This is a genomic window from Bartonella sp. MR168JLCBS (assembly GCF_042194175.1).
On sequence record NZ_JBHIMP010000006.1, the window covers coordinates 1 to 115,343 of the forward strand.

92 protein-coding genes, 1 tRNA gene and 5 pseudogenes (1 of these 98 running past the window's edge) are annotated in these 115,343 nt (G+C 37.3%); 69 read left to right on the top strand and 29 right to left on the bottom strand.

Annotation, left to right across the window (positions count from 1 at the left end; translation table 11 throughout):
- From ACFIK8_RS05200 to alaS, 32 genes and pseudogenes are all read left to right on the top strand, one after another.
- Positions 1-65, top strand: a pseudogene (locus ACFIK8_RS05200) (elongation factor Tu); the annotation flags it as partial.
- A gap of 61 nt (positions 66-126) precedes the next feature.
- Complete coding sequence (rpsJ, locus tag ACFIK8_RS05205) at positions 127-435, top strand: 30S ribosomal protein S10 (RefSeq protein WP_005773267.1); 309 nt, start codon at positions 127-129, stop codon at positions 433-435.
- A 27-nt stretch (positions 436-462) separates the two neighbouring features.
- A complete protein-coding gene (rplC, locus tag ACFIK8_RS05210) occupies positions 463-1,200 on the top strand; it encodes a 50S ribosomal protein L3 (RefSeq protein WP_015856587.1) in 738 nt (245 codons plus the stop codon).
- Positions 1,201-1,202: 2 nt separating this feature from the next.
- Complete coding sequence (gene rplD / locus ACFIK8_RS05215; RefSeq protein WP_375619912.1) at positions 1,203-1,823, top strand: 50S ribosomal protein L4; 621 nt, start codon at positions 1,203-1,205, stop codon at positions 1,821-1,823.
- Positions 1,820-2,113 (top strand): 50S ribosomal protein L23, encoded by a 294-nt coding sequence (locus tag ACFIK8_RS05220; protein WP_015856585.1) that lies wholly within the window; start codon positions 1,820-1,822, stop codon positions 2,111-2,113. Before rplD ends, ACFIK8_RS05220 begins: the two co-directional genes overlap by 4 nt.
- Positions 2,114-2,134: 21 nt before the next feature.
- On the top strand, positions 2,135-2,968 hold the full coding sequence (gene rplB, locus ACFIK8_RS05225; protein WP_375669012.1) for a 50S ribosomal protein L2: 834 nt from the start codon (positions 2,135-2,137) through the stop codon (positions 2,966-2,968).
- A gap of 15 nt (positions 2,969-2,983) precedes the next feature.
- The gene (gene rpsS, locus ACFIK8_RS05230; RefSeq protein ID WP_004855734.1) at positions 2,984-3,262 is read left to right on the top strand and encodes a 30S ribosomal protein S19; all 279 of its coding nucleotides are present in this window, start codon (positions 2,984-2,986) and stop codon (positions 3,260-3,262) included.
- A 2-nt stretch (positions 3,263-3,264) separates the two neighbouring features.
- Positions 3,265-3,654 carry a 50S ribosomal protein L22 gene (rplV, locus tag ACFIK8_RS05235; RefSeq protein ID WP_208439680.1) on the top strand — a complete coding sequence of 130 codons (390 nt, stop codon included), beginning with the start codon at positions 3,265-3,267 and terminating at the stop codon, positions 3,652-3,654.
- Positions 3,654-4,364: a 30S ribosomal protein S3 gene (gene rpsC, locus ACFIK8_RS05240; RefSeq protein ID WP_015856582.1), complete on the top strand. Its 711-nt coding sequence runs from the start codon at positions 3,654-3,656 to the stop codon at positions 4,362-4,364. The genes rplV and rpsC overlap by 1 nt, the downstream gene beginning before the upstream one ends.
- 36 nt (positions 4,365-4,400) lie before the next feature.
- Positions 4,401-4,814, top strand: coding sequence for a 50S ribosomal protein L16 (rplP, locus tag ACFIK8_RS05245; RefSeq protein ID WP_375635843.1), 414 nt, complete (start codon positions 4,401-4,403; stop codon positions 4,812-4,814).
- A 12-nt stretch (positions 4,815-4,826) separates the two neighbouring features.
- Positions 4,827-5,027, top strand: a complete 201-nt coding sequence (rpmC, locus tag ACFIK8_RS05250; protein ID WP_273788260.1) for a 50S ribosomal protein L29 — start codon at positions 4,827-4,829, stop codon at positions 5,025-5,027.
- An 11-nt stretch (positions 5,028-5,038) separates the two neighbouring features.
- Positions 5,039-5,278 (top strand): 30S ribosomal protein S17, encoded by a 240-nt coding sequence (rpsQ, locus tag ACFIK8_RS05255; RefSeq protein ID WP_012231991.1) that lies wholly within the window; start codon positions 5,039-5,041, stop codon positions 5,276-5,278.
- A gap of 144 nt (positions 5,279-5,422) precedes the next feature.
- Complete coding sequence (gene rplN, locus ACFIK8_RS05260) at positions 5,423-5,791, top strand: 50S ribosomal protein L14 (RefSeq protein WP_004855715.1); 369 nt, start codon at positions 5,423-5,425, stop codon at positions 5,789-5,791.
- Between the two features lie 12 nt (positions 5,792-5,803).
- Positions 5,804-6,118: a 50S ribosomal protein L24 gene (gene rplX / locus ACFIK8_RS05265; RefSeq protein ID WP_015856579.1), complete on the top strand. Its 315-nt coding sequence runs from the start codon at positions 5,804-5,806 to the stop codon at positions 6,116-6,118.
- Positions 6,111-6,668, top strand: coding sequence for a 50S ribosomal protein L5 (rplE, locus tag ACFIK8_RS05270; protein WP_015856578.1), 558 nt, complete (start codon positions 6,111-6,113; stop codon positions 6,666-6,668). Before rplX ends, rplE begins: the two co-directional genes overlap by 8 nt.
- Positions 6,669-6,692: 24 nt before the next feature.
- Positions 6,693-6,998: a 30S ribosomal protein S14 gene (gene rpsN, locus ACFIK8_RS05275; protein ID WP_005773283.1), complete on the top strand. Its 306-nt coding sequence runs from the start codon at positions 6,693-6,695 to the stop codon at positions 6,996-6,998.
- 14 nt (positions 6,999-7,012) lie between these two features.
- Positions 7,013-7,411 (top strand): 30S ribosomal protein S8, encoded by a 399-nt coding sequence (gene rpsH / locus ACFIK8_RS05280; RefSeq protein ID WP_015856577.1) that lies wholly within the window; start codon positions 7,013-7,015, stop codon positions 7,409-7,411.
- Between the two features lie 39 nt (positions 7,412-7,450).
- Positions 7,451-7,984 carry a 50S ribosomal protein L6 gene (gene rplF, locus ACFIK8_RS05285; protein ID WP_015856576.1) on the top strand — a complete coding sequence of 178 codons (534 nt, stop codon included), beginning with the start codon at positions 7,451-7,453 and terminating at the stop codon, positions 7,982-7,984.
- Between the two features lie 12 nt (positions 7,985-7,996).
- Positions 7,997-8,359 carry a 50S ribosomal protein L18 gene (gene rplR, locus ACFIK8_RS05290; protein WP_375669013.1) on the top strand — a complete coding sequence of 121 codons (363 nt, stop codon included), beginning with the start codon at positions 7,997-7,999 and terminating at the stop codon, positions 8,357-8,359.
- A 111-nt stretch (positions 8,360-8,470) separates the two neighbouring features.
- On the top strand, positions 8,471-9,019 hold the full coding sequence (gene rpsE / locus ACFIK8_RS05295) for a 30S ribosomal protein S5 (protein WP_015856574.1): 549 nt from the start codon (positions 8,471-8,473) through the stop codon (positions 9,017-9,019).
- A 31-nt stretch (positions 9,020-9,050) separates the two neighbouring features.
- Positions 9,051-9,257, top strand: a complete 207-nt coding sequence (rpmD, locus tag ACFIK8_RS05300; RefSeq protein WP_375635845.1) for a 50S ribosomal protein L30 — start codon at positions 9,051-9,053, stop codon at positions 9,255-9,257.
- Positions 9,258-9,277: 20 nt separating this feature from the next.
- Entirely contained in the window at positions 9,278-9,745 is a 468-nt protein-coding gene (gene rplO, locus ACFIK8_RS05305; RefSeq protein ID WP_015856572.1) for a 50S ribosomal protein L15, read from the top strand.
- A gap of 162 nt (positions 9,746-9,907) precedes the next feature.
- Positions 9,908-11,254: a preprotein translocase subunit SecY gene (secY, locus tag ACFIK8_RS05310; RefSeq protein WP_375635926.1), complete on the top strand. Its 1,347-nt coding sequence runs from the start codon at positions 9,908-9,910 to the stop codon at positions 11,252-11,254.
- Positions 11,251-11,829, top strand: a complete 579-nt coding sequence (locus ACFIK8_RS05315; RefSeq protein WP_375635846.1) for an adenylate kinase — start codon at positions 11,251-11,253, stop codon at positions 11,827-11,829. The genes secY and ACFIK8_RS05315 overlap by 4 nt, the downstream gene beginning before the upstream one ends.
- Positions 11,830-12,010: 181 nt before the next feature.
- Complete coding sequence (gene rpsM / locus ACFIK8_RS05320; RefSeq protein ID WP_026500557.1) at positions 12,011-12,379, top strand: 30S ribosomal protein S13; 369 nt, start codon at positions 12,011-12,013, stop codon at positions 12,377-12,379.
- Between the two features lie 114 nt (positions 12,380-12,493).
- Positions 12,494-12,883, top strand: a complete 390-nt coding sequence (gene rpsK / locus ACFIK8_RS05325; protein WP_007347762.1) for a 30S ribosomal protein S11 — start codon at positions 12,494-12,496, stop codon at positions 12,881-12,883.
- 94 nt (positions 12,884-12,977) lie between these two features.
- Complete coding sequence (locus ACFIK8_RS05330; protein WP_015856568.1) at positions 12,978-13,991, top strand: DNA-directed RNA polymerase subunit alpha; 1,014 nt, start codon at positions 12,978-12,980, stop codon at positions 13,989-13,991.
- 24 nt (positions 13,992-14,015) lie between these two features.
- On the top strand, positions 14,016-14,444 hold the full coding sequence (rplQ, locus tag ACFIK8_RS05335; RefSeq protein WP_273788262.1) for a 50S ribosomal protein L17: 429 nt from the start codon (positions 14,016-14,018) through the stop codon (positions 14,442-14,444).
- A gap of 267 nt (positions 14,445-14,711) precedes the next feature.
- Positions 14,712-16,106 (top strand): DegQ family serine endoprotease, encoded by a 1,395-nt coding sequence (locus tag ACFIK8_RS05340; protein WP_375635847.1) that lies wholly within the window; start codon positions 14,712-14,714, stop codon positions 16,104-16,106.
- An 8-nt stretch (positions 16,107-16,114) separates the two neighbouring features.
- Positions 16,115-17,434 (top strand): replication-associated recombination protein A, encoded by a 1,320-nt coding sequence (locus ACFIK8_RS05345; protein WP_375635848.1) that lies wholly within the window; start codon positions 16,115-16,117, stop codon positions 17,432-17,434.
- 994 nt (positions 17,435-18,428) lie between these two features.
- Complete coding sequence (gene recA, locus ACFIK8_RS05350; protein ID WP_375635849.1) at positions 18,429-19,472, top strand: recombinase RecA; 1,044 nt, start codon at positions 18,429-18,431, stop codon at positions 19,470-19,472.
- Positions 19,473-19,666: 194 nt separating this feature from the next.
- Positions 19,667-22,339, top strand: coding sequence for an alanine--tRNA ligase (gene alaS / locus ACFIK8_RS05355; RefSeq protein WP_375669014.1), 2,673 nt, complete (start codon positions 19,667-19,669; stop codon positions 22,337-22,339).
- 1,193 nt (positions 22,340-23,532) lie between these two features.
- Here the strand turns inward: alaS and ACFIK8_RS05360 are convergent.
- A complete protein-coding gene (locus tag ACFIK8_RS05360; RefSeq protein ID WP_375635851.1) occupies positions 23,533-25,314 on the bottom strand; it encodes a glucan ABC transporter ATP-binding protein/ permease in 1,782 nt (593 codons plus the stop codon).
- Between the two features lie 236 nt (positions 25,315-25,550).
- Here ACFIK8_RS05360 and ACFIK8_RS05365 point away from each other — a divergent pair, with 236 nt between their 5' ends.
- The 7 genes from ACFIK8_RS05365 to ACFIK8_RS05395 all read left to right on the top strand — a co-directional run bounded on the left by ACFIK8_RS05365 (position 25,551) and on the right by ACFIK8_RS05395 (position 31,904).
- A complete protein-coding gene (locus ACFIK8_RS05365; RefSeq protein WP_375635852.1) occupies positions 25,551-26,534 on the top strand; it encodes an RluA family pseudouridine synthase in 984 nt (327 codons plus the stop codon).
- Between the two features lie 795 nt (positions 26,535-27,329).
- Positions 27,330-27,539: an ATP-binding cassette domain-containing protein gene (locus ACFIK8_RS05370; RefSeq protein ID WP_375635853.1), complete on the top strand. Its 210-nt coding sequence runs from the start codon at positions 27,330-27,332 to the stop codon at positions 27,537-27,539.
- Positions 27,502-28,350, top strand: a complete 849-nt coding sequence (locus ACFIK8_RS05375) for an ATP-binding cassette domain-containing protein (RefSeq protein WP_375635854.1) — start codon at positions 27,502-27,504, stop codon at positions 28,348-28,350. The genes ACFIK8_RS05370 and ACFIK8_RS05375 overlap by 38 nt, the downstream gene beginning before the upstream one ends.
- Complete coding sequence (locus ACFIK8_RS05380; protein ID WP_375635855.1) at positions 28,325-29,149, top strand: ABC-2 family transporter protein; 825 nt, start codon at positions 28,325-28,327, stop codon at positions 29,147-29,149. Before ACFIK8_RS05375 ends, ACFIK8_RS05380 begins: the two co-directional genes overlap by 26 nt.
- The gene (locus tag ACFIK8_RS05385; RefSeq protein ID WP_375635856.1) at positions 29,133-29,921 is read left to right on the top strand and encodes an ABC-2 family transporter protein; all 789 of its coding nucleotides are present in this window, start codon (positions 29,133-29,135) and stop codon (positions 29,919-29,921) included. Before ACFIK8_RS05380 ends, ACFIK8_RS05385 begins: the two co-directional genes overlap by 17 nt.
- Positions 29,922-30,654: 733 nt before the next feature.
- A complete protein-coding gene (locus ACFIK8_RS05390; protein ID WP_375635927.1) occupies positions 30,655-31,014 on the top strand; it encodes a hypothetical protein in 360 nt (119 codons plus the stop codon).
- A 524-nt stretch (positions 31,015-31,538) separates the two neighbouring features.
- Positions 31,539-31,904, top strand: a complete 366-nt coding sequence (locus ACFIK8_RS05395; protein ID WP_015856546.1) for a response regulator — start codon at positions 31,539-31,541, stop codon at positions 31,902-31,904.
- A gap of 303 nt (positions 31,905-32,207) precedes the next feature.
- Here ACFIK8_RS05395 and rpsI read toward each other — a convergent pair whose 3' ends face one another.
- A complete protein-coding gene (rpsI, locus tag ACFIK8_RS05400; RefSeq protein WP_015856545.1) occupies positions 32,208-32,693 on the bottom strand; it encodes a 30S ribosomal protein S9 in 486 nt (161 codons plus the stop codon).
- Positions 32,694-32,695: 2 nt separating this feature from the next.
- Positions 32,696-33,160 carry a 50S ribosomal protein L13 gene (gene rplM, locus ACFIK8_RS05405; RefSeq protein WP_375635857.1) on the bottom strand — a complete coding sequence of 155 codons (465 nt, stop codon included), beginning with the start codon at positions 33,158-33,160 and terminating at the stop codon, positions 32,696-32,698.
- A gap of 296 nt (positions 33,161-33,456) precedes the next feature.
- On the opposite strand from rplM, the gene recJ reads away from it, so the two are divergent.
- A complete protein-coding gene (gene recJ, locus ACFIK8_RS05410; protein ID WP_375635858.1) occupies positions 33,457-35,241 on the top strand; it encodes a single-stranded-DNA-specific exonuclease RecJ in 1,785 nt (594 codons plus the stop codon).
- 17 nt (positions 35,242-35,258) lie between these two features.
- On the opposite strand, the gene parE is transcribed toward recJ, so the two are convergent.
- From parE to ACFIK8_RS05430, 4 genes are all read right to left on the bottom strand, one after another.
- Positions 35,259-37,325 (bottom strand): DNA topoisomerase IV subunit B, encoded by a 2,067-nt coding sequence (gene parE / locus ACFIK8_RS05415; protein ID WP_375635859.1) that lies wholly within the window; start codon positions 37,323-37,325, stop codon positions 35,259-35,261.
- 81 nt (positions 37,326-37,406) lie between these two features.
- On the bottom strand, positions 37,407-38,144 hold the full coding sequence (gene lipB / locus ACFIK8_RS05420; protein ID WP_375635860.1) for a lipoyl(octanoyl) transferase LipB: 738 nt from the start codon (positions 38,142-38,144) through the stop codon (positions 37,407-37,409).
- Between the two features lie 122 nt (positions 38,145-38,266).
- Positions 38,267-39,118 (bottom strand): TPM domain-containing protein, encoded by an 852-nt coding sequence (locus tag ACFIK8_RS05425; RefSeq protein ID WP_375669015.1) that lies wholly within the window; start codon positions 39,116-39,118, stop codon positions 38,267-38,269.
- A complete protein-coding gene (locus ACFIK8_RS05430) occupies positions 39,118-39,744 on the bottom strand; it encodes a LemA family protein (protein WP_015856539.1) in 627 nt (208 codons plus the stop codon). The genes ACFIK8_RS05425 and ACFIK8_RS05430 overlap by 1 nt, the downstream gene beginning before the upstream one ends.
- Before the next feature lie 385 nt (positions 39,745-40,129).
- Between ACFIK8_RS05430 and ACFIK8_RS05435 the strand changes: the two genes are divergently transcribed.
- The 9 genes and pseudogenes from ACFIK8_RS05435 to ACFIK8_RS05475 all read left to right on the top strand — a co-directional run bounded on the left by ACFIK8_RS05435 (position 40,130) and on the right by ACFIK8_RS05475 (position 54,114).
- Entirely contained in the window at positions 40,130-40,942 is an 813-nt protein-coding gene (locus ACFIK8_RS05435; protein WP_375635862.1) for a class I SAM-dependent methyltransferase, read from the top strand.
- 897 nt (positions 40,943-41,839) lie between these two features.
- Positions 41,840-43,378: a histidine ammonia-lyase gene (hutH, locus tag ACFIK8_RS05440; RefSeq protein ID WP_375635863.1), complete on the top strand. Its 1,539-nt coding sequence runs from the start codon at positions 41,840-41,842 to the stop codon at positions 43,376-43,378.
- A gap of 317 nt (positions 43,379-43,695) precedes the next feature.
- Entirely contained in the window at positions 43,696-44,058 is a 363-nt protein-coding gene (locus ACFIK8_RS05445) for a hypothetical protein (protein ID WP_375635864.1), read from the top strand.
- 931 nt (positions 44,059-44,989) lie between these two features.
- Positions 44,990-46,366, top strand: a complete 1,377-nt coding sequence (locus tag ACFIK8_RS05450; protein ID WP_375669016.1) for an amino acid permease — start codon at positions 44,990-44,992, stop codon at positions 46,364-46,366.
- An 854-nt stretch (positions 46,367-47,220) separates the two neighbouring features.
- Positions 47,221-48,166, top strand: a pseudogene (locus tag ACFIK8_RS05455) (hemagglutinin repeat-containing protein); the annotation flags it as partial.
- Between the two features lie 19 nt (positions 48,167-48,185).
- The gene (locus ACFIK8_RS05460) at positions 48,186-48,509 is read left to right on the top strand and encodes a hypothetical protein (protein ID WP_375635866.1); all 324 of its coding nucleotides are present in this window, start codon (positions 48,186-48,188) and stop codon (positions 48,507-48,509) included.
- Positions 48,510-48,628: 119 nt separating this feature from the next.
- Positions 48,629-49,030: pseudogene (locus tag ACFIK8_RS05465) on the top strand (hypothetical protein).
- Positions 49,031-49,397: 367 nt separating this feature from the next.
- A complete protein-coding gene (locus ACFIK8_RS05470; RefSeq protein ID WP_015856534.1) occupies positions 49,398-49,799 on the top strand; it encodes a hypothetical protein in 402 nt (133 codons plus the stop codon).
- A 1,561-nt stretch (positions 49,800-51,360) separates the two neighbouring features.
- Complete coding sequence (locus ACFIK8_RS05475) at positions 51,361-54,114, top strand: autotransporter outer membrane beta-barrel domain-containing protein (protein ID WP_375669017.1); 2,754 nt, start codon at positions 51,361-51,363, stop codon at positions 54,112-54,114.
- Positions 54,115-55,074: 960 nt separating this feature from the next.
- On the opposite strand, the gene ACFIK8_RS05480 is transcribed toward ACFIK8_RS05475, so the two are convergent.
- The 5 genes from ACFIK8_RS05480 to ACFIK8_RS05500 are packed head-to-tail and all read right to left on the bottom strand — an operon-like array spanning position 55,075 to position 58,787.
- The gene (locus tag ACFIK8_RS05480) at positions 55,075-56,001 is read right to left on the bottom strand and encodes an acetyl-CoA carboxylase biotin carboxylase subunit family protein (protein WP_375669018.1); all 927 of its coding nucleotides are present in this window, start codon (positions 55,999-56,001) and stop codon (positions 55,075-55,077) included.
- Between the two features lie 37 nt (positions 56,002-56,038).
- Entirely contained in the window at positions 56,039-56,341 is a 303-nt protein-coding gene (locus tag ACFIK8_RS05485; RefSeq protein ID WP_375669019.1) for a hypothetical protein, read from the bottom strand.
- 19 nt (positions 56,342-56,360) lie between these two features.
- Positions 56,361-57,287 (bottom strand): DMT family transporter, encoded by a 927-nt coding sequence (locus tag ACFIK8_RS05490; protein ID WP_375669020.1) that lies wholly within the window; start codon positions 57,285-57,287, stop codon positions 56,361-56,363.
- A complete protein-coding gene (locus ACFIK8_RS05495) occupies positions 57,284-58,489 on the bottom strand; it encodes a DUF6421 family protein (RefSeq protein WP_375669021.1) in 1,206 nt (401 codons plus the stop codon). The genes ACFIK8_RS05490 and ACFIK8_RS05495 overlap by 4 nt, the downstream gene beginning before the upstream one ends.
- Positions 58,476-58,787, bottom strand: a complete 312-nt coding sequence (locus tag ACFIK8_RS05500) for a prephenate dehydratase domain-containing protein (protein WP_375644746.1) — start codon at positions 58,785-58,787, stop codon at positions 58,476-58,478. The genes ACFIK8_RS05495 and ACFIK8_RS05500 overlap by 14 nt, the downstream gene beginning before the upstream one ends.
- Before the next feature lie 937 nt (positions 58,788-59,724).
- On the opposite strand from ACFIK8_RS05500, the gene ACFIK8_RS05505 reads away from it, so the two are divergent.
- Entirely contained in the window at positions 59,725-60,513 is a 789-nt protein-coding gene (locus ACFIK8_RS05505; protein WP_375669024.1) for an ATP12 family chaperone protein, read from the top strand.
- A 34-nt stretch (positions 60,514-60,547) separates the two neighbouring features.
- On the opposite strand, the gene ACFIK8_RS05510 is transcribed toward ACFIK8_RS05505, so the two are convergent.
- The 4 genes from ACFIK8_RS05510 to uvrA form a co-directional block, all read right to left on the bottom strand.
- A complete protein-coding gene (locus ACFIK8_RS05510) occupies positions 60,548-61,093 on the bottom strand; it encodes a hypothetical protein (protein WP_375635873.1) in 546 nt (181 codons plus the stop codon).
- 155 nt (positions 61,094-61,248) lie between these two features.
- The gene (gene glnA, locus ACFIK8_RS05515) at positions 61,249-62,658 is read right to left on the bottom strand and encodes a type I glutamate--ammonia ligase (protein ID WP_015856529.1); all 1,410 of its coding nucleotides are present in this window, start codon (positions 62,656-62,658) and stop codon (positions 61,249-61,251) included.
- A 59-nt stretch (positions 62,659-62,717) separates the two neighbouring features.
- A complete protein-coding gene (locus ACFIK8_RS05520; RefSeq protein ID WP_015856528.1) occupies positions 62,718-63,056 on the bottom strand; it encodes a P-II family nitrogen regulator in 339 nt (112 codons plus the stop codon).
- A 1,028-nt stretch (positions 63,057-64,084) separates the two neighbouring features.
- Entirely contained in the window at positions 64,085-67,000 is a 2,916-nt protein-coding gene (gene uvrA, locus ACFIK8_RS05525) for an excinuclease ABC subunit UvrA (RefSeq protein WP_375635874.1), read from the bottom strand.
- A gap of 332 nt (positions 67,001-67,332) precedes the next feature.
- Between uvrA and ssb the strand changes: the two genes are divergently transcribed.
- The 7 genes and pseudogenes from ssb (at position 67,333) to ACFIK8_RS05560 (ending at position 77,572) form a co-directional block, all read left to right on the top strand.
- On the top strand, positions 67,333-67,839 hold the full coding sequence (gene ssb / locus ACFIK8_RS05530; RefSeq protein ID WP_375633841.1) for a single-stranded DNA-binding protein: 507 nt from the start codon (positions 67,333-67,335) through the stop codon (positions 67,837-67,839).
- Between the two features lie 228 nt (positions 67,840-68,067).
- Positions 68,068-70,851 carry a DNA gyrase subunit A gene (gyrA, locus tag ACFIK8_RS05535; RefSeq protein WP_375635875.1) on the top strand — a complete coding sequence of 928 codons (2,784 nt, stop codon included), beginning with the start codon at positions 68,068-68,070 and terminating at the stop codon, positions 70,849-70,851.
- 24 nt (positions 70,852-70,875) lie between these two features.
- Positions 70,876-71,395, top strand: a pseudogene (coaD, locus tag ACFIK8_RS05540) (pantetheine-phosphate adenylyltransferase).
- On the top strand, positions 71,385-71,978 hold the full coding sequence (locus ACFIK8_RS05545; protein WP_375635876.1) for a peptidylprolyl isomerase: 594 nt from the start codon (positions 71,385-71,387) through the stop codon (positions 71,976-71,978). Before coaD ends, ACFIK8_RS05545 begins: the two are co-directional and overlap by 11 nt.
- Positions 71,979-71,996: 18 nt before the next feature.
- Positions 71,997-72,509, top strand: coding sequence for a peptidylprolyl isomerase (locus tag ACFIK8_RS05550; protein ID WP_375635877.1), 513 nt, complete (start codon positions 71,997-71,999; stop codon positions 72,507-72,509).
- Between the two features lie 1,446 nt (positions 72,510-73,955).
- Positions 73,956-75,074: a tRNA guanosine(34) transglycosylase Tgt gene (gene tgt / locus ACFIK8_RS05555; protein ID WP_375635878.1), complete on the top strand. Its 1,119-nt coding sequence runs from the start codon at positions 73,956-73,958 to the stop codon at positions 75,072-75,074.
- Positions 75,075-76,372: 1,298 nt separating this feature from the next.
- Complete coding sequence (locus ACFIK8_RS05560) at positions 76,373-77,572, top strand: MFS transporter (protein ID WP_375635879.1); 1,200 nt, start codon at positions 76,373-76,375, stop codon at positions 77,570-77,572.
- A 43-nt stretch (positions 77,573-77,615) separates the two neighbouring features.
- Here the strand turns inward: ACFIK8_RS05560 and ACFIK8_RS05565 are convergent, their stop codons facing one another.
- The 3 genes from ACFIK8_RS05565 to ACFIK8_RS05575 all read right to left on the bottom strand — a co-directional run bounded on the left by ACFIK8_RS05565 (position 77,616) and on the right by ACFIK8_RS05575 (position 81,276).
- Positions 77,616-79,043: an MFS transporter gene (locus ACFIK8_RS05565; protein WP_375669022.1), complete on the bottom strand. Its 1,428-nt coding sequence runs from the start codon at positions 79,041-79,043 to the stop codon at positions 77,616-77,618.
- Between the two features lie 121 nt (positions 79,044-79,164).
- The gene (locus tag ACFIK8_RS05570; RefSeq protein ID WP_375635881.1) at positions 79,165-80,379 is read right to left on the bottom strand and encodes an NADP-dependent isocitrate dehydrogenase; all 1,215 of its coding nucleotides are present in this window, start codon (positions 80,377-80,379) and stop codon (positions 79,165-79,167) included.
- Positions 80,380-81,201: 822 nt separating this feature from the next.
- Positions 81,202-81,276: transfer RNA gene (locus ACFIK8_RS05575), tRNA-Glu, on the bottom strand.
- A 1,253-nt stretch (positions 81,277-82,529) separates the two neighbouring features.
- Here ACFIK8_RS05575 and ACFIK8_RS05580 point away from each other — a divergent pair.
- Both ACFIK8_RS05580 and glpX read left to right on the top strand, forming a co-directional pair.
- Positions 82,530-83,846 (top strand): homoserine dehydrogenase, encoded by a 1,317-nt coding sequence (locus ACFIK8_RS05580; protein WP_375635882.1) that lies wholly within the window; start codon positions 82,530-82,532, stop codon positions 83,844-83,846.
- A 143-nt stretch (positions 83,847-83,989) separates the two neighbouring features.
- On the top strand, positions 83,990-84,976 hold the full coding sequence (gene glpX, locus ACFIK8_RS05585; protein ID WP_015856516.1) for a class II fructose-bisphosphatase: 987 nt from the start codon (positions 83,990-83,992) through the stop codon (positions 84,974-84,976).
- A 104-nt stretch (positions 84,977-85,080) separates the two neighbouring features.
- On the opposite strand, the gene ACFIK8_RS05590 is transcribed toward glpX, so the two are convergent.
- Positions 85,081-86,187, bottom strand: coding sequence for a branched-chain amino acid aminotransferase (locus ACFIK8_RS05590; protein ID WP_015856515.1), 1,107 nt, complete (start codon positions 86,185-86,187; stop codon positions 85,081-85,083).
- A 305-nt stretch (positions 86,188-86,492) separates the two neighbouring features.
- Here ACFIK8_RS05590 and ACFIK8_RS05595 point away from each other — a divergent pair, with 305 nt between their 5' ends.
- Positions 86,493-86,765 (top strand): membrane protein, encoded by a 273-nt coding sequence (locus ACFIK8_RS05595; RefSeq protein ID WP_015856514.1) that lies wholly within the window; start codon positions 86,493-86,495, stop codon positions 86,763-86,765.
- A gap of 179 nt (positions 86,766-86,944) precedes the next feature.
- Here the strand turns inward: ACFIK8_RS05595 and ACFIK8_RS05600 are convergent, their stop codons facing one another.
- From ACFIK8_RS05600 to ACFIK8_RS05610, 3 genes are all read right to left on the bottom strand, one after another.
- Entirely contained in the window at positions 86,945-89,482 is a 2,538-nt protein-coding gene (locus ACFIK8_RS05600) for an SPOR domain-containing protein (protein WP_375669023.1), read from the bottom strand.
- Between the two features lie 151 nt (positions 89,483-89,633).
- Positions 89,634-91,391 carry an arginine--tRNA ligase gene (gene argS, locus ACFIK8_RS05605; RefSeq protein WP_375635884.1) on the bottom strand — a complete coding sequence of 586 codons (1,758 nt, stop codon included), beginning with the start codon at positions 91,389-91,391 and terminating at the stop codon, positions 89,634-89,636.
- Positions 91,392-91,421: 30 nt separating this feature from the next.
- Positions 91,422-92,624 (bottom strand): deoxyguanosinetriphosphate triphosphohydrolase, encoded by a 1,203-nt coding sequence (locus ACFIK8_RS05610; RefSeq protein WP_273788204.1) that lies wholly within the window; start codon positions 92,622-92,624, stop codon positions 91,422-91,424.
- A gap of 108 nt (positions 92,625-92,732) precedes the next feature.
- Between ACFIK8_RS05610 and ACFIK8_RS05615 the strand changes: the two genes are divergently transcribed.
- From ACFIK8_RS05615 to glmS, 5 genes are all read left to right on the top strand, one after another.
- Positions 92,733-93,056 (top strand): HesB/IscA family protein, encoded by a 324-nt coding sequence (locus tag ACFIK8_RS05615; protein ID WP_375635885.1) that lies wholly within the window; start codon positions 92,733-92,735, stop codon positions 93,054-93,056.
- A 39-nt stretch (positions 93,057-93,095) separates the two neighbouring features.
- Positions 93,096-94,082: a carboxypeptidase regulatory-like domain-containing protein gene (locus tag ACFIK8_RS05620; RefSeq protein ID WP_375635928.1), complete on the top strand. Its 987-nt coding sequence runs from the start codon at positions 93,096-93,098 to the stop codon at positions 94,080-94,082.
- Between the two features lie 45 nt (positions 94,083-94,127).
- Positions 94,128-94,913, top strand: coding sequence for a cytochrome c biogenesis CcdA family protein (locus tag ACFIK8_RS05625; RefSeq protein ID WP_273788202.1), 786 nt, complete (start codon positions 94,128-94,130; stop codon positions 94,911-94,913).
- 14 nt (positions 94,914-94,927) lie between these two features.
- Positions 94,928-96,277: a bifunctional UDP-N-acetylglucosamine diphosphorylase/glucosamine-1-phosphate N-acetyltransferase GlmU gene (glmU, locus tag ACFIK8_RS05630; RefSeq protein WP_375635886.1), complete on the top strand. Its 1,350-nt coding sequence runs from the start codon at positions 94,928-94,930 to the stop codon at positions 96,275-96,277.
- A gap of 172 nt (positions 96,278-96,449) precedes the next feature.
- Entirely contained in the window at positions 96,450-98,273 is a 1,824-nt protein-coding gene (gene glmS / locus ACFIK8_RS05635; RefSeq protein WP_375635887.1) for a glutamine--fructose-6-phosphate transaminase (isomerizing), read from the top strand.
- 393 nt (positions 98,274-98,666) lie between these two features.
- Here the strand turns inward: glmS and recG are convergent, their stop codons facing one another.
- Entirely contained in the window at positions 98,667-100,775 is a 2,109-nt protein-coding gene (gene recG, locus ACFIK8_RS05640) for an ATP-dependent DNA helicase RecG (protein ID WP_375635888.1), read from the bottom strand.
- 401 nt (positions 100,776-101,176) lie between these two features.
- On the opposite strand from recG, the gene dnaE reads away from it, so the two are divergent.
- The gene (dnaE, locus tag ACFIK8_RS05645; protein ID WP_375635929.1) at positions 101,177-104,644 is read left to right on the top strand and encodes a DNA polymerase III subunit alpha; all 3,468 of its coding nucleotides are present in this window, start codon (positions 101,177-101,179) and stop codon (positions 104,642-104,644) included.
- A gap of 255 nt (positions 104,645-104,899) precedes the next feature.
- On the opposite strand, the gene ACFIK8_RS05650 is transcribed toward dnaE, so the two are convergent.
- Both ACFIK8_RS05650 and ACFIK8_RS05655 read right to left on the bottom strand, forming a co-directional pair.
- Positions 104,900-106,147 carry an FAD-binding protein gene (locus ACFIK8_RS05650; protein ID WP_375635889.1) on the bottom strand — a complete coding sequence of 416 codons (1,248 nt, stop codon included), beginning with the start codon at positions 106,145-106,147 and terminating at the stop codon, positions 104,900-104,902.
- 52 nt (positions 106,148-106,199) lie between these two features.
- On the bottom strand, positions 106,200-106,448 hold the full coding sequence (locus ACFIK8_RS05655) for a zinc-finger domain-containing protein (protein ID WP_375635890.1): 249 nt from the start codon (positions 106,446-106,448) through the stop codon (positions 106,200-106,202).
- Positions 106,449-106,773: 325 nt separating this feature from the next.
- Between ACFIK8_RS05655 and ACFIK8_RS05660 the strand changes: the two genes are divergently transcribed.
- Both ACFIK8_RS05660 and ppx read left to right on the top strand, forming a co-directional pair.
- Entirely contained in the window at positions 106,774-108,954 is a 2,181-nt protein-coding gene (locus tag ACFIK8_RS05660; protein WP_375635891.1) for an RNA degradosome polyphosphate kinase, read from the top strand.
- Between the two features lie 6 nt (positions 108,955-108,960).
- On the top strand, positions 108,961-110,478 hold the full coding sequence (gene ppx, locus ACFIK8_RS05665; RefSeq protein ID WP_375644737.1) for an exopolyphosphatase: 1,518 nt from the start codon (positions 108,961-108,963) through the stop codon (positions 110,476-110,478).
- A 303-nt stretch (positions 110,479-110,781) separates the two neighbouring features.
- On the opposite strand, the gene ACFIK8_RS05670 is transcribed toward ppx, so the two are convergent.
- From ACFIK8_RS05670 to rnd, 3 genes and pseudogenes are all read right to left on the bottom strand, one after another.
- Entirely contained in the window at positions 110,782-110,958 is a 177-nt protein-coding gene (locus ACFIK8_RS05670) for a helix-turn-helix transcriptional regulator (RefSeq protein WP_375635893.1), read from the bottom strand.
- 208 nt (positions 110,959-111,166) lie between these two features.
- Positions 111,167-112,336, bottom strand: a pseudogene (locus ACFIK8_RS05675) (tyrosine-type recombinase/integrase).
- Positions 112,337-112,768: 432 nt separating this feature from the next.
- Positions 112,769-113,923 (bottom strand): ribonuclease D, encoded by a 1,155-nt coding sequence (gene rnd, locus ACFIK8_RS05680; RefSeq protein WP_375644736.1) that lies wholly within the window; start codon positions 113,921-113,923, stop codon positions 112,769-112,771.
- A gap of 132 nt (positions 113,924-114,055) precedes the next feature.
- Here rnd and aspS point away from each other — a divergent pair, with 132 nt between their 5' ends.
- A protein-coding gene (aspS, locus tag ACFIK8_RS05685; protein WP_375635895.1) for an aspartate--tRNA ligase crosses the window boundary here: on the top strand, positions 114,056-115,343 show its 5' portion. Its footprint extends 506 nt past the window's final position; 1,288 of the gene's 1,794 nt are visible here — the first part of the coding sequence; the start codon lies at positions 114,056-114,058; its stop codon lies off the right edge, out of view.

The window sequence follows — 115,343 nt, forward strand, 5'->3', positions numbered from 1 at the left end:
GTTTTGCTATTCGTGAAGGTGGTCGTACTGTTGGTGCCGGTATCGTCTCTAAGATCATTGAATAAATAATGCTTGTTGAGTGCTTTCATTATTGAAGGCACTTTGTATAACAGGGAAATAAAGAGCATGAACAGTCAAAATATTCGCATTCGCTTAAAAGCGTTTGATCATAGAATTCTTGATACGTCGACGCGTGAGATTGTATCGACTGCTAAACGTACCGGTGCAAATGTCCGTGGTCCCATTCCGCTTCCGACGCGGATTGAGAAGTTTACGGTCAATCGTGGACCGCATATCGATAAGAAGAGTCGTGAGCAGTTTGAGATGCGAACACATAAGCGTCTTCTTGATATTGTTGATCCAACGCCGCAAACAGTGGATGCGCTTATGAAGCTCGATCTTTCTGCTGGTGTGGATGTAGAAATTAAGCTCTGAGGTTTGAGGACAGAAGGAACAGACCCGATGCGTTCAGGTGTAATAGCACAGAAGCTGGGCATGACCCGTATTTATAATGATGCTGGTGAACATGTGCCGGTGACCGTACTTCGTTTGGAGAATTGTCAAGTCGTTGCTCAGCGTACAGTTGAAAAGAATGGTTATACTGCTGTTCAATTAGGTGTAGGCTTTGCTAAGGTTAAGAATACTTCACAAGCTCTTCGTGGACATTTTGCTAAGGCTTCTGTTGAGCCTAAAGCTAAAATAGCAGAGTTTCGTGTGAGTCCCGACAATCTTCTTGATGTTGGTACTGAGATTACGGTGGAACATTTTGTTCCAGGACAAAGAGTTGATGTGACTGGTACCAGTATTGGTAAGGGGTTTGCTGGTGTTATGAAACGGCATAACTTTGGTGGGCATCGTGCTTCCCATGGTAATTCGATTACACATCGTGCTCATGGTTCTACAGGGCAGTGTCAAGATCCTGGTAAAGTTTTTAAAGGTAAAAAAATGGCTGGCCATATGGGGCAAGTGCGTGTAACAACACAGAATATTGAAGTTATTTCCACGGATAGTGAACGTGGTTTAATTTTAGTACGTGGTGCTGTTTCTGGTTCTAAAGGTTCTTGGATTTTGGTACGGGATGCTGTGAAGAAGCGTCTTCCTGATAATGCTCCAAAGCCTGCTGGTATTCGCCGTCTTGTGAAGGAGAAAACGGAAATGGTTACTCCGGTGACGGAAACCTCTGAAGTTGAGGGAGCCTAATAATGGATCTTGTAATTAAAACTCTTGATGGTAATGAAGCTGGCAAATTAAAGGTTTCTGAAGCTATTTTTGATCTTGTTCCACGTGAGGATATTTTGCAACGTGTTGTTCGTTGGCAGCTTGCACGTCGTCAGCAGGGGAGTCATCAATCCCAAGGTCGTTCTGATGTGTCGCGAACAGGGGCAAAAATGTTTAAGCAAAAAGGAACTGGGCGTGCTCGACATTCATCTGCCCGTGCACCGCAGTTTAGAGGTGGGGGTAAGGCACATGGACCGGTGGTTCGTAGCCATGCGCATGATCTTCCTAAAAAGATTCGTGCTCTTGGGTTACGTTTTGCTTTATCTGCAAAATTAAAAGCAAAAGACTTAATTATTGTGGATGAGTTGACTGTTAAGGATGCGAAAACGAAAATGCTTGTTTCTCATTTTTCTAAGCTTGGATTTAATAACGCTCTCTTGATTGGTGGTAAAGAGATTGATATTAACTTTTTTCGTGCAGTCTCTAATATCCCTAATATTGATATTTTGCCTATTCAGGGAATTAATGTTTATGATATTTTGCGTCGCAGCAAACTTGTTTTATCAAAGGCAGCTGTTGAGGCTCTTGAGGAGCGTTTTAAATGACAGATCTTCGCCATTATGATATAATTATTAGTCCAGTTATTACTGAAAAGTCGACTATGATTTCTGAATATAATCAAGTTGCTTTTAATGTCGCGCCGAAAGCGACGAAGCCTGAGATTAAGGCTGCTATTGAAGCGCTTTTTAGCGTAAAAGTTAAAGCAGTTAACACGATAGTCCGTAAGGGTAAAGTGAAGCGTTTCAAAGGTATAGTTGGTCGGCAAAGTGATGTCAAAAAAGCGATCGTAACTCTGGCCAATGGTCAGACTATCGACGTTTCGACAGGTCTTTAAAGAGGCTCGGAGATAGGAATAATGGCACTTAAGCAATTTAATCCAACGACACCTGGGCAGCGTCAGCTTGTTATTGTGGAACGTTCTTGTCTTTATAAGGGAAAACCTATAAAGATGTTGACTGAAGGTTTGTCTTCAAAGGGTGGACGTAATAATCGCGGTCGTGTTACTGCTCGTTTTCAGGGTGGTGGACATAAACGTAGTTATCGGTTTGTCGATTTTAAGCGTCTTAAACGTGATGTTTCAGCAAAGGTTGAGCGTTTAGAATATGATCCTAACCGTACTGCTTTTATTGCTTTAATTCGCTATGAGGACGGGCAAATGAGTTATATTCTTGCGCCACAGCGTCTTGCGGTTGGTGATTCTGTTATGGCTGGTTTAAATGTGGATGTTAAACCAGGTAATGCTATGCCTCTTGCTAATATGCCCGTAGGTACAATTATTCATAATGTTGAGATGAAGCCAGGAAAAGGGGGGCAGATTGCACGTTCAGCGGGTACTTATGCGCAGTTGGTTGGACGAGATCATGGTATGGCTATTCTTCGTTTAAATTCTGGTGAACAGCGTTTGGTTCCTGGTAGCTGTTTTGCAACTGTTGGTGCTGTTTCAAATCCTGATCATGGGAATATTAATGATGGTAAGGCAGGTCGGTCACGTTGGCGTGGTAAACGTCCACATGTTCGTGGTGTTGCTATGAACCCCGTTGATCATCCGCACGGTGGTGGTGAAGGTCGTACATCGGGGGGGCGCCATCCAGTATCTCCTTGGGGTAAGCCTACGAAAGGTAAGCGTACGCGCTCCAATAAAGCCACTGATAAATTTATTATGCGTACGCGTCATCAACGCAAGAAATGAGAAAGGTAGTCTGAAGTGGTTCGTTCAGTGTGGAAAGGTCCGTTTGTTGACGGCTATCTTCTTGGTAAAGCAGAGAAGGTACGTGCAAGTGGGCGCAATGAAGTTATAAAAATATGGAGTCGTCGCTCTACTATTTTACCGCAATTTGTTGGTTTAACTTTTGGTGTTTACAACGGTAATAAGCATATTCCTGTTTCTGTTTCTGAAGAGATGGTTGGACATAAGTTTGGTGAGTTCGCTCCTACCCGGACTTATTATGGTCATGGTGCCGATAAAAAAGCGAAGAGGAAGTAGGAATGGGAAAAGCTAAAGTTTCGCGCCAGCTTAGAGATAATGAAGCAAGAGCTGTCACGCGGACAATTCGTGTTAGTCCGCAGAAGCTTAATTTAGTTGCTGCAATGATTCGTGGTAAAAGAGTTAATGTAGCACTCGCTGATTTGATGTTTTCACGCAAGCGTATTGCTGCTACTGTGAAAAAAACGCTTGAATCAGCAATTGCAAATGCAGAGAATAACCACGATCTTGATATTGATTCGCTTATTGTGGCGGAAGCTTATGTTGGTAAGTCGATAGTGATGAAGCGCTTTCATGTTCGTGGTCGAGGGCGTGCTAGTAGAATTGAACGTCCATTTTCGCATCTTACTGTTATTGTTCGTGAAGTTACCGAAAAAGTGGAGGCCGCGTAATGGGTCAGAAGATCAATCCAATAGGACTTCGTCTTGGTGTTAATCGGACTTGGGATTCTCGTTGGTATGCTGATAGTGGTGAATATGGGCGCCTTCTTCATGAAGATTTGAAAATTCGTTCATATGTGCTGGAGGAGCTTAAACAGGCGGCTATTTCGAAGGTTGTTATTGAGCGTCCTCATAAGAAGTGTCGTATTACGATTCATTCTGCACGTCCTGGTTTGATTATTGGTAAAAAGGGTGCTGATATCGAAAAGCTTCGTCGTAAGCTCTCAGAAATGACGGATGCTGAAACTTCATTAAATATTGTGGAGATTCGTAAACCGGAGATTGATGCCACGATTATTGCGCAATCAATTGCTCAACAGTTAGAGCGTCGTGTTGCTTTTCGTCGTGCAATGAAGCGTGCTGTTCAGTCTGCTATGCGTCTTGGTGCGGAAGGTATTCGTATCAATTGTTCTGGCCGTCTTGGTGGTGCTGAAATTGCTCGTATGGAATGGTATCGTGAAGGTCGTGTTCCACTTCATACCTTGCGTTCTGATGTTGATTACGGTACAGCAGAAGCTAAGACCGCTTATGGTATTTGTGGTATTAAAGTTTGGGTCTTTAAGGGTGAGATTCTTGAGCATGATCCGATGGCTTCAGAACGTCGTGCTACGGAAGTTGATCAATCTGGTTCTTCATCGAATCGTCGCCGTGAAAATGCTTAGTTTTTGAGATTGAACTAAAATTTGGAGTAGAGAACAATGTTGCAGCCAAAGCGCACAAAGTTCCGTAAACAGTTCAAGGGCCGTATTCACGGTGTTGCGAAGGGTGGTACGGATTTGAATTTCGGTGCCTACGGTTTGAAGGCTGTTGAGCCGGAGCGGATTACTGCTCGTCAAATTGAAGCGGCGCGCCGTGCGATTACGCGTTATATGAAGCGTTCTGGTCGTGTGTGGATTCGCATTTTTCCAGATCTTCCGGTTACGTCTAAACCGACTGAAGTTCGTATGGGTAAAGGTAAGGGAAGTGTCGATTATTGGGCTGCACGTGTTTCTCCTGGACGCATCATGTTTGAGCTTGATGGAGTTCCTGAGGATGTTGCACGTGAAGCACTAAGATTGGGTGCTGCAAAGTTGCCTATAAAAACGCGTTTCATCCAGCGTATTGCTGAATAATGAGGTTAAGCGATGAAAGCCACAGAATTACGGGCGCAAACGCTCGATCAAATGAAAGATGAATTGGCTAAGTTAAAGAAAGAGCAATTTAATTTGCGTTTTCAAAAAGCAACAGGTCAATTAGAAAAGACTGCGCGTGTTAGACAAGTTCGTCGTGATATTGCGCGTATTAAAACTTTTCTTCGTCAAAAGGTAAGTGAAAGTAAGGTTTAAGGAAATGAGAGATGCCTAAACGCGTTTTGCAGGGTGTTGTTATTAGCGACAAAAGTGATAAGACTGTTGTTGTCAAAGTTGAGCGCCGTTATTCTCATCCGCTTCTTAAGAAGACTGTTCGGCAGTCCAAAAATTATAAAGCGCATGACGAAAACAACCAATTCAAGATTGGGGATCAAGTTTCTATTCAAGAATCTAGACCAATTTCGAAAGATAAATGTTGGATTGTTGTAAAAGACAATGTAGCGTAATGAGTTAAGTTTATTGTTTTAGAATTTAACAGTGTTTTTATCATTGATAAATTTAAAGGCGATGACTTTATCGTTATTTGGCAGGCAAATCCGAGTGTATAAAAGGTACAATCGGATATATGTGTTAAGAGAAGGTGGCCAGTCATGATTCAGATGCAAACAAACCTCGACGTTGCTGATAATTCTGGTGCTCGTCGTGTCATGTGCATCAAGGTGTTAGGCGGTTCAAAGCGGAAATATGCTTCGGTCGGTGACATTATTGTTGTTTCGGTTAAGGATGCTATTCCTCGTGGCCGTGTTAAAAAAGGTGATGTTATGAAAGCTGTTGTGGTTCGTACTGCTAAGGATATTCGTCGCGCAGATGGTAGTGTCATTCGTTTTGATAGTAATGCTGCGGTTTTAGTGGATAATAAAAAAGAGCCGATCGGTACTCGTATCTTTGGACCTGTTCCCCGCGAATTGCGTGGTAGGAATCATATGAAGATCATCTCGCTCGCTCCTGAAGTTCTGTAAGGAGTAAATGTTATGCAGAAGATTCGAAAAGGTGATAAAGTTGTTGTTTTATCCGGTAAGGATAAAGGATGTAGTGGTGAGGTAATTAAGGTTAGTCCAAAAGAGAATAAGGCTTTTGTTCGTGGGATTAATATGATTAAACGTCATCAACGTCAAACGCAGAAGCAAGAAGCTGGAATTATTTCTAAAGAAGCTCCGATTCATCTGTCTAATTTGGCGATTGCTGATCCTAAAGATGGTAAGCCTACACGTGTAGGCTTTCGTATGAATGCAGATGGTAATAAAGTGCGTTTTGCCAAGCGTTCGGGAGAGTTGATTAATGGCTGAGGAAAGACAAATACCGCGTATGAAAGCGCATTATTTTGAAGTGATTCGTAAAGCGCTTCAAGAGAAGTTTAATTACAGAAATGCGATGCAAATTCCGCGGATTGATAAAATTGTAATAAATATGGGGATAGGTGAAGCAACTGCTGATTCGAAGAAGCCTTCCCTTGCTGCTGAGGATTTAGGGCTCATAACAGGTCAGAAGGCTGTTGTTACACGTGCGCGTAATTCTATTGCGACCTTTAAGGTTCGTGAAGGAATGCCTCTTGGGGCTAAAGTTACATTGCGTAAAGATCGTATGTTTGAGTTTTTAGATCGTCTTGTTACGATTGCTCTTCCGAGGGTTCGTGACTTTCGTGGTTTGAATCCAAAGAGTTTTGATGGTCGTGGCAATTTTGCTATGGGTATTAAAGAACACATTGTGTTTCCAGAAATCAACTATGATAAAGTTGATCAAATTTGGGGCATGGATATTATTGTTTGTACGACAGCAAAAACGGATGATGAGGCTCGTGAGTTATTGCGTGCTTTTAATTTTCCTTTTCGTTCGTAACGGCAGACATAGTGAGGTGAAAGTATGGCCAAAGTAAGTGCCGTTGAAAAAAATAAGCGTCGTGAGGTGATGGTAAAGCGTTATGCTGCCCGTCGTGCACGTTTGAAAGCAATAGTTATGGATCAGAAGGTTTCTCTTGAAGAACGTTTTAAAGCTTCTGTTCAGTTGGCAGAGTTGCCGCGTAATTCTTCGAAAGTTCGTATTCGTAATCGCTGTGAGGTTTCAGGTCGTCCGCGGGCTTATTATCGTAAATTAAAAATGTCGCGAATTGCGTTGCGTGAGCTTGGCTCTATTGGCCATATTCCTGGTATTGTAAAGTCTAGTTGGTAAGAGGAGATTATTTAATGTCTATGTCAGATCCTCTTGGTGATATGTTAACACGTATTCGTAATGCACTTGGTCGTAAAAAAGGTAAAGTAGTTACTCCAGCTTCGAAGCTTCGTGCGCACGTTCTTGATGTTCTTCAGTCGGAAGGTTATATTCGTGGATATAATCAAATTGATTTAGGTGATGGGAAAGCTGAAATTGAAATCGAATTGAAGTATTTTGAAGGGCTGGCTGCTATTCGTGAGATTTCACGTGTATCAAAGCCAGGTCGTCGTGTGTATGTTTCTGCTAAGTCACTTCCACAGGTGGCAAATGGTCTTGGTATTTCGATTTTATCGACTCCTAAAGGCGTCATGGCAGATCATGAGGCGCGTGAACAGAATGTTGGTGGAGAACTCCTTTGTCGTGTTTTCTAAGTTATGTCAAGAAAACGGAAGAAAAAGTAGGTTAGAACAATGTCTCGTATTGGAAAGAAACCCATTTCAATTCCTTCTGGAGTTACTGCTACTGTTGAAGGTCAGCTGGTTAAGGCAAAAGGTCCAAAAGGTGAGCTGAGCTACGTCGTCAATGATGAAGTCTTAGTCAAGTTTGAGGAAAATATCATATCAGTTATGCCGCGGGATCAGTCAAAAGATGCGCGTTCTAAATGGGGTATGTCGCGCTCAATGATTGAGAACATTTTTTGTGGTGTGAAGGATGGTTTTGAAAAGAGGTTGGAGATTAATGGGGTTGGTTATCGTGCTGCTTTGCAGGGTAAGGATGTCCAACTATCTCTAGGCTTTTCCCATGATGTGGTTTATAAAGTTCCATCGGGTGTTACTGTAACTGTTCCTAAGCCGACAGAAATTGTTGTTTCTGGAATTGATAAACAGCAAGTTGGACAAGTTGCAGCGGAGATTCGTGAGTATCGTAGACCTGAGCCTTATAAAGGTAAAGGTGTTAAGCATGCAGATGAACGTATCTTCCGTAAAGAAGGTAAAAAGAAATAAGGATTTTGTATTATGGTTTCATCTAAGGACATTATCCAACGTCGTGCAAGGCGTGTTCGTCGTAGAATTAAAGTGGTTTCTCATGATCGTCCTCGGCTTAGTATTTATCGTTCAAATCAGAACATTTATGCTCAAGTTATCGATGATTTGCGGGGATGTACACTTGTTTCAGCCTCTACTCTTGAAAGTGATTTAAAAAAGTCGTTAAAGAGTGGTGCTGATAAAAAAGCAGCTTTTGCTGTTGGTAAGTTAATTGCTGAGCGTGCGAAGCAAGCGGGTGTTAATGAAGTGGTTTTTGATCGTGGAGCGTATGTGTATCATGGTCGAGTCAAGGCTTTAGCTGAAGCTGCTCGTGAAGGTGGTTTGAATTTCTAAAATTTCTTATTTGTGAGTGAGTAAGGAGAGTTTAGAGTATTTCGTTTAAGTTCTTCCAGTTTGATGAGGGACTTTGTTATCGTGCTTCCGGAAAAGAAAAAGGAATGAGGAATGGCACAAAAAGAACGTGGTGAGAGAGAAGAACGCGATAATGAGTTTGTCGATAGGCTAGTTCATATCAATCGTGTTGCTAAAGTTGTAAAGGGTGGTCGGCGTTTTGGTTTTGCTGCTCTTGTTGTTGTTGGAGATCAAAAAGGGCGTGTAGGTTTTGGACATGGTAAAGCCCGTGAAGTTCCAGAAGCCGTTCGTAAAGCAACGGAATCTGCAAAACGTGGGATGATTTATGTTCCGCTTCGGTCTGGACGTACATTGCACCATGATCTTGAAGGGCGTCACGGAGCTGGGCGTGTTTTACTACGTTCGGCTTCTGCTGGTACTGGTATTATTGCTGGGGGACCGATGCGTGCTATTTTTGAAGCTCTTGGTATGCAGGATGTCGTTGCAAAATCATTGGGATCGTCTAATCCTTATAACATGGTTCGTGCAACATTTGATGCATTGAAACATCAAATGCATCCTAGAGATATTGCTGCTCAACGTGGTATAAAATATTCGACTTTGCAGGCGCGTCGTCGCCATTTAGTTGACCTAGAAGGATAGTTTCTGAGATTATCAGAAAAGGAATTAGGAAATGGTTCAGAAAAAATCTCGGAGTGGTAAAACTATCACGGTGGAGCAAATTGGAAGCCCTATTCGAAACTCACAGATTCAGCGTGCAACCTTAAAGGGGCTTGGACTAAATAAAATGCGTCGTCGGCGCGTTTTAGATGATACACTTTGTGTGCGGGGTATGATTGCTCAGGTTCGGCATCTTGTTCGCGTTATAGATGAAGGTTAAGGGTTGCGGGAGTATTAGATATGAAACTCAATGAACTGCGTGATTGTGAAGGCGCAACAAAAAATCGTAAGCGTGTTGGGCGTGGTATTGGTTCCGGTACGGGTAAGACTGGTGGTCGTGGTGTAAAAGGGCAAAAGTCGCGCTCTGGTGTTTCCCTTAATGGTTTTGAAGGTGGGCAAATGCCTATCTATCGTCGTTTGCCAAAACGTGGATTTAGAAATTTCTTTGCCAAAACCTACAATGAAGTTTCACTAGGACGTATTCAGTTGGCAGTTGATGCAGGTAAGTTGAATATTGAAAAGCCTGTTGATATGATTGCTTTGAAAGAAGCTGGTATTATTCGTCGTGAAAAAGATGGGGTTCGTCTTCTTTCTGATGGTGATTTGAAGGCTAAGATTACCTTTCATGTTTCTGGTGCTTCACAAGCTGCTCGTGTTAAGATTGAAAAAGTGGGTGGTCAGGTTATTTTTCCTGATATTGCTCAATAATTTTTTAATATGAGTAGAGACCTAAAGAAGAGTTACATCTGTTCTGTGGGATTTTTTGTGGAGAGTTTTTTAAGTTCTGCATTTATTTGTGTATGCATATATGAATTTTAGGGTTATACTTCTGTGATTTAAAGAACTGGAGTAGTGAAGTGGAGACGTTTTATGGCATCAGCAGCAGAGCAATTTGCTTCCAATATAAACTTCGGTACCTTTTCTCGTGCAACTGAATTAAAGAAACGCATCTGGTTTACTCTGGCAGCGCTTCTTGTATATCGCTTTGGCACTTACATCTCTCTTCCAGGTATTAATATCGATGCTTTACGGCAAACATTCGAACATCACGCGTCGGGTGTATTAGGACTCTTTAATATGTTTGCTGGGGGTGCCGTTGGGCGTATGGCTATTTTTGCGCTAGGTATCATGCCTTATATATCGGCATCTATTATTGTGCAATTGTTAACATCTATTATTCCTTCTTTGGAAACTCTTAAAAAAGAAGGGGAATTAGGTCGTAAGATTATCAATCAATATACGCGTTATGTAACAGTAGTATTGGCGATTCTACAAGCTTTTGGTATTGCGGTTGCGCTTGAAAGCGGTATAGGGACGGGGCTTCAAATTGTTTTAGAACCAGGTCTTATGTTTCGTATTTCTTCTGTTATTACCCTTGTTGGCGGAACGATGTTTCTCATGTGGCTTGGCGAGCAAATTACGTCACGTGGTGTTGGTAATGGGGTTTCTCTTATCATTTTTACAGGGATTGTAGCCAATTTCCCTTCTACTTTTGCTCAGCTTTTGACAGCTCATAGTCAGGCTGATTTATCAACTTTTCTTTTAATAGGAATCGTTCTTATTGCTGTTTTGGTTATTGGGCTTATTGTTTTTATAGAGCGTGCGCAACGGCGAATTCTTATCCAGTATCCAAAACGTCAGGTCGGGAATCAAATGTTTCAAGGAGATATGTCGCATCTTCCTTTAAAGTTGAATACTGCTGGTGTTATTCCACCTATTTTTGCTTCCTCTTTATTATTATTACCTGCCACTATTAATAATTTTTCTGATAAAATGCCACAATGGGTTCAGTCGATTTCCTATGCTCTTGGTCATGGACAGCCACTTTATATGATTGTTTATGCATTTTTAATGGCGTTTTTTTGCTTTTTTTATACAGCTATTGTGTTTAATCCAAGTGATACTGCAGATCAGTTGAAAAAGCATTCTGGTTTTATTCCAGGGATTCGTCCAGGTGAGCGTACAGCCGAGTATATTGATTACGTTTTGACGCGTATTACTGTTGTGGGCGCTGTTTATATTATCTTGGTTTGTTTGTTACCTGAATTTATGATATCTGCATTGCAGGTTCCTTTTTATCTTGGGGGAACATCCTTGTTGATTGTTGTTACTGTTACGCTTGATACGGTTGCTCAAATTCAGGGGTATCTTGTTGCCCACCAATATGAAGGGTTGATAAAAAAATCAAAACTTCGTGGAGGTAGAAGGAATCGATGAGAGTTATTCTTTTAGGTCCTCCTGGAGCGGGAAAAGGTACGCAAGCAAAAATGTTGACTGAGGAATATAACATTCCTCATTTATCAACAGGGGATATGTTGCGTGAGGTGATTGCCAAAGAAACGGAGATTGGTAAAAAAGCTAAAGCTATTATAAGTTCTGGTGCTTTGGTTCATGATAATATTGTTAACCAAATCGTATCAGATCGGATTGATGAAACTGATTGTGTAAACGGTTTTGTTTTGGATGGATATCCTCGAACTGTGGGGCAGGCAGAAGCGTTACAACGGATTTTGCAGTCAAAAAATATGCGGCTTGATGCTGTTATTGAGTTGTGTGTTGATGAAGACGTGTTGATTGAACGTATGAAGAAGCGCGTTGAGGAAACAATAGCGGCTGGTGGACAGGTTCGTTTAGATGACAATCCTGTTGCTTTTACAAAAAGATTAGTAGAATATCGTGAAAAAACCGCTCCCTTATCAAAATTTTATTCAGAGAGGGGAATGTTGAGGGTCATTGATGGAATGATTGGTATTACTGAAGTGACACGCATGATTAGAGGTTTTCTTTCATGAGATTTTTTTTTAGGAATAAATGAAAAGAGTTGACTTTTGAGATGAAATCTATAACAAATAAATTTAATTTATTTTAGTGAAATAATAGGATTCGGAAGAATTTTTTTCTGAGTCTATTTTTTTCTGTAAGGTATATCAGGTATTTTATAACAATTTGTCAAAATAACTAAGGAGAGTAGGCGTGGCTCGTATTGCTGGCGTCAATATCCCGACAAATAAGCGTGTAATTATTGCGCTTCAATATATCCACGGGATTGGACCAAAATTTGCTCAAGAAATTATTGAAAGAGTTGGCATTCCCTTGGGGCGTCGTGTGCATGAGCTTTCAGATGCTGAGGTGCTGCAGATTCGTGAGGCGATAGATCAAGGCTATCAAGTTGAAGGTGATCTTCGTCGTGAGGTTGCTATGAATGTTAAACGTTTGATGGACCTTGGTTGTTATCGAGGATTGCGTCATCGCCGGTCTTTGCCTGTCCGAGGGCAGCGTACACATACAAATGCTCGTACGCGTAAAGGACCAGCTAAGGCAATTGCCGGTAAAAAGAAATAAGAGCCTTTTTGGAAGGTTTTTATATATTCTGTTTCTTGTTTGATTGTTTTGACAAGGAAAAGAAGGTGGAGCTGCTGATGTTACGGCAGTGATGAGATCGTTGAAAGGGAAATTATGGCCAAGGAAGCCACACGTGTTCGTCGTCGCGAACGTAAAAATATTTCATCGGGTGTTGTGCATATTAATTCAACATTTAATAACACAATGATTACTATTACTGATGCTCAGGGTAATGCAATTGCTTGGTCATCTGCGGGGGCTCAGGGGTTTAAAGGTGCGCGTAAATCGACACCTTTTGCTGCTCAAGTTGCTGCGGAGGATTGTGCAAGAAAAGCGCAAGAGCATGGTATGCGTTCTTTGGAAGTTGAAGTTTGTGGACCTGGATCAGGGCGTGAATCTGCTCTACGTGCATTGCAATCTGTTGGTTTTGTCATTACTTCTATTCGTGATGTAACACCAATTCCTCATAATGGATGTCGTCCGCGGAAAAGGCGGCGTGTTTAATTGGGTGTTGTTTTTTGTTGTCGGAGATTTCTCTGATGTTCACATTGGTCGTTACGATTGAATGGTAACGGAACTAAAGAACGGGAATAAAAATATGATCCAGAAAAACTGGCAGGAACTTATTAAACCCAATAAGGTTGAATCATGTGCGCATGATAATCCAAATGTTATAAGTGTGATCGCTGAACCTCTTGAGCGGGGTTTTGGCTTAACGTTAGGAAATGCACTTCGTCGCGTGTTGTTATCTTCTCTTCGTGGTGCTGCTATTACTGCTGTGCAGATTGACGGTGTCTTACATGAATTTTCATCGATTCCAGGTGTGCGTGAGGATGTTACGGATATTATTCTGAATATAAAAGAAATTGCGCTTCGTATGGAAGAAGAAGGTCCTAAACGTGTCGTTGTTTATAAAGAGGGGCCTGGTGTCGTGAAAGCGGGAGATATCAGTACCGTTGGGGATATGGAAATTCTAAATCCAGATCATGTTATTTGTACTCTTGATGAAGATGCTGAAATTCGTATGGAATTTATTGTCAACACAGGGAAGGGGTATGTTCCATCTGATCGTAATTGTGTTGATGATGCACGTATAGGACTTATTCCAATTGATAGTCTTTATTCACCAATTCGTAAAGTGTCTTATAAAGTGGAAAATACGCGTGAAGGTCAAGTTTTGGATTATGATAAATTGACCTTAACGATTGAAACGAATGGTGCGGTTAATGGAGAGGATGCTGTTGCTTTTGCAGCACGCATTCTTCAGGATCAATTATCGTTATTTATTAACTTTGAAGAGCCACAGAAGGAGCCTGTTGAAGAGGCTGATTCTGAGCTTTCTTTTAATCCTGCTCTTCTCAAAAAAGTGGATGAATTAGAACTTTCAGTTCGTTCGGCAAATTGTCTTAAGAATGATAATATTGTCTATATTGGTGATCTTATTCAAAAAACAGAATCTGAAATGCTTCGGACACCGAATTTTGGTCGCAAATCGTTGAATGAGATTAAAGAAGTTTTGGCATGTATGGGGTTACATCTTGGGATGGAAATTCCTGCGTGGCCACCTGAAAACATTGATGATCTTGCAAAACGTTATGAAGATCAATATTAAAATTAGAATTTAAGGAGAGGGCTTATGCGCCACAGTAAGTCAGGACGCAAGTTGAATCGTACTGCCAGTCACCGTAAAGCGATGTTTGCAAATATGGCAACTTCGTTGATCGAGCATGAGCAGATTGTGACAACGCTTCCAAAGGCTAAGGAAATTCGTCCTATTGTTGAAAAACTCGTTACTCTTGGTAAGCGTGGTGGTTTGCATGCGCGTCGGCAAGCAATTGCAGCACTTCGTGATGCAGGAAAGGTTGCAAAATTATTTGATACGCTTGCGCCACGTTATGCATCACGCAACGGTGGATATTTGCGTATTATGAAAGCGGGGTTTCGTACCGGTGATAATGCGCCCATGGCTGTTATAGAATTTGTTGATCGTGATGTTGAAGCGAAGGGTGCTGGGGATCGTGCTCGCATGGAGGCTTCTGAGAATGAAAAGAGGACATCTTCGTAAAGTTTTTTACTCTGTTGGATTTTTAAAGGCCGCCTTGTCTTAGGCGGTTTTTTTGTGAGCATTTTTAAGTTTGTTTTAGTTGAGAAATAGGTGCAGAGAGAAAATTATAGGACATTGAATTATCTTATTTTTATAATATTTATTGTTCAAATAGGTTGTTTTTATTCTCTATTATGAAATATTAATAGAGATCCTTAATTTGCGGGGATGAGTTTTTTTATTCTATTAATCTTCAACAGAATGTGCTGATTTTATAAGGAGTGGATTATGAGATATTCTTTTTGGGTGCGGATTTTTTTTGCAATTATGATGCAGATATCATTTGATCATGTATATGCTCATGTACCTCAAACACAAACAGAAATCACTCTTTCATTTGCTCCTTTAGTTAAAAAGACAGTTCCATCTGTTGTAAATATTTATGCAGCTCGACAAATTAGAGCACGCTCACCTTTTGAAGGGGATCCATTTTTTGAGCAGTTTTTTGGTCGTTTTCAAAATAATTTTCCTGTTCGCAAGCAATCGTCATTAGGATCAGGGGTGATTGTTGATGCACGTGGTTTGATTGTTACAAATTACCATGTCATTAAAGATGCAAGCGAAATTAAAGTGGCTTTTTCTGATGGGCGGGAGTTTGAGAGTAAGATCGTGCTCAAAGATGAAGCAACTGATATTGCAATTCTTGAAGTTGAGGAAAAAGATGCTCAATTCCCTGTTCTTTCTTTGGGAAATTCTGATGCTGTTGAAGTTGGTGATCTTGTTCTTGCTATTGGTAATCCTTTTGGTGTTGGTCAAACAGTTACAAGTGGTATTGTTTCAGCGCAAGCGCGTACACGTGTTGGGATTTCTGATTTTGACTTTTTTATTCAAACAGACGCTGCCATTAATCCAGGGAATTCTGGTGGCGCTTTAATTGATATGAAAGGTCAATTAATCGGAATTAATACAGCTATTTATTCGCGTTCCGGTGGTTCTGTAGGGATTGGTTTTGCTATTCCAGTTAATCTTGTAAAAGTGATGCTTGATACTGTTAAACGCGGTGGAAAATATTTTGTGCCGCCTTATATTGGGGCTTCTTTTCAAAATGTTACACCTGATATTGCTGGTGGTTTAGGTTTAGAACGTCCCTATGGTGCTCTGATTATTGAAGTTATCAAAGATAGTCCTGCTGAAAAAGCTGGATTGAAAGTAGGTGATGTTATTTTGAGTGTGCAAGGGGTACGCGTTGATAGTCCAGATAGTCTTGGGTATCGTTTGATGACAGCTGACGTTGAGCATAGTCTTGCTTTGGAATATTTACGAAATGGAAAAACTTTAAAAACACAAATAATAGTTTCATCGATATCAGAAACTGCATTTTTAAAATCTGAAAAAATCACGGGTGACAGTCCTCTTGCCGGTGCTGAAGTGTTAGATTTAACACCGCAAAATAGTCGACGTTTTCATCTTCCTATATCTGCAAAAGGGGTTGTGATTACCAACCTTGATGACATGAGCAATGCAGCTGGAATTTTTCAGTCAGGAGATATTCTACGTGTTGTAAATGGCCATAAAATTCAAACAGTTCATCAGTTGAAAAAGGTTCTTATGCAAGCTCGTTCGCGTACTTGGCAATTGGAATATGAACGTGATGGTATGTATATTCGCCAATTTATTCGTTGAGGTTTTTTTTGAAGAAAGATTTTTTTACTTCGTCTTTTGATTTTCAAGTTAATAAAAATCAGCCACTTGCAGAAAGAATGCGCCCTTGTTCTCTCAATGATGTTGTGGGACAAAAGCATTTGATTGGAGAGGATGGTTTGCTTTCACGTATGGTGGCAACTGGCTCAATTGGATCGATGATTTTTTGGGGACCTCCAGGGACGGGAAAAACAACCGTTGCACGTTTGTTAGCACTTGAAACAAATTTCGCGTTTGAGCAGGTTTCTGCTATTTTTACAGGAGTTTCTGAGCTTAAAAAGATTTTTGAAGTTGCGCAGAGGCGTTTTATATCTGGGGATAAAACACTTCTCTTTGTTGATGAAATTCATCGGTTTAATCGTGCACAGCAGGATAGTTTTCTTCCTGTGATGGAAGAAGGTACTGTGGTACTTATAGGTGCAACAACCGAAAATCCTTCTTTTGAACTTAATGCTGCTCTTCTTTCGCGTGCACGTGTTTTAACATTTCTTTCACATGATCATGAAAGTTTGGACATGCTTTTAAGGCGTGCTGAAGAAGTGGAGGGAAAAACTCTTCCTTTGGATAATGATTCCAGAGACGTTTTGATAGAGATGTCTGATGGTGATGCGCGGGTAGCGTTAACATTGGCAGAGGAAGTTTGGTCTATTGCACCATTGGGAGAGATTCTTGATGTTGTTGCTTTGCAAAAAGTTATTCAGCGTCGTGTGCCCATTTATGATAAAGGACGAGATGGGCATTATAATCTCATTTCAGCGTTGCATAAATCCGTTCGTGGATCTGATCCTGATGCTGCGCTTTATTATTTGGCACGTATGTTGGATGCTGGTGAAGATCCTCTCTATATTGGGCGAAGATTGGTTCGTATGGCCGTTGAAGATGTTGGTTTGGCGGATCCTCAAGCTCTTGTCATTTGTAATGCAGCAAAAGATGCCTATGATTATTTAGGATCACCAGAAGGAGAATTGGCTTTGGCGCAAGCATGTCTTTATGTTGCAACTGCGCCAAAGTCAAATGCAACATATCTCGCGTATAAAGCAGCACTGCGTTGTGCGCGCAAAAATGGCTCTTTATCACCTCCTAAGCATATTCTTAATGCTCCTACGAAATTTATGAAGGAGGAAGGGTTTGGAAATGGTTATTGTTATGACCATGATGAACCAGACGCTTTTTCAGGACAAGAATATTTTCCCGAAAAACTTGGGCGTCAGAGTTATTATAAGCCAGTTGAGCGTGGTTTTGAGCGTGAAATTGTGAAACGTCTTGAGTGGTGGAAACAATTGCGCAAAAAACGTAAAGATCAAAAATAAAATTTGAGTGGAAATACATGTTTTATTGATCTTGGATTTATTTTTTATCTCTTATGTTATTGTATGAGCAGTTTAGCTTATATTTTAAATATTTATTGCATTGCTCGTAGAGATTTTTTTTGATATCTTCAAAAGTGCATATTTTTTTATCAAATTTAAATGTGTTATTCAACTTTTAAGCTGCTTTATTTTTGTGGTGTTTATTAAATAATATAATTGATTTATAACGATAACTCACTGTTTTGTAAGTTGAATGAAAGTCCTAAATACCGTGAATTTTACTCATTCCAAGCTTGGTATTTGTTGAAGCAATCAAATCATTCGCTTGCATGTTATAAGCAGGATTAGCGTGTGATAAAAACTGTACAAGAAAGAACTAAAAATTCTTCTTATGAAGCGTCTCAAGTGCCGAGAGTTGTCGCAACATTGGGGGATGATAAATAGTGTGATGGTGCCGACTTTCTCATTCTTTAGTGTAAAGATGGTGGCTCCCAAAGGGCTTTACAGTATACCGCATTCATGGGTGTTGTCACGAAGTGAGCTTGGGGGTGTTGAGAGATGTTTCTTAAATCAAGTGCATGAATATGCAACACAATGGCGTTTTGTTCTTCGATGCGATAGGGGATGAGGTTGATTGATAATGCGTTTTTGTGTGATCAATAGCAGGAGAATTCTTAGTCACTTAAGTACTTAATCAAAGGGATAAGAAGAAGGGCTGTAGAACATTGTGTTTAAATTTAAATTGTTCCTTTTCTAGAGAGATATAAATATGTTAACTATGCTCTCATAGGGATATTATTTTATTGGAGTTTATTTTGTGTCATAAGATAAGCGATGCCAATTCTTTATTGTGATGGTCATGAATGTTATGGACATAATGTGGAGATAGGAATGGAAATAGTCTGTGAAAATCTAAACTCAAGCCTTTAGTTAAATTAAAAGTACAGTGTACACTTAGGTTTTAGGTTATTATGAATCGGTCAAGGATATAATCGTGGATAAAACAAAAGCTCTCGATGCTGCTCTCTCACAAATTGAACGTTCTTTTGGTAAAGGCTCGATTATGCGTCTTGGGCAAAAAGAGCAGGTTGTTGAAATTGAAACAGTTCCAACAGGGTCGTTATCCTTGGATATTGCTTTAGGGATTGGTGGATTACCGAAGGGGCGTATTGTTGAGATTTATGGACCAGAAAGTTCTGGGAAAACAACATTGGCTCTACATGCTATTGCTGAAGCACAGAAAGGGGGTGGAATTTGTGCTTTTATTGATGCAGAGCATGCGCTTGATCCTATTTATGCGCGTAAGCTTGGTGTTGATTTAGAAAACTTGTTCATTTCTCAGCCAGATACCGGTGAACAGGCATTGGAAATTACAGAAACGTTGGTTCGTTCTGGTGCAGTTGATGTGCTTGTTGTGGATTCTGTCGCAGCTTTAACACCGCGAGCAGAAATTGACGGTGAAATGGGTGATGCTTTGCCCGGATTGCAAGCTCGGTTAATGAGTAAAGCGTTGCGAAAATTAACAGCAGCAATTTTTCGCTCTAACTGTATGGTTGTCTTTATTAATCAAATTCGCATGAAAATTGGTGTGATGTTTGGTTCTCCCGAAACGACAACGGGTGGAAACGCTTTAAAGTTTTATGCTTCTGTTCGTTTAGATATTCGTCGCATTGGATCCATTAAAGATAGGGATGCAATCGTTGGTAATCAGACGCGTGTTAAAGTGGTGAAGAATAAACTGGCACCTCCATTCAAGCAGGTTGAGTTTGATATTATTTATGGTGAAGGTATTTCCAAAGTAGGTGAATTGATTGATTTGGGTGTCAAGGTTGGTATTGTGGAAAAATCTGGTGCATGGTTCTCTTATAATTCTCAGCGTTTAGGACAGGGGCGTGAGAATGCAAAGCAGTTTTTACGTGAACATGCGGAAATAGCTACAGAGATTGAAGCAGCTTTGCGCCAAAATGCTGGTTTGATTGCGATTGAATTGTTAGAAAATGCAGGGTCAGAAAATATAGAAAGTGATGAAACCATTTGATGGAGCGTTTTTTTCGTCTATAATTTTTTTCTGTTTTTTTGTTTGAGTTTTTAAATACACAGTCATTTTTTTCTCAATTTTTTAAAACAAATATTCCATTCTTTGATTAAATTGACTCCATGCTTGGCGAAGAGGATATTTAATGAGGGGGATTTTTCTTTTATGGTTTTGTGCTGTATTGAGCAGGTGTCAGTATGAATAGTGTTAATAATATTCGGTCAATATTTTTGGATTATTTTCATCGTAATGGGCATAAAGTTCTTTCTTCTAGTCCGCTTGTTCCGAGAAATGATCCTACACTTATGTTTACAAATGCAGGGATGGTGCAGTTTAAAAATGTTTTTACTGGACTTGAACAACCTCCTTATAAGCAGGCAACAACGGCACAAAAATGTGTTCGTGCGGGTGGAAAGCATAATGATCTTGATAATGTTGGTTATACGGCACGCCATCATACATTTTTTGAAATGCTGGGTAATTTTTCTTTCGGTGATTATTTCAAAGAAGAAGCCATTCTTTTATCATGGAATCTTTTAACGAAGGAATTTTGCCTACCAAAAGATAAATTGTTGGTGACAGTTTACCATAGTGATGATGTTGCTGCTGAACTGTGGCGTAGAATTTCAGGTCTTCCAGATGAAAAAATTGTCCGTATTGCGACGGCTGATAATTTTTGGTCGATGGGAGAAACAGGACCTTGTGGTCCTTGTTCGGAGATTTTTTATGATCATGGCGATGAAATCTGGGGTGGTCCTCCTGGAAGTATGGAAGAAGATGGCGATCGCTTTATTGAGATTTGGAATCTTGTTTTTATGCAATATGAGCAGATTTCTCAGGAAAAACGTGTTGATTTGCCTCATCCTTCTATTGATACCGGTATGGGATTAGAGCGTATTGCTGCTGTTTTACAGGGCGTTCATGATAATTATGACATTGATCTTTTTCGTGCATTAATTGCTGCATCAGAAGAAATTACAGAGATTGAGGCAAAGGGTGATTTTATTGCCAGTCATCGTGTCATTGCTGATCATCTTCGTTCATCTGCATTTTTGATTGCTGATGGTGTGCTTCCTTCTAATGAAGGAAGAGGATATGTTTTACGTCGTATTATGCGTCGTGCTATGCGTCATGCGCATCTTCTTGGTGCTAAAGAGCCCTTATTGTGGCGACTTTTGCCTGCTTTAAACCGCGAAATGGGACAGGCCTATCCTGAATTGGTGCGTGCTGAATCTTTGATTTCAGAAACTTTAAGGTTAGAAGAAATACGTTTTCGTAAAACGCTTGAACGAGGACTTGGTTTGTTAAATGAAGTAAGTACCGATCTTAAAGAAGGAGATCATTTAAATGGTGAAGTTGCTTTCAAGCTTTATGATACCTATGGTTTTCCGCTTGATTTAACGCAGGATGTTTTGCGGCGTCGTGGAATATCTGTTGATGTTGATACTTTTGATAAAGCGATGGAACGTCAAAAAGAGGAAGCGCGTGCCAATTGGTCTGGTTCTGGGGAAGCTGTAACAGAAAAGATCTGGTTTTCTGTTCGTGATAAAGTGGGGGCTACAGAATTTTTGGGTTATGAAACAGAAACGGCTAAAGGCATTCTTACAGCTCTCGTGTGTGATGGTAAACTGGTTGATCATATTTCTTTAGGTCAGAAAGCTATGCTTGTTGTTAATCAAACACCTTTTTATGGTGAATCTGGTGGACAAGTTGGTGATAGTGGGATCATTTCTGGTGAAAATTTTATTTTTGAGGTGCATGATACCCAAAGAAAGGGTGATGGTGTTTTTATCCATATTGGGGTGGTGAAATCTGGTCAGGCATCAAGGTCTGATTGTGTAGAATTAAACGTTGATGTTGTTCGTCGTAAAAAAATTCGTGGAAATCATTCTGCTACCCATTTGTTACACGAAGCTTTACGACAAGTTTTGGGATCTCATGTTACACAAAAAGGCTCTCTTGTATTGCCAGATCGGTTGCGTTTTGATTTTTCTCATCCAAAATCCGTTTCACCAGAAGAACTGAAAAAAATAGAAGATTTAGCAAATGAGATTATTTTGCAAAATAGTAGAGTGGTAACGCGCCTCATGGCTGTAGATGATGCAATTTCTGAAGGTGCAATGGCATTATTTGGTGAGAGATATGGTGATGAAGTTCGCGTTGTTTCTATGGGGGAGCCACTTGAACAGCGAAGATTAAAAAAGCATTGGTCAATAGAGCTTTGTGGAGGCACACATGTGGAGCGAACAGGTGATATTGGTTTGATTCATATTTTTTCTGAAAGTTCTGTTTCGGCTGGAGTGCGGCGTATTGAAGCTTTAACAGGCAAAGAAGCACGTCTTTATCTTAGCCGCCAAGATGAACGTATTCATGAAATTGCTGATCTTTTAAAAACTTCTTCTGCTGGCGTGGAAGAACGGGTGCGAATTTTGCTTGATGATCGTCGTAAACTTGAAAAAGAATTGAATGATGTACGCAAGAAAATGATGTTGAGTGGTGGAATAACAGAAAGGAGCCAAGGTGATATTACCATCATCAATGGGCTTTCTTTTACCGGACGCGTTGTTAAAAATATTTTACCACGGGATCTTAAGGCGCTCGTTGATTCTGAGAAAAAACAAATCGGATCTGGAGTGGTTGCTTTTATTAGTGTCTCAGAAGATGGAAAAGGGAGTGCTGTTGTCGGCGTTACGGATGATTTAACGGATAAGTTAAATGCTGTTGATCTCGTTCGTATTCTTTCAGGTATGCTTGGTGGTAAAGGTGGAGGTGGCCGTCCTGATATGGCGCAGGCTGGTGGTCCTGAGGGGAACAAAGCTGATGAGGCATTTGCGGCACTAAAAGATTTTCTGGAAAAAATTAAAGAATGAAATCATTCTGCATAGGTGTTTCTTACATTTTTATATTGGGTTGGCGTCTAAGTATCACGAATATCTATCTGGTGTGTTGCTGAAATCAAGATACAGCGTAATTGAGGGAAAATCCAATTGTAAAGACAAAAACAGTGTTTGTCTTTATTATCACTGTTTCATTTGGCTTTGTAGCTTCCAAGCGTTTCAGGATTCACCGTTTTAAGATAAGATAGATTATGCAGCACTTCATGCTTTGCTATGTATTCTTTTACTAAGAAGACTAGTTATTGTGTTGCTCCTATAGATTTTTTTGAAGAAACATCTCTTTTTATGAAAGGGATAATACAAGATTTATTGCATACGATTATCCTTATAAAGTTATAAGCTGTCATTATTTTATTAGCTTTCAAATAACTAAAATCCCTTTCCTTAAAAAGGCTTATAAAAGAGTTGTTGTATCTTAGAGATATTGTATTGTTTTCATTTTACTTGTTATGTACAAGAAAACAGTTTTTTATTTATCATTAAAAGGTCTTGAAATTCTCCTATCTTTATAAATCTTTATTTCAAGTTATAAAATAATGAATTATCAATATAAATCAAAGGAATGTTACACAAATCTAAAGATTTAGATTAATATCTAATTTATTATGATGAGATTATCTTAATATATTGATTTATAATGATAATTTATCGTTTCAAATTCTGTGTATGTTAAATTAATCAAAATCACTCATGGATGTCGTTGTGAAATGGGCTTAGGAGCATTGAGAAATGTTTCTAAAAAAGCCATATGAATGTGCAAAACAATGACATTCTGTTCTTTATGAGAGGATTATAAAGAACGTGATAAACAAAAAGCAATACATAATATTCATTATTAAAAAAGCTATTGCTTCAGTTCGTTTTGAAATTCGTAAAGCTGAGTTAAAAGAAGACGGTAAAACTGGAAGTTATTTTTACCTTTACATCTTTATATTTTCCCTAAATGAGAGTGTATACTCGTTAATACGCACAGATATAGGGCAATATTTTTGTCCCAATCTAGTAAAATTGCAATAGCAGAGAAAATACTAAATTGTTTTAATATCTGTCTTAAATACCTGAAATGGATTGTGGCATTTTTAGAAATCTTTTTACTTGCATTATACAAGCGCTCTTGTTGTATTGAGGAGGATTTTTTTGCATAAGATTTATGAAGAGTATCATTTTTATGATGCTATGGCTTCGTGTAAGGGGATAACATTTTCTCCTTCTCTTTCTGGTGGTTTGATTGTTAAACCACTTGCCTTTAAAAATTTAGAGAAACGCCCTCCTTTATCGATCAATTCTTGAAAGTTTCCTTTTTCCATTAAGTAACCATGTTCCAGAAAGAGTATCATATCAGCATTGCGTACTGTTGAGAGGCGATGTGCTATAATAAAAGTAGTGCGGTTATGGCGTATGGAATCGAGAGCATCTTTGACACGTGCTTCTGTTTCAACATCAAGAGCACTTGTTGCTTCATCTAGAATGAGAATAGGGGCATTTTTTAAAACAGCGCGTGCAATTGCTAGTCGCTGTTTTTCTCCACCTGATAATTGAGATCCTCGTTCGCCCACTATTGTGTTATAACAATCAGCTTTTTTTAGAATAAAATCGTGAGCTTCTGCTAATTTTGCTGCTTCATAAAGTTCTTCATTCGTTGCGCTCGTTTTTCCTATTGAAATATTGTCATGAATAGTACGGTTGAAAAGACCCGAGTCTTGAAATACTGTTGCTAGAGATTTGCGTAAAGATTCGCGATTGATCGAGCATATATTTATTCCATCAATGGAGATATGCCCAAAGGCAGGGTCGTATACGCGCTGCAACAGATTGATCAATGTTGTCTTCCCAGCCCCTGTTGGTCCTACAATCGCAACAGTTTGTCCTGCTTTAACCTCAAAGGAAACATCAAAAACACCTTGAGAAGAATTTGGGAATTTATAGGTCACGTGATGGAATTGTATGGCGCCTTTAACATTTTGAAGGGAAGGAAGATTTTGCGGTTCGTTGATATGAAAGGTTGAGTCTTCCATTTCAAAAAATTCTTGCAGTTTTGCTTGTGAGGATATTGCACAATTAATAAAATTACTCATTTGGTCTAGACGGCTAATCATGAGTTGTGCAAATCCAACAAAAGCAACAACTTCACCTACTCGTAATTGACCTTTTGCAACAAAAAAAGCTCCAAGGAGAAGAACACAAACGATTGAAATTGTTGAAGCCATTCGATTTAAGCCACTGGCCAGCGCCCACCAATTGAGAACAGGATTTTGTGCTTTAAGCAGAGCATTTGTATGTTGATGCAGTATAGAAGTTTCTTCTTCTATTCGGTTATAACTTTGTACAATGGAAACATTAGAGATTGAATCACTGACATGTTTAAAAAGGTTGTGGTGGTAGCATTCTACAGCGGCTTGTCCGTCTTTTGTTTTTCGCATCACTAAACGTGCAATTAATACGTAGATGATGGCAAGCACAACCAAGACTATTGAAAGACGCCAATTCATATTAAACGCTATGGGGATGAGAACCAATAAGGCGACAAGTGTTGAGAGGTGTTGGCGCATAAAATCAAGCCATATGGTTGACATGGAATCTATTGCGCGCAAAAGTGTATGGAGTGCGTTGGAAGTCCCACGTTGTTGATGCCAAATTAAAGGCATGGCAATGATACGTTCGAAAGATTCCGTTAAAACCGTTAAGCGGCGTCTATGGGCTAAGCGGTCAGCACCGCGAGCAACAAGGACATAAGCAATAATATGTGAAAGTCCAAAACAAACCCAAAGGGTAAGAGTAGGAATGATAGCTGATTTTTCTGAAATAGAATCAATAACACGTCCGAATAAAATAGGTTCTGCAATGGTGATAATAGCTAATATAACATTAGCGGTACAGATTAAAAGAGATGCATTTTTTTCTCTATTTAGGTAAGTGAGAACACGTGCATAGGTTTTGAATAAGGACACGGTTAATTATCTCCATTCGCTATTAAGCGTAAAGGCTGTTGATTTTTATAACGCTTAGTTTTTAGCTAATAGAATTTGACCGTTAAGAAAAGGCAATTTTGGATACTAACTGTAATATGGTGTGATAAAGCCAACTAAAATATGAATTTTTGTGTTTATAAAGGCGCAAAACAGATCAATAAAATTATCAGGTAAAAAATTTTGGGCAGAGAAAATTAACAGGTAAGGGAATTTTCATGGCAGGCGTAGAAATAAAAAAAGTTGAGGTAGATGAAAATGGAATGCGCTTAGATCGCTGGTTTAAAGTGCATTATCCAGGACTTGGTTTTGGAGCTTTGCAGAAATTGTTGCGTTCTGGTCAGATACGGCTTGATGGTGGACGTGTTAAAGCCGATACGCGTCTTTGTATGGGGCAAGCTGTTCGTATTCCACCTCTCCCTATTAGTGACAAGGAAAATCTTTCAATAACGGATAAAACACTTCGTGGGCAGGATGATGAAACCGTTTTGAAAAAAATGCTGCTTTATGAAGATCCAAAGGTATTTGTTTTTAACAAGCCAGCTGGGTTGGCTGTACAAGGAGGTTCTGGTTTAACACGTCATATGGATAGTATGCTTGAGGTATGGCGCAATAAAAAAGGTGAAAAGCCGCGTTTGGTTCATCGTCTTGATCGTGAGACGTCGGGTGTCTTTATTGTTGCGCGATCAAGGGGAGCGGCTCAGTCCTTAACAGCTGCTTTTAGAGCGCGAGAAACAAAAAAGACTTATTGGGCGTTGGTTCGGGGCGTGCCTAAAAAAAAGCAGGACAAAATTTCAACGTGGATGGTTAAGGAAATGACTGCACAAGGTGATAAAATGCGTGTTTGTGAACATGGGGAGCCAGATTCACATCATGCGGTTTCCTACTATCGCGTTTTAGATACGCGAGGGCGGGCTCTTTCGTGGCTTGAAATGGAACCCTATACAGGGAGAACACATCAGCTTCGTGTGCATGCTGCCTATATGGATCATCCGATCATTGGCGATACAAAGTATTTTTTTTCTGATAGTAATTGGACATTACCAGGAGGAATTCAAAACCGTCTTCATCTTCATGCACGTCGTATTCGTATTCCTCATCCTTCAGGAGGAATATTGGATATTGTTGCACCTTTACCGCCTCATATGGTCCAAAGTTTTAATCTTTTGTCTTTTAATGAGAGTGATGCTGAAACAGAGTAAAGAAACTTCATTTGTTCTTTTTGATTGATACAAATTTTGTCTATAAATTTGATAAGATGAATAGTGCATCATTTGGAGAAAGTTTTTGATAAGTAAATCGCTATAAGAAAATTGTGTTTTTGAGTGATGAAATTTTCGAATATTGTAAGTTTTCTTTCTACAGCTCTTTATCCATATTGATTGTATTGTTATTTTGGGATACGATGTATTGTTTAATAATCTGAGTTGATGAAGCTGCTCCTTTGAATTATCTACAGAGGTCATATATTGGGGAGGCGTGTCTGTTGAGGGAGATGAGTTAGATAAAATCTGAAAGATATTTACTAAAATAGTGAAGGCGATTTTAATTTTTTCATGGGAGATAATTGAGGCATTTTATAGTAATGCTGAGGAAAAGTATCTTCTCAAGGAATTCCTTTTGTCAAGGAAGTTTGGTTTGTTATCAATGTTGTTTGATATGCTTATAGTATAGATTTATGCTTTGTATCTTTGTTTATATGAAGGTTTATTAGCAAAGTTCTTCTTTCAATGAGCAATTATTTTTCTACTTACTTAGTTTATCCAAAAGATTATCTTTCATAAAAGAAGAAATAAGTTTTTAGTATCTTAATGCTTCATTGAAGTGAACTCATCACATTGAAAAAATATCTAGACAAAAAATTGGAGATAAAACGTCAGGTGCGTTTTATTGCTCTAAGGAGGGCTTGAACACTTTTGTTTTGTCTAGTGAACAAAAACAGATATTTATTATGGGAACATTCAAAGGGGGGGATAAGTTGAAATTAGGAGTGACTGATGGGATCATTATTGATTGACGTTAATAACGTCTCAAAAATATATCGCAACATTGACAGAGGAATTGGTTTTAAAAACAAGGTGGTTTCTCTCTTCAAGCCGGTTTATACAAATCATCATGTGTTAAAAGATATGAGTTTTACCCTCTTTTCAGGGCAATCATTAGCAATTCTTGGCCCTAACGGAGCGGGTAAATCGACACTGGATTAAAATACTTTCTGGTATACAATATGCTGATGAGGGATGTATTAAAGTCCTTGGTGTTGATCCTTATAAAGCAAAAAAAGATCTGTTCAAGTCTTTGGGTGTGGTCTTTGGTCACAAGAATTGTTTGTGGTGGGATTTACCCTTACGCTACAGTCTGGATATGGTTCGACCATTATATGGTCTTGAACGCGCCTCTTTTACCCGTGATCTTAGAGAGATTACAGAGTTGCTGGGTCTTGAGCATATTATGGATAAGCCAGTGCGGATGCTTAGTCTGGGTGAGAGAGTGAAAAGTGAATTGGCATTTAATCTCTCCTTTAGACCTAAACTGTTGTTTCTCGATGAGCCAAGTATTGGTCTTGATATTACATCTAAGCATGAAATCAGGGAGCTTCTTAAAAAACTGAAAAGGGAGCGCGGCACAGGGTATATCATCACGAGTCATGATATGGGAGATATTGATGGATACGTTGATGATATTATTCTCTTGCATAAGGGAAAGAAACAGTTTCATGGCAATCTTCAAGCGCTTAAAAATGTCATTCCTTCTTTGGTGAGAATGACGCTTTTTTGTGAACACGTAGCTACATCTTCAACTGTTGTAGAAAAAATTGATGAGATTGCGTTGAAATCATCTACTTCTTTAAAGGATAAGCACTTTAACGCTGAAGAATGCTCGCTGGAGGTTTCGCTGCCCCGTGAGGATTTTGCGCGTTTTGTACGCGAAATTACAACCGAACTGAACTGTACGTTCTCTGTATCCACTCCCTCGCTTGAAGAGATGCTCCGTGTTAAATTTAAAGAATTTATCTAACCACTGCTTTGGTATGTTTCTTTTTGCCAAGAATGGATTACTCACTGTTCTAAGTGATAGAGTAATGTTTTTTACCGATATTATCATTGGGACACTTTCGCCATTTGTTATTCAACTTCTATTATGGAATGCACTTTTCTCTGATATGGGCAACACCATAAATGGCTTTAGCTTTCATGATATGATGTATTATTATGCTTTTGCTTTAGTCCTAGGACGCTTAAATAATGGTTATAATGTGATTAAGTTTTTCTCTCATCATGTTAAAGAAGGTCAATTAGAAGTATATCTTACAAAGCCCTTCAGTTATATGACACAAATGCTTTTTACTTTTTTAGGGGAGAGTGTATTATATAGCATCCCGTTATTGGCTCTTTTTGTTGTTAAGCTTGTTTCATCCTATGAAAATATTCTGGGATTGGTCATCGCTTTTCTATTCTTTTTTCTCATTGTTATTCTATCACAATTGCTTTGTTTTTTAATCTCTTTTGGAATTGCCTTATTAAGCTTTTTGGTGATTGAGTACAATATATTACTCTCTTTCAGTATTCTCAGTTCAGCGCTTCTTGGGGGTGTTCTTTTACCACCATCTTTTTGGCCGGTGTGGCTTATTCCGCTTATGCAATTTAATCCTTATCGTTTCATGATATCAGCTCCTGCCGAGTTTTTCGCGACGCAAAATTTAGCGTTGTTTCAGCAGTTTATTTTCGGAAGTTTTACTTATATTTTGTGTCTTTTATTCTTAATTTATATTGCTTGGAATAAAGGAATGAAAGCATATAATGGAGCGGGTGGTTGAGATGAAAATAATCCTTCATTTTATCAGCCTGAATATCCGCCGACAGATTGTTTATGGTAAGAATTTGGCTGGGGAGTTTATTCTTTCTCTATGCTATTATTTTATTCAATTCATATTTATTGATAGAATATCTTCTTTTTCAGGAAAGATCGGTAACTATAGCACAGATGAAATTCATTTTATCTTTGTTGTCTTTGTTTTACTTGGAATATTTTTGAATATTTTTACTAATTCTATTGAAACATTTTTTGAAAAAGTAGCGGATGGTAAAATTGAGCCATACTTGATAAAGCCTGTTTCAATCTGGTTGTTGATGTTGTTTGGTTGGTGTAAACCACTTAATCTGATCAAGCTCTTTGTTCTTTATGTTAGCGCCTATTTATTTGTATCATTACCGAATATATCCGATCTTAAGCTCAGATGGATCTCTTTTATTGTTGCAATATTTTGTGTTTTTATCGTCAATATTTGTTTTTTCATGATGTTTAATTTTATAACATTTATTATTAGCCGTAAGATGCCTGTCGAATATTTTCATGAAATGATTTACGAGCTGTCATTTGTACCAATAGGCATTTATCCTTTAAGCATCGTAAAATGGTTTTTGTTTATGCTTCCTATGGCTTTTTCTGCTTCTTTGCCCGTTTCACTGTTATTTGGTAAAGGCGAATGGAATATTGGATATCTTCTGTTGAGTACTTTTCTTTTTATTGCTATGACTTTCATAAGTTTAAAAAAAACAATTCGTAAATTTAATGGATTAGGGGGATGATATAAAAGTCAGAAAGTTATAATCGTGGAAGACAATGAACTTTATTAAAGAACTTTATTAAAATTATTCCGCGTTCTTGTAGAAACGAGAGGCTGTGAAATCGTCAAAATGTGTAATGTCCTTATGGCATTAGATTTGGCGCGTTCACCAAAAGTTATCTCTTATTGTATCTGATTTAGCTTTTTCAATCAAAGAGCTAAGCTGGAGTTTACGCTAATTTTTTTACTAGGACAGCTATTTCTTCCTAATTTATAATAATGCAAATAATTTTATCAGAATCTTTCAATAAAGTATTTTTTTGTTTTCTGTAAATTTTAAAAATATTTATCTTACTATATTATATAAAAAATAAAAAACAGTACGTGTAACTAAAAAACAACACGTTGGTATTTTTTGTACTGTAATACCATAATAATATTTATGATAATAAAACTAAAATTATAATAAAAACAATAAAATAATTCTAATTTAATACATTTTAGCATTAAATTGTATAATATAAAAACACAAATAAAATAATTGACAAACTTAAGATAAATATGTAACGGGTATATTGTAAATGTAATATAATATAAAAATAGCAATTAAAATAAAATTATTAATTAAAGTTTTGTATTATATTTTTTATTATAAGAAGATAAATATACGTTATCGATAGATGATGTAATGTTTTCTATTTAGAGGGGGTGGTAAAGAAAATTTATTTTATTAAACATTGTAATAGGTGGTTATGATGAAAATATTTAAGCATTGTATAGTATGTGTGGTTGCAGTCGCTATTTTCTTTTCACAGGTTTTAGGAGCCAATGCCGATTCTTTAAATGGTAGATTTCAAAATGCTGGTTTCATTTCTGTAATGACACAGGAAAATAGAGTTATTAAAGCTGTTGATATGATTATTAGCCAATTTGGAGGACAAGGGGCTGAGAAAAATGTCCAAAAAGTCGCAGGTTTAATGGGGATGGAGGCAGCGATTTTTGGTTTAATCGCATATCTTGTATATTTCTTTACTAGAAAGCCACCGAGTCCCGGAAGAACGACAGGTGGAAGAACATTCGATGCTTTTGCTTATAGTGCATGGGCTTTGAATTAAAAGATATTTTACTTGATGAACTTTGAATTATTCTGTTGTTGAATATTTTATATAAATAAACCGTGATATTTAATCACGGTTTATTTATATTTTACTCTTAATGATATTGATAAGTTTATCCTTAAGATATTGTTTGGGGGATGGCAGTATATGGCACATTAAATTTAACTAATCAGCTATTTTAAAGACTACTTAAATTTTTTCCTCTTTAAAATACGCATTTGAGCTAAGTTTGTGGCTGATATTTTTTTATGATGAAAACGCGAATGCATTAATTGAGATATCCATAAACTTTGCATATTAACTCAAAAAATATACGGTAATACAATCTTACAACTATTTGTGGGTTTCATTTTTATGAAATGAAAAAGCATAGTGATGAGTATTACAAATGTTTGCGTAAAAAGCTTTTATTGGAAGCTTTTAGTCTCTTTGTGGTTTACAATTTTTTTTATCATTTTATCTTAAGCAAAGAGAATGTAGATTCATTCCTATTTTGTTTAAGAAGGGTGGAAGTTATACTAATGTCAAAAAAAGTCATGATCGTGGAAGATAATGAGCTTAATATGAAGCTATTCCGTGATCTCGTAGAAGCGAGTGGCTATGAAACCATTGAAACGCGGAATGGTCTTATGGCATTAGATTTGGCGCGTTCATCAATGCCATCCCTTATCCTTGTGGATATCCAGTTGCCAGAGGTCTCTGGAATAGATGTTATTAAACAATTAAAAGAAGATGAAGAACTAAGATCGATTCCCGTTGTTGCTGTAACAGCCTTTGCTATGAAAGGGGATGAAGAACGAATTCGTGCAAGTGGATGTGAAGAATATATGTCAAAACCTATTTCTGTCCCGCATTTTATCACAATGGTAAAGCATTTCTTGGATTGAAGCTTGTTAAGTAATGATAGAAAAAGACATTGAAAAGCTTATGAGATAACTAAAGTTATATTACAGATATTTTGTATTCTAGCACGTGGATATGTCTATTAAAAAAATACAAGTTTTTAAAAATTGAAACTGAGCTTTTGAATTTTTTGATCTATTTTTTAGCTCTTGTCTAAGGAGAATCGGTTGTTTTGCATTCTTATTTTCTTCTAACCGGTGTAAATTTTTCTCTACTAAAAATCTGTTTTAGCAGTTAAAAAAGCCCCGTTTTTGTCCGAGGCTTTATGCATTGTACAAAAAATGAAATTAACGCTTTGAGAATTGGAAAGAACGACGTGCTTTTGCTTTACCGTATTTTTTACGTTCAACAACACGGCTATCACGGGTGAGAAAACCACCTTTTTTCAAGATTGAGCGAAGTTCTGGTTCGTAATAGGTTAAAGCTTTGGAAATGCCATGGCGCACTGCACCAGCTTGTCCGGAAAGACCACCACCTGCAACGGTTGCAATAATATCAAACTGGGTATCCCTGTTTGTTGCAACAATTGGTTGACGAAGAATCATTCTAAGAACAGGACGAGCAAAATATTTGTCAAATTCCTTATTGTTGATCGTGATTTTTCCAGAACCTGGTTTAATCCATACGCGTGCAACAGCGTCTTTACGCTTTCCTGTTGCATAAGCACGTCCTTGTGAATCAAGCTTTTGCACGTGGACAGGAACAACATTTTCATGTGTTTCTGTAATACTTGTTACTATGCTAAGCTCAGAAAGAGAATTAATTTCAGCCATAATCAAGCAATCCTTTTGTTTTTGCGGTTTAAAGCACCAACGTCAAGAGATTCAGGCTGTTGTGCTTCATGTGGATGTTGGCTTCCAGCGTAAACACGTAGATTCTTCAATTGACGGCGACCAAGGGGACCACGAGGAATCATGCGCTCTACCGCTTTTTCAATAACGCGTTCGGGAAAACGCCCCTCAAGAAGTTGACGTGCTGTACGTTGTTTGATTCCACCAATATAGCCGGTATGCCAATAATATTTTTTATCCGTATATTTTTTGCCAGTGAGAGCTATTTTATTTGCATTAATGACAATAACGTTGTCACCATCATCAACATGTGGAGTAAATGTAGCTTTATGTTTGCCACGTAAGCGGTTAGCAACAAATGTGGCAAGACGACCTAAAACAAGGTTTTCTGCGTCAATAATAACCCATTTTTTCACCACTTCAGTTGGCTTTTGTGAAAAAGTTGCCATAGAAGTATCCTTTATTAGAACCCTTTTAATATAAGGGAATTTTTACTGTTTTGCGTTGAAAATTGTTACCATAGCGAAATATTTAACGCATACTACTTGCTCTGATATAATGTCTTTTGATTGACGTCAAGAGAAAATAAAAACTTTATAAAACAATATGTTATAATAATGGTATTATAATACCTCATTAAAAGAAGTTTGTGTACCATTTAAACTTAAAATGAATGTTGCAAAAGACTATTTTATCTTTACCGCATGATTGTATTTTATCTTTCTTCATTATAAAATAAGCAATAATGCAGTGGTCTCGTTATTTTCTCAATGTTGAATCTTCTGCTTGTGGTCAAGCTTGGTTAGATGCCCTTGATGTTCAAGGGATAAATAATGCGCGCGCTATTTCCCAAAAATTTGGTTTTCCAGATCAGTTAGCTCGAGTACTTTCAGCAAGAGATGTGGATGAAGCTGAGGCTGTTGCTTTTATTAATCCAACATTACGTACGCTTATGCCTGATCCAGAAAGTTTTAGGGATATGCAATGCGCTGCAGAGCGTATTGTTAAGGCTCTTCTCAATCAAGAACAGGTTGCTGTTTTTGGTGATTATGATGTTGATGGTGCTTGTTCTTCAGCACTCATAGCGCGTTTTTTTCGTTATTTTGGTATTGAAGTCAAAATTTATATTCCTGATCGTATTGTTGAAGGCTATGGTCCGAATGAACAAGCAATGAGGATGCTTGTGCAAGAAGGTGCTCGGTTAATTATCACTGTTGATTGTGGCGCAAACAGCCCAGATGCGGTAAAAGCAGCGAGGCTTGCTGGTGCTGATGTTGTGATTTTAGATCATCATCAAATGTCAGAGATTCATCAAGAAGCCGTTGCTCTTGTCAATCCTAATCGTCCTGATGATTTTTCTAAACAGGGGCATTTATGTGCAGCGGGCGTTGTTTTTGTTACGTTAGCTTGGGTTCATCATTTGCTGCGGAAAAAACAATTCCAAGGGCAGCTGCCTGATCTTTTAAGTATGCTTGATCTTGTTGCATTGGCAACCATATGTGATGTCGTTCCATTACAGGGGGTTAACCGTGCTTTTGTGATAAAAGGGCTTCAAGTTGCTCGTTCTATGCATAATCCAGGAATAACAGCTTTAACAAAGGTTGCACGAATAGGGGAGCCGCTTAATAGTTTTCATTTTGGTTTTTTGTTAGGTCCTAGAATTAATGCAGGAGGGCGCATTGGTGATCAAGCTTTGGGAGCACGTTTGCTTAGCTGTGAGAATAAAGATGAAGCGGACAGAATAGCAGAACAATTAGATCAGCTTAATCAAGAACGCCAAGAAATGGAGAACATTCAATTAACACAAGCGGAATCTTATATTGCTTCTCTTTATCAAGATCAAGAAATACCCTTGTCACTTGTAATTTCTCATAAAGAATGGCATCCGGGAATTATTGGTATTCTTGCTTCCCGTCTCAAAGAGCGTTTTTTTTGTCCTGTTTTTGCTATTGCTTTAAAAGAAGATGGAAATGGCGTAGGGTCGGGACGTTCAATTAATGGTATAGATTTAGGAGCACTCGTTCGTGAAGCTGTTACATTAAATTTATTAGAAAAAGGAGGGGGACATAGTATGGCAGCAGGAATTACAATTCAATCAACAAAAATTGAAATCTTTCGAAAATGGCTAGAAGAAAAAGTTTCTTTAAGGGTTTCTGAGTTGCATGCTAAAAAGTCTCTTAGTATAGATGGTTCTCTTTCTGCTTCTGGTGTTAATGAAGCGCTGTTTGAGTTGCTTGAAAAAGCAGGGCCATTTGGGACAGGGAATGCAACACCTGTTTTTGTTCTTCCCTCTCATCGATTGGTGAATCTATCTGAAGTTGGTAAAGGACATCTTCGCCTCATTGTATCTAATGTTGAAGGAAAAAAACTGCAAGGAATAGCTTTTCGTGCTGTAGGGACATCGCTTGGTGATTTTCTTTTTGAAAATATTGGTGAGATGATTCATTTAGCTGGTCATCTTAGTTTGAATTATTGGAATGGAACGACCAATCCGCAACTGCGTGTGATTGACGCAGCCGCAGTGGTTTGAAAGGGATATTTTTTACATTAGATGTCTAGATTAGAAGCAAAAGTAGAATTTTCTTGTATGAAACGAAATCGTGCTTCTGGTTTTGTTCCCATGAGACTTTCTACAGTCTTTTTCGTTTCTTGCATTTCCACGGCATCAATAGAAACACGAAGCAATGTACGTTTTTGAGGATGCATAGTCGTTTCTTTAAGTTGTTCCGCGCGCATTTCACCCAGCCCTTTAAAACGCCCGATTTCGACTTTAGCTTTTCCAGTAAATTCAGTTTTGAGTAATTCATCCTTGTGAATGTCGTCACGAGCATAAGCAACTTTTCCTCCTTGCGATATTCTATAAAGGGGAGGGACGGCGAGATATAAATGTCCCTGATGAATAAGGTCAGGCATTTCTTGAAAGAAGAAGGTAATGAGCAGTGACGCAATATGAGCACCATCAACATCAGCATCTGTCATGATGATAATACGTTCATATCTGAGATCTTTTTCACGATACTTGGAGCGTGTTCCACATCCAAGAGCAAGGATAAGATCGCTAATTGTTTGGCTTGAGTTCATTTTTTCATGTGCAGCACTGGCGACATTTAAGATTTTACCACGAAGAGGTAAAATTGCTTGGTTTGCTCTATTTCTTGCTTGTTTAGCAGATCCTCCTGCAGAATCCCCTTCAACAATGAATAGTTCAGCACCCACAGCATGGTTCTGGCTACAATCTGCAAGTTTACCGGGCAGACGTAATTTACGGACAGCAGTTTTTCGACTTATTTCTCTATCTTGGCGTCGTTTAACACGTTCTTCAGCACGTTCAATAACCCAATCGAGAAGTTTTGTTGCTTCTTGCGGGGAATTTGCTAACCAATGATCAAAAGGATCGCGGATTGCATTCTCAACGATACGCTGTGCTTCAATGGTTGCTAATCGATCTTTTGTTTGTCCAACAAATTCAGGGTTACTGATAAAGACTGAAAGTATTGCGGCTGTTGAAATCATAATATCGTCAGACGTAATAATTGTTGCGCGCTTGTTTCCTATTAACTCAGCGTAGGATTTCAATCCACGCAAAAGAGCTTGACGTAATCCTATTTCGTGTGTTCCGCCTTCTCCTGTAGGAATCGTATTGCAGTAAGATTGCACACAAGAATCACCACCATGCCAAGCAATAGCCCATTCAACGGAGCCATGGCCATTATTTTGTTGTGTTTTGCCAGAAAAAACTTCTGATGTTACTCGATATTCATCTTTTAGTGACGAGAGTAAATAGTCTTTAAGCCCATTGGGAAAATGAAAAACAGCTTTTTCAGGAATATTTTTTGCGCTTTCAAGTATGACGGGATCACAAGTCCAGCGAATTTTTACGCCACCAAAAAGATAAGCTTTGGAGCATGCCATCTTATAGATTTTTTCTGGATCAAAAGCTGCTTTTTCACCAAAAATTTCACGATCAGGATGAAAACGAACGCGCGTACCACGACGATTATAAACATCTCCTAGATCTTCCAATCCAGATTGAGGAATACCGCGTGAGAAACGTTGGCGGTAAAGTTTTCGTTCTCGTGCAACTTCAACTTCCATATCATCAGAAAGAGCATTGACAACAGAAATTCCTACTCCATGAAGCCCACCCGCAGTTTGATAAGCCTTTCCATCAAATTTTCCCCCTGAGTGGAGTTGTGTCATAATAACTTCAAGAGTAGATTTCTCAGGCATTTGAGGATGATTTTCGACAGGAATACCACGTCCATTATCTGTAACGGTTATATAACCGTTCCTATCTAATGAGACCTCAATAAAATCTGCATAACCCGCAACAGCTTCATCCATTGCGTTATCAATAATTTCGGCAAATAAATGATGAAGCGCTTTACTGTCTGTTCCACCAATATACATTCCAGGGCGTAAACGTACGGGCTCTAAACCCTCAAGCACTCGAATAGAGAGGGCATTATAGTCATCTTCTTGCGTATCTTTTGCACTTTTTTTTGAAATCATCGCTTTTGATTTCATTGGAGACTGCAGAGTGTTTTCTTTTGTATTTACCCGAGATTGGGCTTTATTTAAAACACTAAAAAGATCCTTTTTGTTATCGCTCATAGCGTTTAACTATCTACCTCATAAAATAAAATATTTATTAAAGTAATTTTATGCCTGTTTTTTATTTAAAAATCAATGCACTTAGGAAACATCAATTGTTGGACCGAAAATTTGTTCAAAGGCGTGTTTGAGAGCAATATCAATATCATGCATTGTTACAGGGTAACCTAGATCAAGAAAGCTTGTTACACCGTGGTTTGTAATTCCACAAGGAACAATTCCTGAATAATGGGCTAAATTAGGATTAACATTGATAGAAACTCCATGAAAACTTATCCATTTGCGCACTCGAATGCCAATAGCTGCAATTTTATCTTCGGAAGAAAGATCATTTTGTTTTGATGGGCAATGAGACTGTTTAACCCAGACACCAACGCGATCTTCTCTGCGTTCGCCTTTAATATTAAAGTTTGCAAGCATCTGTATGATCCATTCTTCTAATGCACTAATGAAAGCACGAATGTCTTGTTTTCGGCGTTTAAGATCAAGCATGATATAAGCAATACGCTGTCCTGGACCGTGATATGTAAATTCACCTCCACGTCCTGCTTCATAAACAGGAAATAAATTAGGCGCCAAAAGATCTTTTTTATTTGCACTCGTCCCTGCTGTATAAAGGGAAGGGTGTTCAAGAAGCCAAACTTGTTCATGCGCGGTTTTTGCAAGAATTTTTTCTACACGTTCTTGCATATAACGCAGAGCTTCAGGATACTCAACTAGATGATTACTTATCTTCCATTCAACGGGTGGATTTCCTAGAATTGCATTAAAATGATGTGATAAGTGATTACGATCCGTATGTTTTAATTCAAATGTCATTGGTAATATTTATCTTGATGTTTGAGTTTGTATTGTAATCAGAAAAATAAAAAAAGAACAGGATTAAGAGATAGTTTATAAGAAGTGCAATGAATTTTATTAAAAAAATCATTATGCTCGTTTTACCATCTTCCTGTTGCACCGCCACCACCTGATGATCCACCACCACCTCTGAATCCTCCTCCCCCTGAAGGTCCGCCAAAGATTCTACCAGAACCTCTACCGCTCGCATTTAAGTTTAAAAACCAAGGTGTGAAGACAATACCCAGCCAAAGATACTTTCGTGGACCTATTTTTTTACCAAAAATCATAGCAAGAATGGGCAAACCAACGACTATAAAGAGAATGAGAAACGTGATTGTATTTATAATCATTTCTTCTTTTTCAGCTTGTTTGCGTTGTTCTTCAACATCTTTAGCTTTTTGATTGATTCGAAAAGAAAAATCAGCATCACTTTGTGTGATCACTTTGATAATTGCGTGAACGGATTCGACAATTCCTTTTTGATAATTTCCTTCACTAAAATTAGGAATCATGAAGCTATTAATAATGACAGAGGAAATGGCATCTGTTAGTTCTCCTTCCAGACCGTAGCCTACCTCAATACGTGCTTTGCGTTCATTTGGTGCAATGACGATTAATATGCCGTTATTGATTTGTTTTTGACCTAATCTCCATGTACGAAAAAGAGAATTGCTGTATGTTTCTATATCATTGCCCGAAAGAGTAGGGAGCGTCACAAGAACGATTTGATCTCCTGTTTTCTCTTCGAGTGTAGCTAGCTTTTCCGTTAAATTTCTTTGTGTTGCATGATCAAGTAAATGAGCCATATCGTTGATATGGCCGGTTAAGGGAGGAAACTTAGTGTGTGCGTAAGTGACATTCCCCAATGCAATGATCAAATATAGAATACTCAAAGGAACCCATAAACGTAGAAAAGTACGACGTTGTATAGAGTGTTGAAATATTTTCATTAATTAAAATTAACCTTTGGTGTTTGTTGGCTATCAGTATCGATGGTAAAAGTAGGCATAGGTTTAGCATCACGAAACCATAGCTTTGCCCAAATCATCGTCGGCATTGTTTTGAGTGCAGTATTGTAGGCACGTACTGTTTCAATATAATCGCGGCGTGCAACGGAAATTCGGTTTTCTGTTCCTTCTAATTGTGATTGAAGAGCAAGAAAGTTCTGGTTTGCTTTAAGATCCGGATAGTTTTCGACAACAGCCATAAGCCGCGAAAGTGCACTTGATAAATTTGCTTGATTTTTGAGATATTGCTGCATAACTTCTGGATTATTCAACATATCTGCATTAATGTTGACTTGCGTTGCTTTTGCACGTGCTTCAATTACATTTGTGAAAACGCTTTGTTCATGAGCTGCGTAAGCTTTAACTGTTTCTACAAGATTGGGGATGAGATCTGTACGACGTTGATATTGATTGAGCACTTCACTCCATGCTGCGTGTGCTTTTTCTTCATTTGTTGGTATCGTATTAAATCCGCACCCACTTAAAAATGGGACTAACCATGCCAAAAAAATCACGATTGAAAATTGTTTTAATATTTTAAACATTGAAGAAGTTTGTACGTTTAACATAAAGATGCCTCCACAGATATTTTATGTAATATATAGGGTTTATCTTTTTGGTGGAAAGTATTTTAAATTTTATAAACAGGTATATTTATCAATAAACCGACATCTCTATGCATTTTAGGCACGCTTAAGTGATTTGTTGATATTAAAATAATAATGGTAATATAGAGATCATCTTATAAAAGATCAATGATATTCATATCAATTATTATTACAGAAAATTATATATTTTTGTAGTATTTTTTGTGTTTCACAACGTGCAGATAACAATTGAAAAAGGGAAAAATTTAAGCATCAATCTTATGGAAAGATAGAAGGTAGGGCAGTTCTTATTTTCCCTCCTTTAGAAGTTATGCTTAATACATCGGATAAAAAAGGGTTTTTAATTATGTATGGTAGTAATTGTGAAAGAGGGGAAAATCCTGTGATAGAAAGTGTTCAACGGCAAAGTGAAAAGTTTGATGGATTGGCTAATGATTATGATCGTTATCGTCCTCGCTATCCTCTCACTTTATTTAAAACCATGCTCCATCCTTTTAAGAACAAAAAGCATTTGTCCATTGTGGATGTGGGGGCTGGGACAGGTATCGCATTAGAGGGAATTGTTAAATTTTTAGGAAATGAGCACCAATATCATGCTATCGATGTATCGGCAGATATGATTAAGAAGGGGCGAAGAAAATTTCCTACGGTGCAGTGGTATCAGGGCCGTGCCGAAGACCTATTGCCTCAAATTGGTGAGGTCGATTTTGTCATTGCAGCGCAAGCGTTTCAGTGGACGGATCGTCCTAAGTTGCTTTGTTCTGTTTCAGATCAACTTCGAGTCAATGGTGTCATGGCTGTTATTCAAAATAATCGTGATTTCAAGCATAGTGAATTTCTAGAGGCTTATGAGACATTGTTAGAGAAAATGAGTCCGAATTATTCTCGGTATTATCGTAATTTTGATTTTTTACAGGAAATGAGTGATGGCTTTGGGGTAGATCCAGAAAAGATTTTTTTCCATACGCACAATTGGATGATGATGATCCCATCTGAAGCTTTTATTGGAATGAGCCGCTCTTCAACGCAAGCGCAACGCGCTATTGCTTGCTATGGGGAAGAATATTTGCGGCAATTGGTTGCATTGATAAAGAAATATGAAGTGCAAGGTAATTTGGAGCTTTTGTATCGAAGTGAGCTCTATATGTATGCAGGATAATCCGATATCGATGATTACTTTTGCTCTTTTAGCACATCAGAGTAGGCGGTATTCAGGAGATTAACGCATTATTAAGGCAGATTTTGAGGAGGGAGAGTTTTTTCTTCTTCAGCATTCAAATTGACATCTTATTACATCTTACATCTTATTTTTATTTTAAATAACGGGTTAGCTCGAGCCTTGTGTGGTTTTATTGAAGATGTGCTTTTCAGGTTTCAATATGGCGCTTTAAATACAATTTTAGAAGTGGCAAAGAAGTGGTAAATAAGCTTAATTTCTTCTATGTTGTGATGTGTAAATAAGTTTTTTAATTTTCTATAGAGTTTAATTTTTGCAATCATGATAGATTGTGGCAGCTATCTATCTAAGATTTTTATAAGTTTAGTAGGAATAGCTTAATGATATATCCATTGAGTCCTCCCTTTACGCTTCATACACAAGAATAAGCCTGCACCATCACACACTTTATCATCTCCCAATGTTGCGACAGCCTTTGAGACGGTTCATAAGAGGAGTTTTTAGTTCTTTTTTGTACAGTCTTATCCATACGCCAATTTCGCTTATGACGTGCAAGCGAATGGTTTTGACTGATTCAACGTACACGGATTTAGAATGGGAGAATCTTAAGATGTTCGGCTTTCTCATTCAATATGAATAATGCTAGATTATGATTATAAATTAATGCGTTATCTATTTTTGAAATCCATGACCTTGGTTGTGCTTGTCAATATTTCATTTTCATTTATCGTCAACTAGTCTACTTTTGGATAATGGCTCCATTGTAAGGAATGCCTTTAAGAAAGCATTCTTGTTTTAAAGAGTCGTTATAGTTTTTTTGTTTTATAGGAGGATCAATAATGCTAAACATTATACTTTGATTAAAAAAGAAAGTAAATTATGACTATTATACTAAAACCGAGCGAGGTGACGCTTAGTGAACTTGAAGCTATTTATTTTAATGGTGAAGTGAGTAAACTTCATAATGACACGCATTTAGCTATCGAGAAAGGGGCTCAGCGCATTGCTGAAATTGCTGCTGGAAGTGAGCCTGTGTACGGTATTAATACTGGTTTTGGGAAGTTGGCTTCTATTAAAATTGATGCGGACGATGTCGCTGTTTTACAGAGAAATCTTATTTTGTCCCATTGTTGTGGGGTAGGAGAGCCTTTAGCTGAAAATATTGTGCGTTTGATAATGAGCTTAAAGCTTATCTCTTTAGGAAGAGGGGCTTCAGGAGTTCGTCTAGAATTGGTAAATTTGCTGGAAAATATGCTTGCAAAGGGTGTCATTCCTATCATTCCTGAAAAAGGGTCTGTTGGTGCTTCAGGTGATCTAGCTCCACTTGCTCACATGGCGGCTGTTATGATGGGAGAAGGAGAAGCATTTTTTCAAAATATTCGTATGAGTGGAGCGGTTGCATTAGAGAAAGCGGGATTGTCCCCTATTATTTTAGAGGCAAAGGAAGGTCTAGCTCTTATTAATGGGACGCAAACATCAACAGCTCTTGCACTTGCCGGTCTTTTTCGAGCTTATCGGGCATTGTGTGGTGGATTGCTGGCAGGAGCTTTGACGACAGATGCCATTATGGGATCAACGGCGCCATTTCATCCTGATATCCATATTTTACGAGGACATCATGGGCAGATTGCTGTATCGAAAACATTAGAAAAGCTTGTAGAGGATTCAGAAATTCGTGCAGCACATTTACGTGGTGATGAGCGTGTACAAGATCCTTATTGTATACGTTGCCAGCCACAGGTCATGGGGGCATGTTTTGATATTTTGCTAGCAGCAGCAAAAACACTGATTATTGAAGCAAATGCTGTTACAGATAATCCATTGATTTTAAGGAATGGTGAAGTTGTATCAGGTGGGAATTTTCATGCTGAGCCTGTAGCGTTTGCTGCTGATCAGATTGCTCTTGCTTTATGTGAAATAGGATCTATTTCTCAACGGCGTATTGCTTTGATGGTTGATCCAGCAGTTTCTTATGGACTTCCAGCTTTTTTAGCGTATAATGCAGGTCTTAATTCAGGTTTTATGATTGCTGAAGTAACAGCAGCAGCTTTAATGTCTGAAAATAAGCAAATGGCTCATCCTGCTTCCGTTGATTCAACACCAACTTCAGCTAATCAAGAAGATCATGTTTCAATGGCTTGCCATGGAGCTCGTCGGTTATTGGTAATGAGCGAAAATCTTTTTACACTTATTGGCATTGAAACGCTTGTTGCAGCACAGGGAATTGAATATCGTGCACCTTTAAAAACAAGTGCTTTTTTGCAATCTGTTATGGAATGTTTACGCAGAAATGTTGCTTCTCTTAAGGAAGATCGCTATCTGGCTCCAGATCTTCATCAAGCACATATACTTGTGCGTGAAGGGCACTTATTATCTATTTTACCAGAAACAATTTTTCCTTCACTAGAACCCAAATAATATTTATTTTTGAGTTCAAAAGAGAAGGAGAGACCTAATTATGAGATTTCTTTATACAAAAATTGGAGAGATGATGAATATATCTTTATAATAATTAATAAATATTTTTCCATTTATTGGCTGTTATGTATTGTGTTTATTCACAATTATCTCTTTAATACGCTTATCTTTTGATATAAACTAATTTAGATAAGTTTATGAATGAGTGTATTATATTTATTATTACTTACTAAAATTAATATTTCTATTGAGTATTTCTCTTTTTAAAAGATAGTTTATAATTTTTGTACTTTTAAATCACGAGAAAGGGAAAATAAATGTCTAAAAATCGTCTATTATGTATTTTAATGGCAATCATTGTTTGTTTTTCGCAAATTGTGGAGGCTCACGCGAATTTTTGGAGAGGAAGATCTCAACAGGGTGGTTTTATTGCTATATGGGTACAGGAGAAAGATATTTTTGTTCAGGTAACAAGAGGAGCTATCATGAATGTTTCAGATCAAAGAAGTGGAAATAATAGTCGCTCTCTTGTTGGACCAAAGGTTGAAAAGATGATATTTGCCGCAGTTGCTCTTTTGCTTGGAAAGCTTGTATTTAAAGCGGCTGGAGTTTTTAAAAGATGGGCTGGGGCTAAAATTTCTCACGCCTTTGAGGAATGGCGAGATTCACTTTATCATTGATTAAGCTATATCAATTGGTTTTAAAAATGAGTGCACGTGGTGTTGAATGCAATTTATGATGATGTGACAAACTAAAAAGTATAGAAGGTTTATACGGTATTAATAGAAAGTTTAACGCATGTTTCTCTTGAATACGATGATATCAATTTAAGGTTTTTATTTATAGCCTTGAAAAACACATATGATGAATGGAAGCTTATGCCTCTCATGTAAAACAGTGTTGTTTTTTGCGTACACGGGTTTGTTTTAAGAAAATATTTCCTCAATACTTAAGCTTACATGTCAGGGTTGCATCCGTGACTGGTATAATCTAAAAACTCTCGTGAAAAGTATAAGATTAATAGTGCATCATTATTTTTTATGTTACGAAGATACGAGTTGATACTATCAGATAATCTATTTTCCGAGTTTCGACAGCTTTTTGTATTTGAGACAGTTTATTAAAAGGCATTTTTATTTCTTTCTTTATGTGTTTTTTATTCACACGTCAATCTCGCTTAGAATGTGTAAACGAAAAGTTTTGATTGCTTCAATATGAACAGGTTTGGAAAAGAGAAAATCTTATGATATTGAGGAGCCAATTCAATATATAAAACAATAAATTATCCTTATGAATAAAAATGTTTACATTATCTTGCATTCAATCCCACATTTTCTGCAGAAAAATAGAAAATATAAAAATGAGTTAAATGACAATTATAAAAAATTTTATTATCACGTAATTTCAATAAAATGATACAAAACTTAGGCTATAAAAAGCTGAATCATTCGCAATAAAAGTATTTTTCATTGCCTAGGATAAAGCACCTGGAAGGCTATTGTTGAATGCTTTTAAAGTATATCTTCGAAAGAGAAACATGAGGCTTTATTTATCATAAAGCTGTTATTGTGGTGTGGATTTTCGTCAACATTTCAATAAAGAAGGAAAGTAATGGCACGAAATGAACTGAAACGAGGTATGAGTAAGCGCCAAGTTATTTTTTTAGCTCTTGGCTCTGCTATTGGAACAGGTCTTTTTTATGGGTCTGCACAGGCAATTAAGCTTGCGGGTCCAAGTGTTTTGATTGCCTATTGTATTGCTGGTTTAGCTATTTTTATGGTTATGCGGGCTTTAGGAGAGATGATTATTCATAATCCATTGCCTGGTTCTTTTGCACGTTATGCAGCAAATTACATATCGCCATTAGCAGGTTTTTTAACGGGATGGACATATGTATTTGAAATGATTCTTGTTGGTTTGGCTGATATTACAGCTTTTGCGACTTATATGGGTTTTTGGTATCCTGATGTTGCTCCTTGGGTATGGGCATTTAGTATTACGTTAATTATCACGGGTATTAATTTAGCTGCCGTAGAAGTATATGGTGAACTAGAGTTTTGGCTGTCTTCTATTAAAGTTATTGCTATCATTGCAATGATTATTTTAGGAATAGTAATTATTTTTTGTGGTTGGGGTGAAAGTGCAGTTTCTTCTACTGTTACTGTTCATAATTTATGGAAGAATGGTGGTATTTTTCCTAATGGTTGGTTTGGTTTTTTAGCTTGCTTTAGTGTTGTTGTCTTTGCTTTTGGTGGTATAGAAATCATTGGGATGGCAGTCATGGAAGTTCAAAACCCTCATCAAACAATTTCAAAGGCAATTAATTCTACTCCAGTTCGTATTTTGCTTTTTTATATCATGACGTTAGCTATTTTAATGTCACTTTATCCTTGGAATGAGATTGGTCTTATGGACAGCCCTTTTGTATCCATTTTTGAAAATCTTGGGATTTCATATGCGGCAAATATCTTAAATATTGTTGTTGTTACAGCGGCTATTTCTGCAATGAATAGTGGAATGTATGGTGCTTGTCGCATGATACATGGTTTATCGCAGGAAGGTTATGCTTTAAAGAAGTTTCAATATTTATCAAAAAATGGTATACCAATTTTTGTTATTTTGATGATCTTCGGTATTTTTCTTCTTGGTGCTGTCCTTAATTATTTTTACCATGAAAAGCTTTTTTTTCTTATTGCTGCAATGGCAACATTCGCGACAGTTTTTGTGTGGATGATGATTCTACTTTCACAAGTTTTTATGCGAATTAAGATGCCTAAAGAAGCACAGAATAGTTTAAAATTTCCAATTCCATTTTGGCCAATAGGATCGATTTTTTCTATTTTATTTATGGTTTTTATTTTTATTCTCTTATGGTATTTTGATGAGACACGACCAGTTTTAATTATAGGTTTTAGTTGGATTGCTTGGCTTGTTATTTGTTTTTATGCACTTAAACTTCATAATTTTAAGCAAAAGAAACTGCAATAAAATGTGAATAGAGGTTAAACTCAAAACAAATAGCTGATGTTATCAGGAGAAGAGTTGTTTGATTGTTATTCTCTAAAGATTAGTATAATCTAGATTGAAGAAAATCTGCTCGTTATTATTTTACTTTGGGAGTTTTTGTGAGCCATTGCTTATGGTAATGACCAAATCATATAAATATTAGGCGTTTTTTGATGGTGAGCTCTGCAATCAATATAAGTCTTTCATGTTAAAATGCCTAACAACGCAAATGGATTTTACTAGAGACAAGATTATAGGCAGATATCTTTTTTCAAACGCATTAATGGATTTCTGTTTTACAAGATAAGTTATTGTAAGAATTATTTTTATTGTTTTATAAGCTCTTTAAAAAATTGGTTGTTTAAATTTTGTTGTTTAAGGAACTACTATTGCTTTTAGAAGCGAAGATAAAGTTCTTGATGTATTCTCTTGAAAAAAAGGGTTGGAGTCTTCTGTGTCCTTTAAAAGGATATTTTGGTTGTTATGGGGTAAAGGGGAGAAGTTTTTTATTTCTATTATTTTTTTCTCAAAGAGGATTGGCGTTGGTAGAAAATAGTGGATAATAAAGTCATTGGAGGCATTGTATCATTGTGTTTGCAAAAACTTCAATAAAGAGCAGCAAGGTATCACAATAAAATTTCATAGAAGAGTAAATTAAGAAGAGTAAATTAAAGAGAACAATGAACGTGTGATAGTTTTACGATTCTTGTTGTTATTGCGAGCAAAAGAGCAAGGATCAAACTTATTTTTTATAAAATTGATACGGGAGTAATTTTTATCACAAGTGGAGAAGGACAAAATGCACTCCGCAACTGTATTGTGGTGCAAAATTATTCAATATTATTATAAAAGGTGCTCAAGAACACTACGATCAGCAAAAAAATCATCGGAAAGTGGCTTTTTACACGAGAAATCTTCCAATAGCTCTGAAACGCATATCACAACGATTTCCTCTATCCTTGAGGCAACGGGCAAAATTGATACGGATTTACACGGAGATGCTATGATTATTGTTTCTCATCTGATTTCCGGTCAAGATATCAATGTAATGGGAGAAAGTGTGACGATTGTTGGCATGATAGACCATCATAGCAGCCATTTACAGACGCATGCAACAGGTTTTGATGTGGGTTCAGGCAAAAATTTTGTTTCGATATACGGGAGCGAAACAAAGACAAAAAATAAAGAGAGTTTTGAACATCAAGGCTCTTCTCTCAATGTTAACTGTAATATCAACATTACGCTCAAGAAAAAAGATGTGAGCGTAGTAGACTCTGATCTTGCAGGGGAGGGTATTAACCTTTCGGCAGCGCATGATGTCAATGTGTTTGTGGGTCACAATAATCATAGTTCGAGTACACAGGAAGAGCGCACAGGCTTTGGCTTTCAGTTTGAAAAGAGCAACGGTGCTTCTATTGGTGTTTGGGGTTACGAGTGTGAAAGACAATGGCGATCAATAGGAAAATACCTCCGTTCAATCCTATTTCAAAGTGCGCGGAGATGTGCGGATTACTGCTGATCATGATGTAAACATGAAAGCCGACAAATGTTTCGGCAGAGTGTGATGTCAACGTCGATGCTGGCAATAATATCACGCTTTCGGAAAACTATGATATCTCTAAGACACAAGAGATGCCTGAAAAGTCCTTTGCTGGTGTGACAGGATCTGTCAATGTGGGCATTCTTGGTACCATAAAAGATACAAGAGATGTAGCAAAACGTTTTGCTCATGGGGATGTGAAACACAAAATCGGCAATGGTTTGATTGGCGGACTAAATGGCAATAGAGCAGCGATTGTTCGTGCACATAGCTCCAGGTGCCATAACAGTAGGTAAAGGATTGCGTGACTTTAAAAAGCGTGGCATTCACAATATAGCAAAGAAAACAGATATCTATCTTTTTGGAACAGCTGATAAGGCTCTACCGATAGCGAATCCATTATATGTCGTAAATGATGGCGAAAAAGATCATGTCTACCTACAAAATCATTTACTTAACCCCATTGGTATAGGATTTGGTCACAATCCACCTACTTTTTATAAGGTACCCTCGGAGTTCCCTTATGTATTATTTCCACCAGCAATTCCCATGCGAAAGGAGGGGAGAGCGCTAGGCGGGCTATGATCCTAGAATTGTTATAGTCATGCGCCTTATACGTGTGCAAGGTAGTATGGAACGCTTCATATTATGCCAATTTATTCGATTTTAGATAATTTAGGTTTAGGTTATTTATGGAGAAAAAAATGAAACAAAACTTAAAATTATTAAGTGGTCTCATTCTGTTAAAGGTCGCTGGATATAACATCTACAAGCCCCACTAGGAGTTTTGAGTGCTTGGGAGAAGCTTGGAGCAGACTTTACTGAGGTAGGAAAAGCACTGTTAGAATGTGGCATGCCAACCTCGTATGATGTCTTTCCAGAAAATAAAAAGTTAAGCCTCAATGCAGAGGCTTCCATTGATGCTTGCATGATCCAAGCAAAATTCCACTACAAATGGGGAGGACTATATTGGTGTTATACTTAATAAAGATGAAAACCTCCCCATTTGTCGTCCTAGTGCTGTTATCCCGCAACGAAGTGTCAAGAAGCGTTTGAACAGCTCGTTTTGTAAAAAATATAAAACCGCACCTGAATGCCAGCCTTAATTTTTGCTGGTGATGATCAACAATCACTACCTTCATGTTTCTCATGCCTGTGCGGGGGGGGGGGACTTAATTCACCATTTCAATGCTATTTATTTATGGGTACTACAACTGTAGGCGCAATAATATAAAAATATCTATTTTTGTTGTAATCAAAATATTGATAATTAATTATAGGTATGCTGTTGATAGAATATGATTTTAGTAATAATTTTACCGTATTTTTGATATAATAATAATGGTATAATCTTCGGAAAGGTAAAAATAATAAAGGTTGATAATATCCATCATTGTTTTGGAAATAAAAAAACAGCATGTAAAATAATTTATAGATTGTTTCGTAATATCAAAATTACTCAAGGATAGGAAAATGAAGCATATTTTAAAATTATTAAGCGGGATAACTTTATTTGTTATGGCTGGATGTTACGAAGAGCAGCCTTCTCGAACAGCCGTAGATGCATGGGAAAAGCCCGGCGCAGATCAGCTTGAGATCAAAAAAGCTCTGTTGGAATGCGGAGTGCAGCATTTTGATGGTCGTCTTGATACAGAAACAAGTATGGATGAGAAATTCAATGCTGAGGAGGCAGAGAATGCATGTATGATCCAAGCAGGTTTCCGAGATAAATTGGGAAGGGTGAAGTGGTGTGAGAAATATGAACATCTTCCAATTTGTCAGCCTGATGCAGTTATTCCTCAGCGAAGTGTAGAGAGGCGTTTGAATAGTCCTCATTGTAAAGAGCATAAAGAACAACCTGAATGTCAACCTTAGGTGTTGATGTTTCTGTAATCAATAATTCTCGTGTTCTTTTTCTCGCATGGGGGGGCGAGGTTGCTTTTTTAATGTACTAGCCATATTGCATGCGAAAAAATACTAGCAAGCTTTTCAGCCTTTCTATCGTAAATATTGAAGGAGGGGAAATGAAAAATATTGAAATTATTGAGTGTTATAATTTTATTAAGCGCTGCTGGATGTGTTAGCAAATCTCCCCCAATCGATCTTGGCATTATGAGAAAAGTCCAATGTCAATAAATCTACGATCTCACAAGCACTGTTCAAATGTGGCAGGCAGCCGATCTACGCTTTTCCTGAAAATATGGATTTGTGTGCAAGTGAGTTTGCAGCAATTTATGAATGCATGACTAAAGAAGGTTATCGATACAAATCGTAACATTCAAAGAGAATTTATTTTTTATCAGTATCACAAAGTGATTCATTTTTAGCCAATTTAATGGTAGTAAGGTATCAGCAGGCTATAGATAATGATATTTTTGGTGTAACCAATTAGACGAAAAAGATGTTACGTCTTGATGAATAATAAAAAACGCTAGTAAATAAAAAAAGCTTTGCACAAGTGATTATCAACAGTAGAATATTCATTTTAAAGCAATAATTGAATGAAAATATTAAACGGAAGAAGAGAGAAATACGGCTCTTTTGTCTCAATATAATTATATTCAGCAGCTACGAGATTAGCAATAGTGTTGTTGTCAGATGATGATAGCGGAGGATAGTGAGTTGTTGTTTAGAGAAATTTATTCAATATAAAGAATGGTAAATAATAGCTTTTCTAAAATATCTTCTTTAACGATAATAAACAGATAGCTTTCATAAAACTGATTTTGATGAAATTTTATTTTGGTGTTTTTTAATTTCAAGATGGTGAGTGTTTTACTGTATTTTAGATTTTATCAAAAGATCTAAAGTATTATACAAGTAATTTTGATATAAAGATCTTTTCATTTTATGATATTTTTTTGAGATAATATATTTATAAAGTATTACATTTATTTATTCAAATTTTTTATTAGATATCTAGCATTTTTAATACAGAAACTGTGTACATTAGCTTATACATTAGTGTGCGATTTTTTATTTTTTTGTTGTAGTTGAAGAAATGATGCTGTTATAGCTTTCATATACTATATCTCATTATGTCGTGTTTTTATTAAAACGTTTTGATTGTTTAGATCTTAAAAATTATTCTCATTTTGTTATATTTTTATTTTTCGGTGGTGAGATAAATTGAATATTATATCTCTTAAAAATTTGCATTTTTTCGCGTTTTTTTGAGATTAGTTTTTTTGCATTTCGTATTGCAGTTCTCAGTGGTTCTTGGGATGTACTCTTTAAAAAGATTGTCATCCTAAATGGTATTTTTAAACTTTTTGTTCTTTCTTTACATAAAATACAAAACATATTATGAAACGCTATAATTTATCAGAAAAAATAAAATAATTTTGTTTGTTTTATTCTTATTGTGCTTAATTCGTGGTTTTATTTTTTGCCAGCATTTTTTGTTTTGTTGAAAAAAAGAAAGTTTTGAAAAACAATGATAACCAAGGTATCTAACAATCACTTGTATTTGTGTGTTTTTACAGCAGCTATTTTTTCTTTTTTATTAAATATAAATATTGAGGCGCATTCTCATGCATTTGTATCACTGTTATGTGACGAAAACAAATTGCCTTATAAATGCAGTGATGGTGTAAAGCATACAATTAGTGATAAAGTATATAAGTTCACGGTACCTGTTAAAGAAAAGAATGGGGAGGGTAGTTCTCTCATGTTGCCTGCTGCTATAGTAGTGCAGGAGCCAAATACAGTTATTCAGGCAATGCGTGTAGAGGTTGAAGCTACTGCGGGTATAGAAGATATTTATGGTGTTTCTGTATCACAAGGGGGAAGAATTGTTTTGAGTGATTCAGCTTTTAAAAATGTGTCAATAGGTCTTAAAGCTGATAGTGGAATGATTGAGGTTAATCGTGGAACAATTGAGGCTTCTCAGATTGCAGCTTATGCAGAGAAGCGAGGAGCATCTGTTACGTTAACGAATACAAAAATTAAAGTGGAAGGTTTGGGTATCGGTCAAGAGAGTGCTCTTTTCGTTAGGGCTGATGCGGGTATTCAGATGAAAAGCGGATTTATTGATGTGAATGATGCTGCTGCGCTTTATGTGGGGAGAGGGGGGAGTGCGACTTTAGATGGTGTTACCATTACTTCAAAATATCAAAAAACAGAAGACAATGAAAATACAAATAAAAAGATTGCACATACAGTTTTCAATGTAAAACATCAGGGCTCTGTTTATTTAAAAAATACTAATATTATTTCTACGGATGTTCATGTTTTAACAGTTGGACAAGATTCTAATACACTGTCCAATAATGGCAGGGAAGGAAATATTTTAATTTCGCGGGTTAATATTGAAGATTCAACAATTAAAGCAATAGGTAACAAACATGGTATGTATTTTGAGAGGGATGGGGAAAATAATGCGTATGAACAGGGGTTTGTCTTTTTGAAAAGGACGATTTTTGAGGTTCCAGATGGGACAGCTGTTCATAGTAATAACAGTCGTAGTTATATTGGAGTAACAGAAGGTACAAAAATTTTTGGTGACTTATTATTAACAGTTGAAAAGGGGGGGGCTGTAGCGATTTTGGCTGATTCTTCTTCATTGATAGGAGGGACTCGTGTTGCCGATAATTCTATTGCTGAGCTTTATTTGACAGGGGGATCAAAATGGTTTTTGACAAAAAGAAGAGAGATAGATTCGCAAGTTGCAAACCGCACAAATTCATTTATTTCATTTGTAAAAATTTCTGATAGTTTTATTGCTTTTGAGACTCCAATGTTTCAGGAGTATCAGACACTTCATATTGGGAAGGGAGAAAAAGAAGTTTATAGTGCGCAAGATAGGGCAGATATTTATCTCAATACACATTTCAGTAGTGAGGGTTTGCTCGATAATAAAAAGACTGATCGGCTTTTGATACATGGCGATGTTTCTGGAAAAACGACAGTTTATGTGCAATTTGTTGCAGGAAATCAGGGGGAGATAGCAACCGGTGAAAATGCTCATAGTATTTCACTTATTCAGGTTTCTGGAAAAGCGGCAGAAGATTCTTTTCAGTTAAATCGTGCTTATATTGCATTAGAGGGGTTGCCTTATCAATATTATCTTCATGCTTATGGTCCAAATTCTACGCTTGGAAATGTACAAATTTCTCAAAGATTGGTTGAAGGAAATGGAGATTTTTGGGATTTTCGCCTTGAAAGTAAGTATATTCAGCCTTCTTTGGGAGTGTCTGTTATCCCTCATTCTGAGTTAAAGGTCAGAGAGGTTGTTCCACAAGTTCCAACCTATCTTTTGTTACCAAATGCTTTGTTTCATATTGGACTCATGGATATCAGTAATCAACAAAAGGAATTGCAAGTTACGCAGTCTATTCCTCGCAAATTATTAAAAGTTGAAGGGAATTTTGCTTTATCTGTCCACGGTTATGGTGGGAGTTATCGTTATGTCTCAGATCTTTCTACACTTAAATATGGGTACGATGGTAATGTTGATTATAACGCTATAAAAACAGACATTTTGCTCAAAACAATAGAGAGCGCATATAGTATGACATCTTTTGGGATTATGGGAACCTATGGAAAGCTTTCCTTACAACCTCGTAACGTGGAACAAAGCCAAAAGAGTACGTTTAATAAATGGTCATTTACGACATACGGTAGTGTGAAACACAACACTGGTTTTTATGTAGATGGTCTTTTATCTTATGGTTTGTTTAAAGGGGATGTGCTTACCCATGCTTGGGGTAAAACGGCGACATTAAAAGCAAATCCTTTGAACGTTTCGTTTTCTGCTGGTAAAGTGTTTATGACAGGATATGAAGATCTTATTTTTGATCCGCAACTCCAGCTTATTTATCAACATCTTCAATTTGATAAGTTTCGTGATATTGATGGATTTGATGTTGAGATGAAAAAAATAGGTCAATGGTTGGTGCGTATTGGGGGGCGTTTAAATAAAACATTTTCAGCATCTGAAAAGGATCGTACCATTTGTTTTTATGGTAATATTCATCTTTCTAATCGTTTTGGTAAAAAACAATTTGTTCATTTTAAAGATGTTTTCCAGTTGGGTTCTTTTGGTTCTTCTTTAGAAACAGGTTTGGGTATTAATGCGCAGTTTTCTTCTAAAGTTACACTTCACAGTGATCTTAGCTATCAGCATAGGTTAACCAAGGCTGGTTTTTCTGGAGTTCATTTTTCTGGTGGTTTGCGCTATCATTTTTAATAAATCGTTTTAAAAATAATAAATGTGATTTTTAAAGTTTTGTTTTATTGTCGAGATTAAAACCATTGATGGTGCAGAATTTTAGTCCCTTCTTTTAATAATGGTATCATGTGTTTTAATAAGTATCAAAGGATCACGTTGATGTGTTTTTTATCCGATTGATAAAGGTGCTTAAATGCTTCAAAAAAAATTGACAATGAGACTGTAAATCTATTTGTGTTATTTGGGCTATAAATATTGGGGATGTATTCGTCATCAGCTTTTTAAAATAGTAGCATTATTATCCTATCATGCTGTAAAGTACTGTCATTTGAGGTCGCTGATATCAATCATGAAAGGCAGGGAGTATTGGCCTGCTGATTAAGAGCTTTTGCTGTTGAGGAAAGGAGGGGATTTGAAAAATATAGAGCTCTATCGTTTCGTGTTTTTATGCTTTAAAATTTTGTAAAAAGCGTTTTTGAAGCTGTTTGTATCAATCGCATTATTGTAGGTGGATAATGAGAAAAGTGGTAAAGCGTGAATACTTTTAAAATCAAATGCAACATCTTTAGTTCTTATAAGGATAAATCCTTAAAAAAAATGTTCTAATGACTGTATTGAATATATGAACAAGATCATGTCTTATTTGTGAAATAGATATGAAATATAACTTTTAAATTAGAGTGGAGGCGGTAAGATCTTTCTTTTCTTCTTTGAGATATGGGGAGAAGAAATTGGTCGTATCAAAAAAGTCGTTTATAAGTTTTCATTATTGTTTCAAATATAGAAATATTGAAGAGCTTTTATTAAAATGGGGTGTAAAAGTAGGTCATATCTTCCTCAATTCTTGGTTTTTGAAATATGCATCTTTAATGGGAAAATGTTTGCAAAGTTTTAGGCAATCGCATTCGCATTGTGACTTCATTTGTATCGATAAGATTTATATCAAAGTTGAGCGTCAGTAGAAATATCTTTATCGGACTATTGATAAACATGGTGTTTCCATATGATGCTTAAGGTGTCATCGAGCCATTTGTGGTAATTGCGTGCTTCTTCGTTTGAGTCATGAACAGAGAAAATAAAACCAGGATATCCACCGAATGCTGGTGGAGGTGGTGAAATATGATCGGTTTCAAAGAAAATGATAGTTCTAGCAGTTAGTGGATGCTGTGCAACCTTATCTAGACCTGAAAATCCGGAAAACCTTCCATGACCACGAAGAGGAATAATGTAATTTGCCGCCACTTTTTCAGCTGGGAGTATATCGGGAAGGTCTAAGTTTTGTTCAGCTAAAGCGGCATTCATACATAGTTTTGCAAATGAAATCCCTGTACCTTGCTCCACAATAAAATGGGAAACACCTGACCCACCTATACGAGCGCCGATCTCAATTACATAAGGTAAGTTATTAGCATCTAAGCGTAGCTCTACATGGGCAGCTCCCATGTTTATACCAAGAGCTTTAACTCCAGAGCATGCAGCCTCACATAAAGCAATAATTAAAGGATCATCTATATCATAGCGTTGACGATAAATTGTTTCTTCGAACCATGGTCCTTCAGGCTGTCCCTTGTCTCCAATAGCTAGAATATGCACACCTGCTGCATCGACAAAGCATTCCACAACAAATTCTTTTCCTGGTAAATACTGTTCTACTACTAAACCTAAAGATTTATTGTTATCGTTGAAACGTGCCATATCTTTATGCTGAACATTCCATACCGCTTTGATGAGATCAGGAAATTCTTCAGAATTTTTAGCTAACATTACGCCTATACTACCGGCTCCAGAAACGGGTTTAATGACTAGCGGCCAGCCTAAAGTATGAGCTTGTGATAGATCTTCTGGATTATCTATATAAAAAAATCTTGGTGTTCTCAGCCCTGCTTTAGCAAAAGCTTGACGCATTAGATATTTGTTTCGGGTTAATGCCGCTACTTCTGGCTCAATACTGGGAGTATTGATTTTTTTTTGCAGCTAAAGCTGTCCATAGGATGGCTTTTTCGAAAAGGGTCATAACTCCACCAATATTGCGTTCTTTCACTCCGGCTGCAAAAGCGTCTAGGGCTAACTCTGGATTATCAAAAACAGGAAGTTGCCAAGTTGAGGTTACTGCCGCTGGTAGCTGAATAGGTGCACTTTCAGCAATATCATAAATCATTATTAATTCGATGTTAGCTGCTTTTGCAGCTTCAAATATAAAGGGTATTTTTGTATTACGCTGACATACTAACGCCAGTTTTTTCATTTTATTTTTTCCTTATAATTTAGAATTTTTGGAACGGTGTTTTAGTTGCTATCCAGATACTTTTGACGCGTCTATAAATTAAGAGTATTATCCCTATAACAACTACAATCATAGCAATTATTTTGAGAGCACTTAGAGAAGTGCTCGAACCGATTATCCGTTCACATGCTACGACTGCAAAAGGAGCTAATACGCCGATAGTATTGGTGTATAATACGTCTCTTTCGGCTAAAACTTTTTGGTACAATACGTAACCTAGTGATGATAAAAAAGCTCCTAAAATCAATATCCTAAGTATGTCTTCTAACTTAAGATATAAGAGTGGGGCAGGATCAAAAATAAATAATGGCATAAATGATGCTGCAGAAATTGTCGTGATCCAAGCCAGTGAGGTGAGCAAAGGTAGATTTTCAAGATAACGTTTAGACAATAAGCCATAAGCAGAGTAAGAAAGTGCTGCTGTTAAGGCAAGAGCTATTCCTATTAGGCTGTAATATCCACCCTCTGCACTGTTTATATTAAATGCTATAGCTGCTACACTGACAATTATCATACCGATAAGTTTTAACCATGAGAACGTAAGGCTATTCGTCAGTGCACCCAATATGTAGGTAATACCTAGAATAGTAGCGAGAGCCATAGTTAAATCACTGGCTTTGAGCGATTTTAATGCACCAAAGCTGCATACAAAATATAACGAGAATCCTAACACTGATAGAATTAAAAAAGAAGGTATCATGGAAAGCAATGGTAGGGATCTGAAAACAGCTTTCTCACGAAATACTGCAATCAGCCATAAGGTGGCAGCGGTGGCAAACAACCTAAGTCCAACCGCATGCATGACGGGTATATTGCTAACCAAATTCTTAGATAATAACCAACTTATGGAAAACAATGCTAGAATGGCAAAAGTAAATAATAGTAACCGTCCTTTTATAAAACTCAATGATTTAATCCCCTAATCACTCGCTGTGCATAATATGATGTTGAAAAATTAAATCGTGACTGTGAAGTTTGCGGCTTACCAAGATTATTTTGGATATAATCCTTAGCTCTTGCCAAATAAGCGTCATCATCTAATGTTTCAAGTGCTTCTATATCTGCTATCATCAATATTATTACTTTTTCAAGACGCTCCAAATCAAATTGAAGATAACCTTGATTTGTTTCAATCAATGCTTTGTTCCGCGTTAACATTTCAAAAAGCAAGATCCCTGTACCAGCATCGAATGTCATATGCTGATCAGAATCTTTTGGATAACGGAATATGCGTTCTAATAGGATAAATTCAGTTATTTCTTTCCAAAATTTTGGATGATTTTGTAGCATAATACGCACTGTAATTAAATCAACTTTAGTTTCTTCTAGAAGACCTGTGAACCAATTTAATTTTATATACAGATTTTTATCTAATGGCCGCGGTCCAGTATGATGTGCATAGTCATGGTAATAGCCCCACGAACAGCGAGCATCGTAAATGTCTTCTTTAGATAAGTTACGACTATGCAATTGACCGAACAGAAATTTACTATCTCGACCGAGTAAACGTTCAGCTTCCACAATTGTTTGCTTGTTGTAAATATCAAAGAATTTACTGAAAAAAAACAAAGCAAATGCTTGCTTATCAATTTTCTTAGCAGTCGCTACAGATTCTGGGAATAGAACAATGCAATTGCCTTCTAAAAAACCTCTTGACGCTATTCCCATTTTTATACATTGAAATGGTGATACATAATTATTTGTATATTTTGAGGCGTCAGCAAGATAGTCCGTTTCATGACGATATCCTGTAACTAATTCCAGCCGGAATCCTTCTGGATCAGGTCCATTTGTTGCACGCATTGGAGCCAAGAAAAACAAGGGAGCATCTGGTAATGGGGCTTTGAAAGCAGCCAAAGTGTTATCAAATTTAGGAGGGGTCGTTAAACCGCTGATCATCCACTGATGAAGATCATCAGAAATGGTCGCTAAAAGTTTTGGAGATAATCCGTCAAGAATATTGGCATGGTGGTTCAGCAGAGTAATCAATTCATTGATCATATTACTATCTACCGAAGTTGGTTCCTTAATGCTCCCATCTCGTTCTTGGCGCATACGGAATTTGTCAACCAAGTTAACAATGGAAAGAAGCGCTTCAGATTTTTTCATGATTAGTTGACTTTAGTGAGTGGAGCAAAAAGGCCATTGGCACTTGTCCAAAATTTTCGACAATACTCAGCCTATAGCGATTTGCCGCAACCGATGTTGTGATACAAGCATCGGCTTTTTCAGCCTTACAAAGAACGGCTGCATCAGCATTGCTGTTGGCAAATACTTTGTCATATTGATGAGCTACCAGAGATTGCGGGGCAGGATGAGTCGCTACGGTTTTAATTTCATCAATGTTATTGCGTTTAGCTAAAACCATAGAGTGAGTAGGCATGATAAAGCTGTCAAATAATTGCATATTACTTAAACGGGTAAATATGAGTGTATGCAAATCAGGGTAAGCAGCACAGCTTAAGAGATATCCATCCTTTTTCTGAGCAAGTTCATTAAAGGCTCTTTTAAGAGTTGCGTATAAGATAATACGTGATTCTAAATCAGCGGAAGAAATATTTTGATTGTGATTGTCAAGCCACTATTGTGCTGCAGCTGTGCAGTTAGTATCTGTAGGACCAAGTGTATAGATAAAAGTATTATTTTCAGATTGTATGACTTATATACTTTTTAAGTATAAGAATATATTTAATATAGTGCAATATGTGAAGTATATCAATAAAAATAAGTTAAATAATTTAGTGATTTACAAAATATATGTATATGTGAAAGAAAATTGTGATATAATTTAGCCTTATCATTATCCTATTATGCCATAAAACATCGTCGTTTAGGATAGTAATTGAGCAGGAAAAATTCTATGCAGGGTATTTATTGGATATGTTAGAGAATTATTGGAATGGTTAAGCGAAGGTGAATGACACGTAAACCGTACTGCTCTATCATTTTTTTGATGATGAACTTTTTTGTTTTAATATTTTGCAAAAATTGTTTTTGAAGCTGTCCGTATCGATAACATTATTGTAGGTGGATAATGAGAAAAGTGGTAAAGCGTGAACACTTTTACAATCAAATTCAATATATTCAGCTTTTTAATTAAGATAATATTTTAAAAATTATTCTATAGTCATGACTGTATTGAATATATGAAAAGATATTATCATTGTCTTGTTTGTAAAAGAAACATGAAATATAACTCTTAAATCAGATTGGGATTGGCAAGGTCTTTTTCCTTCTTTGAGGCATGGGAAGGTCGGATTAAATTTTATTAAAGTATATAAAACATTCGTTTTCTTGAAAAGATCAGAGGTAAACAAATATGCGTGAGATTTTGGATCATTTTGATATGCCAGATTTTGGATCATTTTGATATGCCATTGAATAAGAATAAAAAGAGTTCTGTTCAAAAGATTCAAAATCTTTCATGTCAGCCGCACCCAAAACGATTTTATAGACAAGTGAAGATTGCTTGTGAGGAAGGGAGTTTTACTATCTTATTAGATGAACGTCCCGTTAAAACGCCTGCAAGGCGTCGTTTTCATGTGCCAACAGAAGTGTTTGCTGAATACGTTGCTCAAGAATTTGAGAGCCAAAAGCACGTTGTTGATCCTGTAAAAATGCCGATGACGCGTTTGGTTAATACTGTTATTGATGGTATTGCTGATGATATGCAGGTTGTTTTTGAAGATTTATTGCGTTTCGTTGCGTGTGATATGATCTTTTATCGTGCACAGACACCTAAAGAGCTGGTGCAAAAACAATCTGAACAATGGGATCCTTTATTAGATTGGGCAGAAAAAAAACTGGGTTCAAGGTTTTATTTGACAGAAGGGCTGATGCATGTGGAACAATCACCAGAAGCACTTCAAGCTGTGAGTTATTATTTACGTAGCGTTGAGTCTCCTTATATGCTTGCTGCACTTCATATGATGACAACCTTAACGGGATCTGCTCTCATTGCTCTTGCTGTTGCTGCAGGAAATATTGATGCTGATCATGCTTGGTCTATTGCTCATTTAGATGAAGATTGGATGATGGAACAATGGGGAATAGATAAAGAAACAATGGTGCGTCGTGCTCATAAAAAAGTTGAATTTAAGGCTGCGGCTACAATTGTTACAACTTGCTTATAGGGGTAAATCTTTTATTTACGTGCATTCTTTTCGCTCAGAGTATTTTTGTGACTTTTTGAGGATTGATTTTTACTTTTTCAAGTCCAGGAAATAGTTCATTGGTTATGTTTAAGAGCGTTTCGTCATTACCGCGGATAAAATACCATTGGTTATCGTGAAGTAGGGCAATAATTTCAGTGTGAATAGAGCACTTTTTTCCAGCATTTGTTGTGGTTACAAGTTCCACGGGTATAACAAAATAAGGGGTGCCATTATCAAGTGTACCTTCACGTTTTTGTTTTTGGTCAATGTTGATCGTTTCAATCTTGTAACTTTCTGCCAACCGTTCTATTTGGCTTTTCATGATTTGTCGAAATTGTGATTGACTAAGATTTTTTTTGGCGGTTAAACGGTTGATGATTTGGGGAGGAATAGCATTTAAGATGGCATTTGCATCGGCATTTTTAAGTGCTTTACTATAAGCGGATGTCGCTTTTTCAAGGGCAGTGAGTTTTTGATTGGTTATTGTATATGCTTGAGTTGTTGATGTGATAAAGACAATGCATAAAAGAAGGGGAACGAGAAAACAAATTCGCGGCATTAGAAACCTTGTTAATTCATTTGAAGAGATTCAACACATTATAAAGGAAAAGCAGATGAGCAAAAAGCCTCTTGCGCTTTTGCATGAGAAGAATATCCACAAAAATGGAGGCTTTTGCCTCCATTTTAAAAATCAAAAGAATGCGTATTGATTGTTTAAACAGAATAGTACATGTCAAATTCAACAGGATGGGGTGTTGTTTCGTAGCGCAAGACTTCTTGCATCTTTACTTGAATGAAGGAATTAATCTGATCATCATCAAAAACGTCGCCAGCTTTAAGAAAGCCACGATCTTTGTCAAGTGCTTCAAGCGCTTCACGCAGACTTCCTGAAACAGTAGGGATTTCTTTGAGTTCTTTCAAGGGAAGATCATAAAGATCTTTATCCATAGCATGTCCGGGATGAATTTTGTTTTTGATGCCATCAAGACCAGCCATTAAAAGTGCTGCAAATGCCAAATAGGGATTTGCTGTTGGGTCTGGAAAACGAACTTCTACGCGTTTTGAATTTGGTGAGGAGCTCATTGGGATACGGCAAGATGCAGAACGATTACGTGCTGAATAGGCAAGAAGAACAGGGGCTTCATAACCAGGAACCAAACGTTTATAGGAGTTTGTGGATGGGTTGGTAAAAGCATTGATTGCTTTTGCGTGCTTAATAACACCACCGATAAAAAATAAACAGGTTTCTGATAGTCCGGCATATTCATTTCCTGCAAAAATGGGTTTGCCATCTTTCCAAATGGAGATGTGAACATGCATTCCAGAGCCGTTATCACCAAAAACTGGTTTTGGCATGAAGGTTGCTGTTTTCCCATAACTGTTTGCTATTTGATGTACAACATATTTAAAAATTTGCATCTTGTCAGCCTCGCGAACGAGTGTATCAAAACGAATACCCAATTCATGTTGGCCTGCTGCTACTTCGTGATGGTGTTTTTCGACCTGTACGCCCATATCTTTGAGTGCTGTGAGCATTTCAGAACGCATATCTTGGCAGGAATCAATCGGCGGAACAGGAAGGTAGCCCCCCTTTATTCGTGGGCGATGTCCTAGATTGCCTGTTTCATATTCCGTATCATCATTGGAGGGAAGTTCACTTGAATCGAGTTTAAACCCTGTATTGTAAGGATCCGTTTTATAGCGCACATCATCAAAGATAAAAAACTCTGCTTCTGGACCTACATTGATTGTATCTCCAATGCCTAAAGATTTCATATAAACCTCAGCCCTTTTGGCAATAGAACGAGGATCTCTACGATAAAATTCACCAGAGACAGGATCAAGTACATTACAAAATATGACCAAAGTAGATTGAGCAAAAAAAGGATCAATATGTGCTGTTTCTGGATCTGGCATTAAAACCATGTCAGATTCATTAATTGTTTTCCAACCAGCAATTGAAGAACCATCAAACATGACACCATCACTAAAAGTATCTTCGCTGATCTCTGCGATATCCATTGTAATGTGATGCAATTTTCCTCGTGGATCAGTAAAACGTAAATCAACAAAACGGATTTCGTTGTCTGTAATCTGTTTGATAATATCTGATGCGGTTGTCATATTCAATTTCCTTAATATGGCGTTGAGATAGATAAAAAAGTGAATTTTCTCGTTATTTATTAAAGGGCATCGATACCGGTTTCGTCCGTGCCTATACGAATGGCATCATCAATGGAAAAGACAAATATCTTTCCATCTCCTATATGTTTTGTTTGAGCTGCTTTACGTATTGCATCAACAGTTTGTTCTAGTTTTTCATCGGACACAACAATTTCAATCTTTACTTTAGGTAGAAAGTCAACAACATATTTCGTGCCACGATAAAGTTCTGTATGTTCCCTTTGACGACCAAAACCTTTCGCTTCTGTTACTGTAATACCATGTAACCCAATTTTTTGAAGCGCTTCTTTCACTTCATCAAGTTTGAAAGGTTTTATAATGGCTTCAATTTTTTTCATGCTGAAATTATCTCCAACGTTATTTTGTCTTTTTAGACTGCATCACATTATATTGACAACTGTAAGATGTCCAACAGATACTTTGTGCACAAAAAGTCGAAAATAATGACACTCTATACTCTTTTAGGAGAGTTTCTTTTGTAGAATAAAGTCAAATACTGTTTTTTTGGAAAAAATCTTACAATTCTTGTACAAGAATTAAAATAATATAATAAAAAAGTTTTGTTTCTTTTTTGTTAGATAATACGTTGACTTATAATGATAATTCGACGTTTTCTACACTGAATGAGAAACTCTAATAGCGTAAGATTTTCTCATTTTAGATCTTTTTATCGTCAATCAATCAAAACGATGCCTTTGTATATCATGAATAGTACGAGTGTGTGGATAAAAATATTTGAAAAAAATAAAATGCTTTTTATGAAAGCTTTCGATAACTAAAGGTTTTACAATATTAGGGAGTAGGGGAAGACAAATATTGGAAAAGATGGTGGTGTACAATAATGGATTTCTCATTATAGCATTAGGTGCCGTCGTGAAATGGGCTTGAGAGCGTTGAGAAATATTTCTTTAAAACAGATGTGTGAATTGGCAACGCAAATATATTTTGTTTGGGGCGTTTTGTCTCTTCGTGAGGAATGTGATTCCATTAAGGAACGCGATAAACAAAAGCGTGAAGCAATGGGCACTCTTTATTATAAGATACTGCTGCGGATGCCTTTGAAAATCGTAAAGATAAATTAAAAGGAGATGTAAAGATAGGAACTTAATTTATCCCCTTAAAACTTCGTATTCTTTCCAAATTGGGCTGTTTGGCCGTTTCAGATATAAAAAAACAGAGAATAAATACGCAATTATGCGCGCGTTCCTATGGGCAATACGAAAACTGAAACAGCTTATAAAGCGCTAACTTGTTTCAGTCTTTGCTTTAAACATGTTGCACCACTGGAATTTAGGTGTTGGTGTTTACAGGTAACAATAAAAGTACAGGCTTTGTTCGTATGCTGTATTTACAATGGAAAGCGTTTTTAAGAATTGGAATTATAGAGAGAGGGGCGCAGTAAAACATCTTTTAGAAATTTTCCAGTATAGGAAGCGGGAACCTTAATGATGTCTTCAGGGCGTCCAATTGCAACAATTTCGCCACCACGATCTCCACCTTCTGGTCCTAAATCAATAATCCAGTCGGCTGTCTTTATAACATCAAGGTTATGTTCAATGACTATAACTGTGTTGCCTTGCTCGACTAGTTCATGCAGCACTTCAAGAAGTTTGGAAATATCGTGAAAATGTAAACCTGTTGTTGGTTCATCCAAAATATAGAGTGTACGTCCTGTTGTTTTACGTGAAAGTTCTTTCGCAAGTTTCACACGTTGTGCTTCCCCACCAGAAAGTGTGGTTGCTTGCTGTCCTACTTTTATGTAACCTAATCCTACTTTAATGAGAGTTTCCATTTTATTATGAATAGCGGGAATAGCTTGGAAAAATTCCTCTGCCTTTTCAATTGTCATATCCAAAATATCGGCTATAGACTGTCCTTTGAATTTTATTTCTAGTGTTTCTCGATTATAGCGTTTTCCTTTACAGACATCGCAAGTAACATAGACATCGGGTAAAAAGTGCATTTCAATTTTTATGACTCCATCACCTTGACATGCTTCGCAACGTCCTCCTTTAACATTAAATGAAAAACGCCCAGCTTTATAACCACGGGCTTTTGATTCTGGAAGATCGGCAAACCACTCACGAATCGGTGTAAAAGCGCCTGTATAGGTTGCGGGATTAGAGCGTGGGGTGCGTCCAATGGGGGACTGGTTGATATCAATGACTTTATCAAGAAATTCTAATCCTTCAATTTTGTCATAGCTGGCAGGGCTGTGATGAGAGCCCATGATATGATGTGAAGCTGCTTTGAAAAGCGTTTCAATAAGAAATGTTGATTTTCCTCCTCCAGAAACACCGGTTACGCATGTGAAGGTTCCAAGAGGGATGTTCGCATTGATATTTTTGAGGTTATTTCCCTTGGCGCCGATGATTTTAAGTGTTTTCATTTTTGATATTTTGCGTCGCTCAGCGGGTATTTTAACAGCCATTTTTCCTGAAAGGTATTGCCCTGTGAGAGAGGCTGAATTTTCTATAATTTCCTGTGGTGTCCCTTGCGCTATGATTTCTCCACCATGAACGCCCGCGGCAGGGCCCATATCGACAACATAATCTGCTGTGAGAATAGCATCTTCATCATGTTCAACAACAATAACTGTATTGCCAAGATTGCGTAAATGACGCAGCATTTCCAAAAGGCGTTCATTATCGCGTTGGTGTAAACCGATAGATGGTTCATCTAAAATATAAAGAACGCCTGTAAGACCAGAACCAATTTGGGATGCTAACCGAATGCGTTGGCTTTCTCCACCTGAAAGCGTTCCTGAATTTCGAGACAAGGTAAGATATTCCAATCCTACATGATTTAAAAAAGCTAAGCGTTCGCGAATTTCTTTTAAAATACGTATGGCGATATTACGTTGTTTTTCTGTGAGATATTGATGAATATTGGCAAACCAATCATCTGCCTTTAGAATAGAAAGATCTGATATTTGCCCAATATGCATTCCGTGGATTTTTACAGCAAGTGCCTCTGGTTTTAAACGATAACCATGACAAGCTGGGCAAGGCGAAGAAGACATATAACGTTCGATTTCTTCTCGAGACCAAGCAGAATCGGTTTCTTTCCAGCGTCTCTCCATATTGGGGATGATTCCTTCAAAAGGTTGGGTCGTTTTATGCGAACCAGAATTATTTTTATAGATAAAAGAAATTTCATCTTTTTTTGTACCGTAGAGAATAGCCTGTTGTGCTTCATTAGAGAGTTCACACCATTGATCTGTGAGTTTGAAACCGTAAGCTTTTCCTAATGCTTCTAAGGTTTGTCTATAATAAAGTGAATCCGATTTAGCCCAAGGAGCAATAGCTCCATTCTTTAGGGTAAGATTTTTATTTGGCACAATTTTTAGTGGATCCACTGCCTTTTTGATACCCAATCCATCGCAGAGAGGACAGGCCCCAAAAGGATTATTGAACGAAAAAAGGCGAGGTTCAATTTCAGGAATAGAAAAACCAGATATAGGGCAGGAAAACTTTTCTGAGAAAATGAGCCGTTTGTGTGTATCATTTTTTGATTTATGAGCAGATTCTTTTGTCGTTTCTTTTTGTGTCAAAGGTTGGTCTGCCATTTCAGCTATGGCAAGTCCATTTGCTAGTTGTAAACAGGTTTCTATACTATCAGCCAAGCGAGAGGTGATATCCTTTTGTACAACAATGCGGTCTACCACGACATCTATGTCATGTTTATACTTTTTATCAAGAGGTGGAATGTCAGGGATTTCATAAAATTCGCCATCAACTTTAGCTCGTTGAAATCCTCTTTTTAAAAGTTCTATTAGCTCTTTTTTATATTCTCCCTTTCGTCCTCGCACCAAGGGTGCCATAATAAAAATTCGTGTTCCTTCTGGTAAGGACATAATTTGATCCACCATTTGGCTTACGGTCTGGCTTTCAATAGGAAGTCCTGTCGCTGGAGAATGAGGAATACCAATACGTGCAAAGAGAAGACGCATGTAGTCGTGGATTTCAGTAACGGTACCTACCGTTGAACGAGGATTGCGACTGGTTGTTTTTTGTTCAATGGAGATAGCTGGAGAGAGACCGTCTATGCGGTCTACATCGGGTTTTTGCATGACTTCCAAAAATTGGCGTGCATAGGCTGAAAGGCTTTCGACATAGCGGCGTTGTCCTTCAGCGTAAATTGTATCAAAAGCTAAGGATGATTTTCCTGATCCGGAAAGTCCTGTTATAACAATAAGTTTGTCACGAGGCAGATCGAGATCAATATTTTTAAGGTTATGCTCACGTGCACCGCGAATGGAGATATATTTTTGATAAGTCATATTTTATCCTTGGCATATGTGACAAAAACTGAGCGCCTAAAATGGAATAAAACTGTTTTTTAGAATTACAATGTGTTTAACTGCTTTAATGTTAAAGGAAGGTATAAGTTTTGTGAAAAGAAAAATACAAATAAGCAGCTTTTTATTCTCTCGTGGTGGAATAAACTATGCGTCTTTATCATCTTTTGTTATAATTACACGGATACAATATTGGGAAAGGATAGCAATATCCATATTGAAGGTCAATTGCAGACATGTAAATTGAAGGTCGAGATGGTTATAACTGTTATAAAACAGAGTATTTTACGAATTAAAATTTTGGAGTTTATGCGATGGCTGGTAGCCTTAATAAAGTTATTTTGATTGGTAATCTTGGTGCGGATCCTGAAATCCGCCGTTTGAATTCTGGTGACCAAGTGGCAAATTTGCGTATTGCTACTTCAGAAAGTTGGCGTGATCGGAATACAAATGAGCGAAAAGAACGCACTGAGTGGCATAATATTGTTATTTTTAATGAAAACCTTGTCAAAGTTGCAGAGCAATATTTAAAAAAAGGCAGCAAAATTTACATTGAGGGGCAGTTACAGACACGAAAATGGCAAGATCAAAATGGAAATGACCGTTATACAACAGAGGTTGTTTTGCAAAAGTACCGTGGCGAATTACAAATGCTTGATGGGCGGGGAGCCGCGGGCGGGGAGCAAGGAGCAAGTCAAGGGGGGAGTTATAGTGGTGGCTTTGCCGATAGTAACTCAAATCAGAGAAATACGTTTGGTCAAAATAATAATCAATTGGGAGAAAATTTTTCACACAAATTAGATGATGACGTACCTTTTTAAGAGTCTTTATTTGTCGTATTATGATTACTTTATGATTTGTTTGTTTCAGATTTTTGAAGTTTAGCGAAGTGAAAATTGTTGATTATTATTGGTAATTTTAACATAAATTAATAACATATTGAAAAATATTGTTAAATTTCTTTTTTGTCATGGGGGAGAAATTAGCATTTTGGTGTATTTTTCGATATAAATAAAGTGAAATGATTCTTTTTTGAAAGTTTTAAAATTGTGACCGATCTTACTCCACACCCAGAACGTGATGTGCTAACCGGTATTGAACCAATCAGTATTATTGATGAAATGCAACGCTCCTATCTCGATTATGCGATGAGCGTGATTGTTTCACGTGCACTCCCTGATGTTCGTGATGGTCTTAAGCCTGTTCATCGACGTATCCTTCATGCTATGAATGAGATGGGGCTTTCTTTCAATAAGTCATATCGTAAATCTGCTGGTGTTGTTGGTGAGGTTATGGGGAAATTCCATCCCCATGGTGATGCTTCAATTTATGATGCTTTAGTGCGTATGGCGCAGGACTTTTCTTTAAGAAATCCATTGATTGATGGTCAAGGAAATTTTGGTTCCGTTGATGGTGATCCACCCGCGGCCATGCGCTATACTGAGTGTCGTTTAGAAAAAGTTTCAGAAGAACTTTTAGCTGATATCGATAAAGATACTGTTGATTTTCAGGATAATTACGATGGGCGTGAGCGTGAACCGGTTGTCTTACCAGCGCGTTTTCCCAATCTTTTGGTTAATGGGTCAGGGGGGATTGCTGTGGGAATGGCGACCAATATTCCTCCCCATAATCTTGGTGAAATCGTTGATGGTTGTATCGCTTTGATTGACAATCCCGATATCACACTCGATAAAATAATTGAAATTATTCCTGGTCCGGATTTTCCTACAGGAGGCATTATCCTCGGCCATTCTGGTGTTCGTGCAGCTTATGAAACAGGGCGTGGCTCAATCATTATGCGTGCTAAAGTTGAGATCGAAGAAATTCGCAGTGGTCGACAAGCAATTATTGTGAGTGAGATCCCTTATCAAGTTAATAAGGCAACGATGATTGAGAAAATGGCCGAATTGGTGCGCGATAAACGCATTGAGGGAATCTCTGATTTGCGTGACGAATCTGATCGTGATGGGTATCGGGTTGTTATTGAGCTAAAGAAAGATGTCGTTGCGGAAGTTGTTTTAAACCAATTATATCGGTATACGCCGCTACAAACTTCCTTTGGTTGTAATATGGTTGCTTTGAATGGGGGAAAACCCGAACAGATGACGTTGCTTGATATGCTTCGTGCATTTGTTTCATTTCGGGAAGAAGTTGTCAGTCGGCGAACAAAATATCTTTTGCGTAAAGCGCGTGAGCGAGCACATGTTTTGGTTGGTCTTGCCCTTGCTGTTGCCAATATTGATGAAATTATAGCACTTATTCGCAAAGCTCCTGATCCGCAGACAGCACGTGCACAGTTAATGGAGCGACGCTGGCCAGCAATGGATGTCGCGCCTTTGATTAAACTTATTGATGATCCTCGTCATATTATTCATGAGGATGGTACTTATAATCTCTCTGAAGAACAGGCGCGTGCTATTTTAGAATTGCGTTTGCAACGATTGACAGCCCTTGGGCGTGATGAAATCGCTGATGAATTGAATAAAATTGGCGTGGATATCGCTGACTATCTTGATATCTTGGCATCACGCGTACGCATTATGTGTATTGTTAAGAATGAGTTGAGTGCTCTTCGTGAGGAATTTGCAACGCCGCGACGTACCGTATTTGGTTTTGGTAGCGCTGAGATGGAGAGTGAAGATCTGATCGCACCAGAGGATATGGTGGTAACGGTGAGTCATAGTGGCTATATTAAACGTGTGCCTCTTAATACCTATCGTGCACAGCGACGTGGTGGTAAGGGGCGTTCTGGTATGTCCACGAAGGATGAGGATTTTGTAACGCGATTGTTTGTTGCCAATACGCATACTCCGGTTCTTTTCTTTTCATCACGTGGGATTGTTTATAAGGAAAAAGTTTGGCGATTGCCGCTGGGGACACCCCAATCGCGTGGGCGGGCTTTGATCAATATGCTTCCCTTACAACAAGGTGAGCGTATTACAACGATTATGCCTTTGCCTGAAGATGAAGCGAGCTGGAGTGCATTGGATGTTATGTTTGCGACGACACGTGGAACTGTGCGTCGTAATAAATTATCAGATTTCATTCAAGTTAATCGTAATGGTAAAATTGCAATGAAACTTGATGAAGAAGATGAAATTCTTTCTGTTGAAACCTGTACAGAACATGATGATGTTGTTCTAACAACAGCTAATGGACAATGTATCCGTTTTCCAGTTGTTGATGTTCGTGTCTTTGCTGGGCGTAATTCTGTGGGAGTTCGTGGTATCAATTTAGCTAAAGGCGATAAAGTCATTTCGATGACAATTTTGGAGCATGTCGAGGCGACGTCCATTGAGCGTTCTGCTTATATTAAACGTGTAATGAATGAACGGCGTGCTTCTGGTGCAGATGCTGATGTTGAAGATATTGTAACTCTTGATGAGGAAGATGGGGGTGCTGAAACAGAGTTAACAGATGAACGTTATACAGAACTTCATGCACGTGAACAAATGCTTTTGACGGTGAGTGAGTTTGGTTATGGTAAACGCTCTTCGTCCTATGAGTTCCGGATTTCCGGACGTGGCGGAAAAGGGATTCGTGCAACGGATCCATCTAAAACAGCTGAAATTGGTAAATTAGTAGCGGCTTTTCCGGTGAAGGCGCAAGATCAAATTATGTTGGTATCAGATGGAGGACAGCTTATTCGTGTTCCTGTTGAGGGAATTCGTACTGCTGGGCGCTCAACTAAGGGAGTCACAATTTTTAATACAGCCAAAGGTGAAAGAGTCGTATCGGTTGAACGTATTTCTGAACCTGAAGATGATACGAGTTCATTAGATGATGAAGGTGAGAAGCATTCTGATACAGTTGATATGAGCGAAGAAAAATAATTTTGAAGAGGATGGAGTAAAATCATGAAAATTGCTCTTTACGCAGGTTCTTTTGATCCTCTTACAAATGGTCATCTTGATGTTTTGAAAGGGTGTTTTGTGTTAGCTGATAAGGTGGTCGTCGCTATAGGGATACAGGCTGACAAAAAAACACTCTTTAGCTTTGAAGAGCGTGTTGATTTCATTACGCAGGTAGGGAAAGACTTTTTTGGTGCGGATTCTAATCGATTGCAGGTTCTTTCCTTTAGCAACCTTCTAATTGAGAAGGCGCGTGAAGTTGGTGCTTCATTTCTCATTCGTGGATTGCGTGATGGTACTGATCTTGATTATGAAATGCAAATGGCAGGGATGAATGGCGTTATGGCTCCTGAATTGCAAACTGTTTTTTTGCCGGCAAGCGTTTCTGGGCGTGCAATAACTTCTACATTGGTACGCCAAATTGCCTCTATGGGAGGTGATGTAACACCATTTGTACCGCCCAATATTGCACAAGCTTTGAGCTCGAAATTCCAATCTTTTAGGGGAGAATAATTGTGTCTCGTAGAATTTTTGCTGTTTTGTTATGTGTGTTTTGTTTTTTTTCATTGTCCGCTGTCGCCGGTAATTCTAGTCCAGCGAGTGATGCAAGCCTTCTTGTTTTATCTCTCAAAGATGGTGATGTCATTATTCGTCTGCGTCCTGATTTGGCGCCAAAACATGTTGCGCAAATTAAAAGATTAACAGAAGAGGGGGCCTATAATAATGTTGTATTTCATCGCGTTATTCCTAATTTCATGGCACAAACTGGTGATGTAAAGTTTGGAAAAAAAGGCAGTAGAGATTTTGATCTGAAACGCGTTGGTATGGGTGGCTCAAATTATCCCAATATACCGGCAGAGTTTTCAAAGCAGCCGTTTAAGCGTGGTACTGTTGGGATGGCACGGTCACAAGATCCGGATTCCGCGAATTCTCAATTCTTCATTTGTTTTGATGATGCTGCTTTTTTAAATGGTCAGTATACGGTTGTTGGAGAGGTTATAAAGGGGATGGATGTTGTTGATAAAATAAAAAAAGGTACGACAAGCAATAATGGATCTGTAAAAAATCCTGATGTTATTAATGCTGCTACTTTACAAGTTGAGAAATGAATCAAAGGAGCTTTCCATATGGCTGAGAATAAAAATCCAGAGAATACTTTAATTCTTGAAACAACAAAGGGTAGAGTTGTTATTGATCTTTTGGCTGATTTAGCGCCTTGTCATGTTGCACGTATTAAAGAACTGGTACGTGAAGGTGCTTATGATAATGTTATTTTCCATCGCGTTATTGATGGTTTTATGGCGCAAACTGGGGATGTGCAATTTGGAAAGAAGGATAGTGAAAAATTCAATTTATCACGTGCGGGTATGGGGGGGGCAGAAAAACCAAATTTAACAGCAGAGTTTTCAAATCTTTCTCATAAGCGTGGTACAGTTTCTATGGCACGTAGTCAGAATCCAAATTCTGCTAATTCTCAGTTTTTTATTTGTTTTGCAGATGCTCCGTGGCTTGATCGTCAATATTCCATATGGGGGCAGGTTGTTGAAGGTATGGAAAATGTTGATAAAATTAAACGTGGTGAACCTGTTGCAGATCCAGATTCAATTACCAAAGCCGTTATTGCTGCGGATGCAAAATAGTGTAAATTATACTGATTTCAATTGTAAGTTTCTAAGAAAAAATACTCTTTTCTGATCAATAAAGGCACACAAAACTTTTTTGTAGTATCACGCTTACCTTTTATAATTTCGAGCTAAGAATTGTCCATATATTTCCTTCAATCGGATCTTCCTGAAGAGTATAATGCAAAGGATTTGTACAAACACCTGTCAGAATAAGAAAACGCAAAGTCTGTTGTGTTATGGTTGTTGTTTGGAAAAGTGTTTTATAAAAAATTCGGCATTTCTCTTCAATTCATTGTCGGTCTATTAATGGTTTTATGATGTTACTTTCCTGAGAGAGCGTGTGCTTTTGTTGCTGCTTGTAAATCAACATCCAATCCTAATGTAGCAGCATGTTTGAAACACATATTAATACGGATAAGAGCCTTACTAGCTGCTCCAGTTTTCCTAGCAAGGTAGGAAAACAGCTTTTATATTATATATCATTGGTGTAATCTTTAAAACAAGAAGACAGTTTAATCTTAGAAGAATATAAAGGCGCAGAGGTGAAACAAATGGCTAGTCTTGCCATCTCCTTTTTAATTCAGCTTTACTTTTTTAAAAAGTATCTAAAGCAATATCATTTAAATAATGAAGGTTATGCATAGCCTTACGCTTTTATTTTTCTCGCTTTTTAATAGAGGAACGTTCCAAACGGAATATACTTATGTTGCATATTTACGTGTTTTTTAAGAAGCATTTCTCAGTGCATATCAACATTCACTTCCACAATGACGTTTATGGCGTTTATAGTTTTAAAGCTATAATAGTATAAATCTATTATGCACTACCATCTTTAAAGCTTGTGAAGGAGCAAGAGCGGGTACCATCATACGCTTTTTCAGCCTCTAATGTTACGATAGAGTTTTTGGTATTTGAGAATCTTTACAAAAAGCATTTTTAGTTTTTTTAAGTGTTTTTATTACACGTTAATTTTTTTTGTGAATTATCTCAATATTGTGAGGGGATAAATGATTATGCTCATTTGCGCTTTTATTAAGCGTGAGGATCGCCGTGCCCAGTAGATGAAAAATTTTTATCTGTAAAAGTAAAGAATATTGTAAGCTGTACAATGCGTTCAGATTTTTCTTCTATGCGTACAAAGTTACTGCTTATGGAAGTATGTGAAGATGAGATTATTGTGATAATAATTTTGCAGTTCTATTAAGGATTTAGTGCGTTAAGCGTAGGTATTTTGAGGTATGATATTATAAAGATTTTACTATTTTTCTGGAGCTAGATTATCACTTTATTATGGTGATTTCTTAACAAGAAATGTTCTTTTATCTCGTTTAATTTTTTATGCTGGTTACAATATTGAGCGAATCAAAAATTAATTCATAAAGCTTATGACAATGCTCGTAAGGGGATACCTTTTTTCTTTCTATAGAGATATGCATTGATGGAATCAAAAAGACGAGAGTTATGATAAAGACATTTCATTATAGAAAAATTGCTCAAGATGGGTATGCACGTCGAGGCGAAATTATAACGGGGCGAGGATGTGTTCGTACACCCGCATTTATGCCTGTTGGAACGGCGGGAACCGTTAAGGCTATGTATATGGATCAGATACGTGATCTTGGTGCAGATATCATTTTAGGGAATACTTATCATTTAATGTTACGTCCAGGAGCTGAACGTGTTGCGCGTTTGGGAGGATTACATGAATTTTCACGCTGGAGTGGACCTATTTTAACCGATTCTGGTGGCTTTCAGGTTATGTCATTGGCGGGAATCCGTAAAATTACTGAACAAGGTGTGATTTTTCGCTCTTACATTAATGGAGCTTACTATGAAATGAGTCCAGAGCGTTCTATCGAAATTCAAGAACTTCTTGGTGCGGATATCCAGATGCAGTTAGATCAATGTATTGCATTACCTGCAACTGAAAAAGAAATGGAAGAAGCTATGGAACTTTCATTGCGGTGGGCGCAGCGTTGTAAAACAGCTTTTGGAGATCAGCCAGATAAAGCATTGTTTGGGATTGTTCAAGGTGGTGATAATATGAAACTGCGTGAACGTTCTGCTCAAGCATTAAAAGAAATGGATTTAAAAGGTTACGCTATTGGAGGGCTTGCTGTTGGTGAGCCGCAGAGTGTTATGACAGCAGTATTGGATACTACTTGTCCGATTTTACCAGAGGATAAACCACGCTATCTTATGGGAGTAGGAACACCTGATGATATTTTACAAAGTGTTGCTCGTGGTGTTGATATGTTTGATTGTGTTATGCCGACGCGTGCAGGACGTCATGGTTTAGCTTTTACCCGCTTTGGTAGAATTAATTTGCGTAATGCGCGTTATGCAGAAGATCCACATCCTCTTGATTCGCAGTCACTTTGTCCAGCAGCACATGATTATAGTTGTGCTTATTTGCATCATTTGATCAAATCTGGTGAATCTCTTGGGGGTATGTTGTTGACTTGGAATAATCTTTTTTATTATCAACAACTGATGCAGGGAATTCGTGATGCCATTGAAGAAGGCTGTTATGCTGATTTTTGCGCTGAAACTCGTGCGCTATGGGCACAAGGACGCTAAAATATTAATCGTAATATAACGTTTCATTTTTTTATTGAATTTATTCTTGCACTTACAAATTTAGCTAAAAATATGAAATTAGAAACACCTTCCAAAATTATAAATTCCACTATCCTAAGATATAGCAGTGCGGTTTTATAGGGCATATATTCTTTTTCTAATTACTATATAAAACAGAAACTGTTACTCCGGTACGCGCTACCTGATCCGGAGAAAAACAGTTTATTTCTGTTTCTGATGACTGTTTAAAGCAACAATGTTAATGAGGCGTTAGCGAACTCTTAAAGAAGTATGAAAATTGTATTTTTATGAGCTAATTTGTGTTTTTTATTACTAAAGGTAAAGAATGGGTTATATACAACCGTATAGATAAATTTTAGAAAATTAAAAGAAAACTAAGCTAAGATTATAACATTTTAAATATTATAATTGTATATTTGAAGTTTTCATTATTTTAATATCTTAATATAAGTATTACTTACAATAGATTTATATAATATTATTAATATATAAAATAAAAAAATATATTATGTCATAAAAATTTAAACATTAATCACGATAATTACCATATTTATAAAATATCGATAAATATATTAAAATAAAAATTATTATATTTGTTTTCTGCTCTGTTTATAGAATTTATCTGAAAATAAGCATATATATTTACGTGAATATTTTAATTTAAAGATAATGAGTTAGATATCTGATGCGATTCCTCTGTTAGAGGAGGGAGGGGTAAAGCTGCCTAAAAGAGGATATTTAATAAATCTAGAAACCAAGCACTATTATCATGAGAGTTTTTAAAGGATTCTATAATAATTTATAAGAATGGCGTAAAGTTGAAATTATAGCTTATCAATTTGGATGATCTGCATTTAGATAACAAAAATAATGCAACAATAATTTTGGGAGAAGTTTTATTTTTGTATCAAGATAATGATGAGATGTGGTTCACTTGTTTGAAGTGCATTATTCGACAAATTTTAGAATTATTTATAGGGTATAGGATATCGTTGCAAAATAAAGGTTTTACTGTAAAATCGGAACTGTTGAAAAGAGGAGACAAATTTTATTATCTGGCAGATTCGATAAAAATAGGTGAATACATCTATAACTTTGAGGTTTTCAAAGATTTTCCGTTAAAGAACTTACTTAAAACTCCATAAAATGCTTTATATATCAAAATATTTCTAAAACTTTATTGGGGACTATTGGGCATGCGTATAACAATGTTTTGAATTTTTGTTTGTGTATATTACAGATATCTACAGTTAAAACTCTTATCCAGAAGTGATGATATGAGGGATTCTTATAAACAAAAAGTTCTTGCATTGGGAATTGATTCGAGAATACGGCGTTTAATAATTTTAGCTCTTGCCGTGGGGAGTTTTGCTATTGGTACTGCAGAGTTTGTTGCAATGGGGCTACTGCCAGAGATGGCACGAAGTTCATATGTTGATATTCCTACCGCTGGTCAATATATTTCTGCTTATGCATTAGGAGTTGTGATTGGAGCACCTCTTTTAGCTGTGGCAACAGCTCAGGTATCACGCAAAACTGTTTTGATAGGATTGATGCTTTTTTATGCTTTAGCAAATATTGCTAGTGCCTTTGTTTCTGATTTTAGCATATTAGTAGTATTACGCTTTCTCAGTGGACTTCCCCATGGAATCTATTTTGGACTTGCGGCTATGGTTGCCTCTTCAATGGTAGAAATGAAAGAACGTTCTAAAGCTGTTGGATATGTTATGCTTGGCTTAACAATTGCAACCGTTTTGGGAGCACCCAGTGCTACTTGGATTGGTCAACTTATTGGTTGGCAGATTGCTTTTGTCCTTGTTGGTATGATTGCTTTATTATGTTGTTTGCTTATTTGGAATTTTTTGCCTTGTGATTTAAGTTTTCCAAAAACGAATCCTTTGCACGAAATGGGTGCATTAAAGCAAAAGCAGGTATGGCTTCTTTTGTTTATGGTTTCGGTGGGAGCGTCAGGATTATTTTCTGTTTTCACTTATATCAAGTCAACATTAATGCATATTTCTGGTGTTTCACTTGAGTGGGTACCATTTATCATGCCGCTAGTTGGATTGGGAATGGTGGTAGGAAATCTCTTGGGGCCTAAATTAGCTGTTAAAATTGGTATTTCGCCGATGATATTTTTTTCTATGCTTTGGAGCGTATTTGTTTTTTTTCTTTTTTTCTTTTTATCCTATGCTCCGTTAACAGCGGCAGTAGGATGCTTTTTTGTTGGGACTTCTTTTGCTGCTATGCCTTCTATACAAACAAAAATTATGGATGTTGCACTACAGGGACAGATTTTGGCAGGAGCATTAATGCAGTCTGCTTTTAATATTGCCAACGCTCTTGGTGCAGAATCTGGAGCATTAGTTTTAAAATTGGGCTATAGTTATGAATATACAGCTATTTTAGGAAGTGTTCTGACTTTGTGTGGATTAATGATTTTTTGCGTCTCATGGTATATGGAGAAGCATACTTAACATTTCTTTTAACTATTAAGAGAAAAAATATTTTTTTATTTATTTAGTTATTTGATTGTCCTGTTGGGTTTTTTAATATGCTATAGGAAACGCGTAGAGCAAATGGAATACCAAGACAAAATAAAAGACCGATGAGTACGACAAGAAGAGTCTTGGCGGCTGAAATCATTCCTACTATTCCTCCAGGATTAAAGAGACCAGCAAAATTGGTGATTGTTCCTGCAAGTGTTGCACTTAACGCGGCTGAAAATAGCTGTACAGAGGTAAGGGATTCGCTAGCACGTAGAGTATCTTCATTGTTTGCACATTGTAAGATCCGTGTTAACAAATGCGGCCACGCTATGCCTGCGCTAATCCCGATAGAAAACAATGCTAAGCAAATGATAAAAATATGTTCAGATGTAGAATCTTTTATTGGAATGAGCCATAAAAGACTGCTTATACCGAAAAGGCTTAATATGGGGGAATACACAATAATGCTGCGAACTTTTTTTGCGGATATACCAGCACTTGATAGAGAACCGCATGTCCAGCCTAAGCTCATGAGTGACGCTATATAACCAGCAATAAGTGGGGCTTGTCCATGAAGCTCTTGAAGAAAAAGTGGAAAATAAAGCTCTACGCTATACACGACTGTCGTCATAACGAGTATCAATGCATAAATAGAAAAAAACTCAGAAGAGAAGGAAAAGGATTTATGCGGTAACATGGGATGAAGTGTGGATGATTCGATCTTTGCTAGAACAAAGAAAAGGGTTAATCCAATAACTAATCCGCAAATTTGCGCAATTGTGGTATTTATAGCACTACCAGCAGAAATAATAAAAATTAATAAGATGAGTATGGAGAGTTGTAGGAGAGGAAAAGGGGATGTTGGAATCTCTCTTTCATTTTCTTTTGGTAAAACTTTAAGAGCTATGAGCAAGAAGATTATCGCTAATATGCCGATAACCCAAAAGGATGCTCTCCATACGCCATAATGTACAGAAATGCCACCGATAGCTGGTCCTAACAAGGTTGATATTCCCCACATTCCAGAGATGATACTCAATGCATGTGACCATACAGATGGACTAAAAACAAGACGCACCATAGAATAGGATAGGGATAGTAAAGAGCCGCTTCCAAATCCTTGAATAAAGCGCCCTATTAAAAATAATGGCATAGCCGAAGCTGTAGCACATATGAAGGTACCAAAAGTAAAAATAAAACCAGAGATCACATAAGCTTTGCGAGGACCTGTTTTCTCTAATATTTTTGTTGCAAGCGAAGTCCCAAGGAGCGACGCTGTAATAAAAACAGTTGCCACCCAAGAATAATACAGTCCATCGCCAAGATCACTCATAAGAGAGGGTAAAATAGTAATAACCACATAAACGTTAGTAGCGTGCAACACTACACCGCCTATAAACGTTAAAAAGCGAATACCATTTTTACCTAATAAAAGTGCAGACCAGCTTTTTTTTTTCACTGTTTTTGCTATTCAGTAAAGAGTTGACCTTTTTTATTTATAAGGCAGTTATCTGAATTTGCCAAGAAAAGATTCAAAGCCCTCCTTTCGCAGAGCTTTGGAATTTAAATGAAGTGATAACTTAATTGTTCACAGCTTTTTTAAGATTTTCATCAATTTTATCAAGAAAACCTGTTGTAGAAAGCCATTTTTGTTTAGGTCCAATCAAAAGCGCGAGATCTTTGGTCATAAAACCTTCTTCAACGGTCTTAATACAAACTTCTTCTAATGTTTTGGCGAAGTTTTTTAATTTCTCGTTGTTATCTAGTTTAGCACGGTGCGCCAGTCCACGTGTCCATGCGAAAATAGATGCGATAGAATTTGTTGATGTTTCTTCGCCTCTTTGATGCTGACGGTAATGGCGTGTTACTGTGCCGTGTGCTGCTTCTGCTTCAACAATTTTACCATCTGGTGTCATAAGAACAGAGGTCATGAGACCAAGGGAACCAAAGCCTTGAGCAACAATATCAGATTGAACATCACCATCATAGTTTTTACATGCCCATACATAGCCCCCTGACCATTTAAGTGCAGAAGCAACCATATCATCAATGAGGCGGTGTTCGTAATATAATTTACGGTTTTCAAATTCAGTTTTAAATTCCGTATCAAATATTTCTTGAAAGATATCTTTAAAACGACCATCGTAAGTTTTTAGAATGGTATTTTTTGTTGAAAGATAAACTGGAACATTCCGTTGTAGTCCATAATTAAAGGATGCGCGGGCAAAATCACGAATTGACTCGTCAAGGTTATACATAGCCATAGCAACCCCTGCGCTTGGGGCATCAAAAACATCATGTTCAATAACTTGATTGTCATCACCTACAAATTTAATACTTAATTTCCCTTTTCCTGGAAATTTAAAATCTGTTGCCTTGTACTGATCACCAAAAGCGTGACGTCCGATAATAATTGGCTTTGTCCAGTTAGGAACAAGGCGAGGGACGTTTTTACAGATAATGGGTTCGCGAAAAATGACTCCTCCTAAAATATTGCGAATTGTGCCATTAGGTGATTTCCACATTTTTTTTAGGTTAAATTCTTTAACGCGTGCCTCATCAGGTGTGATGGTTGCACATTTTATACCAACCCCATATTTTTTGATAGCATTGGCAGAATCGATTGTTACCTGATCATTGGTTGCATCACGATTTTCGACGGAAAGATCATAATATTTGAGATCAATGTCGAGATAGGGATGGATTAATTTATCTTTGATATATTTCCAGATGATACGGGTCATCTCATCCCCATCAAGTTCAACAACGGGGTTTTCTATTTTGATCTTTGCCATTAGAAGTCCTTTTTTTTTAAGCGATACTACTTTATAGCACTTTCAAGTTTATAATGAAAAGTAAAAACAAGGGAAAAAAGCATTCAAATATGAGCTTTTAGAATATATTATCAATTTTTAGAATATATTATCAATAGAGTGTAAATTTTGTTGGAGGGTTTAATTTTTGAATAGAAGTTTTTTGAAAAGAAGTGATGTGTTTGCAAATCTATAATTATTCTATGATTGATGAAGAATCTGTTTAATAGATAAGGTAGTTAGATCACTGGGGGCAGGGATTATGCATTTTTATTATCAGAGTTTCCATTTAATAAGTTGATCGTATTCTAAATTATAGTTTCTTGATTTGTTGTGTTAGGTGAATAAGAATCTATTTTTATATCGCATTTCAATTCTAAGATTACGGTCTGCTTGTTTATAGAAAAGTTTAATGTGATGCACAGGCACTGTAATTAGAAATGCTTCATATAAAATGCGTTTTGGGGTAAATTTCAGTTTTGAAGGTTGGAAGAAACGTATAAATGATGTGGCTGGTTTTAATTTAAAAATTAACGGTATACGCAAGAATATGGCTTATAAACTCACCGGATCACGAGCTAGAACCCTCTAATTTTTATATTTTATCGATTTTTATTGTTATTAACTGTGCGCAGTAAAACACTATCCTCGAAATGCAACAAAGAAATCAGTTATCTAATGATTCTTGTATCTTTTTTACGAAGAGATCCCTTTAAAAATCTTATTCCCTCGTTTTTATTTATGCATTCCTCATTTTTTAAAATACGAATAAAATGAATGTATTACACATAGAAAAAAAGATGATGGTACGCCCAAGGGGAATCGAACCCCTGTTTCCGCCGTGAAAGGGCGATGTCCTAACCGCTAGACGATGGGCGCAAACCATTGATGAGGCTTATAGAGAGGATCTTTTTACTTCGCAAGCCCTCTGTGTCATTTTTTTTGAAAAAAGTGTGTTTTATTGAATAATTTTTGAGCAATTCCTGTTTGGATTGTTTCTTTTCAGTTTGAGTAGTAGGCAAAAATGATCAAAATATTATTTTAAATGTGTTTATTTTTTGCATATTTTATCGTTTGTTATCTTTGCTTGCACATGAGAATATTATTTAACTTGCCTGAAAGAGCCTTTATACAGAAGATTTCTCATTTGAACTTATCATAAAGCAAAAAACTGTATAATTTGTGAAGTAAAAAGACAATATTTATTACCAAATAAACAAATAATACCAATCATACAAAAGTTTTTTGAGGCATAAGCCATAGCTTAGTTTCAGTTTTAAAAATATAAATAGATTCTGTATGATGAAAATGAAAATATTAAAGCAATTTTTACAGAATATATTAAAAATATTTTTCTTATCTTTACTTTTACATGTTTATAAGGAAATTAAAATTAAAACCCCTTCATTTGTTCCCTCAAATGTTGAGAAGGTTATTTATTTGAAAATGAATTAGCATGGGTAAAGGGTAGATTGAGGTTTTTGTCATTTCAATTCGCTAGTTTTTCAAAGGGGTGGCAGTAAGTTTAGGTAAAATATTTGAGTTTTGCAAATTTATTCTCCATATTTATAACATTTCAGAATTATGGTGTGCACATATTAAGTCTTGTTTTTTACTTTAATGTAAGGTTCTATTTTGATATATAAGTGCATTAAGATTTTTGCATTAAAGATTTATATTTCAAACTATGGAATGGTAGGAAGAAATGTGTTATTATTTACTGATCTACTTTGTTTTATCCATTCTCTTAATTTATCATATGAAAGAATGTTTTTTGTTCCGTATTTGTTAATTTAGAAGAGATGTTTTTATTCTTTCTTACTAAGTCCTTAATATTCTTTAACTTGTTATTGATTATTTTTTAGAACTTTTCTTTATGGCAACTTGCATTTATCAGTTTTACAGATTTTTATTCTGAATTAGATATTTTATAAAGATTCTGAAATCTTTGAAGACAATAAATATTATATTTTTAGGAATGTTGATTGAACAAGCGGGGATAATTCTATTGGAGAACATGAAGTGAATAGAGCGGAATATTTCTTTTGTTCTTATGGATTTAAGTACTCTTTGTGTTGATTGGCACATCATTTAAACGATTTTTCAGTGAAGATAGGGATCAGTGGTTAATAATGGCAGAAGCTTTAAAAGTTGGTGTTGCGGGACTTGGTACGGTTGGTACTTCAGTTGTTCGAGCTCTATGTGAAAAAGCGAATAGTTTAGCTTGTCAATGTGGGCGATTTATCAAAGTCGTTGCTGTTAGTGCGCGCGATAAAAACCGTAATCGTGGAATTGATCTCAGTGATATAAAATGGTTTGATTCAGCTGTGGAGTTGGCTGCTTCTAATGAGATTGATGTTTTTGTAGAGTTAATTGGTGGTGAATTGGATGTGGTGTACACCGCTGTTAAGAGAGCGCTTGAGGCGGGACATCATGTTGTAACAGCCAATAAAGCCCTTCTTGCTCGACATGGAGTAGAGCTGGCTATAATTGCAGAAAAAAAAGGTATTTTTCTTCATTTTGAAGCAGCTGTTGCAGGGGGAATTCCTGTTATCAAAGCGATGAGAGAATCACTTGTCAGTAATCACATATCTCGAATTTATGGTATTCTCAATGGAACCTGTAATTATATATTAACACGCATGTTTACGGAAGGTCTTTCATTTAAAGATTGTTTAGCAGATGCACAGAGACTTGGGTATGCTGAAGCAGATCCAAGTTTTGATATTGAGGGAAATGATACTGCTCATAAATTAGCTTTGTTGACAAGCTTGGCATTTGGAACAGCTGTTTCGTTAGATGATGTTTATGTTGAAGGAATTCATAATATTTCGCAAATTGATATTCGAGCAGCTGATGAATTAGGGTATCGGATTAAGCTTTTAGGGGTTGCATTAAAAACGGATTCTGGAATAGAGCAACGCGTTCATCCGACAATGGTACCAACATCTTCAATGATTGCACAGATAAATGGCGTAACCAATGCTCTTTCTATTCAAAGTGATTTATTAGGTGAATTACTGTTTTCTGGTCCTGGCGCCGGAGGAATGGCAACAGCATCAGCCGTTATTGGTGATTTGGCTGATATAGCAAAAGCGCGTTCTGGTTTTCAGTATGCACCTGTTTTAAGACGTCCAGCATTAGAACTTACTCCTCATAAAAAAGCACGTATTTCTCATCATGCAGGGGGTTATTTTATTCGTTTAAATGTTCATGATCGTACTGGTGTTTTTGCCGCGGTTGCAAGGCATATGGCTGATAATCACATCTCATTGGAGTCGATTGTTCAAAGATCTTTTGTAGAAGATCAAATTGAAAAAACAATTATTTTAATTACGCATGAAACAACAGAGGTGAATGTACGACAGGCACTTGCAGAAATTGAAAAAGATGGACATCTTGTTGCAAAATCTCAATTTATTCGTATTGAGCCTATGGCAGAGAATTGATAACTTTCTTGATAATGACAAAAAGGCAAGCTTGAGTTCTTTTGTCTCTTGTGGAAAATTTTCATCTTTGCCAAAAACTTTATTCTTAGTATTTAATAAGGACTCATATTTTTTCTGGTATTCATTCGGTAGGATTTTTTCATATGCCCACAACTCAGAAGATTTTAAATGGACTTGATCGTATTTTGACGCTTGAATTGGTACGTGTTACTGAACGTGCTGCTGTTGCTGCTGCACGCTGGCGCGGGCGTGGCGATGAAAAAGCTGCGGATCAGGCTGCTGTAGATGCAATGCGGCAGGAACTTAATCGATTGCCTATTGATGGTACAGTGGTGATTGGTGAAGGTGAGCGGGATGAAGCGCCTATGCTTTATATTGGAGAAAAAGTAGGTCTTCAAAGTGGATTGGCGATCGATATTGCACTTGATCCATTAGAGGGAACAACACTTTGTGCTAAAAATATTGCCAATTCTTTGGCAGTAGTTGCAATTGCTGAAAAAGGTAATCTCCTTTACGCTCCTGATGTTTATATGAAAAAAATTGCTATTGGTCCTGGTTATCCAAAGGGAGTAGTAGATATAGATGCTTGTCCTACCGATAATATCCATGCTCTTGCGAAGGCTAAAGGAGTGGCTGTTAATCAGATTGTTGTTTGTATTATGGATAGGCCTCGTCATGAAAAATTAATTAATGAAGTACGAGCGACAGGGGCATCGATTCGCTTGATTGGGGATGGAGATGTTGCTGCTGTTATTGATACAACTGATCCAGAAGAAACAGGTATTGATATCTATATGGGGATTGGGGGAGCACCTGAAGGTGTTTTAGCTTCTGCTGCTTTGCGCTGCATTGGAGGACAGATGCAAGGTCGTTTGCTGCTAGATACAGAAGAGAAAATTGCTCGTGCAGCTAAAATGGGGATTAGTGATCCCAATAAAGCTTATACAATGGAAGAAATGGCAAAGGGTGATGTTTTGTTTGCAGCAACAGGGGTGACAGATGGCAATATGCTTTCTGGTGTTAAATTTACATCTCGTTACATTCAAACGGAAACTCTCGTAATGCGCTCCCATACGGGTACAGTCCGTAATATTAAAGCGCAGCATAGAGATCATTCAAAATTTGATTAATGTTTTCTTTTTTCGTCATTAAAAATAGAGGGAGTTTTTTAGGAAATACGCTTCCATGAATCTATTTTCATGGAAGCATTTATAGATATGAGAATATCTTATTATTATGAGAGCTGGACAGAATGAACCCAGCCATTTTTATCTTCTATGTTCCCTTTTTGAAGGCCAACCAATTGTGTACGAAGCTGCTTTGTAACTTCTCCAACTGTTTCATTTCCAATAATAAATTCTCCCCCTTTATATTTAAAACGACCAATTGATGTGACAACGGCAGCTGTACCACAAGCAAAGACTTCTTTAAGGTGTCCACTCTTTGCATCTTCTTGAAGCGCTGCAAAAGAATAAGGACGCTCTTCTATTTTTAATCCCATTTGTTGAGCTAATCTTAAGATTGAATCACGAGTTATCCCTGGAAGAATAGTGCCGTTAAGCGCAGGGGTTACAAGTGTACTATCTGCCATAATAAAGCAGACATTCATACCACCAAGTTCTTCAATCCATTTATGTTCAATCATATCAAGAAAGAGTACTTGGCTACAATTATTTTGCGTTGCACACTTTTGTGCCAGTAAGCTTGCTGCATAGTTTCCGCCACATTTTGCAGCGCCTGTGCCCCCTGGACCAGCGCGGCTATAATCTGTTTCAATCCATACACTGACAGATTTTTCTTCTCCTTTGAAATAGGATTCAACTGGAGAGGCTATGATACAAAAAAGATATTCTTGAGAAGGGCGGACTCCCAAAAAGTTTTCATTGCCAAACATAAATGGACGGATATAGAGGCTAGCGTTGGGATGATCAGAAACCCATTTTTGATCAATTTTTACTAATTGATGAACGGCATCCAGAAAAATATCTTTTGGCAATTCTGGCATAGCTAAACGCCTCGCTGATTCTATAAAGCGTTGTGCATTGGCATCAGGACGGAAGAGCAAGATGCGCCCATCTTTTGCTCGATATGCTTTTAAACCCTCAAAAATTTCCTGTCCGTAATGTAAAACGGTACTTGCAGGGTTAATTTCTAAAGCTTTGTATTGAGAAATGATGGCATTATGCCAGCCTTTGTCTTCAGTCCATTGAATAGTACACATGTGGTCTGTAAAAAATTGACCAAAACCGGGATTTTTTAAAATTTCTTCACATTTTTCTTCTGACAGAGGAGATGGGTGTTTTTCTATTTTAAAGGGAAGCGACGATATAGGAGATTTCATAAAAAACCTTTTGAGTATGTTTCATTTTTATTAATAAAAATAATGAGATATTTTGATCACAACTCTATTATTAACAAAACCTTTGTGTCAATGTTTTATTATAAAACACAAAGAGGTTTATTATAGAATTCAAAGGCTATTATAGATATTTTAATTCTACTCTCACCTCTTTTTCTCAACTTTATAAAGTAAGCTGGAACTTTTTTCTATAATTATCGTTTTCTCAAAATAGGTATCTGAATAATTTCATATATGCATATTGTCTAGAAATTAAAAGGTAAGGGAATTGAGAAAAGGAATCTACTATGATTGATAAAAATTATCACACATATGAAGAACGTATGGCAGCAGAAAGAAGAGATAGTGAACAACGTGTTTCAATTGCTAAGGGTATTTTTGCTATTCTTCTTGCGGTCGTTATTATCTGGTTTGTTTTTGGTTTTTTAGGATCTTTTTTTGCAAAATCTCCTGAACATAGTTCGCGTTATAATACTCCAGAAACAAGCCAAAGCGTAACAACGCCCAAAAAAGATTTAAATTCGCTTCCTTCTGTACCTTATACTTATAAGGGTACGTAGTGATTTTTTCATAAATATAATCTTTTAGATAGGACGCAAATCGACGTAGATTAAAGAATAAAGTCAGAACAAAGACATAAAAAAGATTAGACGATTTTAATTTCTGAAGTTTTTGATAAGTAATTAAATGGTATGGAAATAAATAATGCAACGGTTTTAACAACCGTTGCATTATTGGTTTAGCGTGTGATGAAGCAACTTCCTCCAGAACTTTTAATGGATTCACAAAGGATTATGGCTTCATTACGGTCTTGTGTTTGAATCCGAACACGGTAATAAGTACCTTTTCCTGGTATAAAAGCGGGTTGAATATTTAAAGAACGGGCACCGATAAGGAATCCAAATTTAGATTTCATATTTTTTAAAGAACTTCTAGCTAGCTCATGCGTTGGCTGAGATGCAAGTTGTACGTAATAACTTTCTGAATTTTGTGCTGCGACTCTGTTTGGTGATGTGGGGCGAGATGCGGCGGGTGTTTCAACTTGTGTATTTCTTTCTGCATGAGAAGGAATAGGGATAAATTTTTCTTCAATATTTGAGCTAGAAGTATTTTCTGCGATTATTTTATCAATATTATTTTTGAGATCAAGGTCTATTTCTTGATTGTTTATATCCGAATCATGCGACGAAACAAGGGACGAATCTTGAAGTTCATTAGGAGTTTGATCAATGTTTTCTTCAGATTGAGCAGCAGTTTTGCTCTTTGTTTGATGTACGGGAGCTAGTGTAACTGTACCATCTTGATTTACAATAACAGTTTGTACTTCTTGCGTGGGAATAGTATGGTTTATGGCTTCTGTGACTGCATCTTCAACATCAGATTCATTTAAAGAAGAAGATGAAGCGTTTGAAGATTCTTCAGAATTTAATTCTTTTAAATTTTCAGGTTGTTCAGAGTTATCAATAAGAAATTGTTGTGTGTTTTCTTGTTTTTCATTTTGTTCAGTTGTTTGTTTATAGATATCTAAATTATGTGCAACATCATTTTTCGGTTCAGTTGTTTCTGGTTTGAATTTAAAAGGCGCATTATCAGCGTGGATAATGATCGTTTCTTCATTTTTTTGTGATGGCATAAAAAAGTGCGAATAACCAGCAAATCCAATTCCTATTAAAATAAGTATAAAAATACCTTTAATGAAAGTTTTACCAAAAATAAAACTTTTTAAGGGAGGAGGAGCTGGTGGATGCGTGGGAACTTCATTTGAGCTTGTGTATGATGAATTCTCGCTAAAAGGGGGAAAATTATATTCCATATTGGCAGAAGAAAAATAGTCGGAATTTTGTTCTTTAGAGTTTATATAAACACTTTCTTTTGAATTTTGCATAGACTGATGAAAAACCTCACTAAAAACCTCATTTTTCTGTTGTTTTTGAGAAAAATTATCCGTTGGGACATTTCCTACATTAAGTACATCAGCAAATTCTTCTTCTAAACCACCACTAGTTGGCACATCATATTCTGGCGCTTCATACGGGACTTCTGGAACCATAATAGGGCCAGTTTTTTCTACGATTTCCTCTGAAAATTTATAAGTATCAACATTGGGAGGGGGAGTATCTCTGTGCGTATAGTTATGGGCAAAAAAGCCATCCGTTTGTTTTGTATTCAAAGAGGCTGATGAGGAAAGAAACTCATCTGAATTATTTTCATTATATGAAATTTCTCTATTTGGGTTAGAGGTACCTTCGGTGTTATTGATGTATTGGGCTTGAGCCTCATTATATATTGGAACTTTTTCGCTATAAGTTTCTTGTTGTGAAGGGTTTTTTTCAAAAAAATGGGGATAATTGGTTGTATGATCCTCTTGTGAAGCCCCCTTTAAATAAGATTGTCTATCAACTGGTGGAGAATCCAAAGGTGAGGAGAATGTACTTTTTGTTTGATTTCTTGCAGTGTTTTGTCTTTCTGACATAAGGTTAGAAGATGAGAAAAACTCATTTGCCTCTGTAGAAGAGGAGATATCAGGATAAGAAGAGGAGACATCAGAATAATCTTTTTTGATCCAATTTTCTTGATCAGCTGAAATTTTATAGGGATGGTTTACAGGAGTGTCATAGAGGTTTTGATTGTCATCATAAGTTTGTTGTATATTCGTAGTTTTAGGCTGTTGTGAATTTGTTTGTGAAAACCGATTGGTTTGTTCAACAGATTCTGGAATCTCTTTCTTATTTTCGCGCCTTTCAGATTTATCAAAAAAGAAATTTTCTGATTCTGATCGTGAAATAAGATTATTTTTTTTAAGAAACGGATCAGCACTGGTTGCTGTTGTTTTCTGTTGAGGGGATTGATTCTTTGGGATTGGTAATGGAGAAAGCTCATCTAAAATTTGTTCTTCATCATGACTGCTAGGTGAAGAATATTTCTCTTCAGATAAATTATTTTGTTTTGAATGGTTGAAAGAAACAGTTTGTGCAATATCTGAGGCTGTTGCGTTGCTGGTTGCATGCAAGTCCCATTGTTTTTTTTGATCATCAAACGGTAAGTCATGTGCTAAATTATTTTCAAGTTCCTCTTCTAGAAAGGACAAATCAAAATCATCATCATGGGATGATGTTTCGGGGTGAGATGTTGATCGATCTGTCTGTAAAGAAGATTGCTCATTTTGGTTTCCGCTTTGTTTGTGCGGATTAAAAATGCGCGTAAGCCTTTCCAAAGGATCATGGTGTTCATGATCGTGTTTTGTTTCGTGTAGATTTTTGCGATCGTTATCGCTCATAGCTTTTCTCACATGGTGATTTGCATCTGCGTGCAATCAATGGTTGATTTTGATTTGTTAGATTAAAATTATAAATTTTCCCCCTCTCATGCAAGGATACATGAAAAAGTTTATCAATAGAGTACCTATTGTATGTATTTATAGAACTTTTTCAACGCATTTCTATTGGTGCTTCGACTCCTATGATGGTAAGTCCTGATGATAAAATATTGATAACAGCTTGTATCAACCCCAATCTTGCAAAGGATAACTCTTTATCATCAGGTTGAATAAAGCGTAAATTGAGATTTTCACTCCCTTTATTCCAATGGGTGTGAAAGCTGGAAGCAAGGTCATAAAGATAAAACGCTAATCGATGCGGTTCCTTATGAACGACGGCCTGTTCAATGATACGTGGATATTCAGAAAGTTTGCGTATTAACAATATTTCATGGTCATCTGTTAATCGATGAAGATGGGCGATTAATGTATCATTTGAAAAGCTTTTAATATGAAGCGCTTCTTGTGCTTGACGAAAGACTGAGTGACAACGTGCACTTGCATATTGTACGTAAAAGATGGGGTTATCTTTTGATTGTTCTGTTACTTTTGCAAAATCAAAATCAAGAGGTGCTTCACACTTACGGTATAGCATCATAAAACGCACAGGATCACGCCCAACCTCTTCGACAACATCGCGTAGAGTGACAAAAGATCCTGCTCTTTTTGACATGCGTACAGGATGACCGTTGCGAAAAAGTTTTACCAATTGACATAAGAAGACGCTTAATTTAGCTTTATCCCCAGAAATTGCTTTTGCCATTGCCTCTAGCCGCTTTACATAGCCAGCATGGTCTGCGCCTAGAATATAAATCATTTCATCAAAATGACGATTAAATTTATCCCGAAAATAAGCAACATCAGCAGCAAAATAAGTGTAAGAACCATCAGATTTAACTAAAACACGGTCTTGGTCATCACCAACATTTGTTGAACGGAACAAAGTTTGTTCACTTGGTTCCCAATCTTCTGTATTTTGTCCCTTGGGAGGGGGGAGTTTTCCTTTGTAGATATAACCATTTAAAGTGAGGTCGTTGATGGTGTTACGAATGGCGCGTGCATTATCTGCATAAAGCATTCGCTCAGAAAAAAAGATATCATGATAAATATTAAGAGCAGCCAAATCTTCGCGAATCATGGTCATCATTGCATGAATTGCACGTTCTTTTACAAGAGATAAGGCTTCATCTTTATCCATCGTGAGGAGTTGATCACCAAACTCTTGAGCAAGCGATTGTCCCAATGGTATCAAGTATTCTCCAGGATAGAGCCCTTCTGGAATTTCATTAATTTCTTGCCCAAGAGCCTCACGATAGCGCAATAGTACAGAGTGGGCGAGGACTTCGATTTGTTGACCAGCATCATTGATATAATATTCTTTTGTAATGTTATAGCCCGTAAATTGCAGCAAATTGGAGAGAACATCTCCAACAACCGCTCCGCGGCAGTGTCCTACGTGCATTGGTCCTGTCGGATTTGCTGAGACATATTCAACATTGACGCGTTTTCCTTGTCCCATTGGGATACGACCATAAGAAGTGCCTGATTCAAGCATGGATTTTATAGCATCTTGCCAAAATAATTTTGTAAGCTTTATGTTTATAAAACCAGGACCGGCAACATCTATATTTTCGATAGAGGAATCATTTTTAAGAAGTTCTATGATTTTATCTGCAAGTGCACGTGGATTGATTCCAATAGATTTTGCAAGCACCATAGCAGCATTGGTTGATAAATGACCATGGGAGGAATCACGCGGAGGATCAACAGTGATTTTTGATAAATCTAGATCTTCTCCATTTTTTCCTTTTATATCAGATAATTCAATTGATCTCTTAATTTTTTTTTCGAAGTTTTTAAAGATATTCATATTTAGCTTCCATGATGATGCCAAAAGCCATTAGACGAAATTATCTGTATGGTCAAATAAACGGTGATATTCACGTAGAGCGTAGTGATCTGTCATGCCTGAAAGAAAATCAGCAATCAAACGTGCTAACTCTTGATTTTTTAAGTGCACTGTTTTGCTCTGCCAACTTTCAGGCATTGTATTTGGATTTTCATAATAACAATTGAATAATTTTTGTACAATGCATTTTGCTGCATTGCGACGACTAAGAACTTGTTCATGGTAGTAAAGATTTTTAAATAAAAAGTTTTTTAGTTCTTTTTCATAAACGGTCATTGTTGGTGAAAAGGTAACAATAGTTTGTTTTGCTTGGTGAATATCGTTTATGCTTGTTGGTTTGATGCGTGCTAAATTTTCTTGTGATTGTTTGATAACATCTTCAACCATGGTTGTTATTTGTCTTCGTACAAGTGTGTAACCGCGACGCGCTTGGTCGAGGTGGGGATGCTCATCTGTTATATCTTTTAATATTGCTGCTGTTAGTGAAACATGTTCAAATTGATCGAGTGTTAAAAATTGCGAACGTAGACCATCATCAATATCATGCGCATTGTATGCGATATCATCTGCAATAGCAGCACATTGCGCTTCTAGTCCTGCAAAACAATCGAGTGCAAGGTCTTGCTCTGCATTGTATTGTAAAATATCGATAGGAACCTCCTTATTCTTCGCGTGAGGACCTAAAAGGGGACCATTATGCTTTACAAGTCCTTCGAGGGTTTCCCATGTAAGGTTAAGTCCATCAAAATTTGCATAGCGCTGTTCTAGTTTTGTGACAATGCGTAATGCTTGTGCATTATGATCAAAGCCGCCATAATGTACCATGGCTTCATTAAGTGCATCTTCTCCAGCATGGCCAAAGGGCGTGTGTCCAAAGTCGTGAACAAGGGCAATGGCTTCGGCAAGGTCTTCATCAAGGCACAGGGCACGGGCTAATGTTCTTGCAATTTGAGAGACCTCTATGGAATGGGTTAGGCGAGTACGATAATGATCGCTTTCATCAGCAATAAACACTTGCGTTTTATGTTTAAGACGTCGAAATGCATTAGAATGGATAATACGATCTCTATCTCGTTGAAAAGGTGAGCGTGTGGTGCTCATCGTTTCATGGAATAATCTACCACGGCTTGTTTGCGGATGAGCACTGTACACTGCTCGAGATTGGTAATTGAAGTTGATATTGCCTATATCCATTGCAAGCTGCCCATTATCATTTTAAAATTGAGAGTGGTTTATGACAAATAAACTTCTCTTTGAGTATGGGATACTCTTTCTTGATGGTTTAATGCAAGGATATATAAAATGAATGTGAAAATTTCAGATGTTGCTGCCCAAAAAATTGCACAGATACTTTTGCGTGAACCCGATAAAATAGCATTACGTATTTCTGTTGAAGGTGGTGGGTGTTCTGGTTTTTCTTATAAATATGACTTGGTTTCTGACATGTGTAAAGATGACCTCGTTCTCAAAAAAAATGGGGCAGTTGTGTTTATTGATTTACTATCACTTCCTTTCATGGAAGGAGCTGAGATTGATTTTGTTGATGATCTTATGGGGCAGTCTTTTCAAATCCACAATCCCAATGCTGTTTCATCATGTGGTTGTGGTGTAAGTTTTTCAATCTAAAATGATGGCTTTGTGATATTGTTTCTTGAAAAAAATATCATGTTGGTCAACAATGTGAAAATGGGTATTCTTATAAAAATAGTGCACCGATGTGTATGGTTGTGCGTGGTGCTTACTTTATTGATCTGGAGTCACTGTGCTTTTTCTGAAGAAGAAGGGCAAGATCAGCAGCAGGGACAATCAAGGAGTTTTATTGTAAAGTCTCAAGAGCAGGGAAAAGAAAATTTAGCATCTCAAACACAACTCATTTTGAATGCTCGATTAACAAATAGTCATCCGGGTATTGAAAAAGGGCTTGTCTGGCGGGTTTATGCCCCTATTTTAGGGATTGATAATAAATTACCATTAGTGGCAATCCATAAGGGGGGAAGTGCACGTTTTGATCTCGAACCAGGAAGTTATCTTGTTCATGTCTCATTTGGTCATATGAGTGCTGTGCGCCATATTCGCCTAGAAAATGGACAGAGTCTTGTAAAAAACTTTAATCTTGAGGCTGGTGGTGTCATTTTAAATGCAACACTGCTTAATGGTGTAATGAATGAAAAGGAATTACGTTTTACCATTTATGAGGATGAAAAAGAAAATGATGATACGGGGGTGATTTTATCAAATGTTAAACCCCAATCAGTTGTACGTTTAAAAGCTGGACGCTACCATGTTGCTTCCCATTATGGTTCTATTAATGCGACGGCTCGTTCCGATATTCAAGTGGATGCTGGTAAAATGACAGAAGTTACCCTTGAACATCAGGCTGCTCAGATTGTCTTAAAGCTGGTACGACAAGAAGGAGGGGAAGCGCTTGCAGATACAAGTTGGTCTCTTGCCAATGATTCTGGTGATATCGTTTATGAAACAGTTGGTGCTTATGTTTCACTCGTGTTAGCGGAGGGAGAGTATATTGCAATTGCTAAAAATAAAGATAAAATCTATCAAAAAGTTTTTTCAGTCGTTTCTGGTCATGATGAAGATATAAGTGTGGTGGCGAATGAGCAAAATATGCAACGAATTGATGAAGATGTGGATTGATCGTTGTCATGGGGGTAAACTATGATGAGAGACGGGGTATGAGTTTTGATTGAAATTTCAACAGTTGGTGTGTTTTTTGCTGGGGCACTCTCTTTTTTGTCGCCCTGTGTTTTGCCATTAGTTCCTCCTTATTTGTGCTATATGGCAGGTGTTGGTATTGATGATTTTCGTTCAGAAAATCGTGATGAGAAAGTCTTTATACGGTGGGCTTTATTGTCTTCTGTTATTGCTTTTGTTCTCGGGTTTACGACTGTTTTTGTTGCTTTAGGTGCCAGTGCTAGCACAATTGGGAAATTCATTGGTTATTATCGTGATTGGTTCGCCCTTGCTGCTGGAATTGTCATTATTATTTTTGGTTTAAATTTTTTGGGGATTTTCAAGATCGCTTTTTTATTTCGTGAAGCGCGTTTTCAGACCAAAAAAACACCTGCTGGTCCTTTAGGCGCGTATATTATTGGGTTAGCTTTCGCTTTTGGTTGGACACCGTGTATTGGCCCCATTTTAGGCCCTATTATAACGCTTGCTGGAACAAAAGAAACTGTGGGAGAGGGAGCTGTTCTATTAGCGGTTTATGCATTAGGTCTTGCTATTCCTTTTATGTTGGCAGCTTTATTTTCGAGCAGTTTTATGCGATTTTTAGGAGCTTTTCGTATTCATTTAGGAAAAGTTGAAAAAATTATTGGTGTTTTTCTTATTCTTACAGGGATTTTGTTTTTAACAGGCTCTATGCAGGATCTTTCATTTTGGCTTTTAGAACATTATCCTTCGTTGAGTTATATTGAAGATATTCGTTGGCACGATATTATGAATTTTTTTGGATTTTCTCGTTAGTCTTATGTGTTTTTATGGTTAGAAGTTGTCTTTCTATTGTTCTTGCTGCAGGTGAAGGGACACGCATGAAATCGTCTCTGCCTAAGGTACTTCATAAAATTGCTGGATTGCCTCTTATATGCCATGTTCTAAAACAAATAGAATTGGCAGGCTCTTCACAATTAGCAGTCGTTGTGGGATTTGGTGCTAAGGAGGTTACGCACGTTGTTCAGTCATTTGTAAAAGATGCGATGATTTTTGAACAAAAAGCGCGTTTAGGAACAGCTCATGCTGTTTTATCTGCTCGTTTAGCTTTGCAAAAGGAAGTGGATGATATTCTCATTGTTTTGGGGGATACGCCTCTCATTCAGCAAGATTCATTGCACCAAATGCGTGCACAGCTTGCTGATGGAGCAGATGTTGTTTTTGCAGGTTTTCATACCCAAAATCCAACAGGTTATGGGCGTCTTCTCGAGAAAAATGGTCAATTGATCGCAATTGTAGAAGAAAAAGACGCTAGCGATGAAGAAAAAAAGATTTCTTTTTGTAACGGTGGAATACTCGCTATGCGTGGAAAACATGCACTTTCTCTTTTAGAGAAGGTTGGTAATAACAATGTGAAAAAAGAATATTATTTAACAGATATTGCTGCTCTTGCAACACGCGAAGGATTAGATGTGCGTGTTGTTGAAGTTCCTTTTGAAGATATTGTAGGAATTAATAACAGTCTTGAGCTTTCTGAGGCTGATTCTTTGTGGCAAAAACGTAAAGCGCGCGATTTAATGTTATCGGGTGTTACACTCTTAAAACCAGAGACACTCTATTTTTCTTATGATACAGAAATTGAACCAGGGGTGGTGATAGAACCAAATGTTTATTTTGGATTAAGCGTGAAAGTACAATCTGGTGCTGTTATTCATGCATTTAGTTATCTCGAGGGTGCTGTGGTTGGTAAGGATGCACAGATTGGTCCCTATGCACGTTTGCGTCCTGGAACAGAGTTGGCGAAGTCCGTAAAGATTGGAAATTTTTGTGAAGTCAAACAAGCTAAGGTAGGAGAATCTTCTAAAATCAATCATTTAAGTTATATTGGTGATGCCGAAATTGGTGCACATACCAATATTGGAGCCGGTACGATTACTTGCAATTATGATGGATTTAACAAATATAAAACCATGATTGGTGATTATGCTTTTGTTGGGTCTAATACGGCACTTGTTTCCCCATTAGTAATAGGGGATGGCTCTTATGTTGCTTCAGGAAGTGTTATTACTGAAAATATTCCTATGAACAGTATGGCTTTTGGGCGTGCACGACAGGTTATAAAAGAGGGCTATGCGACAAAATTTCGAGAGCGCTTGTTAGAAAACAAACAGAAAAAATGATTATTTTCAGTCTATTCCTTTGTTTCGTGTGAATCTAACGATGGATAGGATGTTTATTCTTAAAGATTGCCGTACTCCATGTTTGAATTATTTTATTATTTATAGTTTTAAATAAAGGCTGTTGGATTGTTTTATAAGATTTAAATCTTAAGATGTGGGTTGGAGCTTTTTAATGTGTGGAATTATTGGAATTATTGGAAAGAGGTGTGTTACGTCCTCTTTGGTTGAGGGGTTAAAACGTCTTGAATATAGAGGGTATGATTCATCTGGGGTGGCAACAGTCCATAATGGGCATCTTTATCGTGTACGTGCTGAGGGGAAGCTTGTTTATTTAGAAGAAAAATTAAAAAAAACACCTCTTGAGGGAAGTTTAGGGATTGGTCATACCCGTTGGGCTACGCATGGAATTGCTGTTGAACGCAATGCGCATCCCCATGTGACTGAAAAGCTTGCGATTGTTCATAATGGTATTATTGAAAATTTTGTAGAATTGCAAAAGGAACTCATAGAAGATGGTTATATCTTTGAAACAGAGACGGATACGGAAGTTATTGCACATTTAATAACGCGTGCATTAAAAGAAGGTCTTTCTCCGCAAGAAGCTGTACGTACCAGTTGGAAAAGGCTGCAGGGGGCTTTTGCTATTGTTCTTATTTTCGAAGGTGAAGATAACCTTATGATTGCGGCTCGTTCTGGTCCACCTCTGGCAATTGGTTATGGAAAAGATGAATTTTTTGTGGGGTCAGATGCGATTGCTTTGGCACCATTCGTTGATCATATTAGCTATATGGAAGATGGGGATTGGGCTGTTCTCACACGGGAAGGCGTCAAAATTTATGATGTATATAATCAACCGGTAAAACGTCCTGTGACAACATTACTTGAAGAGGCTTTATTGATTTCTAAGGGTAATCATCGTCATTTTATGCACAAGGAAATGTTTGAACAACCTGAAGTGATTTCTCATAATTTGGCGCATTATCTTGATCTTGGAAATTATGCCGTTCGATCATTTGAGAATTTGATTGATTGGAAAAATATTCATCGTCTCCTTTTTGCGAGTTGTGGAACGGCTTATTATTCAACCTTAGTTGCGCGCTATTGGTTTGAGAAATTTGCCGCTTTAAGTGTTGATAATGATGTTGCTTCGGAGTTTCGTTATCGTGAACCTCCTATAACGTCTGATGTGTTGTCGCTGTTTGTTTCTCAATCTGGTGAGACAGCTGATACATTGGCTTCTTTGCGTTATTGTCGTGAGCGGGGTGTAAAAACAGCAACAATTGTGAATGTAGAGCAATCAACAATGGCAAGGGAGGCTGATTTTATTCTCCCAACACTTGCCGGACCGGAAATTGGTGTTGCGTCAACAAAAGCTTTTACCTGTCAATTGGCAACGCTTGCTTCACTAGCACTTAGTGCTGCTAAACAACGTGGCTATCTCTCGGTTCAAATGGAACAGCAATTGGTTCAACAATTGGCAGAAGTTCCACGTATTTTAAATGAGGTCTTAAAATTAGAGAGCAAAATTGAATGTATTTGTCGTGATTTAGTGAATGCAAAAAGTGTTCTTTATCTGGGACGTGGGACTTCTTATCCGATTGCTTTGGAGGGAGCCCTTAAATTGAAAGAGCTTTCTTATATTCATGCTGAAGGTTATGCGGCGGGTGAGTTGAAGCATGGACCAATTGCTTTGGTGGATGAGACAATACCTGTTATTGTTGTTGCACCTTATGATCGGTGGTTTGAAAAAACTTTTTCTAATATGCAAGAAGTGGTAGCACGTAATGGTCGTATTATTTTAATAACCGATAAAAAAGGAGCAGAAGTAGCTTGTCTTAAGACTTTATCAACGATCACTTTGCCAGAAGTTCCAGAATTTATTTCTCCTATTATTTATGCACTCCCTGTTCAGTTAATCGCTTATCATACGGCTGTTTTATTAGGAACAGATGTCGATCAACCCCGTAATTTAGCAAAATCAGTCACGGTTGAATAAAAGTATATTTCTGAATCTTTGGGAGAATAATCAAGTGTAAGAAATTGATTTATAATGATAGCTTATTTTTTTCACTTTTCTCTGTTGAACGAGAATATCGGAGACGGGATTTTTCTTTCTAAATTCTTTACGATAAAATAAAAAATATTTTCTGACCTGTCAAAAAATAGATCAGCTATGTGAATATAATGATAGAAAAAGGCGCAATATTTCTTCTACTGTTTTAATGCAAGAATAATTTAGATTGAAAGAAAAGATGCTGTTGTTGGTTTGTCACTCTTTCATGAAGCATAAAGATGGTAAGGGATTGTATAGATCATTTATGGTTTATTCTAAGAGAGAAAATCGTATTTGAACAGAGAGGTATTTTAATTTTTTATTAGAGGGGCTTTGTTATCCTGCTCGCAAGAGGCGTGTAGCATCATCGTGTCCGAAAAGATAAAGCAGCAACTGTAAAGCTTGTCCTTGCTGAGAAGAAAGATGAGGATCGCGTTGTAAAAATAAACGAGCATCTTTTCTTGCCATTGACAAAAGATCGCTATGAACTGCAAGGTTTGCTATATGAAATTCAGGGACTCCGGATTGTTTGGTACCTAAAAGCTCTCCTTCGCCTCGCAGGCGCCAATCTTCTTCAGCGATTTCAAAACCATCTTCTGTATTGCGGATAATATTAAGGCGTGTTGCTGCTGTTTTAGTCAGAGGATCTTTATAGAGCAAAATGCAGGAAGATTTTTTATTGCCTCGTCCTACACGTCCACGTAATTGGTGCAATTGTGAAAGGCCAAAATGTTCCGCGTGTTCGATGATAATGATCGAAGCATCTGGAATATCTACTCCCACTTCAATGACGGTGGTTGCAACTAAAATACGTGTATTTCCACATTTAAAAGATGCCATAGCGGCTTCTTTTTCTGCTGTAGACATTTTTCCATGGATCATACCAACGTGTGCACCAAAGCGTTCATGGAGAAATGCAAAGCGGTTTTCAATTGAAGTGAGATCAAGAGCTGTCGATTCCTCCACTAAAGGACAAATCCAATAGAGCTTTTCTCCTTTTTCTAATGCAATTGCGATTCGCTCTATAAGCTCATGAAGACGTTTCAAAGAAAGCATTGCTGTTGTAATGGGTTGTCGTCCCATTGGTTTTTCTGTAATTTTAGATACATCCATATCACCAAAAGCTGTTAAGACAAGTGTGCGCGGAATGGGCGTGGCGGTCATAACCAGCATATCAGGTTTATTGCCTTTTTCTGTAAGAGCGATACGTTGATGGACACCAAAACGGTGTTGTTCATCGATAATGGTTAAGGCAAGATTGTTATAAGTAATGCTGTTTTGTATGAGAGCATGGGTTCCGATGATAATAGAAACTTGACCTAATTGAATATCATTCAAGATATTTGTCCGCAATTTCCCTTTTTCTCGTCCTGTTAAAAGAGTTGTTTGTAATCCGACTTTTTCGGCAAGAGGAGCAATGGTGGAAAAATGTTGCCTGGCAAGCACTTCGGTTGGTGCCATTAAAGCTGATTGTCCTGAATTTTCAGCAATTTGTGCCATTGCCATCAATGCAACAACAGTTTTTCCTGCGCCTACATCACCTTGAAGCAGTCTTAGCATCGGTTCTGGCGAAGCAAGATCCTTCGCGATATCTTCTACTGCTTTTTTTTGTCCGGTTGTGAGTTGAAAGGGGAGGACATTAAGCAATTTTTTAGTATAAATTCCTGTTGATGGTCGAGAAGTGCCAACAAGAGATTTGGTTTTCAAACGCACGAGTCCTAGCGCCAATTGACAAGCGAGCAATTCATCATAGGCAAGACGTTTGCGTGCTGTACTTTCTAAGGATAGATCGTTGGTATTAATGGGCGCATGGATACGGCGTAAAGCAACAGAAAAAGAAGAAAAATTTTGCTGTTTTTTCACATTTTCATCTATCCATTCTGGGAGGAGAGGAATAAAATCAAGAGCGTTTTGTATGGCGCGTCTTAGTGTCTTTGCAGTTAGTCCTGCAGTAGAGGGATAGACAGGTTCGATGAGAGGAATCTGATTTGATTGTTCGCTTGGAGCAATATAGTCGGGATGCGCCATTGAAAATTGTCCATTAAACCATTCAACTTTTCCTGATACAGTGACTTTTTTTCCTTCAGGGAGTTGTTTTTTTAGCCAAAGAGGCTGAGCGTGAAAAAAGACTAAATTTATTTTTCCTGTTTGATCATGGGCAATAACACGATAGGGGATTTTGTTGTGACCACGGGGCGGTGGTTGATGTTGATCGATGATAATTTCGAGTGTAACAGTGTCTCCTTCTGTTACACAAGCAATGTTGGGACGCATTCTGCGGTCTATGACGGAATGAGGCATTAATTGAAGAAGATCAATAAGAGTTGCTTCGCGTTGTGTAGGATTAACATTTAAGAGTTTGCTCAGTAAACCATAGACTTTAGGTGTAATACCAGAAAGAGTTCGAATAGAATTAAAAAGAGGGGTAAGAAGACTTGGAGGCATGAGCAAATTTAACCTGCTCTTTTTGTTTTTTCTAGACCTTTAGAAGAGCTTTTTGGGGATAAAGTTATAAAGAGGAGGTCGCTTTACTTACACATTGAATTTTAGGAAGAAAATTAATATTTAAAGATAAATACAATAAAAGGGAGCTAAAATTAAAGTGCTTAGATGAGCTATATTATTTTTCTTTTTATTTTAGCTGTTTATTTGCTGTGAATAGAAGCATTTTCTTGATATAATTCTCTTATAAATATTAATAAAATTGGGATATTGCTCCTATGTAGGATGATGAATTTATAGCTTTAAAGTTATGATAAACAGAAGTTTTTTTCTTTTATAAGGGGTGCTGTTTGGCATTTATTTTGTAGTGGGAAATTGTGAGAGTGGTAAAAAATAAAAATAAAATGCAAGAGAACAAAAATTCTCTTCCTCGCTTTATTCATTTGAGAGTGCATTCAGCTTATTCCTTGCTCGAAGGGGCTTTAAAAATCCCCCAAATTATTCAACAGACGATTTCAGATCATGCACCAGCGGTTGCTATTACCGATACCAATAATTTATTTGGTGCTTTGGAATTTTCACAGCATTGTCTTTCTCATGGGGTACAACCTATTATTGGTTGTCAGCTTACTGTTGATTTTTGTGATGAAAATGATCATTCACGTTTGGCTAAATGGCGTAATCCTTCTGATTTTTGCTCTATTGTTCTGTTGGCTGCTAGTGAAACCGGTTATGCTCATTTGGTTCGTCTTGTGAGCCGTGCTTATCTTGATAAATGTGATACTGATCCTCCTTATATTAAAGCTCATTGGTTGTCGGCACACAGTGAAGGAATAATTGTTTTAACGGGAGGCAAGGGAGGGCCTATTAATCTTTCTTTAGCAGAAGAGAAAAAAGAACATGCTGTTGAACGCTTAATTTATTTGAAAAAATCTTTTGCTGATCGTCTTTATGTGGAATTACAACGGCATGGCTCTTATGATCGGAGAGTAGAAGCTGATCTTATTGAATTGGCTTATGCGCATGAAATTCCTCTTGTTGCAACAAATGAAGCCTTTTTTCTGAAGAGAGAAGGGTATGAAGCGCATGATGCGCTGATGGCTGTTTCAGAAGGACAAATAGTCTCTAATCCAGATCGTAAACGTGTGACGCCAGATCATTATTTGAAGTCACAAGATGAAATGGTTACACTGTTTTCTGATCTTCCAGAAGCTTTAGAAAATAGTGTTGAAATTGCATTGCGTTGTCATATTGCCACGCCTCTTCGAAAACCGATATTGCCTCGTTTTATAGAACAATCTGCTAATTCAGAAAATACTTTAGAAGTAGAAGATAGTGAGTTGTTAAATCAGGCTAAAGCTGGTTTGAAGATGCGGCTTGAAACAATTGGATTAGCTGAAGGGTATACGATTGCAGATTATGAGCAGCGGCTTGATTATGAAATTTCAGTTATTACGCGTATGCAATTTTCTGGATATTTTCTTATCGTTTCAGATTTCATAAAATGGGCAAAGGTTCATGATATTCCCGTTGGACCAGGGCGGGGTTCTGGTGCTGGTTCACTTGTTGCTTATGCATTGACGATTACTGATGTTGATCCATTGCGGTTTTCTCTTCTCTTTGAACGTTTTCTCAATCCAGATCGTGTTTCGATGCCAGATTTTGATATCGACTTTTGTCAAGAGCGGCGCGAAGAAGTTATTCAATATGTTCAAAAAAAATATGGACGTGATCAAGTTGCTCAAATTATTACCTTTGGTAAGTTACAGGCACGTGCAGTTTTGCGTGATGTGGGGCGTGTTTTAGAAGTTCCTTATCGTCAGGTGGATTATCTTACAAAATTAATTCCTGCCACACCAGGAAGTCAGGTAGAATTGGCTGATGCTATTAAGGATGAACCTAAATTTGAAGAGGAAAAGAAAAAAGATCCCGTTGTTGGACGCGCATTAGATATCGCACTCCAGTTGGAGGGACTTTATCGTCATGCTTCGACTCATGCTGCTGGGATTGTTATCGGAGATCGTCCGCTTTGGGAGCTTGTCCCGATGTATCGTGATCCTCGTTCTGATATGCCTGTTACACAATTTAACATGAAATATGTTGAACAGGCAGGGCTGGTAAAATTTGATTTTCTTGGATTAAAAACGCTTACTGTTTTGAAAATGGCAGTCGATTTTGTTGCCAGAAAGGGGATTAAAATAGATTTATCAAATATCCCTCTGAATGATGAAGCAACCTACGCTATGATGGCACGTGGTGAAACGGTTGGCGTGTTTCAGGTGGAAAGTTCTGGTATGCGCAAGGCGTTGATTGGAATGAAGCCAGACCGTATTGAAGATATTATTGCGCTGGTCGCACTTTATCGTCCAGGTCCAATGGAGAATATTCCAACCTATAATGCACGCAAACATGGGGAAGAGGAAATTGCTTCTATTCATCCTAAAATAGATCATCTGATCAAAGAAACACAAGGTGTTATTGTCTATCAAGAACAGGTGATGCAGATTGCTCAGGTGCTTGCTGGCTATTCGCTTGGAGAAGCCGATTTATTACGTCGTGCTATGGGGAAAAAAATTCATGCTGAAATGCAAAAACAGCGTACGCGTTTTGTCAATGGAGCTGTTGCAGGTGGTGTTGATAAAGATCAAGCTGATATTATCTTTGATCTTTTAGCAAAATTCGCTGATTATGGTTTTAATAAATCGCACGCTGCTGCTTATGCAATTGTTTCTTACCAAACAGCTTATATGAAAGCAAATTATCCCGTTGAGTTTTTAGCAGCTTCAATGACGTATGATATGACGAATACAGATAAACTTAATGATTTTCGGCGTGAAGCATTAAGGCTGGGTATTGAAGTTATTGCACCTTCTATACAAACATCTCATCGTGTTTTTGAGGTTGGTGATAACTGTATTTATTATTCTCTTGCTGCCATTAAAGGAGTGGGAGAAACTGTTGTGGATCATATTGTTACTTGTCGAGGGGATAAGATTTTTAAGGATCTGGAAGATTTTTGTGCGCGTGTTGATCCTCGTATTGTTAACAAGCGTGCGATGGAAAGTTTAGTTTGTGCTGGTGCTTTTGATTGTTTTAACATTGCACGTGAGGTTTTATTAGCCAATCTTGGAACCCTTCATGCGCGTGCACTTCGTATTCTCGATGACAATTCTAGCGGGCAGGTTGATATATTTGGAATGGCAGGCGGATTAAAAGAACCATTGATCTTATCGCAAACAACCCCTTGGTTGCTGGCTGAGAAACTTTATCGAGAATTTCAAGCTATAGGTTTTTACTTTTCTGCGCATCCATTGGAGGAGTATCAAGCTATTCTAGACAAAAAACGCATTCAGACTTGGGTTAATTTTGCCAATGCCGTTAAAGGAGGAGCAACGGCTGCACGGCTTGCTGGAACTGTTGTGGCAAAAAACGTGCGCAAAACAAAATCTGGTAAAAAAATGGGAATTATTCATTTTTCTGATACAAGTGGACAATATGAAGCTGTTCTCTTTTCTGAGGCACTCTCGGATTATGAAGAGATGCTAGAACCCGGAAAATCTTTTATTATTACGGTGAGCGCAGAAAATCGTTCTGAAGGAGTTAGTTTGCGAATTGAAACAATTCAGTCGTTGGAACAGGAATCATTAAAACAGCATAAAATGATGCGTCTTTTTATAAAAACAGTTGATATGCTTCCACAAATTGAACAAAATTTAAATCTTGGGGGGAATGGAGAGGTTGGGCTTATTTTAATACAAGAGGATGGATTGCGAGAAGTCGAAATTGCGCTTCCTAAGCGATATAAGGTAAATTCACATGTCGCAAATGCTATGAAATTAATTCAGGGTGTTGTTGATGTAGAATTGAGTTAACAGAAAGATTAAAGATGGGAGCTGATTTTGAGTGGTGTTTTTGCTTTTAGGAGAGCTAAAAATTGAGCTTTTAAAATCGGATTGTAGGTTTCGAAAAATATTGCTTTTATTTGAGTAAATTATGATGTTTTTTAGTGTCATAGTGTCATAGTGTCATAGTGTCATAGTGTCATAGTGTCATAGTGTCATAGTGTCATAGTGTCATAGTGTCAAAAAATCTCTTTCTTTCGTAATATTCAAAATACTGGAAGAATTTTATAAGTTTTTATCATTATTTTTTATGGAATTCATCGCATCATACATGTAAAGCCAATCGAGATCTGACATAATGCTCTCTGGTGTACGAATTTTCATCATGAGATTGCGTGCAATTGCTATAGGACCGGTTGCGTGATAGACCAATCTATTGAAATCTCCGCGTTTTTTTACTGCTACAATACGGGGGGTGCGTGTTGTTTCGTAAAGCGAAAGTGCTTTCGTTAATGAAAAATCTTTCAATGAAAGTGCTTCTGCTAATGTGGCAGCATCTTCGATTGCCATAGCGGCACCTTGCGCTGCAAAAGGTAAGGCTGCATGTGCACAATCGCCAACAAATACTTGTCTCTCTAAGCCGATAAAACGATTTTGTTTCATTTGAAAGAGTGGCCAATAGCTCCATTCATCGATATGATCAAAGATTTGTAAGATTTTTGAATTCCAACCTTTAAAAAGAGATTTGAGTTTTTCTTTATCTCCTTTATGAGCCCATCCTTCTTTTGAATTTTCTCCATGCGTAATGGCGACAAAATTAAAAATTTTTTCTGACGATTGAATGGGATAGACAACAAGATGATTTTTGGGTCCCATCCAAGCTGTAATTGTCTTCATATTTTGCAATGAAGAACGAAATTTTTGAGGAAGATTATCAAATGTTGTTGTTGCACGCCAAGCAATAAAGCCACTAAAATTTGCTCTTTCATGAAAGGGAGATTGTTGCCGTAATGTTGACCAAACTCCATCACATCCGATCTGAAGGGGCGTTGAATGAAGCTGTTCTGTTGTTGTATCTGTTTTTATTGTCTTTATTTTAATGTTGGTTGCAGATTGGGTAGAAGATACAATCGTTTCACCTGCTTTGTATTTGATCAAAGGATTTTCAATCACTGCATCATATAAAATTTGTTGTAAAGCTGCGCGGTGGATCGTCATATAAGGGGCTTTCCAATATTTTTCTGTTAGATTGATAAGATGAGCCCGTAGATGTATTTTTAAAGACAATCCATCTTTTAACTCAAGAAAATGTGGGATTGTAGCGACTTCAGTGAGTTTGTTAAGAAGTTCCCAGCGAGCAAGAATAGATGTTGCATTTGGTGTCAGCTGAATACCAGCGCCTATTGTTTCAAGTTGCTTACACTTTTCGATAATGGTGCTTGCAATTCCTTTATGAGCGAGTGCTAAAGCGGTGCTTAAACCAGCAATTCCTCCTCCAACAATGAAGGGCGATCGGTTCACAAATGATTCCATATTAAACAAGCAGAATTAAAAGAGTGGTTATTAAGAAAGCCCAAAAACGCGATTATAATAGCTTTTCTGGATGATATAAACATCCTGTTGGGTTTGTTTGATCGTATGATAGCGAGGGAACATAACGATAAAGGGTTGAGCAATAAGGGCAAATTTTCTCATCTGCTTCTCCCATGTCGATAAAGATATGGGGATGATCGAATGGTTGTGTAGCGCCTACACACATAAATTCTTTCACACCAATTTCGATTATTTTATATCCAAGGTCATTTTGGAAATGGGGAATATTGTGATCAGCCATGGCGTACAAACTCCAGAATAAATTGTCTCATCAGCTATAATTAGGCTCTTCTATTTTATAGGCGTGAGTTTGTAATAAAGCTTATAATAATGCAAGCTGCTTTTTAAGACAAATTTCTCCTCCTTTATGCTATATTAGAATAATTGTCGTGTTTTTAGCGCTTTGCGCATAGAAATAGTTTCAAGTATTTTTAAATATTAAATGAAAACACGATGAGAAAAGTTAGGCATTGATATATTACTATGATGATAACATATTATAAAATGTTATATGAGATATTTCATCAAGGATTTTAGAAAATATAAAAGAAAATTATTTAGGATATATGGAACAGAGGGTGGTAGATAAAATTTCTATATCGAATATAACAATGAAAAATCCGGTACGGTTTATTAATCGAGAGTTTTCATGGCTACAATTTAATAATCGTGTTTTGATGGAAGCGGCTAATTCGAAACATCCTTTATTAGAACGCCTACAATTTCTTTCTATTTCAGCTGCAAATCTTGATGAGTTTTTTATGGTTCGTGTTGCTGGGCTAGCAACTCAAATTCGTGCTCGCGTTACAGCGTGCAGTGCAGATGGGCACACTCCACAGGAACAACTTGATATTGTATTAGCTGAGATTTCAAAGCTGCAGGCTCACCAACTACGAGAATTGAATGTTTTACGTGATGAATTAAAAAAGAATAATATTGAAATTATTTGTTCTGATGATCTTTCAGAAATTGAAAAATCATGGCTTGAAAAGTATTTTCTTGAGACAATTTTTCCTGTTTTAAAACCTTTGCCTGTTGATTCTACCCATTCTTTTCCATTTATTCCTAATTTAGGGCTTTCTATTGCGCTTCAATTGTCTGGAGAAACTGATCATAACTCACACACAGTGCTGTTGTCTATTTCAATGCTTTTGAGGCGTTTTATTCTTCTTCCTCAAGAGGGCAATCATTTTCGTTTTATTGCAGCTGAAGATGTTATTTGCTTTTTTATTAAACATGTATTTCCTAATTATGAGGTTAAAGGAATTGGTACATTTAGAGTAATCCGAGATAGTGATATTGAAGTCGAAGAAGAAGCTGAGGATCTTGTTCATTTTTTTGAAACTGCTCTCAAAAGGCGGCGCCGTGGGCAGGTTATTCGAGTTGAATTTGACGCAAAAATGCCAGAGAGTTTACGCCAGTTTATAGCGAATAGTCTTGCTGTTCCTGATAATTGTATTAATGTTCTTGATGGATTTTTAGCGCTTAATATGGTATCAGAAATTGTTTCTATCCCCCGTAATGATCTCAAATTTATTCCTTATATTCCCCGTATTCCAGAATGTATTCGTGAACATAAAGGGGATTGTTTTGCGGCTATTCGTGAAAATGACATTGTGATTCATCACCCTTATGAGACATTTGATGTTGTTGTCCAATTTTTACGTCAAGCTGCTTGCGATCCTGATGTTGTGGAAATCAAACAAACACTTTATCGTACATCAAACGATAGTCCAATTGTTGGAGCTTTGATTGAAGCAGCTGAACAGGGAAAGTCTGTGACTGCTTTGGTAGAACTTAAAGCACGTTTTGATGAGGAAGCAAATATTCGTTGGGCACGGGATCTTGAATGTGCTGGGGTTCAAGTTATTTTTGGTTTTATTGCATTAAAAACTCATGCCAAGATGTCATTGGTTGTGAGACGTGAGGGAAAACGTCTTTGCTCTTATGTTCATCTTGGAACAGGGAATTATCATCCCATTAACGCTAAAACTTATACGGATCTTTCTTTTTTTTCCAAGGATGATGATATCGCTCATGATGTTGCGTTATTGTTCAATTATATTGCGCAATATGAGCGTCCGAATGAAACAATGAAGATTGCTTTTTCACCCTTAACATTGCGTGGTCGTATCTTAGAGCATATTGAGGGAGAAATTGCTCATGCACAACAGGGAAGGTTTGCTGCTATTTGGATGAAAGTTAATGCATTGGTTGATCCTGAAATTATTGATGCTTTATATCGTGCCAGTCAAGCAGGGGTGCAAATTGATTTGGTTGTGCGGGGGATATGTTGTTTACGTCCTCGTATTCTAGGAATTTCAGATAATATTCGTGTAAAATCAATTGTCGGGCGTTTTCTTGAACATAGTCGCATTTTTTGTTTTGGGAATGGTCAAGATTTGCCTAATGAAAATGCACTTGTTTACTTAGGTTCTGCTGATATGATGCCTCGTAATCTAGACTATCGTATTGAAATATTGGTTCCAGTTTTTAATAAAATAGTGCGTCAAAAAATTCTTTTACAAATTATGTTGGCTAATATCATTGATAATCAACAAAGCTTTGATATACTTAAGGATGGAACATCAAAACGTATCACACCGCAGATAGGTGAAAGTCTGTTTAATGCGCAGGAGTATTTTATGGCTAATACAAGTTTTGCGGGGAGAAAAGAGTCCTTTGAATCTTCTGTTTCGCGCTTGATTGCGTTGCGTCGGCAACAAGCCGAAATACATAAAGATTAAAATCCAATGACATATATAGATGCTCAAGGTCGGTTAAAAGGGCGTAAGCCTGTTGCTGTTGTTGACATTGGCTCAAATTCTGTTCGGTTGGTTATTTATGAGGGGCTTGTTCGCTCACCAACGGTTTTGTTTAATGAAAAGATTCTTTGTGGTCTCGGTCATGGTGTGGCAAAAACAGGATTTTTAGAAGAAAAATCGATGAAAATGGCGTTGCAAACACTGAAACGGTTTCGTACGCTTTGTCGACAGATTGGGGCAGATGAGGTCTATACTTTAGCAACAGCAGCAGCACGAGATGCAAAGAATGGCGTAGCATTTATTCAGCATGCTGAAGATATTTTGCAAAGTAAAATATATCTTCTTTCAGGAAGTGAAGAAGCTATGTATTCAGCATATGGAGTTGTGTCTACTTTTTATCAACCAAAAGGTATTTCTGGGGATCTTGGTGGTGGAAGTCTTGAGCTGATTGATATTAATCATTCTGATGTTGGTGAAGGGATAACTCTCCCATTGGGTGGTTTAAGGCTACAGTATATGTCAAATAATGATAGTGCTGTAGCTACAAAAATTGTACATGAGCAACTTTATAAATCGTCTGTTGTTCGGACTCGTAAAGGTATAGCACGTTATTTTTATGCAGTAGGGGGGACATGGCGTAATTTGGCAAAACTCCATATGGCAATGAAACACTATCGGCTCCCTGTTATGCATGGCTATGAAGTTGATGCCGTTGAAATGGAGAACTTTTTACGTCTTGTAGCACGTGGCAATATTGATAATATGAGAGGGATTGCAGCGGTTTCTCAGAATCGTCGGAAACTTTTATCTTATGGGGCAATAGTTCTTATTGAACTCATTCAGTGTATGGAGTTTGAAAAGATAATTTTTTCTGGTGCTGGCGTTCGTGAAGGTTTTCTTTATTCACGATTGCCGCAGGCGCTTCGACTTTCAGATCCTCTCATTGCAGCATGCACAGAAATGGCTATTTTACGGGCACGTTCACCAAAACAAGCAGAAGAACTCATTGATTTTACGACGAATGCTTTTGAAGTTTTTGGAATTTCAGAAACTGAAAATGAATGCCGTTATCGTCAAGCCGCTTGTCTTCTTGCGGATATTGGTTGGCGTATACATCCAGATTATCGAGGCAATGAAGCAGCAAATCAAATAGCTTTAGGATCTTATCCAGGAATTTCTCATGAAGGGCGCCTTTATGCGGCGCTTGCTGTTTTTTTTCGCAATACAAGTTTACTGGTTGATAAAGAATCTCTCCCCATTTTTCAATTAGCAACTCAAAATATAATTGAAAAAGCACGTATTCTTGGCGAAACTATGCGGATTGCTCATCTTTTTAGTGCTTCTGTTGCAGGTATTTTACCTCATCTATTGTGGCGTAAAAAAGCAGATCATATTATTTTGCAGATCCCAAAGAATTACGCTGGGTTATTAGGAGAACGTCCTCTTGGACGATTAAAGAAGTTATCAAAAATAATAAAAAAACCTTTTGCTTTTGAAATTTTTTGATTTTTTTCTAATTTATTCGGGCTTTATGTCTTATAATAGTGCCATTGACAAGGGATAAATTAGGCAACCTATCATCATGAGCTGGACAACGGGGGGGCTTTTTGTTCCATAACGCCCGTGTCATCCCCCACGTAAGGCATTTGTAATGCCCTGAGCATTCATAAAAGAAAATATAATTTTTTTATCCAGTTACTTGCATCACAGAATGGATTTTGCATGTCATAAGCTTCGTGTGAAAATGAAAAGCCTTGTCCATCCTTACGTGACAAGGTTTTCTTTTTATGCTGTGTCATTTTGACGTTGCTATTTAGCTTGCTCGATGACATTCAAAAGATTCGATTGTAATAAACGCGATAAAAAACTAAATTTGAAAGGTTTTGGTAAAGATCCATTGGTAATATGACGCCGGAATGTTGAAACACTCATATGAAACAGTTTTGCACTTTCACGGCCCGCTAAAAGAATATCATTTTCTGTCATTATAAAATTCTTTCACTATAAAAAATAGAAACAAATCATAAGCATTTATTAACCATATTTTCGAATCCTTTGAAAGGTATTTAATTTATAAAAAACAATATTTTATTATATAATTTCTGATGTGATTATTTATGCTTCTTATTGAGACGATATGAGAGAAAAGGGAGAGAAAGTCATCCACAAATAATGGGGTTATGTATCCCATATCTTAGCTTTGATCTGTAACATAAGCCGTCCATTTATCCATATAGACACGGCGCTGTTCTAGATAGTCTGTTCGACGATAGGGCACCGCTCTACTTGTCTTCCGACTGTATGACCTAGGATGGTTTCTGCGATTTTATAAGGGGGAGCGGTTGTTTCAGTAAGCCAATCGCGTAAACTAGAACGAAACCCATAGGGGCAGACATCAAGTTTATTTTTTCTCATATACTTTGACATACAATTCTGAGCAAGGGGACTACGACTGGTTGCAGAAAAAAAGAAAACATTGCGAGAAAGCAAGCGCGCTTGTTTTAAAATTTCTGATGTCTTTGTTGATAAGGGCACGCGAAATTCTGTTGTAGCGTCATGCAAACCGTTCATATTTTCAGCAGGGATAGTCCATATACCCCCATCCACTTGATTTTATGAATATGACACAAAGGAAAAGTGCGAATCCCTGTAAGGATGAGTAGACGCAAAGCCAATAGTGTTAGGGTTGTTGTTTGGCAAAGTGTTTTTTATAAAAAGATGGTACATCTCTTCAATCCATTGCTGGTAAATTTTGTGTTTTATGGCGTTGTTTTCTTAAGAGAGAGTGTGCTTTTTCTGTTATTTGTAAATCAACATTCAAATCTAAGGCGCAGTATGTTTGAGATAAAGATTAAGACGGTTCAAGTGCTTTCTTTGCTGTTCCATCTTTTGTATACCAAATTGGGGCAAGGGTATTGCGTATCTCTGTTTGTATACTCTCTGAAACAGGCAGACAGCCTAATTTGGGGAGAATATGAAGGCGTAAAGATAAGACCAATCCCCAGCTTTTCCATCATTTTTGAATTTAGCTTTACGGCTTTCAAAGGCATCTAGAGCAATGTATTTGAAGTAACGGAGATTATGCATTGCCTCACGTTTTTGTTTGTTGCGTTCTTTAATAGGGTCACGACCTTCACGTAAAATAGAACGCCATTCGGTTGCACATTCACGAGCTTTTTTAAAGAGACATCTCTCAAGGCACCCAAGCCCATTTCACGGCGGCGTCCATGAATTGTATAACGATAAAGCCATTGAGCACCACTATCTTTACGTTTGTGAAGAAGCAAGCCGGCACCATCATTATATTTGCTAGCTCCCAATGTTGCGACAGTCCTTGGCACTTGAGACGATTCATAAGAGCCATTTTAGTCCTTTCTTGTACAGTTTTTACCCACACGCCAGCCCCGCTTATGACGTGCAAGAGAATGGTTTTGATTGTTAGATTGTAATCTCGGTAGTTTTTTTAATACGATATGGTGACGTGAGGCATTATATCTTTGTTTGTTCCTATTGCTAGGCTGCTATTTTTGTAACGAATGCGCTTTTATTATAAGAACTTTTTCTTTTTAAAACTTTTAAATGAGGAGCTGTCTGTGTTTTTAGATTTTTGTAATAAGATTGCTATTTGATTGACCTGATAAAGATTTAGCTGTCATTTTTAATAAGAGTTTACTATTTAAGTTTTTAACTTTGTCAGAAGTAGGCTTTAGTTATCCTATTTGCGTTGGTCCATAGGGCATACCAATTTATGTAGATAATAAGTAGCGTAATGGATTTTTAAAAATGAAAATGTAAATTAAAGCTGTTTTGTGCTTATTTTTCCATCGTTAAAGTAAAACCCTATCTGCCCCTTTAGCAGTTGTTCGGCTTTTTTACCAAAAATTTCATAGCGCCAGCCATTCATAGCGGGAATATTTTTCTTTATTCCTCCATTGGCAATTTTTTCTAAATCATTAGATGTTGCAATAATTTTAGGGGCAATGCTGTTTTCGCTTGCAACAATTTTTAATAACACTTTGAGCAGATCGATAACAGCGACCGTCGTATCATTGAGTGGATTATGTTTAGGAATGGGGGGTAAAGTAGAAAGATCCACCTCTAAACCTTCGTGGACAGCTTTGATTAATGATTGAGCAATTGAGAGTTTATCCCAATTCTTATTAAGACTGCGCAATCGTTTTAATGCAGATTCATCTTTTGGTTGTTGGGTTGCTATTTCTATAAGACATTCATCTTTTATGATATGACGACGTGGCATATTGTATCTTCGTGCTTCACGTTCACGCCAAGCTGCTATCTTTTGTAATACAGCAAGTTCACGAGGCTTTTTAATTTGTCCTTTCACTTTTTTCCATGCTTCATCTTCTGGCATATCATAGGTTTTAGGATTTAAAAGGATTGTTAGTTCATCATCCATCCAGTGAGCACGTTGATTTTTTTCTAACCTTTTTTTCAATAACAGGTAAACATCTCTTAAATAGGTTACATCGGCAAGTGCATAGAGCAGTTGTTTTTCAGACAAAGGTCGGCAACTCCAGTCTGTAAAGCGGGAGGATTTATCAAGATGATGCCCCGTGCAACGTTGTACAATTTGATCATAGGAGATAGAATCACCAAACCCACAAATTGATCCTGCTATTTGCGTATCAAAGAGAGGGGAAGGAATAACACCTCCAAGATGATAAATTGTTTCAATATCTTGGCGCGCAGCATGAAAAACTTTTACAACTTTTTTATCGATCATAAGGTCAAAAAAAGGTTGTAAATCAATATCTGGTGCTATGGGATCAATCAAAACTGTGACATCTGGTGATGCGAGCTGGATTAAACACAGTTGAGGCCAAAAAGTTGTCTCGCGGATAAATTCAGTATCGACTGTTACAAAATCAGAGGTACGTAGAGCGTTAAGTGCAATTTCAAGATCTGTTGTTTGTGTAATAAGATTCATCATTTTATTATAATTCGATAAATTAAATTTGTCCTTTATTGACTTTATTTTTGAGTTTTTATTCTCATATCTTGACAAATGGTTATTAAAAAGCGTTTGTAGCGCATATGAATATTATAATCAAAGGCAAAAAACATGCACCGTTATCGCAGTCATCATTGTGCGGCTCTTCGTAGATGTGATGTAGGAGCACAAGTCCGTCTTTCGGGATGGGTTCATCGTGTTCGTGATCATGGAGGAATTCTTTTTGTGGATTTACGTGATCATTTTGGAATTACACAAATTGTTGCTGACCCTGCTTCGCCGGCTTTTAAAGTTATTGAAAAAGTGCGTTCTGAATGGGTTATTCGTGTGGATGGAGAGGTATGTGCACGTTCTGATGAGGTTATTAATGCAACGCTTCCAACAGGTGAGATTGAAATTTTTGCACAAGAGGTAGAAATTCTTTCAAAATCTGATGAACTTCCTTTACCGGTTTTTGGTGAGCCTGATTATCCAGAAGATATTCGATTAAAATATCGTTTTCTTGATTTGCGTCGGGAGACTATGCACAAAAATATCATGCGTCGGACTGAAATTATTGCGGCTATGAGACGGGCTATGCAAAATAATGGTTTTACGGAATTTACGACGCCACTTTTGACAGCTTCATCGCCGGAAGGAGCACGTGATTTTTTGGTTCCAAGTCGTGTTCATCAGGGAAAATTTTATGCGCTACCGCAAGCACCACAGCAATATAAACAGTTGTTGATGATGTCAGGTTTTGATCGTTATTTTCAGATTGCTCCATGTTTTAGAGATGAAGATCCAAGGGCCGACCGTCTTCCTGGTGAATTTTATCAATTAGATGTTGAAATGAGTTTTGTTGAGCAAGAAGATGTTTTAGCAACTATGGAACCTATTATGCGTTCTATTTTTGAAGAATTTGCAGATGGAAAAACTGTGACACAGAGCTTTCCTCGCATTTCCTATGATGAAGCAATGCAAAAATATGGTTCTGATAAGCCTGATCTACGTAATCCGATCATTATGGAAGATGTTTCTCAACATTTTTATAATTCTGGTTTCAAAGTCTTTTCTCAAATTTTAGCGAATGATGAGAATGCACAAGTGTGGGCTATTCCGGCTAAAACGGGTGGAAGTCGTGCTTTTTGTGATCGTATGAATGTATGGGCACAAGGCGAGGGGCAACCAGGGCTCGGTTATATTTTTTGGCGTGAAGAAAAAGGAAATTTTGAAGGAGCAGGGCCTATCGCCAAAAATATTGGTCAACAGCGAGCTGAAGCGCTCCGTATACAGCTTGGACTTGAAAGTGGTGATGCTTGTTTTTTTGTGGCTGGAGATCCAAAAAAATTCGCATCTTTTGCTGGAGCAGCCCGTACACGGGTAGGGGAAGAATTAGATCTTCTCGATAGAGAGAGTT

Coding starts and splice junctions, on each gene's coding strand:
- rpsJ (WP_005773267.1), top strand. CDS start 127: ATGAACAGTCAAAATATTCGCATTCGCTTAAAAGCGTTTGATCATAGA.
- rplC (WP_015856587.1), top strand. CDS start 463: ATGCGTTCAGGTGTAATAGCACAGAAGCTGGGCATGACCCGTATTTAT.
- rplD (WP_375619912.1), top strand. CDS start 1,203: ATGGATCTTGTAATTAAAACTCTTGATGGTAATGAAGCTGGCAAATTA.
- ACFIK8_RS05220 (WP_015856585.1), top strand. CDS start 1,820: ATGACAGATCTTCGCCATTATGATATAATTATTAGTCCAGTTATTACT.
- rplB (WP_375669012.1), top strand. CDS start 2,135: ATGGCACTTAAGCAATTTAATCCAACGACACCTGGGCAGCGTCAGCTT.
- rplV (WP_208439680.1), top strand. CDS start 3,265: ATGGGAAAAGCTAAAGTTTCGCGCCAGCTTAGAGATAATGAAGCAAGA.
- rpsC (WP_015856582.1), top strand. CDS start 3,654: ATGGGTCAGAAGATCAATCCAATAGGACTTCGTCTTGGTGTTAATCGG.
- rplP (WP_375635843.1), top strand. CDS start 4,401: ATGTTGCAGCCAAAGCGCACAAAGTTCCGTAAACAGTTCAAGGGCCGT.
- rpmC (WP_273788260.1), top strand. CDS start 4,827: ATGAAAGCCACAGAATTACGGGCGCAAACGCTCGATCAAATGAAAGAT.
- rpsQ (WP_012231991.1), top strand. CDS start 5,039: ATGCCTAAACGCGTTTTGCAGGGTGTTGTTATTAGCGACAAAAGTGAT.
- rplN (WP_004855715.1), top strand. CDS start 5,423: ATGATTCAGATGCAAACAAACCTCGACGTTGCTGATAATTCTGGTGCT.
- rplX (WP_015856579.1), top strand. CDS start 5,804: ATGCAGAAGATTCGAAAAGGTGATAAAGTTGTTGTTTTATCCGGTAAG.
- rplE (WP_015856578.1), top strand. CDS start 6,111: ATGGCTGAGGAAAGACAAATACCGCGTATGAAAGCGCATTATTTTGAA.
- rpsN (WP_005773283.1), top strand. CDS start 6,693: ATGGCCAAAGTAAGTGCCGTTGAAAAAAATAAGCGTCGTGAGGTGATG.
- rpsH (WP_015856577.1), top strand. CDS start 7,013: ATGTCTATGTCAGATCCTCTTGGTGATATGTTAACACGTATTCGTAAT.
- rplF (WP_015856576.1), top strand. CDS start 7,451: ATGTCTCGTATTGGAAAGAAACCCATTTCAATTCCTTCTGGAGTTACT.
- rplR (WP_375669013.1), top strand. CDS start 7,997: ATGGTTTCATCTAAGGACATTATCCAACGTCGTGCAAGGCGTGTTCGT.
- rpsE (WP_015856574.1), top strand. CDS start 8,471: ATGGCACAAAAAGAACGTGGTGAGAGAGAAGAACGCGATAATGAGTTT.
- rpmD (WP_375635845.1), top strand. CDS start 9,051: ATGGTTCAGAAAAAATCTCGGAGTGGTAAAACTATCACGGTGGAGCAA.
- rplO (WP_015856572.1), top strand. CDS start 9,278: ATGAAACTCAATGAACTGCGTGATTGTGAAGGCGCAACAAAAAATCGT.
- secY (WP_375635926.1), top strand. CDS start 9,908: ATGGCATCAGCAGCAGAGCAATTTGCTTCCAATATAAACTTCGGTACC.
- ACFIK8_RS05315 (WP_375635846.1), top strand. CDS start 11,251: ATGAGAGTTATTCTTTTAGGTCCTCCTGGAGCGGGAAAAGGTACGCAA.
- rpsK (WP_007347762.1), top strand. CDS start 12,494: ATGGCCAAGGAAGCCACACGTGTTCGTCGTCGCGAACGTAAAAATATT.
- ACFIK8_RS05330 (WP_015856568.1), top strand. CDS start 12,978: ATGATCCAGAAAAACTGGCAGGAACTTATTAAACCCAATAAGGTTGAA.
- rplQ (WP_273788262.1), top strand. CDS start 14,016: ATGCGCCACAGTAAGTCAGGACGCAAGTTGAATCGTACTGCCAGTCAC.
- ACFIK8_RS05340 (WP_375635847.1), top strand. CDS start 14,712: ATGAGATATTCTTTTTGGGTGCGGATTTTTTTTGCAATTATGATGCAG.
- alaS (WP_375669014.1), top strand. CDS start 19,667: ATGAATAGTGTTAATAATATTCGGTCAATATTTTTGGATTATTTTCAT.
- ACFIK8_RS05365 (WP_375635852.1), top strand. CDS start 25,551: ATGGCAGGCGTAGAAATAAAAAAAGTTGAGGTAGATGAAAATGGAATG.
- ACFIK8_RS05370 (WP_375635853.1), top strand. CDS start 27,330: ATGGGATCATTATTGATTGACGTTAATAACGTCTCAAAAATATATCGC.
- ACFIK8_RS05385 (WP_375635856.1), top strand. CDS start 29,133: ATGGAGCGGGTGGTTGAGATGAAAATAATCCTTCATTTTATCAGCCTG.
- ACFIK8_RS05390 (WP_375635927.1), top strand. CDS start 30,655: ATGAAAATATTTAAGCATTGTATAGTATGTGTGGTTGCAGTCGCTATT.
- ACFIK8_RS05395 (WP_015856546.1), top strand. CDS start 31,539: ATGTCAAAAAAAGTCATGATCGTGGAAGATAATGAGCTTAATATGAAG.
- rpsI (WP_015856545.1), bottom strand. CDS start 32,693: ATGGCTGAAATTAATTCTCTTTCTGAGCTTAGCATAGTAACAAGTATT.
- rplM (WP_375635857.1), bottom strand. CDS start 33,160: ATGGCAACTTTTTCACAAAAGCCAACTGAAGTGGTGAAAAAATGGGTT.
- recJ (WP_375635858.1), top strand. CDS start 33,457: ATGCAGTGGTCTCGTTATTTTCTCAATGTTGAATCTTCTGCTTGTGGT.
- parE (WP_375635859.1), bottom strand. CDS start 37,325: ATGAGCGATAACAAAAAGGATCTTTTTAGTGTTTTAAATAAAGCCCAA.
- lipB (WP_375635860.1), bottom strand. CDS start 38,144: ATGACATTTGAATTAAAACATACGGATCGTAATCACTTATCACATCAT.
- ACFIK8_RS05425 (WP_375669015.1), bottom strand. CDS start 39,118: ATGAAAATATTTCAACACTCTATACAACGTCGTACTTTTCTACGTTTA.
- ACFIK8_RS05430 (WP_015856539.1), bottom strand. CDS start 39,744: ATGTTAAACGTACAAACTTCTTCAATGTTTAAAATATTAAAACAATTT.
- ACFIK8_RS05435 (WP_375635862.1), top strand. CDS start 40,130: ATGTATGGTAGTAATTGTGAAAGAGGGGAAAATCCTGTGATAGAAAGT.
- hutH (WP_375635863.1), top strand. CDS start 41,840: ATGACTATTATACTAAAACCGAGCGAGGTGACGCTTAGTGAACTTGAA.
- ACFIK8_RS05445 (WP_375635864.1), top strand. CDS start 43,696: ATGTCTAAAAATCGTCTATTATGTATTTTAATGGCAATCATTGTTTGT.
- ACFIK8_RS05450 (WP_375669016.1), top strand. CDS start 44,990: ATGGCACGAAATGAACTGAAACGAGGTATGAGTAAGCGCCAAGTTATT.
- ACFIK8_RS05470 (WP_015856534.1), top strand. CDS start 49,398: ATGAAGCATATTTTAAAATTATTAAGCGGGATAACTTTATTTGTTATG.
- ACFIK8_RS05475 (WP_375669017.1), top strand. CDS start 51,361: ATGATAACCAAGGTATCTAACAATCACTTGTATTTGTGTGTTTTTACA.
- ACFIK8_RS05480 (WP_375669018.1), bottom strand. CDS start 56,001: ATGCGTCAAGCTTTTGCTAAAGCAGGGCTGAGAACACCAAGATTTTTT.
- ACFIK8_RS05485 (WP_375669019.1), bottom strand. CDS start 56,341: ATGAAAAAACTGGCGTTAGTATGTCAGCGTAATACAAAAATACCCTTT.
- ACFIK8_RS05495 (WP_375669021.1), bottom strand. CDS start 58,489: ATGAAAAAATCTGAAGCGCTTCTTTCCATTGTTAACTTGGTTGACAAA.
- ACFIK8_RS05500 (WP_375644746.1), bottom strand. CDS start 58,787: ATGCAATTATTTGACAGCTTTATCATGCCTACTCACTCTATGGTTTTA.
- ACFIK8_RS05510 (WP_375635873.1), bottom strand. CDS start 61,093: ATGCCGCGAATTTGTTTTCTCGTTCCCCTTCTTTTATGCATTGTCTTT.
- glnA (WP_015856529.1), bottom strand. CDS start 62,658: ATGACAACCGCATCAGATATTATCAAACAGATTACAGACAACGAAATC.
- ACFIK8_RS05520 (WP_015856528.1), bottom strand. CDS start 63,056: ATGAAAAAAATTGAAGCCATTATAAAACCTTTCAAACTTGATGAAGTG.
- uvrA (WP_375635874.1), bottom strand. CDS start 67,000: ATGACTTATCAAAAATATATCTCCATTCGCGGTGCACGTGAGCATAAC.
- ssb (WP_375633841.1), top strand. CDS start 67,333: ATGGCTGGTAGCCTTAATAAAGTTATTTTGATTGGTAATCTTGGTGCG.
- ACFIK8_RS05550 (WP_375635877.1), top strand. CDS start 71,997: ATGGCTGAGAATAAAAATCCAGAGAATACTTTAATTCTTGAAACAACA.
- tgt (WP_375635878.1), top strand. CDS start 73,956: ATGATAAAGACATTTCATTATAGAAAAATTGCTCAAGATGGGTATGCA.
- ACFIK8_RS05560 (WP_375635879.1), top strand. CDS start 76,373: ATGAGGGATTCTTATAAACAAAAAGTTCTTGCATTGGGAATTGATTCG.
- ACFIK8_RS05570 (WP_375635881.1), bottom strand. CDS start 80,379: ATGGCAAAGATCAAAATAGAAAACCCCGTTGTTGAACTTGATGGGGAT.
- ACFIK8_RS05580 (WP_375635882.1), top strand. CDS start 82,530: ATGGCAGAAGCTTTAAAAGTTGGTGTTGCGGGACTTGGTACGGTTGGT.
- glpX (WP_015856516.1), top strand. CDS start 83,990: ATGCCCACAACTCAGAAGATTTTAAATGGACTTGATCGTATTTTGACG.
- ACFIK8_RS05590 (WP_015856515.1), bottom strand. CDS start 86,187: ATGAAATCTCCTATATCGTCGCTTCCCTTTAAAATAGAAAAACACCCA.
- ACFIK8_RS05595 (WP_015856514.1), top strand. CDS start 86,493: ATGATTGATAAAAATTATCACACATATGAAGAACGTATGGCAGCAGAA.
- ACFIK8_RS05600 (WP_375669023.1), bottom strand. CDS start 89,482: ATGAGCGATAACGATCGCAAAAATCTACACGAAACAAAACACGATCAT.
- argS (WP_375635884.1), bottom strand. CDS start 91,391: ATGAATATCTTTAAAAACTTCGAAAAAAAAATTAAGAGATCAATTGAA.
- ACFIK8_RS05610 (WP_273788204.1), bottom strand. CDS start 92,624: ATGGATATAGGCAATATCAACTTCAATTACCAATCTCGAGCAGTGTAC.
- ACFIK8_RS05615 (WP_375635885.1), top strand. CDS start 92,733: ATGAATGTGAAAATTTCAGATGTTGCTGCCCAAAAAATTGCACAGATA.
- ACFIK8_RS05620 (WP_375635928.1), top strand. CDS start 93,096: ATGTTGGTCAACAATGTGAAAATGGGTATTCTTATAAAAATAGTGCAC.
- glmU (WP_375635886.1), top strand. CDS start 94,928: ATGGTTAGAAGTTGTCTTTCTATTGTTCTTGCTGCAGGTGAAGGGACA.
- glmS (WP_375635887.1), top strand. CDS start 96,450: ATGTGTGGAATTATTGGAATTATTGGAAAGAGGTGTGTTACGTCCTCT.
- recG (WP_375635888.1), bottom strand. CDS start 100,775: ATGCCTCCAAGTCTTCTTACCCCTCTTTTTAATTCTATTCGAACTCTT.
- dnaE (WP_375635929.1), top strand. CDS start 101,177: ATGCAAGAGAACAAAAATTCTCTTCCTCGCTTTATTCATTTGAGAGTG.
- ACFIK8_RS05650 (WP_375635889.1), bottom strand. CDS start 106,147: ATGGAATCATTTGTGAACCGATCGCCCTTCATTGTTGGAGGAGGAATT.
- ACFIK8_RS05655 (WP_375635890.1), bottom strand. CDS start 106,448: ATGGCTGATCACAATATTCCCCATTTCCAAAATGACCTTGGATATAAA.
- ACFIK8_RS05660 (WP_375635891.1), top strand. CDS start 106,774: ATGGAACAGAGGGTGGTAGATAAAATTTCTATATCGAATATAACAATG.
- ppx (WP_375644737.1), top strand. CDS start 108,961: ATGACATATATAGATGCTCAAGGTCGGTTAAAAGGGCGTAAGCCTGTT.
- ACFIK8_RS05670 (WP_375635893.1), bottom strand. CDS start 110,958: ATGACAGAAAATGATATTCTTTTAGCGGGCCGTGAAAGTGCAAAACTG.
- rnd (WP_375644736.1), bottom strand. CDS start 113,923: ATGATGAATCTTATTACACAAACAACAGATCTTGAAATTGCACTTAAC.